Consider the following 115,343-nt stretch of genomic DNA (forward strand, 5'->3'; position numbering starts at 1 on the left):
GTGGGGTTTATGGGGCGCTTACCATAATGGTCGATTGCCGCGCCGTCTGACCTGCCCTTCGGACGCGGCTCCACATACACGTTAGCCATATTCATAATCCCTTATCTGCCGTCATTGGCATCAAACACGATGGCTCAATCTAAAGAAAATTCAAGCCGTCGAAAGAAAATAGGAAATGGGGACGGATTTATTTAACTCAGGCTGTATCAGCCCAACGCGCCCACACTTTCACGAACACCGGATGCGAGATCCTCCAGGCTTGCTCCAACATGAGATGTTCTGCGCATGACATAATTATCGCCGACTTTATCGAGATCAAAAGTCATCAATGTATCGGGAACAACAAGATCACTATCAGCGACATTTATTTTCACACAAAACATCCCCATCATATGCAACTGAACGAGAACATAAACATCGCTTGCAACGCACACTGTTGCAAGAAGATAGCTAAAATTCAATTCTACGGGGAAAGCGGTAGGCAACAATTTCAACTGCAATATCGGCCCATTCCACGCCATCGACGAATCGATTTTCCCGTTAAGAATATATTGCCTCATAGACTCGAACTCATCACCAAAGCGGCGGCTTTCATCAAGTACGCTGAGCAAGTAAGTGAACGCTATTTTCGATAATCCTCGATCACGATAGCCGACACTCCAGTCCAAAGAAAAACTCATAGAAGCATTTCCTGTAGCTAAGCAACTTGCCATTGCTAAGAGCTGACGCCGATTCGCCCAAGCTACGAACATTTCTAAAAGGTCACGCCAGCCGTTAGCCGTTATGAGGTCGCCGTCGGCCCAAAACGCGACGCCGACCGCCGTCTCTGGTACGTCATTCACGACCTTATCAAAGAAGTCTAGAGCGAGCGGGCGCGAGAGGGTATCAGGAAGAAAAAAATAGCTGATCGGCGCTTTATCGGCACTGGTCAAAATCACCTGTGGCGGCCGATAAAGTCCCGATGCCCCTAACCCCAATCGGATCGGTGGAAATCCAGGCTGAATCTCTAGACTCAGCGGATGCCCATGTTGGTCGAACCCAAAAATAGGAGCGTTACGTCGTCCTCGCAATCCTAGTTGAGCCCGTATCATCGAAATGAAATTCGATCCTTTCAAAAATTGCTGTTCGAAAGAGGAGTTACAACGCGTCTGACATCCATGGCATGATGCGCGCTTCAAGAGAAAATTACTGGCAAGAGCTTTAGGAATTATGTGCTCGTCGGTGAGCATGTCTTTTTCTTCACAACAAAAAATGCACTGCATATCTTCCTCCAACAAGTTGCATCATGCCGCCCCTATGTTACAGCTTGTCAACCCAAACAATTGCAGTATGACCAACGAACCAGCAAACTTAAAATAACGCATCCCCCTCCCCCCCCTTGCCAAACACTGCTTACTTAAGCAACCGAGTATCCAGCCCAAACTGCTCCTGCGACACAAGCCTGAACTGCTCAGCCGCCAAATCGCAGCTCACCAGCAAATTCCAGGAATGCCGAGTCACCGCCGAAGGGATCAGCACGAAGGGATGCTGCGCCAACAACTCATCAGCAAACTGTCGCTGATTGGGCGAGGGTAACGAAGGGACAAGCCAATTCGGGTTCGGCACATCTTCTGGCTGCACAACCTTGATAAGCGATGAATCCAGCACCTCAAAGCACGTCAGCACATGGGGCACCCTATCCAGTGCATCAAACCCCAAGTGGGCCGCAACTTCCAGAATAGCCGTGGACGGGTCGGACGACGCATAAATCACCCGGCGGCCGGGTGGGTTCCATCGGCCACCGGATCGTTGCGCACCAATGCCACTGTCCCAAGTGTCCTTGTAGATCTCACGGTCGAGACGCCAAGCGTGCCACCGCCCGTCCCAGGGCAATGGATTCATTGGTAGACCCCGTGTTCAATCCGGATCAGGTAATCCTCCACCACCTGGAAGCCAAGCGAGTTTTCGATCAGTTCCAGCGGGACGTTACCGTCCAGGTACTTGCAGGGTTTCTTCAGCCAATCCTCAGCCAACTGCTGGCTGCCAAACACGTTGGTGGCGTGCTCCAAGGTCTGGGCATACTGAAACGCAACCGTACTTTGCTGCTGGTTCAGGCGTACCGGCTTGGTCTCTTTCGCCAAACGCTGGACGGTCCTGACAGACTTCCCTGTAATGCGCTGAACCAGGTCGTGCTCCATGTACAAAGCGGATGTTGAAAGCATGTCCCTGACGTCACTCAGGTCAAAGCCTTCCTGCGTGTACCGGATGATCAGCATGCGCTCATCACCTTTGCGGCCATGTAATAGCACCTCAGTAGGTTTTCTGGTAACGCTCGCTGTCCCAGGCACCCTCTCTGTTTTTCCTGTGGGTTTAACGGTTGGCTTGTTAGCTGGCTTCGCTGCGGACATAGCGGTGACCTCCCTACGACATTTGGCACAATCATAGCGCCAAATGTCGCGATGCGAGCAGCTGAGTTTACCGGCCTAAGCGTCGCGCTCTTCATCTGCTTCCAGCGCGGCATCCAAGGAGAGTGCTTTCGCGCAATACAGCAGAAGGGAGAATGGGCAGCAGCAATAAGGGTAGTGGAGCACTCGAAGCGCTCAAGCCAGCATTTGAAGCGAAACATTTCAAACGCCTGCTGCCCTTGCCAGCCCCGGCGATCAAACCCATTTCCTGATAAACTGCGCCCCATTCAGCCTCACGCCACTCAAGCCCGCGCCCTGCCCCATCCGCGCCGGCTGCGCCTACAGCGACAGACCTTCCATGCCTTTGAACGACGCTACACCTTCCCGCTCCGAGCCATCTCGCCGCTTCAGCGTCGCCCCGATGATGGACTGGACTGACAGACATTGCAGGTACTTCCTACGCCTGCTCTCCAAACACACCCTGCTCTACACCGAAATGGTCACCACCGGTGCCATCCTTCATGGCGACCATGAGCGGTTCCTGCGTCATAACGAAGCCGAGCACCCACTGGCCCTGCAATTGGGTGGTAGCGTGCCGGCTGATCTCGCCGCCTGCGCCCGTATGGCCCAGGACGCCGGTTACGACGAAGTGAACCTCAACGTCGGCTGCCCCAGCGACCGGGTGCAGAACAATATGATTGGTGCCTGCCTGATGGGGCATCCGGAGCTGGTGGCCGATTGCGTGAAAGCCATGCGCGATGCCGTGTCGATTCCGGTCACGGTGAAACACCGTATTGGCATCAACGGTCGTGACAGCTACGCCGAACTCTGCGATTTCGTGGGTAAAGTGCAGGAAGCCGGTTGCCGCAGCTTCACCGTGCATGCGCGGATCGCGATTCTGGAAGGGCTGTCGCCGAAGGAGAACCGGGATATTCCGCCGCTGCGGTATGACGTGGCGGCTCAGTTGAAGCGGGACTTTCCGGGGCTGGAGATCATCCTTAACGGCGGGATCAAGACGCTGGAGCAGTGTCACGAGCATTTGCAGACGTTTGATGGGGTGATGCTGGGCCGCGAGGCGTATCACAACCCGTATCTGCTGGCTGAGGTGGATCAGCAGTTGTTTGGCAGTGAAGCACCGGTGATTTCACGGGCTGAAGCGTTGGCGCAGTTGCGGCCTTATGTGGCGGCGCATATTGCCGATGGCGGTGCGATGCACCATATCACCCGGCATGTGCTGGGGCTGGGTACCGGGTTTCCAGGGGCGCGGCGGTTTCGGCAGTTGCTGTCGGTGGATATTCACAAGGCCAAGGATCCGCTGGCTTTGCTGGATCAGGCTGGGGAGTTGTTGGAGGGGCGGTAACGCGATCGGCTAGGGACCGCGTTATCGTTCTTCGCGGGCAAGCTCCGCTCCCACAGGGGACCGCGTAGGACCGTATTGTCGTTTATCGCCGGTTCAAGCCGGCTCCAGGTTCGAGAGAAGCGCAAAAAGGGCGGCACCTGGGAAGGTGTCGCCCTTTTTTGTACGCGCTCGGCGTCAATCGGTCAGGAACGCTCCAGCGCATTCACCAGGTCGTGAAAGGCTTCGCGGTTCGAGTCGTTCAGGCCCATCAGGATCTTGTGCGCTTCCAGCACCTTGACCCGCACCACCTCTTCCGACTGGTCCTGCGACGGCAGGTCGGTCAGGCAATCCGTGCACGGGATCGGATGGTTGACGATGTTGAAGACCTGGTCAAAGCCCATGGACTGCAACAACCGGGTGATGTCTTCGTGGGTGGTGACCACGGTCGGCAACAAGCCCACCTTCTGCCGCGACAAGATCGACAGTTTGGCCAGCAAACCCAGCGTGGTGCTGTCGATGCTGCGGGTTTCCGTCAGGTCGATCACGATCGCCGAAAAGTTCAGCGCCGTGAAGATCCTTTCAATTGTTGCATCCAACGCTGAACAGAGGGTCAGGCGAACTTCACCGACAAACTTCAGAACGAAGGTGCCATCCTGCTCGGCGAACTGGATTCTACCGGTACTCATCAAATGTTCCTGCTCAACACTAACAGGGCGATATCATCCGGCATCTCCCCTAGCGTGGCCAATCCAAAGACCTGGCGCAAGCCATCCAGGCTGCCCCCGGCTGTTTTTACCAGTTCAGGTAAAGCAGCCTCTTTCTCTTTGAGTGTATCTTGCTTCAAAAGGTCCAGAATGCCATCAGACATTAGCGTCAAGCTGAACGCCGGCGGCAGTTCCAGGATGTGATCTTCATAGGTGGCCTCGTTGAACAAGCCCACCGGCAAACCACGCCCTTCCAGGTAACGCACGCTGTCCGGGGTGTAGAGCACCGGCAACGGCAAATGCCCACCAATGCTGTAGGTCAGCAATCCGGTTTCTTCGTCGATCACGCCGCCGACCATGGTCACGTGCTTGCCCAGCTTGCAGTTGATCAGGCCGCGGTTGATATGGCCCAGCACCTGCGACGGGGTGAACTCCGGCAAGGTGCCGTTGCGCTTGGATTCGAACAGCAGGCGCGTGGTCATGAATTTCAGCAGCACGGTGACGAACGCCGACGATGCACCATGGCCGGACACGTCCGCCAGGTAGAACGCCACGCGGCGCTCATCGACGCGGAAGTAGTCGACGAAATCGCCCGACAGGTACAACGACGGAATGATCTGGTGCGCGAACTGGAAGTCGTCGATGCTCCACGGGCTGGTCGGCAGCATGTTCATCTGCACCTGGCGACCGGCGTTCTGGTCTTCCTGGAGCAGGTGCAGGCTGGCTTCGAGCTCGCGGTTGGCGGTTTCCAGCTTCTCGCGGTAGCGCTGGTTCTCCAGCAGCAGCCGCGCACGATCCAGCGCCCGGCGCACGGAGTGCTCCAAGACGGCAAGGTCCTCAAGGGGCTTGATGAGGTAGTCCGCGGCACCCAGGCGCAACGCTTCGACAGCGTCGTTCATGACGCCCGCGCCGGACACCACGATAACCGGCGTCTGCGGCGACAGGTCGGTCACCTGACGAATCAGCTCGAGGCCGCCCATCTGGGGCATGCGCAGGTCGCAGATCACCAGATCAGGCTTGGACTGCTCGAATACCTCAAGACCCTGCAAGCCATTGCCGGCCTGCAGGACGCTGAATCCGCTGTCTTCCAAGTAGGCCGCAAGGCTTGCACGCACTACTTCGTCGTCATCAATTATCAGCAGCGTGGCACTGGTTTTTTGCATGTGGGCAAACGGCGCCAGAATTAGGTTGGCGTAGACAGCAAGGCAACGTGCCCGACTCGTACTACTGGATTCGCTTTCTAGCCTCTCTGTCCCGAATCGGGTCGGACGATCACGTCCGGTGCATCGGTATCAGAGGTGCCCTTCTAAGGCGCAGACGGTACTCCCATCCGCCGGGCGTTTCAAGCTCATGCCGATGGTCGCCTGACGTCTTTACACCTCAAATCACCGGGAGTTATAAGAACAGTGCAAACCACAACGGAATCGAAGGACAGAAGTGATGAGCCGAACCGATCAGGACTATAGTGAAAAGCGCGATTACATCCGTATGCGCGTCGACGCCGATGTGACGCTGATCCATGCCGGGCTGGAGATTTCCGCGACCTGCCTGGACCTGTCGAGCAGCGGCATGCAGATCGCCGCGCCACGGGCCTTCAAGGCCGGCGACACGTTGCTGGTGCGTATTGATTCCGACCATCCGGCGCTCAAGGGCCTGGAGGCCGAGACGGAGGTGGTCTGGGTCCAAGACGAAGGCGGCGGCCAGCGGCTGGGGTTGCATATCCTCAAGATGAACTGAGGCCCGCCAGGCACAAAAAAGGCGACCTCGTGAGGTCGCCTTTTTCATTTACCCGACAAGCCCTTAGAAATCGTCTACAACCTTGCCGTCCTTGACCTTGAACTCGCGGTTCTGCAGGTAGGCGTTGCGGATGAAGATGTACTTGTCGCCGGTGATCAGCTTCTCGCTGGACAACAGGCTGGTGCGGGTGTCGATCACTTCCGCGCCGAGCGCCATGTTGCGCGCCGGAATGTCGTTCATGTAGCGCCAGGGCTGGGTGTAGGTGTCGACGTACTTGGACGGCGCGTCACGCAGGGTGCTCGGGCCGAAGAACGGGATCACCACGTACGGACCGCTGCCCACGCCCCAGTGTCCCAGGGTCTGGCCGAAATCTTCGTCGTTACGCTGCAGCCCCATTTTGGTGCCGACATCGAAGAAACCCGCGACACCGAAGATGGTGTTGAAGAAGATCCGCGAAGTATCGACGCCCGCCGCGTGCGGCTTGAGCTGCAGCACGTCGTTGGCCAGGTTCTGCACATCGCCGATGTTGCGGTACATGTTGTGGATGCCGTCGACCACGAACTGCGGCGTCACCGCCTGGTAGCCCTGGGCCAAAGGTTTCAGTGCGTAGGTGTCGAGCACATCGTTGAACTTGAAGATGGGGCGGTTGACGCTCTCCCATGGATCTTCGTCTGCCGCCTGTGCGGCAAATGGCACCAGCGCAACGCCGGCACACAGGGACAGTTGAGCTAGACGATTGATCCAGCGCATAAAAAGAACTCCTTGGATAACACGGGGCTGGGCAACCGCACCCTCGAAAAGCGGCCAGTATAAAGCGGATAACTTCGATTAGGCAGTCTGCTCGAGACAAGTCCTGCAAAGATTTACAGATGAGACGGGGGCAGGCCGCCGTCATCCTACTGTCATGGCAGTGTCTTAACCTGCGAAGTCATTTCAGGGACGTTGCCATGCCATTACCCGCCGCCGTACCGCTGCCCGCGCCCACCGCCCTGCTCTTTGGCCTGAGCGGTTGCCTGGTGGATTTCGGCGCTCGCGCCCGACCTCACCTGGACCCGGGCGAGCACAACCACGCGACGCAGGGTGCCTTGGAGATCTTGCAAGGCCTACAACAACGCGGCGTACCCTGCGCCTGGCTGGATGAATTGCCCCACAGCCTCAGCCAGCCCCTCGCCGCGACCTTGCCGAGCTGGATCAAACCCGCCCTTACCCCCGCCAACTGCGCCCAATGGCCGGCGCCCAACGCTTGCTGGCATGCGCTGATGGCCCTCGGCGTGGCACAACTGGACGGCTGCGTGCTGGTCAGCGGCGAGCCGCGCTTGCTGCAATCGGGCCTGAATGCCGGGCTCTGGACTATCGGCCTGGCCTCCTGCGGGCCCTTGTGCGGCCTGTCGCCCGTGGAGTGGCAGGCACTGCCGCAGAAGGAGCGGGAGCGCAAACGCGGCAAGGCCACCGTCGAGCTGTTCGGCCTGGGCGTGCACTCGGTGATCGATCACCTGGGGGAACTGGCGACCTGCCTGGACGATATCGCCCTGCGCCGGCTCAAGGGCGAGAAACCCTGACGCGGCGATCTTGATCAAGGTCATGCAGGCCGCGCGCGAGTGGATTACTCTGACATCAGGTACAGACCTTTATCGCCACATGGCGGTCTATGTGCCAGAGATTATCCAAAGAGGAAGTACCACAATGCCTGCCCGCGAACTGCAAGACCAACTCAATACCCTGCGCGTGCAACTGGAGCAGAACCCACCGCTCTCACCGGAAGAGCGTGAACACCTGCACGTGCTGATGCAGCAGATCGAAGCACAAATCAAACTGGAAACCCTGAGCCAGGACGCCAGCCTGGCGGACGGCGTCAACCTCGCCGTGGAGCGCTTCGAGATCAAACACCCCGCCATCGCCGGCACCTTGCGCAACATCGTGCAAACCCTGGGCAATATCGGTATCTGAACAGGGCCATGCACCGGCCCGTCCCCCTCCGACGCAGCAGCGGCTGTGTTCAAGGGACGGGCTTCACAGGTCTGAACTCTCGGGCACCTGCTGCGCACGGTCCAGCGCGCTCTGGGTGATCCGCACCTCTCCGGCCTTTCGCTCACGATCGATCTTTTCGAGCGCCTGCTCATACACCGTATCGCTCATTTCCCGGCCCATGGGAATGTCCCCTTCGGCGATCCCCAAGGCACTCGCCCCCTGCCGCACCGTCTCGGTCCAACGGGTGATGTCTCGCGTCGAGGCTTGTGGCTGGCGTGCCAGCTCTTCCAGCGCCTCACGCAGGTCTTCCAGGGTTTGCAACTGCTCCTGTGCAACGACCCCATGGCGTTCCGTCTCGGGCAGGGTCTTCAGGTAATCTTTCCACACCGGCTGCTCAAGCAGCAGCTCGACCTGCTTGCCGGGTATGTTCTCGGCCGCCAGGATGCGATCACCCGCTTCCCGGGTCATATCCCGGGTGACATTGCTGGAACCCCGATACAGCATGGCCAAAGGTTGCCAAGGGAGCGCCAGGCGTACCGCGAGATCGACACGGTAGGCCAAGTAGATCTCGACCTCATCGACATGGGGCCAGCGTTCATCGGCAGCCTCGGCAGCCACACGCCCTGCCATCTCGATATCGGCCTCGCTCTGGTGCCGCTCGCGCGCCGCGGCCATGGCCTGGGCCCTGGCGTCGTCGATGCGGGCGGCCCTGGCAATCTCCTGGCTGGAGGTTTCGACTTTGGAGATATCGTTCAGTCGCGCCAACCGCGAGCGTCCCCGGGCCAACGCGAGGTACGCCGCTTCCCTGGCATCACCCACCAGTTGATTCGCCTCGTAGAGCAATACCTCGCCGCCCAACCGGCTGAACACCTCGGTAAAGCCATCGGCACAGGTGTCCAGGTCGGTCGTCCAGTCGAACAGGATCTGACGCAAGGTGGTGCTGGCAGTCGCCGCCTCGATCATTCGCCAGACACGTCGGCTCAACTGGCCCCGGTATTCGACGCGATAGTCCGCCGAGGCGCGCAGTGCGGCGATGGACTCCAGGAAGGTTTCGCTTCCAGGCTCCTGGGCGACCAGTTCCCACAACGCCCTTTTGCGCTCCTGCTCCTCAATCGAATAACTGCTGTCCAGCCAGCTTTCCACGAAAGGCGTCAGCTTCGGCACCCCCTGCTCCGGGATGTCGGTGTCCCCCGGCAAGGCGAAACGTATCGAGGGTCGATCCATGAAATGGGCAATCGTATAGAGCGTCGTGTTATCAAACGGATTGCCGTAGAGCAATACCGTTCGCATCCTGCGACTGCTCAGGCTGAAAAAGCTCCAGGGGATGGAGGTCAGTTGGTTGCCCTGCAAATCCAGCACCGCCAGATCGAGCAGCTCCAGTACCCCGGTCGGCCAGGCGGACAATTCGGTACGCTGCAACTGCAGCCCCTGCAGCTGGAGCATGCCCCTGGCATTGAACAGCCCCAGGGGGTTGCCATCCAGGTTCAGTCGCTTCAGGCGCGCCATACTGCGCAATTGCTGCCCCAGTAACGAGGTCCAGGCGATCCGGTTGTCGTTGAGCTGCAACCTGCGCAGCTCACCCATCGCGCCCATGCTCGAAGGCAACTGCGTCAACCTGCCCCCGGTGATCTGCAACTCACGCAACTTGGGAAAACGCTTGAGAAAGGCATCGAAGTCACGCCGATCCCGACGTCCGACCAGGGTCAGCTTCAATGAGACCACATGCTCGAAGCTGCCTTCTTCCAGTTCAGGCAACTTCAGCAGGCGCTCACTCGACAGGTCCAGCTCATACCCCAACGGTTGGCCACTGGCGTCGAGCAGCAACTGCGATTCCCGGCGCCAGCACTTTTTTATCCGGCTCGCGACCCGTGACTTGGAAGCCCGGCTGACCAGCCAACTGCCTGTGCCGCTACCGCCATGCTCATACTCACTGTCGATGCGCCAGTATTCGAGCGCCAGTTTCAGCTTGTGGTACTCGACCTGCTGCTTCTTGAGGACTTTCAGGAACGCCTTGTCATTCTGCCCTTCGAGCGACAGGAACTGTCGAACCGTGTCCAGATCCTTGCCGGGATAAAGCTTGTCCACCAGCAGCCACAAATGACTCGGCGACACCGCCTGCGCCCCCGGCTGCCCACCCAGCGTATAACCGAATCGCCCATCACTCAAACGCATCGGCGACCTGAACCCGGGCTTGATCGCCTGTATGTTCAGCAACGCGCGAATGCGCGGACGGGACAGCATCAGGTGGTTCACCACCGCCTGCTTGAACAGCTCCGGGCGGGTTGTACGCGAGAATCCAAGTGCCCGGAGCTGGTTATTCGGCAGAGCCTGCAATAGCGTCACCTGGAGGTTGCCAGGCAAGTCCTGCGCTTCGATCTCATAGCCCCCCGACTTGCGCAGCAACTCTAGCGGTGCTTCGGATGAGGTCGCCCCCAGGCTGTCGACCAGGCGGCGCCCGCCCGGTGCCAGTACGGAAGGCTCATACAGCTCGATGCGCAGTTTTTTCGACCAGCCCGGCAGGTTTTCCAGTGAGTGCAGGAACAACCGATCAGCATCCAGACTGACCGACGATTCGATGAAAAACCCTTCATAGGCCCGTGCGATACGGACCTGTTGCGCATACCAACGACTTTCCTCCGCCAACCGCAGCGGCACCCTCCCCGCCTCCAGCGACGCGACCTCATAGCTGTTGGCCGCACTGGCCAACTCATCGGCAATCACCGTCGGCAAGCTGGGGAAATCTTGCTTGAACACGGCGACAAAGGCATTTCGCGAACGGGTACGAAACTCGTAATAGGCCTCGAACAGCGCACTGCGCTGGTTCTGCGCCTCGACGGCCAGTCGCCGGTTCAGCGCCGACAGTTGTTCCGTGCTGGTCAACCGCGCCTCACCCGGCCGACGCCCGAGCAATAGATTGACGTCGTCATGATCAAGCCCCTGCAACACCACGTTCAGCAGTTCGGCGTCACGTATCTGGGCTTCGCTGACGATCACCACCGGCAACCCCGCGTTAGCCACCGGGCCGTATTCCTTCAACACCCGCCCTTCGCCATTGACGAAGCGCAAGACCTTGGTCGGCGGCCACAAGGCCTCCAGCAACTGTTCCTGGATACGCCAATCAACAACACCGCCGTTGGTGGTGCCGGTCTCGATAAACCGCTGGATATCGGCATCGACCCTGAAGCGCTCCACCGTATCGCTCAGCAGCGCTGGCCGGCTTATCTGGTCCAGGTAGACCGGACGCAACTGATCGGCCTCAACGCCGCTGATGGTCATGATTCGCGTTGCCTGCTCCGGGGAAAAGTCCGCCAGATCAGGCCCCAGGCGTTTGAACAGCTTGAATGCATCCCAGCGCAACGGCTCCTCCAACTCATGGGTCCAGGCACCTGAGCCGTTATGGCTGAACAGCGGCGAATAGGTCGCCCGGGTGGGATGCTCGGCGCGGAACTCATGGCTGACGCGGCTGGACTTGAGCTTGTAGTAGCTGCCATCCAGATCAAGGAAGGTATTGCCATTGCGCACGTGCAGCCCTGACTCGTCGGGCTTGAGCCCCTCGGGCAAGGCCGGTTGATGTCGATAGGGCGCCAGGTCGGCTTTCCATAACCGCTCTCCTCCATCCGGCAGCTTGACCCGCTTGAGGGAGTCAATAAAAGCCGCCGCCTCGTCGTCGCGCGCCAAGACCTGCATGAAGGCGCCGAGCTCCAGGTTCAGCACCACACCGAGAAACACCAGCACGGCCTGCTTCTTGTCGTCGTGTTCCCACTCCTCGACTCCCTCATAGAGCTGGACCAGCATCTGGGCACCGGCCAGCGCCAGCATCGCCTCGCCAAGGCCCGGCACGAAAAACAGCAGGTTGACGCCCCAATCCAGAAAGGCATGCCAGCGAGCGCTACGGCTCTTCTTGTCCTCCGCATCCGTCGACACCGCCAGCATCCGGGCATCATCGAGCATCTTGTCGGTGTGCTGTACATAGAACTCGAAGAAGGGATCTCCGGTTACCCGGGCGAGTTGCAGTTGCAGGCGCGCCTGTTCATCGGGCATACGCCGGCGCGTCTCGGTACTCAAGGGATTCAGGCGTTCATTCAGCTCGGTGAAAAACACCGGTTGCGTGCGCAAATGGAGATAGCGCCGAAATGCCTGCTGATAGCGCTGATCACGCAACCTGCGCCTGAGGTCATCCTCAAAGGCCGCCAGGCTTGAATACTGTTTGAGCGCCTGCTCGGCATCACCGGACAGGTACACCACACAAGGGCAAGACTCGCGGGATGCCGAGACGTCGAAACGGATCAGCAGTACACCCTTGAGCAAGGCGCCTCGATAGCCGCTTTCGGGAATACGCACATCGAGCATCTTGATCTCATGAAACTGCACGGCATGCAGGCTCCAGAGTGGGCTGGCGTTCCCACTCACCCACTGCTTGAGCATGCGGTAGGCCGAGTCGTCGATATGCCCTTTCATCACGGCAATATCGGCCTGGAGCGCCAATTCGGAGATCTCGTGGGCCACGAACAATCGACGAAACTCATCATCGCGCTGCCCGGAAGCACTCTTGCGCAACAGAAAAGACTCGATATGTTCCTTATATTTCCCGCCCAGATCCAGCTCACGGCATAAGCGCGCAAACTCCCGTGGCGTAAACGCCTTGAGCAAGACACCCTGCCCCTTGCGAAGTATCTGCGAACCTCGATCGAAGCCAAAGTAAGTCGTTTCGCTTTCTTCGAAGTTCTGCAAGGCCGCCTGTAACAACGTCTGTTGCGTCAGTCGTTGCTGATAAGATGTGGAGGGGGTTTGTGCCGACAGTATATGAACATGCCTGAGCTGGTCCTCGTACACATCCAGGCCGGTGCCGAACTCCTTGTCCAGGGCACCTTGCAAGAGCGGTGCGGCAAAGTCCTCCGGGCTCTGCAAGCCCTCCAGATAAGCGCTCAGGTCGGCCTTGCTCGCCTGATTGCGCTGCATGTTGCCCACGTAGGAACTGCGGGTTTCGAAGGGTGCGGCCTTCAGCCAATCCGGCAGTCGACTTTTCACCAGGGCATGATATTCCTCACCCTCAAGAGCCACTGCAACATCCGATGTTTCAAGCGTGGAAACAGCCATCTCCAAAAACCTTAAATAACTTCAATCTTTTTATACTAATCTTCATCCGCACGATAAAAAGTTCAAATAACCAATCACTTCCTCTACCGTCCCATCTACATTACCCACCCATGACATAGATATTAACGCCCTCCAACAGCTCAACCCGTGAACGGCTTTCGGTTGATCACAAAGCCCTTTATAAAACTGAGAACATTCTTATATCGTTCTAACAAAAAAAGCCCCGACTCTCACGAGCCGGGGCTTTTGGTTACCACTTGCTTCAGGCTATCAAAGCACCGGTTGACCGCTCAACGCCAGGTCCATCAGCTCACGGTTGGCCACCGCGTACATGGCGTAGTCCGTGCCGCTGGCGGCACGGATTTCCACCAGCATCGAACGCCAGCGCTCGGCCATGCTCGCGTTGCGCTCAAGCCACAGGGCCACGCGGGCTTCCATGTCTTGCGGCGCGTCGGCCAGTTTCAGCACCGAGATGGTAATCGCACGTTGCTGCCAGTCCACATCGTCGCGGAAGGTTTCACGGGCCTGGGCCTGCCAGTTGTTGCTCACGCGCAGGTCGCTGATCTGCTGGGAGTACCAGGTCAGGTCCAGCTCACTGCCCACCGCGAAGTAGGCCTTGGCCACTTCGGCGGCATCGTGGCCGGAAACGTCGGCGGCCTCGATGATCGGCAACAGGGTGTACAGGTGCGTGGTACCGGCCACCATGCGTGCCAGCAACTCCGGCACACCGGCCTGGACATAAGCCTGGTAACGGGCCTGCCAGACTTCCCGGGTCGGGCCTTCCAACAGTTCATCGAGCTTCAGGCCCAGGGCCGCCAGGTGCGGACCGAAGTGCGCGACATCACGGGCAGCATCCTGCTCGTTGCGACGGCTGCGCAGGAACCAGCGCGTGGCACGACGGCCCAGGCGCATCAGCTCATCCATCAGCTCCAGCTGGGTCTCGGCCGACACCTTGTAATCCAGGGCCTCGATCTGACGGAACCAGTGCGGGAGGTGGAAGATGTCACGCACGATCACATAAGCACCGGCCACGTTCGCCGGGCTCATGCCGGTGGACTCCTTCAGGCGCTGCACGAAGGTGATGCCCATGTGGTTGACCAGGTCGTTGGCGATCTGGGTGCTGACGATCTCGCGCTTGAGGCGGTGACGGCGCATGGCGTCGGCGAACTTGCTCACCAGCATCGGTGGGAACGCGGTTTCCATGTCGCGGGTCAGGTACTCGTCGTCCGGAACCTTGGACTCGAGCAACGCCGCCTTGAGGTCGATCTTGCTGTAGGAGATCAGCACCGACAGCTCGGCACGGGTCAGGCCCTGGCCTGCCGCGACGCGCTCGACCAGTTGCTCTTCCGACGGCAGGAACTCGATGGCACGGTCCAGCTTGCCACGGGCTTCCAGATCGCTCATCAGGCGCTTGTACTCGGCGATCCGCTCGACTGCGCGACGGGCCGCCAGGGACAGGGCCTGGGTCTGCTTGTAGTTATTGCCCAGGACCAGGCCGCCGACTTCGTCGGTCATGCTGCCCAGCAGCTGGTTACGCTGCTTCTCGGTCATATCGCCGGCCTGCACGACTTCGTTGAGCAGGATCTTGATATTCACTTCGTGGTCGGAGCAGTCCACGCCACCGGCGTTGTCGATGAAGTCGGTGTTGGAGCCGCCGCCATTGAGGCCGAACTCGACGCGACCGAGCTGGGTCATACCGAGGTTACCGCCCTCACCCACGACTTTGCAGCGCAGTTCGTTGCCGTTCACGCGCAGTGCATCGTTGGCCTTGTCACCGACATCGGCGTGGCTTTCGGTGCTGGCCTTGACGTAGGTGCCGATACCGCCGTTCCACAACAGGTCCACCGGCGCCTTGAGCAAGGCATTGAGCAGTTCGGTCGGGGTCAGCTTGTCGGCGTGGATGTCGAAGCGCTCTTTCATCTGCGGGGAAATCGCGATGCTCTTCGCGCTGCGCGAGAAGATCCCGCCGCCTTCGGACATCAGGCTGGCGTCGTAGTCCGACCAGGCCGAACGCGGCAGGTCGAACAGGCGCTGGCGCTCGGCGAAGCTGCTGGCCGGCTCCGGATTCGGGTCGATGAAGATATGCAGGTGGTTGAAGGCCGCGACCAACTTGAGCTTGTCGGACATCAACAGGCCGTTGCCGAACACGTCGCCGGCCATGTCGCCGACGCCCACCACGGTGATGCTGTCTTCCTGGACATTGATGCCGCGCTCACGGAAGTGGCGCTGTACGCCGACCCACGCGCCCTTGGCGGTGATGCCCATCTTCTTGTGGTCGTAACCGGCCGAGCCGCCGGAGGCGAAGGCGTCGCCGAGCCAGAAGCCGTAGTCGATGGCAATGCCGTTGGCGATGTCGGAGAAGGTCGCGGTGCCTTTGTCCGCCGCCACCACCAGGTAGGGGTCATCGTCGTCATGACGCACGACGTTGGCCGGTGGCACCAGGGCGCCGTCCTTCAGGTTGTCGGTGATGTCCAACAGGCCCGAGATGAAGATGCGGTAGCAGGCGATGCCCTCGGCCGCGATCTCGTCACGACCGCCGCCCAGTGGCAGGCGACGCGGCAGGAAGCCGCCCTTCGCACCCACCGGCACGATCACCGAGTTCTTCACTTGCTGGGCTTTTACCAGGCCCAGGACTTCGGTGCGGTAGTCTTCTTCGCGGTCCGACCAGCGCAGGCCGCCGCGGGCGACGTTGCCGAAACGCAGGTGCACACCCTCGACCCGTGGCGAGTAGACGAAGATTTCGAACTTCGGTACCGGCTTGGGCAACTCGGGAATCGCGTGCGGGTTGAACTTGAAGCTGAAGTACGACTTGTTCTGGCCGTTGGCGTCGGTCTGGTAGAAGTTGGTCCGCAGGGTCGCCTTGATCAGGTCAAGGTAGCGACGCAGGATGCGGTCTTCGTTCAGCACCTGGACGTCGTCCAGGGCGGTCAGGATCGCTTGTTCCAGGCGCAGTTGCTTGTCGTCGAGGTCTTCGACGCTGAGCTTGCGGGCCAGGTAGAAACGGGTCTTGAACAACCGGGTCAACTCGCGGGCGATGTCGGTGTGGTTGTTCAGGGTGCTGGCGATGTAACCCAGGTCGAAGCCCAGGCGGATCTGCTTCAGGTAACGGGCATAGGCCCGCAGCAGCGCCACGTCGCGCCATGGCAGGCCGGCGGTCAGCACCAGGCGGTTGAACGCGTCGTTCTCGGCATCGCCACGGACGATGTGGACGAAGGCGTCCTGCAGGGTGTCGTTGAGCTGCTGGATATCCAGGTCCAGGCCTTCGGCGGCGGTGAAGGCGAAGTCATGGATCCAGAACTCGCGACCGTTGTTGTGACGCAGGCGGTACGGGAACTCACCGAGCACGCGCAGGCCGAGGTTTTCCAGGATCGGCAGGACATCGGACAGGGCCAGCGGCGTATCGGCGTGATACAGCTTGCAGTGCAGCTCGCGCTGGCCGGACACCTGGCCCAGCGGCTGGTAGAAGCTCATCACCAGCGGATTGCTGTCGCTCAGGCTCAGCAGGTGCTGCATGTCGACCACGGCCGAGTGCGCGGCGAAGCGCTCGCGGTAGCCGGCCGGGAAGCCTTTCGGGAAGTCCGCCAGCACATTGGTGCCCTGGGCCTCGCCGAAACCTTCGACCACCAGGCTCTTGTAGTCGTCCTGCCAGCTGCGGCAGGCCTGGATCACTTCGTTTTCCAGTTGCAGCGGGTCGATATCGAGACGGTTCTTCGGATCGACCCGCAGGATCAGTTGTACACGGGCCAGCACGGACTCGGAGAAGAAGGTCCAGAACTCGCAGTCGGTGGCTTTCAGGCGATCCATCAGCACTTGCTGGATCTTCTGCCGCACTTCGGTGGAGTAGACGTCACGCGGCACGTAGGCCAGGCAGTAGCAGAAACGACCGTACGGGTCTTTGCGCAGGAACACGCGGATCTTGTTGCGTTCCTGGATCTGCACGATCGACATCACGGTGTTGAACAGCTCGTCCACCGGGGTCTGGAACAGATCGTCGCGGGGCAGCACTTCGAGGACCTGGGCCAGTTCCTTGCCCAGGTGGGCCTTGGCCTGGAAGCCCGAACGGCGCTCGACTTCGGCGACCTTGCGGCTGATGTAAGGAATCACCCGCACGCTTTCGCCGTACACCGAAGAGGTGTAGAGGCCCATGAAGCGGCATTCCTTGATGACCTTGCCGTCGGCGTCGATCTCACGGATCGAGACATAGTCCGGGTAGGCGTTGCGGTGCACACGGCTCGGGTGCGCGGCCTTGGCGAACGACAGCGGCGTCGGTTCGCGCAGGTAGTTGACGGCGTAGTCTTCGATGCGGGTGTCGTCGGGGGTCAGGCCGGCGCGGAGCAATTTGGTCAGACCGAGGAAGGACTGGGCGTCATATTCGATATGACCGCCGTCCTGCTCGTCACGGACCACGAACTCTTCGTAGCCGAGGAAGGTGAAGTGGTTGTCCACCAGCCACTGCAGGAAGGTCTTGATCTCGGTTTTTTCTTCCGGGTCGATGGCGAACTGGCTGGCGTCGATACCGGCCAGCAGCTCCTGGACCTTGGTCTTCATCGGCTCGAAGTCGGCGACGGCGATACGCACTTCCGTCAGGACCTGTTCCAGCTCCTTGGACAGCACGCTCAGCTCGGCGGCGTTGGCGCAGCGATCGATTTCCAGGTACATCAGGGATTCTTTGTCGATCCCCTCGCCCTGGGTGCCCTTGGGCAGGACTTCAAGCAACTCGCCCTTGCTGCCGCGACGCACGCTCAGCACGGTGGTTTGCAGGGTGTGGATGCTGTAACCGCGGCGGTTCAGTTCGGTGCGGACCGAGTCGACCAGGAACGGCAGGTCGGGGTGCAGGACCTCGACGGCGGTGTGGGTCGACTGCCAGCCATGGCGTTCGTAATCCGGGTTGTAGGCGCGAACCTGTGCCTGGGTGTGGTCGAAACGCTCCAGCAGACGCCAGGCCGAAAGGGTGCAGCCGGCGAGATCGGAGAGCCGGCGCTGGGTCAGCTCGTCCAGGGAAATGATGCCGAAGAACTGCTCAGCGAACAGCGCCACTTGTGGCAGTGCCTGTTCGTTGATGTGCTGCGCCAGTGCCGCCTGCAGTTGGTGCTGGAAGTCGGCTTTGCTGGCTGCGGTGAAGAACGCCATCTGTGGTACTCCGCTTGGGCTTGTTATATAGAGAGAAGCGTCGCGTTTTCTTCCCCGGAAAAGGGGACCTGCATCACTCTGCAGGGTAAAGCTGGGCAGTACAGAGTGACAGGTTGATGAAGCTGGCCGCGACCCAGGGGTCACATTCACGTTCAAGATAGTCGCACACGATGGCAACGGCCGGGTGCACAGGCTGTATTTTCGTGGACGACGCTCCGTTGCGCAGCTTAACGAGTGCGCGAACGCCGCTGCTTGCGACGCTGCGACATATTCGGACATTGGCAGGTAGTGCGGGGGTGATGCGGGGCGTTCTCAGCCGGGCCGCCGGGGTGGCAGACCTCATCGGCGGCCTCGGTTTTACGAGCTTCCAGGGCCCTTGATGCTGGCTATTTCATCCTCCAGCACCTGCTTGAGTTTATTCAGCAGCGCCAGATGGGTCATAGGATCGCGGGCGTGATCGACAAATTGAGCCTTGTATTTGCCGTACCTCAACTCATCCAGTTCAACCTGATTCTCCAAAAAGTCACCGCCGGGTATTTCGCTACGGATGGCCTGCATGCCCTTCCTCAAAAAAGCGACACCTGGGTACACATGCAGCTCTTCAATTCCCCAATCGGGAATCAAGGCTTTCACCTCTTCAGAAAGCAGATTGCTCCTATTGATAATATCAATGGACTGTTTCAACCAACGCACAGGGGTATCCAGGAAATCCTTGGCCAAGGTCGATCCGTCATAGACCGGCCAATACGATGTAAAATAGTCCTCAAGGACGTAATACCCACCCGGAACGACGCTTGAAACAAGGGTAAATAAACTGGTCAACTGATCAGAACGCTTGTGGCTTCCATCGTCAATGACAACGTCAAACGGGCCGTGTTTTTCCACAAAATCATTCAAGGCCGCCGCGTCCCCCTGATCGACGATAAACGTCTTGACCCTGTCACTGTCCAAAACACTTTTGTCGTAAATATCCAGACCATAGATTTCCGCCAATGGAAAAACCTCGGCCCAGAGCCGTAAGGAAGCACCGCCCAGCTCCCGCCCCTCGCCACCGACACCAATCTCCAGCAACTTGAATGGACGATCGACATAGTCTAGAAAGTGAGTGGCATAAAATGGATGATAGTGATGGGGGACGACCTTATCGCAGCCACACTCCGTACCGATCGCCTGGAGACGCGTCTCAAGATCTTTTCTATTGCGCATCACTGAAAACCTCCAGAATAAACTTCCGATGCTGATCCGTCCAAGTCTCCGCCCAAGATTTAGGCCAATTGACCATCGCATTTTCATACCGAGCCTGAGTATCCTGGGTTCGTCTGGCGCCCTCAATAATCGCCGAGGATAGTTGGTACAAATCGGGATGGGCCGGAATGATATTTTTTGAAATGCCCGTCAGGTAATCCGGCGTCTTGGTTTCAAAGGTATTGGTGACCACAATGGCGCCTGAGGCCGCAAGATCCATGGGAATCAAACTGGGATGCGGCGAGGACATCAACGTCAGGCACAGATCAAAGGTCTTGGTAATCGCCTCGTATTCGTCCAAAGGCAATCTAGGCAACTGGGTCACTTCTACACCTTCCGCCAACCGGACCGTTGTATTCCCTATGCCCATCCCATAAAACTCCCACTCGCCCTCATCGAACGCACCTTTCTTGAACGCATCAATCAAGGCCAGCGCCGCCATTTCAAACATATTCCGGTTCACCGCCGGGCGGCTATAAAACACAAAACGCTTGGTACTCTTCTGCTTTTCCAGATGAAATTCATTTTCCGGATAGATTGAAGATGAGTAAGCATTATCAAAACTCATTGACTTGACGAGCGGCCCCTGAGGAATGATGGCATTAACCTCAAGGTATTTCAATAATGCGCTCGACGACGACAAGGTATGATAATGAAAATCATAGGAGTTCCTGGAAATACAGTACTGACTATTAAACGGATAAAAAGCCGCTTCAAAATCCTGAATCAGATACAAGAAAGGACGCCCCCCAGTCAACTGTGCGATTTTGTTTGCAAAATAGGCACTGTACCAAACAGTAGCAACACAATTATCTCTGGGCGACACCCGCAGCGGTTCAATCCGCGACCCAATATATTCAATTTCAAGCAGTTCGAATAAACGTTCCATCGAAGGGAATTTATTTAGCGCACGACGAAATTCGTCTTCGACATAGTAAAAATTATCAAACAACACCAATCGTACACGATAGCCTTGCTGCGCAATAAAAAGCGCCACATTAAAAACACCAAAAAAACCCGCTGAAATGGTGCTGATGGTGAAGGCCGGCACCAACACATTGATACGTACCGGTTCCTGATCGCTGACCCGTACTTCAGGCAGATCATAAGCTCTGTTAACCATCAGATTAAGTAAATGCTCGTCGTACACCTGCGGACGCTCAATTTCCGACTTCTCCTGCTCGCGCATGAGCGACGCCAAGGGAAGAAAGACATTCGCGACCTTGAGCGAGTAGTAGGCGAGTTTCACTCTCGACGGTAAATTTCCCGGAGACTTACGCTCGCGCAATGTCGCCAAGGCGAGCCGGCAAGCATAGGGACTTAACAGCTCAAAAGCGGTAGCTTTGGCGATCCTGAAAAATGCGGCTTTACTCATAAACCCTCCTTAATCGAATCAATTTCAACAATGCTGCCGGATTCAAGCCTGATGGTTTTATTACAAAATTTATTAATCAGCTCCTTGGAATGGGAAGCCATCACCACAATTTTTGAGCTTTGCATAATACTTTCCATTCGCTGCTTGGCTTTTTCCTGGAACGCCTCATCACCCACACCAAACACTTCATCAATCAGGAGAATATCGCTGGGATAAAGTGTCGATATCGCAAATATCAACCGCAACTGCATACCCGAAGAATAAGACCGTATCGGAAGATCGAGATAACCGCCCAACCCGGAGAACTCTTCAATTTCAACAATATCCTCTTGTACTTTTTTTAACGGAAAACCGTACAAGCGGGCCAAACGATCAATATTCGCTCTCCCCGACAACTCATGATCAGTACCCACCCCAAGTTCAAACAGTGCCTGGACGCTACCCTGCAAATATCGAGTGCCACTGGAAGGCATATAGATCCCTGCCAGGGTTCTCAGCAGCGTGCTTTTACCGGAACCGTTATGACCAATCAGCCCCACTCGATCGCCATCGTTAAGGGTCAGGTTGATGTTTTTCAGCGCCTGAATATGTACGGTGTGCGAGTGATCACTGGAGATCACACCACCGGTACTCATTTTCACCAACTGTTTCCTCAGTGACGCGCCGGCTTCAGTGATCACCGGAAAGGTCAACGAAAGGTCTTTCAACTCTATCAATGCCATGTCAAATCCAGAAAACAATATGTTTTTTATGTCGACCAAAAACCGCGATCGCCAAGACCCAACCGACCAGGCTAAAAATAGCCATGCTCATGTAATCAAAGGGGACAACAGGCAATGAAAGTAATGGATTTTTTACCAAGGAGAACAGCGTAGCAATTGGGTTATAGGCAAACCAACTGATGGAGGCAGCAACATCGGATTTTTTATACAGAATCGGCGTCAGAAAAAATAAAACCGGCATCAATGCATCGATCGAAGGCCCCAAGTCTCTAAACCTGGCGCCCAACGTGGCAACCAACAGGGAGATCCACCACAAATTCAGTATCACCAGCAGGAAACCGAGTAACGCCCAGGCAAAATTGACCAGCGCTGGAAAGCCATATAGAAAAAAAACAACCAATACAATTGACACATTGTGAGCGAAATTAATCAAATGCTTAGACAGTAAACGCAACGTGTGCAATGACAACGGCAGTGAGTAATTCCTGATGATCGCTGACTGATTGATAAAACAATTCGATGACTCCGAAATCACACCCGAAATCATGAACCACAAAATCAAACCTACGGCAAGATTGGGCAGCATCGTATGAAGATCAACGCCCATGACCGCACTCCACACCAAGCCCAAACCAATGACCCCCAGCGCAGTGCCCAATGTGATCCACCAAGGCCCCAGAGTGCTGCGTGCATAACGTGCACGGGTGTCACTCAGGGCAAAACTCAACCAGATATCTCGTCTGGCAATAGATTCAAACAGATCTCTAATTCCCTCCCTCATTGGTCACACTCTTTCTTGGTCGAATGCATAAGATTCCTCATTGCCCCGTCACGTTGAGACTTATAGTGATAAACGGACTGCCGGTGATTCCAGTCGACACAGGATCACGATGCGACCTGATCAACAGGGCTTCGTGGCACCAGTGCAGTGGTTTATGGTCATGTTGCTCACCGTCGGCGATCACGACCTGAATCACATACTCGCCCTTGGCCAGACAAGGCATGAAGAACTCGAACCGCGCCGATAACAGCGAGCCCGCCGGGACACTACGATCCTTGCCGATCTGACTGATATAGGTGTTGTCACCGAACAGCGTCTGCCCCAAGCGATCCTTGAGAAGAAACTCGATAATGGGACTTTCCAGCGGAACAAAGGTCTGCGCCTCGATGTTGAGCGTGACACACTCGCCACTCAGCACCCATGCCAATCCGGCACCCGACGCGTCGTTGAGCCTGACGTCGACAATGCGCGCGTCTCCCCCACCAAATGCGTCTACACCAGGTGCCTGCGGGTCGAACCGAAAAACTTCCAGCTCATTGGAATGAATCGTGTCGACGCGCTGATCACGCCACTCCGAACCACCATGGCCACCGCGCCCGATCATGCTTTTATGCCCGTTATGCCCGTTGACATGAACAGCCACCGGGACCGTGAGTTTGTCATTCATCGAACGAAACAAATCGTCCAGATATGCCTCACAGACCCACTGGGCTGGACCCGTCAGCTTTTCTTCCCCATGGGCCAGCCAGAGCACCCGATCACACAGATGAACAATGGCGGCCGTGTCATGACTGACAACAATGAGCGAGTGCTCTTCCTTGAACGTTCGGAGAAACCGCACGCACTTCTGGAAAAAACACGCATCGTCCATGGAAAGGGCTTCGTCGATCACCAGGATATCGGCGTCTACGTGGACAATTACCGCAAAAGCCAAGCGCAAGCACATCCCGTTCGAGTAGGTCATGAGCGGTTGCTCCATGAACCCGCCGATATCCGCAAAGGCCGCAATCGCGGAAAAACGCAGATTGATGTCCTCGAGGCTCAATCCATACAGCGAAGCCGCCATATAGACATTTTCACGCCCGGTAAGCTCGAAATTGAAACCCGCCCCCAACTCCAGCAACGCCGCAACACGTCCTTGAACTTGGAGAGTTCCGGAGGTGGGCCTCAAGGTTCCATAAATCAGCTGCAACAGGGTCGATTTGCCAGAACCCTTTTGGCCGACGATCCCAATAGCTTCGCCCCTTCTCACCTCGAACGAGACATCCTTCAACGCCCAAAGCTCCCGATAACGACACTTTCGCCCCGGCGACAGCACTTGAAAGAGCCGATCACTGGCTTTGTAGTAGATCGGATAGCACTTGCTGAGCCCCTCGGCGTAGATGGCAATATCAGAGGACATCGGCAAATCCTCCACGGGCTTTCTGGAAAAAAGCCAGCCCGAGCCAGGCAACCACGCCACTGACCAGCAGCGACAAGCACCAGGATCCAAGATCAGGCAGCCGCCCCCAAATCAATACCCACCGGGCATTTTCAATCACCTGAGCCAATGGATTCAGATGCATGAGCCGCTGAAATTGCTCGGGCAATGCCGTGAGGGGATAAAAGATCGGTGACAGAAACAACAGCGCAGTGATTAATACCCCCACCCGACGACCGGTATCGCGCAGGTAAGTCCCCAGTGACGCCAGGACCCAGGACACCCCCAGGGTGAACAACAGCAAAGGCAGTATCACCAGGGGGAGCAACAGTGCCGTCAGAGGCGGGCGTTGGAAAAACAGTGCATAGAACAGCAGCCAGACACATAAATTGACCAGAAACTGAAACAGAGCAACCACCAGCAACACAACCGGCAGTACCTCAAGGGGAAATACGATTTTCTTGACGTAGCTTCCATGGGCCAGCACCACGCCCGGCGACCGCCGGATAGACTCGGAGAACAGATTGAAAACCATCATGCCGATAAAAAGAATCAGGGAAAATTCCAACAATGAACTATTGCCCGCTTCCCAACGGAACTTGAATATTCCGCCAAAGACAAAAGAGTAGATAGCCAGCATGAACAAGGGATAAACCAGCGACCTGAGTACACCCAGCAACGAACCTCGATAGCGTCCGATAATGTCACGTCGCGCCAACATCAACACGAGGCCTCGGTGACGCCACACGCCCCTCGACATCTCCTTCGACCTGCTGGTGAATTCATCCATGCGGTCAATGCCTCTGAAAATCAAAAAACGACGACCTCTCGGCCAAGCGAAATAAACAGCCCATCACAAAAGATGTTCAGATTTTTCTGATCAAGGCAGCAAACAGCAGTCCCAGATTGCCGCCGAGTGTCTGTCGATAGACACCGGAACGACGAATACCGGCGAGCCGAGGGAACAGTGGCTGATCGCGAGCCGCTTTGAAGTTTGAAAGGATTTCAACACTCTGCTTATCCAGGCGATGGCTCATCACTTCCAGCGCTCGGATATTTTTCCTGCTCCATTCATGAAAGCGCCCATGGAACACCATCCACAGTCGATAAAGACGCGCGTACCAACCCGCATTACTGCCCACCAGATTGCTCTTGTGCTGACGATAGAGGGTCTTGGCATGGGGATCGTAAAAGACCACGCCGCCCTTGGCACCGGACACCAGTTGATAAGCCCACCAGTCATGGGAAACAATGGCGATATACGGGCCCGCTTCGCGTAGAAGCTCCCGGGCGGCATGATTGAATACCATGGTATTACCACCGCCGATGCACTGTACCAGGGCATTGGCAAACTTCGGCGGCTGGGAAAACTTCGGCGACTGGCCGGCGGCGATGCCCAACTCACTGATCAATTGGGTGCGACCACAATAAAGTGCCGGGACCTGCTCAGGCACACTTTGCAGCCACATCAGCGCCGTTTCGAGTTTGTCCTCGTTCCAGATATCGTCCTGATCGGACCAGGCGTAAAAATCCGCCTGAACTTCAGCACGACAGGTCAATGAGAGAAAGTTGGCCGCAAAGCCCTTCTTCGGCCCGGAAAATATTTTCAGGCGATCTCGCGGCCAATCACTGGCACAACGGCGGACGACTTCCAGAGTGTTATCCGTGGAGCCGTCGTCGGATATTGCCAGGCTCCAGTTGAAATGGCTTTGACGCTCAAAGGAGTTGATCTGTTCGGCCAGAAACCGCTGGCCATTATAGGTACACATCAAGATTGAGACTTTCAAGGCCCAGCCCTCCGTCAAAAGATTCTTACGAAAAATCTTCAACCGGACGACAAATGCTGGAACTCGGCTTGACGGTGATTATCAAGACTTCCGGCGGCAACGTCTACTGTCAGAAATGACAGGTCTGTACGAGTGCCCCTTGATGATAGAAATAATCAAACCATATCCGGATGCGTCTTATAACCATTAAGCTTTCCAGTCACTCAGCCCTGAAAAATATCCCGAATACAGGCAAAATAGCGCTCCCCCCGCCCAGACAGGACATTCCCCCATGCAGCTCAGCACCGCCCACCTTATCGCCAACCCCTGCGACGATGAAGAAGACAACATGGCCATGCTCTGCTGCCATAGCGACAAGGGCGAAATGTTCCTGATGACCCGCTATCCCGACGAGGATGAGCTGGAGATCACCCTCGATGGCGAACCCTCCACCCTGGACGGCATCAAGGTGACCCTCAGCGCCACGCGCCTGCTGATCGAAATCGCCGCCGCCGATGCCGATGCGCTCAACGGCGACGATCACCTCGAGATCCAGCACCAGACCGCCGCGGCCGACCTGGCCGAAGTCGAGCAGACCCTGAAAAATATTCTCGCCGGTACCGGCACCTATATCAGCGAACTGGGCTGACAGCCGATTGGCTTGAAACATCCGTGATCAGAATCGACACAAAAAAGCACGAAGAGCTGGTTTAGAGTGTCCCGGTTTTTACTTCTGATCAGGAAAGTGGCATGAGCAAGTGGCTGAAGATTTTGGGGCTGGCCGTGGTGGTCGTGGTACTGGCGGCGGGGTCCTGGCTATTCTGGGGACTCGGCAAGGGCAACGCGCTTTGGCAGATCGTCAGCCAGCAATGCGTGCCCCATCAGCAGGACGCCCAGAACCCCGCGCCGTGCCTGAGGGTGGATCTGCAGCAACACGTTGCCTTGCTCAAGGATCGCCAGGGCCCGCTGCATGACCTGACCATTCCCACGGAGCGGGTCACCGGCATCGAGAGTCCGCTGCTGCTCGAGGACAATGCCTACGCCTTTTTCGCCAGTGCCTGGCAGCAACGTGGGCGCCTGTCCGCCGAAGCCGGCAAACCGATCAAGGACGAGTTTCTCTCGCTGGCCATCAACTCGCCGTATGGCCGCTCCCAGGGCCAACTGCATATCCATCTGGCCTGCCTGCGCCCCGGGATCTACCAGCAACTGGTCGAACAGGCCCCGCGGGTGACCCAGGCGTGGCAGCCCCTGGCGGTCAGGCTGAACGGCCATGAGTACCTGGCGAAACGCCTGAACGGCCAGGACCTGAAACAGGAAAACCCGTTCAAGGTGCTGGGTGAATATGCCCGACAACAGGGTGACAGCCTGTCCCACTATGGCCTGGCCCTGGTGGTAGCGCCCGGCGGTGACCTGTTGCTGCTGGCGAACCGTTTGAGTCTGGTCGGTTTCAGCCGCGGCTCCGCCGGCGAGATCCAGGACTATGGCTGCGCACTGGCCCAATAACCCGTTACGCAAGCGCCCCCACCCCCGCCCACTGAGAAATCGCCCGGGCGGGGCTGCCTATAGGAGATGACTCCCAACCAGGTAAGACTTTTCCTCAAAATCCATAAAAATCCCCATAGCCGTTAGTCGCCACCACCCCCGATGCATTAAAGTAACGCCCCCAGCCGTGACATTCATTCGAATGCCGTCGGCCACCCTCTCCAGGAACACTCATCGATGGAACATCGTGAAGCGCTGCTTGCGCTGCGAACCTTTCTCTCAGCCCAGATCCTCGGCCAGGAAAAACTCGTCGAGCGCCTGTTGATCGCCCTGCTGGCCGACGGTCACATACTGGTCGAAGGCGCCCCGGGCCTGGCCAAGACCAAGGCCATCAAGGAGTTGGCCGAAGGCATCGAAGCGCAGTTCCATCGCATCCAGTTCACCCCCGACCTGCTCCCGGCCGACATCACCGGCACCGAGATCTATCGCCCGGAAACCGGCAGTTTCGTGTTCCAGCAAGGCCCGATCTTCCACAACCTGGTGCTGGCGGATGAAATCAACCGCGCGCCGGCCAAGGTCCAGTCGGCCCTGCTGGAAGCCATGGCCGAACGCCAGGTCAGCGTCGGGCGCAGCACCTACGACCTGTCGCCATTGTTCCTGGTGATGGCGACCCAGAACCCCATCGAGCAGGAAGGCACCTACCCGCTGCCCGAAGCCCAGCTCGACCGTTTCCTGATGCACGTCAAGATCGGTTTCCCCGACGCCTCGGTCGAACGGCGCATCCTGCAACAAGCCCGGGGCGAAGCCCTGAACGGCGAAACCAAGCCCGAGCGCCGGGTCAGCCAGCAGGCGATCTTCGCCGCGCGCAAGGAAATCCTCGGCTTGTACATGGCCGATGCAGTGGAGGAGTATCTGGTGCAACTGGTGATGGCGACCCGTACACCGGCCAAGTTCGACCCGGAGATGGCCGAATGGATCGCCTACGGCGCCAGCCCTCGCGGCTCGATTGCCCTGGACCGTTGCGCGCGGGCCCATGCCTGGCTGGCCGGTCGCGATTTCGTCAGCCCCGAGGATATCCAGGCGGTGCTGTTCGACGTACTGCGCCACCGTATCATCCTGTCGTTCGAGGCCGAAGCCGCCGGGATCGACCAGGATCGGGTGGTGCAGCGCATCCTCGATGTCGTCGCCGTCGCCTGACCCGGACCATGATCGCGCCCCTGCCCGCCGAACCCGGTATCCGCACCACCCTCGCCGAACTGATCGAGATGCGCCATCGCGTGCGCGAAGTGCAGCTGTTCTCGACGCCGAGCCAGCGCAGCCCGCTGATCGGCCTGCACCACTCGAAACTGCGCGGGCGTGGGGTCGATTTCGACCAGGTGCGGGTCTACCAGGCCGGCGACGATGTGCGCACCATCGACTGGCGCGTCACCGCCCGCACCCAGGAACCCCATACCAAGCTGTTTCACGAAGAACGCGAACGGCCGATCTTCATTCTGGTGGAACAGAGCCGCCAGCTGTTCTTCGGCTCGGGGCTGACCTTCAAGTCGGTGCTCGCCGCCCAGGCCGCGAGCCTGATCGGCTGGGCCGCCCTGGGCCACAACGACCGGGTCGGCGGCCTGGTCTACGGCGACAACGAGCACTACGAGATCAAGCCGCGGCGCAGCAAGCAAAGCCTGTTGCAACTGCTCAACCGCCTGGTGCGGGTCAACCACTCGCTGCACACCGAAACCGCCGCCGATCCCAATGCCCTGGGCCTGGCGCTGATCCGCGCGCGCAAGGTGCTGCGCCCCGGCAGCCTGGTGATCGTGATCTGTGACGAGCGAGCCCTGAGCGATGCCGCCGAACAACAACTCAGCCTGCTCTCGCGTCATTGCGACCTGCTGATGCTGCCGGTCTCCGATCCCCTCGACCATGCCCTCCCCGCCGCCGGCCTGTTGCGTTTTGCCGAGCGCGGCGCGCAGTTGGAACTCGACACCCTCAACCTGGAGCTGCGCCAGACCTACCGCGCCCAGGGTGAAGCACGGATTGCCCGCTGGGAACTGCTGGCGCAGAAACTGCGGGTGCTGTTGATGCCCTTGAGCACCCAGAGCGAAATGGTCGAGCAGTTACGCGAGTACCTGAACCCCCAGCGACCGGGGAAACAACCATGAGCAGCCTGGAGCAACTGCAACCGCTGATCACCCCGCCGATCCAGGGTTTCTGGCCACCGGCACCGGGCTGGTGGCTGCTGCTGGCACTGATTCCGCTGCTGGGCGTCGGGCTCTGGTACCTGCGTCGCTTCCTGCCGGCCAAGCGCCCCGTCGCCCGCGCCGAACAGCCCCTGGACCCGGTGCGCCTGGCCGCCCTGGCGGAACTCGCGCAGTTGCCCAAGCCCTATGACGGCGCACCGGCCGGGGCCTGGCTGCAACAACTCAACGGCCTGCTCAAGCGCCTGTGCCGCAACCATTACCCCTACAGCCAGAGCCACACCCTCAATGGCCGTAAATGGCTGGCGTTCCTCGACAACCGCTGTCCAGCCGCCGGCCTGACCCGCTGGATGGTGCTGGTGGAAGGCGCCTACAAACCCGAATGCAAGCTCGACGACAAGGCCATCGCCGGGTTGAGCCAGGCGATCGACACCTGGATCCGCAAACATGTTTGAGTTCGCCTGGCCCTGGCTCTTTGCCTTGCTGCCGCTGCCCTGGCTGATGCGCATCCTGCTGCCGGTGGCCGACAGCGGCGAAGCATCGCTGAAGATCAGCTTTCTCGCCGATCTGGAAAGCCTGGCCCGCCGCCGCGCCCGGGTCAGCCTGCCGAGCTGGCGCCAGCAACTGCCGTTCATCCTGCTCTGGCTGCTGCTGTTATGCGCCGCCGCGCGGCCACAATGGCTGGGCGACCCCTTGCCGCTGGCCGCCAGCGGTCGTGACCTGCTGGTGGCGGTGGACCTGTCCGGCTCCATGGAATACCCCGACATGCGTTGGCAGGACGAGGACATCAGCCGCCTGGGCCTGGTCCAGCACCTGCTCGGCGATTTTCTCGAGCACCGCGAAGGCGATCGCGTGGGCCTGATCCTGTTCGGCAGCAAGGCCTATGTGCAGGCCCCCCTGACCTTCGACCGACGCACCGTGCGCATCTGGCTGGATGAAGCGAAGATCGGCATCGCCGGCAAGAACACCGCCATCGGCGACGCCATTGGCCTGGCCATCAAGCGCCTGCGCCAGCGGCCTACGCAAAGCCGGGTGCTGATCCTGGTCACCGACGGCGCCAACAACGCCGGCGAAATCGATCCGATCACCGCCGCGCACCTGGCCGCCGAAGAAAGCGTGAAGATCTACACCATCGGCATGGGTGCCGATCCGCAACAAACCGGGACCCTGAGCATGCTCGGCCTGAACCCGAGCATGGACCTCGACGAGCCGGCGCTGAAGGAGATCGCCAGCATCACCGGCGGTCGCTATTTCCGTGCCCGCGATGGCCAGGAGCTGCAAGCCATCAAGGAAACCCTCGACCAGCTTGAACCCGTCGCCCAACAACCCACCCAGGCCCGCCCCGCCCGAGCGCTGTATCACTGGCCACTGGGCTTGGCCCTGCTGATCAGCGTGTTGCTGGTGATCCGCGAACGCTGGCCGGACAACCTGCTGCAACGCTGGCTGGCACGCCGGCAGTTCCTGCCGCAGCGCCCGGAATGGCGCCAGCGCCTGGAACGCCTGCGTCTGCGGAGGCGTCGATGATCGAAGCCCTCTGGCCACACTGGTTCCGCCCTATCTCGCTGTTGGTCCTGCCGCTGCTGGGTTGGTTGCTGTGGCAACTCTGGCACCGGCAGAAGCGCGCCGGCCGCTGGCAGATGATCCTGCCGACGGCGTTCCATCGGATCCTGCTCAATGGTGGCAGCCGCAACAGCAGCAAACTGCACCTGATCGCCCTCGGCCTGGGCTGGACTCTCGCCGCCCTGGCCCTGCTCGGGCCGAGCTGGCAGCGGGTCGAAGAGTCCACCCAGAAACCCTTGGACCCGCTGGTGGTGCTACTCGAGCTGACGCCGGACATGCTCGCCACCGACACCCCGCCAAATCGACTGGAACAGGCCCGGCGCAAACTGTTCGACCTGTTGCGCGCTCGCAGCGACTCGCAGACGGCGATCATCGTCTACGCCGGCAGCGCCCATACGCTGGTGCCGCTGTCCGATGACCTGGGCACCAGCCGCAATCTGCTGGACGCGATCAAACCCTCGATCATGCCCGAGGAAGGCCATCGCGCCGACCTTGCAGTGAAAAAGGCCCTGACCCTGCTCGAACGTGGCGCCCTGGGCGAAGGCCGGCTGCTGCTGATCGGCTCGTCCCTCAGCGAGCAGGAACGCCAAGGCATCCGCCAGGCCCTGGACGGCAAGCCCCACAGCCTGCTGATCCTCGGGATCGGCACCCGCGATGGTGCGCCGGTGGCCCAGGAGAACGGCGCTTTCCTCAAGGACGACCAGGGCACGATCCTGGTGCCGCATCTCGACAGCCAGAGCCTGAAGGACTTCGCCGGCGAAATCGGCGGCCGCTACCGCCAGGCCCGCCTGGACGACAGCGACCTGCGCGGCCTTGGCCTGCTGGACGGCCCGCGCCACCTGCGCAAGGACGGCCAGACCGTACAGCTCGACAGCTGGGCCGACCAGGGCTACTGGTTGCTGTTGCCGCTCCTGCTGCTGGCCGCCTGTGCCGGACGGCGTGGCTGGTTGTTCTGCCTGCCACTGTTCTTCCTGTTCCCACAGCCGAGCCAGGCCTTTGAGCTGAGGGATCTATGGTTGCGGCCAGACCAACAAGGCCAGCAGTTGCTTGAGCAAAAACGCCCGCTCGAAGCGGCACAACATTTCGAGGACCCGCAATGGCAAGGCCTGGCCCTCTATGAAGCCGGCGACTACGCCGCCGCCGCGAAGAAGTTTGCCGAAGGCGACGATGCCAACGCCCACTACAATCGGGGCAACGCCCTGGCCCGCAGCGGCGAGCTGGAAGCAGCGCTGGACGCCTACGAACAGGCCCTGGAACGTCAGCCGGACTTGCGACCTGCCTTGCAGAACCGGACACTGGTGGAAGAGTTGCTCAGGGAAAAACAGGTCAAGCCACCGGCTGAGCCAAGCAAGCCCGCCGACGCCGCCACAACCGGCAACGAACAAAACGCCGCGCAATCGGCCCCGGCCGGGACGAATTCGTCCAGTACTGCCACGGCGCAGTCCGCGCCCCAGGAACAGAACCCGGCGACCGGCAACCAGCCGCCGGACGCCCAGGCCGGCCAGGCCGGCCAAGCGGGCAATCAGCCCGGCGGCAACGAGGTACCCGGCAGCGAGCTGGGCGACGAACAGACCACCCATCCGCCCTTGCGGGCCGCCGCCGATATCATCGACGGTGAACGCCACCAGGCGTTGGAACAATGGCTGCGACAGATCCCCGATGACCCGGGAGAACTGCTGCGGCGCAAATTCTGGTACGAACAACAGCTCCATCAGGACAAGACCCGATGACCCTGCGCTTCTCCCTGTTCCTTACGCTGCTGCTCTGCGCCAACCTGTCGGCCCATGCCGAGGGCTTGCTGGCCAGCGTCGACCGCACGCGCCTGAACTCCGGCGAGTCGGTGGAACTGACCCTCGAATCCAAGGATGTCACCCAGTTCGGCAAACCCGACCTGGCCCCGCTGGACCCGCAGTTCGAAGTGCGCGGCACCCGCCAGGTCAACCAGTTGACCACCCTGGGCGGCGAAAGCCAGGCCACCACGCGCTGGATCGTCACCCTGACGCCAAAGGCAAACGGCAACGTGACGATCCCGGAATTGCACCTGGGCGAACTCAGCAGCGAGCCGATCACCCTGCAGGTGCTGCAAGGCGAGGACCAGGCCGCGGCCAGCAACCTGGCGCCGGTGTTCATCGACGCCAGCCTCGACCAGGACAGCGTCTACGTCCAGGCCCAGGCCGTGCTGACCCTGCGCATCTATCACTCGGTGTCGCTGTATGACGACAGCAGCCTCACCCCCTTGCAGATCCCCGATGCCCGTATCGAGCAGTTGGGCGAGTCGCGCACTTACGAAAAGCTGATCAATGGCGTGCGCCATGGCGTGATCGAGTGGCGTTATGCGATCTACCCGCAGCACAGCGGTGAACTGACGATCCCCGCGCAGGTGTTTACCGCCACCCTGGTGGACGCCCAGCCGAATCAAAACCAGGGCCAGGTGCCCCAGGGCGCCAAACCCGGCAAATTGATGCGCGTCAGCTCCGAGCAGATGCGCTTGCAGGTCAAACCCCAGCCCGATACCTGGCCCGCCGACGTACCGTGGCTGCCGGCCCGCAGCCTGAGCCTCAGTGAAAGCTGGAGCCCGGAACCGGATCACAGCCAGGTCGGCGACTCCCTGACCCGCAGCCTGACCCTCAAGGCCGAAGGGCTCTCCAGCGGGCAACTGCCGCCGCTGCCGGCGACCACTCTCAATGGCTTGCGACGCTACCCGGACCAGGCGCAACTGAGCAACCAGAACACCGAACGCGGCCTGATCGGCACCCGCGAGGAACGTGAGGCGCTGGTGCCGACCCACAGCGGCAGCTTCGACCTGCCGGCGGTGGAAGTGACCTGGTGGAATACCCATGAAGAGCATATGGAGCGCAGCACACTGCCGGCGCGGACCCTGCAAGTGGCGAACAACCCGAGCCTGGCGGTGGACACGCCGGTGAGCAGTGCCGCCAACAACACGCCGCCGCAACCGCCGCTGCTGTGGGCCTGGAAGCTCAGCACGCTGATCCTCGCCTGCACCACCCTGCTGGGTTTCGGCCTGTGGTGGCGGGCCCGCTCGCAGCCGGCGGTGCACCGCGCCGCCCAGACCGGCCCGAGCCCACGGACGCTGCTCGACGACCTCAAACGGACCTGCCTGGCCAACGATCCCCAGGCCACCCGCCAGGCCCTGGATGCCTGGGCCCGGCAGCAACCGGAAACCCTGGCCGACATGGCCGCGCGTTTTGTCACCCTGTCTGATGCCCTGGACGGCCTCAATGGCGCGCTCTACAGCGAAAGCGGCCAGTACTGGCAAGGTGAGGAACTGTGGCGGGCGATCCGCGCGATCCCGGTCGCCGAGCGCGTCCAGGACCCGGCCAGCGACAGCAGCCTGCCGCCGCTCTACCCCAAATAATCGATAAGTTGGAGTTTGCCTTGCGCCTGTTTCACACCTCCGACTGGCACCTCGGCCAGAACCTTCATGGCCAGGAGCGGGATTTCGAACACGCCTGTTTTCTCACCTGGCTTCTGGCCCAACTCAAGCAACAGCAGCCCGATGTCCTGCTGATCGCCGGCGATATCTTCGACACCGTCAACCCGCCGGTCAAAGCCCAGGAACGTCTCTACGACTTTATCGTCAGCGCCCACGAACAACAGCCGCTGCTGACCATCGTGATGATCGCCGGCAACCACGACTCCGGTTCCCGTATCGAACTGCCCGCGCCGCTGATGCGCCGACTGCGCACCCACGCCGTGGGCCGGGTGCTGTGGCTCGACGATGGCGAGCTGGACAGTGAACGCCTGCTGCTGCCATTGCCCGCCGCGAACGGTGAAATCGCCGCCTGGTGCCTGGCCCTGCCCTTTCTGCGGCCCGCCGAAGTCACCGGCACGCAGTTGGGTGACCACTACCTGAAGGGTATCGGCGAGGTGCATCGCCGACTGATCGCCGCGGCCAACGCCAAGCGCCAGCCGGGCCAGGCCCTGGTCGCCATCAGCCACGCACATATGGCCGGCGGCTCGGTCTCCGAGGATTCGGAGCGCAGCCTGATCATCGGCAGCGCTGAGGCTCTGCCGGCAAGCCTGTTCGACGCCAGTATCAGCTATGTCGCCCTTGGCCATCTGCACAAGCCGCAGAAGGTCAACGGCGAGGAACGTATTCGCTACTGCGGCTCACCAATTCCTCTGTCGTTCTCGGAAATCGCCTACCAACACCAGATCCTCGACATCGTCCTCGACGGCGAAACCCTGGTCAGCGTCGACAGCCGCCTGATCCCCCGTGCCGTGAACCTGCAACGCCTGGGCCCGGCGCCATTTGCCGAGATCCTCGAACAGCTGGCGCAACTGCCGGATGTCGACCTGCTGGCCGACCTGCAACGCCAACCCTGGCTGGAAGTGCGAGTACGCCTGGATGAGCCGCAGCCGGACCTGCGCCAGCAAGTGGAAACCGCCCTGCAAGGCAAGGCCGTGCGCCTGGTGCGGATCGCCGCCGAGTACGCCGGCTCAAACGGGGGTGAAAGCGAAACGGACAACGAGCGACTGATCGATCTCGATCAGCTCAGCCCGCAGGAACTGTTCAGCCGTGCCTGGCAGGACAGCTACGGCAACCCGGTGGACGAAGCGACCCTCAATGACTTTGCCCTGCTGTTGCAGGAAGTCCAGTTGGAGGGCGAACAGCCATGAAGATCCTCGCCATCCGCCTGAAAAACCTGGCCTCCCTTGCCGGCCCCTTCGAGCTGGACTTCACCGCCGAGCCCCTGGCCAGCGCCGGCCTGTTCGCCATTACCGGCCCCACCGGCGCCGGTAAAAGCACCCTGCTCGATGCCCTGTGCCTGGCGCTGTTCGGCGCCGTGCCACGGCTGAACAACGCCTCGCGCGATGCCAAGGTGCCGGACGCCGATGGCGAGATCGGCACCGGCGACCCACGCACCCTGCTGCGCCGCGGCACCGGTGCCGGTTATGCCGAAGTGGATTTTGTCGGTATCGACGGCCGCCGCTACCGCGCACGCTGGGAAGCCAACCGCGCCCGGGACAAAGCCGGCGGCAAGTTGCAGGCCAGCCGCCAGAGCCTGCGCGATCTGGACAGCGACCAACTGCTGGCCAGCCAGAAAGGCGAATACAAGGCCCTGCTGGAAAGCCGCCTGGGCCTGAACTTCGAACAGTTCACCCGTGCCGTGTTGCTGGCCCAGAGCGAGTTCAGCGCCTTTCTCAAGGCTGACGACAACGAGCGTAGCGAACTGCTGGAAAAGCTTACCGATACCGCGCTCTATACCCGCCTCGGCCGGCGTGCCTTCGACAAGACCAAGCAGGCCCGCGAGGCCCACAAGCTGTTGCTGGACCAGGCCGGTGGCATCGCACCCATGGACGCTGAAGCACGGGTCGAGCTGGATCGACAATTCGGTGAAGCCCAACAGCAACTCAAGACCGGGCAAGCCCAGCTCAAGCAGCTTGAGCTACAGCGCACCTGGCTCAAGGAACTGCTGCAACGGCAGGAACAACACCAGGCCGCCGCCGAGCAACTGCAAGGCGCTGAACAGGACTGGCAGACCCATGGCGCCGAGCGCCAGCAACTCGCCCGCCTGGAACAACTGGCGCCACAACGGCATCAGTTCGCCCGTCAGCGCCAACTGAACGAACAGCTGGCGCCACTGGCCGCGCAGATCCAGCAGCATCTGGACCAGCAGGCCGACTTGCAGGCCCGTCAGCAGCAGCTTGAACAGAGCCGGTCGAATGCCCATACCCAGTTGAGCGAAGCCCTGGCCCGGCAAAGCGATAGAGCGCCACTGCTACGCCAGGCCTTCGATGAACAGGCCACGCTGACCCACCTGGGCAAGGACCTGGACGATGCCGAGCGGCAGAAGCAGGCCGCCGAACAGGCCGGCAGCGAAGGCCGCGCGCAACTCACTTCACTGCTGGAGCAACAGCAGCAGGTCGCCACGCGCCTGGAGCAAATCGCCGAACAGTTGCGGCACAGCGCCGCCCTCGCCCCGTTGAGCGAGGCCTGGAACGCCTATCGCGATCGCTTGCAACAGTTGATGCTGATCGGCAATCGACTGAACCAGGGCCAACGCGAGTTGGCGCAGCTGCAGGCACGGGTTGTCCACACCGACCAACAGCTTGCTGAGCAACGTGGCGCCCTCGAAGTGCTGTACAGCGAAGCAGGAGCGGAACCGGCTGCGGTTGGCGAACAGATCCAGATTCTCGGCAGCCTGCTGCAGGACAATCGCAAACAACTGCGTGCCTTCGAAGAACTGCAACGGTTATGGAGTCGCCAGCGCGAGCTGGACCAGCGCACGCAGCAGTTACAGGAACGGCAGCAGAACGCCCAGCAGCAACGCGATGAACTCAACCGCGAAGGCCTGCAGACACGGGATGAACTCAAGGTCGCCGAACAGGCCCTGACGATTACCCGGCAGTTGCTTGAGCGTCAGCGCCTGGCCCGCAGCGCCAGTGTCGAAGAACTGCGCGGACAGTTGCAGGACAACCAGCCCTGCCCGGTGTGCGGCAGCCATGAACATCCCTACCATCAACCCGAGGCGCTGTTGCAGAGCCTGGGTCGTCACGACGAGAGCGAAGAGGCCGCCGCACGGCAGGCCGTCGACACGCTGACGGAAAAGCTCAACCAACTGCGGGAAAAGGTCGGCGGGCTGATTGCCCAGCAGAAAGAACTGCTCACCCAGCAGGAACAACTGGCCCAGCAGCATCAGGAACTGGCGCCGAGCCTGCAAGACCATCCGCTGCACAGCGCGCTACTGGAACAGGATGACGCTCGCCGCGAGGCCTGGCTCAACCAGCAGTTGCACCAGTTGCAGCAGAACATCGGCCAGGACGAGCAACGGCAAACCGCCCTGCTCACCCTGCAACAGGATGCGGCGCGGCTCCAGCAACAATTGCAGGCCGCCACCGAAGCCAGCCAGGCCGCGCGCCAGCACTTGCTCGATCAGCAACGCCAGATGGGTGCCGATCAGGAACGACTGGAACAGGAACTGGGCACCTTCGCCAGCCTGCTGCCGGACGAGACCCTGCAAGGCCTGCGCAAGGATCCGGCGGCGACCTTCATGCAGCTCGATCAACAGGTCGCGCAACGTCTCGGTCAGTTGGAACAGCAGCGCGAGGAGCAGCAGGAACAGCGCGAGCGCCAGGAAAAGATCGAACTGGAGCAAGTCCGTCAGCAAACCCGAGAACAGCAATACGAAGAGCTGAAACAACGTTGCGCCGCGCTCCTTGAGCAGCAGCAGGCCAGCCAGCTCAAGCTGGTCGGCCTGATCGGCGAACACGCCAGCGTCGAAGCCTGGCAGCAGCAGATGGACCAGGCGGTGGAGCATGCGCGGCAGGCCGATGCTTCGGCCAACCAGCAGTTACAGGAACTCGGTAGTCAACTGATCCAGCTCGGCGCCGACCTCAAGGCCCGCCAGGAACGCCGGCAGGCCCTGGAACAGGAACGCCTGGAACTGGCGCAACAAGTTGCGGACTGGCGTGCCCGCCACCCGGAACTGGACGACGCCGGACTTGAGCAACTGCTGGCCTGCGACGATGAACATGTCAGCCAACTGCGCCAGCAATTACAAGTCAGCGAAAAAGCCGTCGAGCAAGCCCGGGTGTTGCTGCAGGAGCGGGAGAAACACCTTCAGCAGCATCAAGCCCAGCACAATGGCAACCTCGACGCGCCAGCACTGGACGCCGCCTTGAGCGATCTGCAAACCCAGCTGATTGCCAGTGAACACCACTGTGCAGAACTGCGCGCGCAACAAACCGAAGACCAGCGCCGCCAGGACGCCAACCAGGAGCTGCAACAGCGGATCACCGAGGCCAACAACGAGTATCAGCGCTGGGCACGCCTGGACGCGCTGATCGGCTCGGCCACCGGCGATCGCTTCCGCAAACTGGCCCAGGCCTACAACCTCGACCTGCTGGTGCACCATGCCAACGCGCAATTGCGCCAACTGGTGCGGCGTTATCGCCTCAAGCGTGGCGGCAGCATGCTCGGGTTGTTGGTGATGGACACGGAAATGGGCGACGAACTGCGTTCGGTGCATTCGTTGTCCGGCGGCGAAACCTTCCTGGTCTCGCTGGCCCTGGCCCTGGGCCTGGCGTCGATGGCTTCGAGCACGCTGAAGATCGAATCGCTGTTTATCGACGAAGGCTTCGGCAGTCTCGACCCGGAATCCCTGCAACTGGCGATGGATGCGCTGGACGGCCTGCAAGCCCAGGGCCGCAAGGTCGCGGTGATTTCCCATGTGCAGGAAATGCACGAGCGGATACCGGTGCAGATTCAGGTACGCCGCCAAGGCAACGGGCTGAGCACCCTGGAGGTGAAATGACGCCGGCCACGCTGTATTCGTTCCGCCGCTGCCCTTACGCCATGCGCGCACGCATGGCGCTACGGTATTCGGGGGTGGCGGTAGACATCGAGGAAGTCAGCCTCAAGAACAAGCCGGCGCGGATGCTGGAATTGTCGAGCAAGGGCACGGTGCCGGTGCTGGCGTGTGCTGATGGGCGGGTGATCGAACAGAGCCTGGAGATCATGCACTGGGCGCTGGCCCAGCATGATCCGCAGGATTGGTTGCTCGGCAGCGATCCCGTGACGGCACAGGCCACGGGGCTGCTGATCGAAGAGAATGACACGGTTTTCAAACGGTGGCTGGACCGCTACAAGTACGCGGTGCGCTACCCGGAGTTCCCCATGGAGCACTATCGGGAACAGGGCGGGCAATTTCTCTTGAAACTGGACGGTCTGCTTGCGCGTAACGGCCATCTGCTGGCCGAACACCTGAGCCTGGCGGACATTGCAGTCGCACCGTTCGTGCGTCAATTTGCCCATGTGGATCAGGTGTGGTTTGCGCAAGCGCCGTACAAACATCTACAGAGCTGGCTGGAACAGTTCCTGGCATCGGAACTGTTCAACTCCGTCATGGCCAAGCCCTGACAGGGGCTTGTTCACTTGAAAGCGCTCAATCTGAAACCTGCTACATAACCCGAACCTGGACACATACCTTGTGGGAGTGGTGTGGGAGCGGTGCTTGCCAGCGAAGCTTTTGGTGGCCCCAAGGGCCTCTTCGCGACGGTCCAAACTCCCACAAGGTATGTGTCCAGGCGTCGGTGCTCAGTGCTGGGCTTTGTGATCCAGGGCGGCGTAGAAGTTGGCGCTCTGTTGCAGGTATTTCTGGGTGTAGCTCTGGGTGTGGCTTTTAGGGCTGTTGATTTCCACGTTGGCGCTGGCAGGCAGGGCTACGGTGGCGGAAACAGCGGAAGCGGCGATGATGGAGAAAAGATTGAAGTTCATGATGGTAACCCTCGATGTCAGTTGGCTTGCTTGCCCTTTCAGGCCGTGAGTCAAAAGTACATCCGAGGGTGGACATCGTTGAAATTCATTGCAGCAGTAGCGGATATCAGCGTCATTAATAGAAGCGCAAGTGCCTGATTCATCAGGGTCTGCGGTCTATTGTCGCAGCGCGCGCACCTCGGAGGACGAGGTGAAACGATGCAGCTGACGCCTTACTCTTCTTCGTCGCGACCGGTGAAGGCGCTCATGCAGACCAGCCGATGCTCGCTGTAGTCGTCGCTCAGGGTCCAGCTTTGCAGGGCCTCGTCGAAAGTCGCCGCTTCAAGCTGGGCACGGGTGAAACTCCAGCGTTTTTCGGCCCGGCCATCCATGCATTCGATCAACAGGCGGCTGTCGTCGAGGGTGAAATCGAAGGCGTGCAGGCCGTCGACTTCGAGCATGTTGCTGGTTTCGAGGGCATTGAGCAGGGTGTCGGTTGCAGCGGTCATGGTGTTCTATCGTGTTTGGGGAAGTGCTCATGATAGGCGATATTGCCCTGGGGCCGGGTGATCGTTTATCACGATCACCCGGCCATCCGCCTCCTCAATGGGAAAACAACGACCCGCCCACCTTCCCTGCCAGCTTCTCCGGCTTGATCAGGAACCGCGCCAGCGCCGGCAGCAGCCACAACGCGCCGAACATGTTCCAGAGCAGCATGAAGGTCAGCATCAGCCCCATATCGGCCTGGAACTTGATCGCCGAGAAGATCCAGGTGCAAACCCCAATCGCCAGGCACAGGCCGGTGAACAACACCGCCTTGCCGGTGGATTTCAGCGTCTGGTAATAGGCTTCCTGCAATGGCAGCCCGGCACGCAGGAAGCTTTCCAGGCGACTGTAGATGTAGATGCCGTAGTCCACGCCAATCCCCACACCCAGCGCCACCACCGGCAAGGTCGCGACCTTCACGCCAATGCCCATGAACGCCATCAGCGCATTGCCCAGCACCGAGGTCAGCACCAGCGGCAGAACGATGCACAGGGTCGCCGCCCAGGAACGGAAGGTGATCATGCACATGGTCGCCACGCAGACGTACACCAGGATCAGGATGGTCAGTTCCGACTCCTTGATCACTTCGTTGGTGGCCGCCTCGATCCCGGCGTTACCCGCGGCAAGAAGGAATTCCAGGCCGTCCTTGTTGTTCTCCTTGGCGAAGTCCTGTACCGCATGCACCGCACGGTCGAGGGTCGCGGCCTTGTGGTCGTTGAGGAACACCAGCACCGGCGCCAGCGAGCAATTGTTGTTGTACAGGCCATCGGCCCGGGAGATGGAGTTGTTCAGCACATCCGGGTTGCGCGACAGGGTTTCCCATTTCAGGTTGCCTTCGTTCATGCCCTTGATCATCTGCTTGGACACGGTCACCAGGGAAATCGCCGACTGCACGCCCTCGGTGTTCTGCATCTTCCACATCAGTTCATCGATGGGCGCCATCGCCTCATAGTGCGAACAGCCCTCGGGCGGGGTCTTGACCATCACCACCAGCACATCGGAACTGGTGGAGTAGTTGTTGATGATAAAACTGTTGTCCTTGTTGTAGCGCGAGTCGGGACGCAGCTCCGGCGCGCCCTGGTCGAGGTCGCCGATCTTCAGGTTCTGCCCGTACCAGAGGCCGCCGCCCAGGGCCAGCAGGGCCAGGACGATGGACACCGGGGCGACCCTGGGGCTGGCGAAGTTCGCCAGCAGGCGCCAGAACGGATGCTCGCGGGTCGCATCCTTCTTGCTGCGCTCGACCGCCCGCTTGCTGATGCCGACATAGGAGATGGCCACCGGCAGCAGGATCAGGTTGGTGAACACGATCACCGCCACGCCGATGGAAGCGCCGATGGCCAGTTCGCGGATCACGCCGATATCGATGATCAACAGGGTGATAAAACCCACGGCGTCGGCGAGGATCGCGATCATGCCCGGCAGGAACAGTTGCCGGAACGTGCGCCGCGCCGCCGTCAGGGCGTTGTCGGCGTCGCTGGACTGCAAGGCGATGCCGTTGATCTTCTGTACGCCATGGGAGATCCCGATGGCGAAGATCAGGAACGGCACCAGCATCGAGTACGGGTCCAGGCCGAAGCCGAACGCGTGCATCAGCCCCAGTTGCCAGACCACCGCCACCAGGGTGGTGCTCAACACGGCGACGGTGCTGCGGATGCACCGGGTGAACCAGTACAGCAGCACCAGGGTGATAACGAAGGCGACGCCGAAGAACAGCACCACCATGACCAGGCCATCGATCAGGTCACCGACCTTCTTGGCGAAGCCGACGATATGCACCTTCACATTGGGGTTCTGTGCTTCGAACTTGTCGCGGATCTTTTCTTCGAGCTGGTGGGAGAACTTCTGGTAGTCCAGTGCCAGCAACTTGCCCTGGTCCTTAGGGTCGGGATAGGACTCCAGCAGCGGGATATCGACGATGCTCGACTTGAAGTCGTTGGCCACCAGGCGCCCGACCTGGCCGGACTTGAGCACGTTGTTGCGCAGTTTTTCGAGACTGTCGGCCGAGCCGTTGTAGCTCTGCGGGATCACTTCGCCGCCGGCAAAGCCCTCCTCCGTCACCTCGGTCCAGCGCACGCTGGGGCTCCACAGGGACTTGAGGCCGGAGCGGTCGACACCCGGAATGTAGAACACCTCGTCGTTGACCTGACGCAGGGTCTCCATGTAGTCCTTGGTGAAGATATCGCCGTCCTTGGCCTCTACCGAAATCCGCACGGTGTTGCCCAGGTTGGCGAGGTCGTTGCGGTGCTCCATCATCTTTTCAATGAACGGATGCTTGAGCGGAATCATTTTTTCGAAGCTGGTGGACGGCCGGATCAGCGTGGCCTGCCAGAACAGGAAGACACTGACCAGCAGGCAGATAACAATCACTGCCGGGCGGTTGTTGAAAATCAGGCGCTCGAGAAACGTCGCCTTGTCTTGATGATGACTTTGCTGACTGCTCATACATTCCCGCCTTTCTTGTTATTGGCCCAGCTCAGCGCCCGTGGGCGTGGTGGTGTGGGCGCCGCCCTGGCCGACGAGGATCAGGTTGCCGTTGCCGGCCGCCGTCACCGCCGACAGGGAAATCCGGTCGGGACGGTTGAACACGCTGAAGGTCACGCCGTCATCGGTACTGCGGATCACGCTGCCGCCGTTGCCGACGATCACCAGCGAACCGTCATCCAGCAAGGTCGCGCCGGACAGGCCGAACTCCAGGGCACCACGGGCGGCCTTGAGTTCCACCGGTTCCCAACTGCTGCCGAAGTCAGTGGAGCGGTAGAGGTTGCCGCGCAAGCCGTAGGCCAGCAACGTGGAGGGCTGAGCGGTGCCGATCACGCCGAACAACGACCCCTGGTAAGGGCCGTCGACGTGTTCCCAGGTCTGGCCCCAGTCGGCGGAGCGGAACATGCTGCCCTGTTCGCCAACCACGAACAGCCCGGCATCCTTGACCGCGGCGATGGCGTTGAGGTGGAACTGATCGGGGTTGTCGATGCGGTCGCTGACGTTTTCCCAGTGCTGGCCGCCGTCGGTGGTTTCCAGCAGGGCCCCGTAGGCGCCCACGGCAAAGCCGGTGCGGGCGTCCTTGAACCAGAGGTCGAGCAACGGCGCTTCGCGCTTGAGGTCCTGGAACTGGCGGGTCCAGGTGGCGCCGCCGTCGCTGCTGGCGAGAATCTGCGCGTCGTGGCCGACGGCCCAGCCGTGCTGGTCGTCGACGAAATAGACCGCGGTGAGCATCTGCCGGGTCGGGACCTTGGCCTGGGTCCAGTGGCCGCCCTGGTCGTCGGAGAAGAGAATGTGCCCGCGATCGCCGACGGCCACCAGCCGCTTGCCGGCATGCACCACGTCGAGCAGCAGGCTCTTGATGGCCTTGGAGGATTCGATGGAGTAGACGGTGTCGGCAGTGGTGGACGCTGCCGCGTATACGCTGGCCGGCAGTGCCGCCAGTCCCGACAGCGAAAGCGCCGCCACCAGCAATGCCGTACCGCGCCATGTCGGCGGACAGCCAGAACCCGTAGGCCTCACAGGCTCATTCATAGACCTTTCTCCCCATTATTATTGTCAGGTCATCCAACCTATCAGGGCGCCTTCGAGGGCATTTTCATGACGGCCGGTTCGTCTGAAACCGGCAATCTAGAGCCCCTTCTAAAGCTGGAGCTATCCTATCGGGCTTTGGAATCGTCTGACAATCGACGCCACGTTATCTTTTGTTAACCCGGGGCGTTGAGGGGGAGCCTGAATGATGGGGCATCAGGTGAGGTGATGAACAAAGGCCACGAGCGTGGCCTTTGCGGGTGTGAATCAACTATCAGGCCAGGCTTTTGCTGACAACCTCGTACACATCGGCCGACAACTCGCCCGAACCGCGAATCCGCTCCAGCTCGGCCTTCATCAGCGCCTGGCGGGCGTCGTCATACTTGCGCCAGCGGGTCAGCGGCGCCAACTGCCGGGAAGCGATCTGCGGGTTCAGCGCATTGAGCTGGATCACCAGGTCCGCCAGGAAGCGGTAGCCGGAACCGTCCGCCGCGTGGAAGTTGATCAGGTTCTGCCCGGCAAAGGCACCGATCAACGCCCGCACCTTGTTCGGGTTCTTGATGGTGAACGCCGGGTGTTCCATCAACGCCTTGACCCGCTGCAAGCCACCCGGCAACGGGCTACCGGCCTGGACGCTGAACCACTGGTCCATGACCAGCGGATTGTCCTTGAAGTGCTCGGCGAAACTGGCCAGCGCCAACGCCTTCTCGGCCTCGAACGGCGAGTTCACCAGCACCGCCAGGGAGGTCAGGCGTTCGGTCATGTTGTCGGCGCTTTCGAACTGCTCCAGGGTCGCCGCCAGCACTTCAGGCTTGCCGCTGAGCATCAGGTACGACAGCGCGATATTCTGCAGGGCACGCCGGGCGAAATGTTCGTTCTCGGCCACGTAAACCGTGGTTTTCGACAGCGCGCGATTGGCCTGGTAACGCTGCCACAAACCGTCGAACAACTGCTCGGCCAGCTGCCGGCGAACGAATTCGCGAGCGGTGTGGATCGCCTCGACATCCGCCACTTCGCTGATCTCGGTGAGGTAGGCCTCGCCCGGCAACGAGAGCATTTCAGCAACCATCGCCTGATCAAGCTGCTCGTTGCCCAGCACGCTGCGCAAGGCCGTGACCAGACGCGGATCAAGCACCAGCGTTTCACCCTTCTGATGCTGGGCGATCAGTTCCTGCAGCACCTGCACCGACAATTGCTGGCCGGCGTCCCAACGGTTGAAACCGTCGCTGTCGTGCTGCATCAGGAACATCAACTGGTCGCGGTCGTAGGGGAAGCTCAGCTTCACCGGCGCCGAGAAACCCCGCAGCAGCGATGGCAGCGGCTTGGCGGCGATGCCGACAAAGGTAAAGGTCTGTTCGGCTTCGGTCACCGAGAGCACACGGCTGGTGGCGCCGGCGGCCACTTCACCCGTCAGTTGCAGGGCGATTTCAGCACCCTGGGCATCCAGCAGGCCGATCTCCACCGGAATCACGAACGGCAGTTTTTCCTGTTTATCCGGAGTCTGCGGGCAGCTCTGGCGGAAGGTCAGGCTGTAGGTCCTGGCGCTCGCATCGTAGCTTTCGCTGACAGCAAGACGCGGTGTACCGGCCTGGCTGTACCAGCGCTTGAACTGGCTGAAGTCGACGCCATTGGCATCCTCCATGGCCTTGACGAAATCGTCGCAGGTCACGGCCTGGCCGTCATGGCGTTGGAAATACAGGTCGCTGCCTTTGCGGAAACCTTCGGCACCGAGCAAGGTGTGGATCATGCCGACCACTTCCGAACCCTTCTCGTATACGGTCAGGGTGTAGAAGTTGGAGATCTCGATAAAGCTGTCCGGGCGCACGGCGTGGGCCATGGGGCCGGCGTCTTCGGCGAACTGGTGGGTGCGCAGGTAGGCGACATCCTGGATACGCTTGACCGTGGCCGAGTTCATGTCGGCGGAGAAGCCGGCATCGCGGAACACCGTGAAGCCTTCCTTGAGCGACAGCTGGAACCAGTCGCGGCAGGTCACGCGGTTGCCCGACCAGTTGTGGAAGTATTCATGGGCGACGATAGCCTCGACCCGCTGGTGCGCGGCGTCGGTGGCGGTTTCAGCCCGGGCCAGCACGGCGCTGGAGTTGAAGATATTGAGGCCCTTGTTCTCCATGGCGCCCATGTTGAAGTCGTTGACCGCGACGATCATGAAGATATCCAGGTCGTACTCGCGACCATAGACTTCCTCGTCCCAGCGCATGGACTTCTTCAGGCTGTTCATGGCGTGCTGGCACTTGTCGATATTTTCCGGCTCGACATAGATGCGCAGCGCGACGTTACGGCCGCTCATGGTCGCGAAGCTGTCTTCGACACACCACAGGTCACCCGCCACCAGAGCGAACAGGTAGGCCGGTTTCATGAACGGGTCTTCCCAGGTCGCCCAGTGCCGACCGTCGTCCTGGGGACCATTGCCCACCGGGTTGCCGTTGGACAACAGCACCGGGTAGCGATGCTGCTCGGCGATCACCGTGGTGGTGAACTTGCTCATCACATCCGGGCGGTCGAGGTAGTAGGTGATCTTGCGGAAGCCTTCGGCCTCGCACTGGGTGCAGAACATCGAGCCGGACTTGTACAGGCCTTCCAGGGCGGTATTGGTTTCCGGGTGGATCTTCACGCTGGTATCGACGCTGAAGTGCTCGCTGCCCGGGTGCAGGGTCAGGTGGCTATCGTCGATCTGGTAGTCGTTGCTCGACAACACGCGGTCGTCGAGTTGCACCGACAGCAGTTCCAGCAGTTGGCCATCCAGCACCAGCGGCGGCAGACCGGCACCGGCAGCCGGGTTGCGGCGCATCACCAGCTGCGCATGGACCAGGGTATGGTCCTCGAACAACTCGAAGGTCAGGTGCGTCTCGTCGATCAGGTAGTCCGGTGCCTGATAGTCCTTCAGATAAATCATCTTCGGTTGTTCGGTGCGCATGAGGGTGTCCTTTTACTGATGCACGGCGAGCTGGTAAGCCGTGTATTTACGGATATTGATCACGCCGGTGTCAAAGATCAGGTACTGGCCCTTGATCCCCATCAACGTGCCTTCGGCAATCGGGTCTTTGTCCAGGTTGAAGCTGACCACCTTGGTCGGGTAGTGCTCGATCGGATAGCGGATTTCCAGCGGCTCGACATCATGCACCGGCTGGATCGCCTGCAGACCGAAACGCGCCTGCAAGGCCGTGAAGCCCTCGGCACAGGATTCGAACAGTTGATCACGCACCGCCTTGAGGTCCACCGCCGGCGCATCGCCCTTGAGCAAGGCGCGCCAGTTGGTCTTGTCGGCCACCTGGCTGCGAAACAGGTCCTCGACGAAACCGGACTGCTGGCGGGTCGCCACACGGACAATCGGCAGCGCCTGACTGGCGCCCTGGTCGAGCCAGCGGGTCGGCAACTGGGTGGCGCGGGTGATGCCGACCTTGATCCCCGACGAATTGGCCAGGTAGACCACGTGGTCGGTCATGCAGAATTTTTCGCCCCAGGACGGTTCGCGGCAGGTGCCGGCGTCGTAATGGCAGCGCTCGGGACTCATGATGCAGGTGTCGCACTGGGCCAGCTTGGTCATGCACGGGTAGCAATAACCCTGGCTGAAGCTGGTCTTGGTCTTGCGTCCACAATGGGTGCAATGAATCGCCCCGAGGAATTCCAGGCGCAGCTTCTGGCCGATCAACGGATTGACCGGCACCTCGCTGTCACCCAGGCGAAAGGCGTACTGCACATCCGCGCCTTCAAGGCGCGTCGACATCTTGCTGATTGCACCGCGGCCAAGCTCGATCAATGGATGGCATCCGACTTGAACAGGATGTTCGGCACCGGCGCCGACTTCGAGGCGCATTCCTGCGCGCCCATGTAGCCGGTGCGCTGGTCTTCCGGCAGGTTCTGGGTTTCCCAGGCGATCATTGCCTGCAACGACAGCTCGCGCTGTTCGGCGCTGAGCTTGCGCCCGTCCGACCATTTGCCGATTTCCACCGCCAGTTTCAGGCTCTCGTAGATGTCGGGGGTGATGTTTTCAATCATTTCGATAAAAGAGGACATGCGCTCTCCACGCTTGAAAAAAGTCGACTAGATGGCCAGTTTACGACGAGACCAGAGGCCGCCCAACAAACCGCTGAAACATCCGATGAGCAGTCCACCGACATGGGCGCCGTTGGCGATTTCGCCGAAGCCGATCATCGAGACCAGGCCCGACAGGCACAACAACAGCCAGACCAGCATCATCACCAGCACACCGCGCGGCAGACGATAGACCGGGTTCGGCGACACCCATTGGTAGATCCAGCAATACCCGAGCAAACCGTAGAGCACCCCGGACAGGCCGCCGAACAGGGTCGGGCCGCTGACGTAGTACTGCGTATAGTTGGAAACCAGGCTGAACAGCAGCGTCAGCCCGATCAGGTTGATGCTGCCCTGGCGCAGCTCGATGCGCCGGCCCAGCTCCCAGTACCACATGCCGTTCATGGCGATATGCAGGATGCCGAAGTGGATCAGCATCGGCGTCACCAACCGCCACCACTGCCCCGCCGCCAGGCCATCGGCCAGGGGCGTGAACTGGACGTAGTTGCCGTTCACCCGGAAGTCGAGGAAGGTCAACCAGTGCAGGGTCTGGAGGTTGTCACCGAGCAGGGTCACGCCGGCGACGATCAGGCACAGCAAGAGGATGGTGGCGGTGGCCGGGCTCTGACGCACCTGGGTGAGAAAGTTCGGCCGGGTCATGGCCACGGGCTTGTCCGGGACTTCCAGGTGGTTATCCGGGTCGCCCGCGGGGAAACGCTGGTACAGCGACAGCACGTCGGCACTGATCGACTCGGGCACCCACAGCACCTGCTCGCCGGATTCCTCGTTGACCCGGTGCGGCACCTGCATGCGCTCCAGCAGTTTGACGAAGCCACTCAAATCAGTGGTCAACGGCAGGCGTAAGACAGCAGTGGCACTCATCGCAAAGCCTCGGGACGTTCGACGTCGACCCAGACGAATTTCTGCGGGTCGAGGGTGGTTTCCTGGTCCAGCCGGTAAGCCGCCAGCTTGCCGTAGAGCACGGCGCTGTAATCCAGGCAGGCCAGGTTGGGACGGATCGGCGCGGGCTTGCCGCTGCGCCAGTAGTGACCGACGAACAGCATCGGTTCTTCGAGACCGTAGCGCAGCAGGGCATTCTTTTCGGTCGAGGACAGTGCTTTGCTCGCCACCAATTCAGGCAAGGCATCCGGCTGGAAGACGATATCGCCGTAGGTCTGCGGATCGTCTTCCCAGAACTTGGTGCGGAAGAACGCCCGGGTCAGGCCGTCGCCGCCGGTCAACGTCAGGCCGTCCGGCAGGCGCATATCGGTGCCGCGCAGCAGGCGGTCGAACACCGTCGCGGCAAAACTGCCGGGCAGCGCCGAATCCTTGAGGAAGGCTTCGTCGATCCGGCCGTCGGGGTGCTGCGCCCGCAAAGGCGCGATCAAGCCGCCATCCCAGCAGGCATGCACCACGCGGAAACGTCCGGCATCGATGAACAGCGGCAGCTCGTAGAACCAGGCGAGAAAGTCATGCCAGTCCGCCGGGTGCTGTTCGAACTGGGTCAGGGTTTCATTAAGCAGCCGGGCATGCCGTGGCGTGTGCTCGCGGACGAACTGCTTGCCGCTGCCCGCGGCGGCCGGGGTGCTCCAGCCCAGGGCGTTGAACTCGTGGTTGCCCATGATGCACAGCGCCTGCCCGGCCTCGACCATGTCATGGACGATATGCAGGGCTTCGCGGATACGTGGGCCACGGTCGATGATATCGCCGAGGAACACCGCCATGCGCGACGGATGACGCCAGACGCCCCCCAGCTTCTGGTAGCCGAGCATGTCCAGCAGATGTTCGAGGGTATGGGCGCAACCGTGCACATCACCGATCAGATCGTAGCCACGCGCGGGATCGAGCATCAGTCGCCTCCACCACCCAGCCGACTGCCCCAGCCGAGCTTGGTGCGGCAGACTTCGTAATAGTTGTGATCCAGCGGGTGGATCAGCCGCAGCTTCTGCGGTTTCTTGCTGATGGTCACCGTATCGCCGGGGGCACAGGTGAAATGGTTCTGCCCGTCACAGGAAACCTGCGGGTAGATCTGCATGTCCTTGGACACCACGATTTTCAACTCGCTGTTGCCGTCGACCACAATGGGGCGGCTGGACAAGGTATGGGGGTACATGGGCACGATCACAATGGCATCGAGCTTGGGATGCATGATCGGACCGCCGGCGGACAGCGCATAGGCGGTGGAACCGGTGGGTGTGGCGACGATCAGGCCGTCGGCTTTCTGGCTGCAGACGAACTGGCCGTCGATATACAGCTCGAACTCGATCATCCGCGTCGACTTGCCGGGGTGCAGGACCACGTCGTTGAGCGCATCGCCCTGGCCGATGGCTTCGGCATGGCGGCGTACTTCGGCCTGCAGCAGGAAGCGATTTTCCACCAGGTAATGGCCGTCGAGGACCTTGGCCACTTCGACCTCGAGGTCGTCCGGGCGGATATCGGTGAGAAAGCCCAGGTTGCCACGGTTGATCCCCAGCACCGGGATATTGTGCCGGGCCAGCGCGCGGGCGGCGCCGAGCAGGCTACCGTCGCCGCCGACGACGATGACCATGTCGCAGACTTCGCCGAGCATCTTGCGCGACGAGGTTTGCAGGCCGTGGCCCGGCAGGACCTCGGCGATGGTGTCCTCGAGGATGACGTGCAGGTGCCGCGCCAGGAGGAATCTCTTCAACCGGCGAACGGTTTCCAGCACCTGCGAACTGCCCAGGCGGCCAATGATGCCGATATTGCGAAATTGCTCCATGGGGCTCCTGCGGGGTCTGGGACGGGCAAAGGGGAGATTATGGGCGAAAGCCGGCCCGAGACAAAACCCTTTCAGCTATGCTCGCAGGATGATCCTCTTCCCCGACTTGCTCAACCTGCCCCGACAGTTGCGCCATCCCGAAGTGCGCGACCTGGCCTGGGTCATCCTGGCGCCGCCGATGCTGGAAGACACGCCATGGCCGCAACGCCACCCGTTGGCCGGCAGTGACTGGGTCCAGGCACCGGACCTGTTGGAGCGGTGGTTGCATGGGCTGGACCGCAATCCCATCGAGTTGCAGGGGTGGTTGGTACGCGGGGCGACCCGGCGCCTGGGGTTGTATTACGAGCGACTGTGGCAGTTCGCGGTGCAGCAGGCACCGGGGATCGAGCTGATCGGCGCCAACCTGCCGATCCGCCGCGAGGGCCACACCCTGGGTGAGTTGGACCTGCTGTTGCGCGATCGCGATGGTGTGCATCACCTGGAATTGGCGATCAAGCTGTACCTTGGCCCGCAACACGGCGGCGGCGAAGACCCGGCACGCTGGCTCGGCCCGGGCTGCCATGATCGGCTGGACCGCAAGCTGGCGCACCTGAGCGAGCACCAGTTGCCGATTTCCGCCCGGCCGGAAAGCCGCCAGGCCTTGGCGGCGCTGGATATCCATCAGTTCAGCGCACAGCTGTGGCTGGGCGGTTACCTGCTGTATCCGTGGCCGGGGACGGCGCGTCCGCCCCGGGGGGCTCATCCGCAGCATCTGCACGGGCGCTGGCTGCATCAGCGCGACTGGGCGGACTTTATCAAGCGCAGCCCGGTGGGCCGCTGGCAACCCCTGCCCCGCCATGCCTGGCTGGCGCCGGCGCACTATGCCGAGGCAGACGCCTGGTCGCGGGAGCACCTGGCCCAGTGGCTGGAGGAGCTCGACCCGCACGCGCCAGCGCAGTTGCTGGTGCGCCTGACCCAGAATGCGCAAGCCGACTGGGAAGAGGCCGAGCGCTTGTTTCTGGTGGCTGATCTCTGGCCGAATGTGCCGGGTACCGGCTGAGTCCTGCGGTGAGCTTTCTGGCCTCTTCGCGGGCAAGCTCCGCTCCCACATTGATTTTGCGTCGTACGCAAATGGTGTGATCGACACAAAACCCTGTGGGAGCGGAGCTTGCCCGCGAAAGCGTCGGCACAGACCTACAACTGACCGATCTGCTGCACATGTTCTCTGTCGATGTCCGCAGACGCCAATGCCAGCAACGCCCGACACCGCCGCTCGATCTGCACCACCGTAGCCCTGAACGCCATCATCACCGCCGCTTCATCGCCCTCCTCGTCAAACCAGCGACAAACGCAAGGCCAGGGCCGCCAGGGTCACCAGCAGCACCGGCAGGGTCAGGACAATCCCGACCTTGAAGTAGTACCCCCAGCCGATACGGATATCCTTGCGCTCCAGCACATGCAGCCAGAGCAAGGTGGCCAGGCTGCCGATGGGGGTGATTTTCGGGCCCAGGTCGCTGCCGATGACGTTGGCGTAGATCATCGCCTCCTTCACCACGCCGCTGGCCTGGCTGGCGTCGATGGACAAGGCACCGATCAGCACCGTCGGCAGGTTGTTCATGACCGAGGACAGGAACGCGCTCAACAGCCCGGTGCCCATGGCCGCGCCCCAGATCCCGTAGTTCGCGAAGTGATCCAGCCAACCGGCCAGGTAAGTGGTCAACCCGGCATTGCGCAGGCCATAGACCACCAGGTACATGCCCAGGGAGAAAATCACGATCTGCCACGGCGCCTCTTTCAGCACCTTGCGGGTCGAGATCTTGTGACCCCGTGCAGCGATCCCCAGCAGCAAGGCCGCGCACACCGCCGAAATCGCGCTGATGGGAATCCCCAGGGGCTCCAGGGCAAAACACCCCACCAGCAGGATGATCAACACCCACCAGCCGGCAATGAAAGTCGCCTTGTCGTGAATTGCGCTGGCGGGCAGCTCCAACTGCCGCGGATCGTAGTCACGGGGAATGTCGCGTCGGAAGAACCACAGCAACACCAGCAGGGTCGCCGCCACGCTGACCAGGTTCACCGGCAGCATCACCGAGGCATAGGCATTGAAGCCGATCTTGAAATAGTCCGCCGAGACGATGTTCACCAGGTTCGACACCACCAGCGGCAGGCTCGCGGTGTCGGCGATAAAGCCGGCGGCCATGACAAATGCCAGAGTCGCCACCTTGGAAAAACGCAGGGCCAGGAGCATGGCGATCACAATCGGCGTGAGGATCAACGCCGCGCCATCGTTGGCGAACAACGCCGACACCAACGCCCCCAGCAGCACGAAGGCGGCGAACAGCTTGCGTCCGCTGCCCCGCCCCCAGCGCGCCACATGCAGTGCCGCCCAGGCAAAGAAGCCGGCTTCGTCAAGCAACAGGCTGATGATGATCAGGGCGATAAAGGTGCCGGTGGCATTCCAGATGATCTCCCACACCAGCGGAATATCAGTGAGATGGACCACACCGCAGAGCAAGGCCAGCAGCGCGCCCAGACAGGCGCTCCAGCCAACGCCCAGGCCCTTGGGCTGCCAGATCACCAGGGTAATGGTCAGCAGGAAAATCAACGCGGCAATCAACATGCACAACAACCTTCAAGGTTAGCAAGAGGGGGAGTAAAAGCTCAGCAACAGCGCAGTGGTCGGTCACTCATGGCCTGCAGGCGCCGGATATCCGCCGCCAGCCAGTTCTCGCTGGCCTGCAGGGTGCCTTGCAGCAAGGTCGAAACCCATTGCGGCAGCTCCGGGTGCAGACGATAAAACACCCATTGTCCCTGACGTCGGTCAGCCAGCAGCCCGCCCTGGCGCAGTTGCGCCAGGTGCCGGGAGATTTTCGGCTGGCTCAATTCCAGGGCGGCGGTCAATTCGCACACGCAGAGCTCACCCTCACGAGCCACCAGCAGCACAACGCGGCTACGGGTTTCGTCAGCCAGGCATTTGAAGAGTTCCACAGGGGAGGCAAAACAGGGCATCGCGAGCAGCTCTATACATATGGATTTTCGAATATATGAGTAAGCATATATAAAAGCAAATCCCAGTCACAGAGAATGCAGGCCCTCCCCTGAGTTGCCTTGGGCAAAATGCTGCTAAACCTATTAAGGTGTAGGGACTCCGTCGCTCAAGAATGGAGGTTCCAGCCCTGATGATTCGAGGAACACCGTATGCCGTGGAAAAATACCGACAGTCGCTACAGCAGCCTGTCGATTGCACTGCACTGGTTGATGCTGGTGCTGTTGGCGGTGGTTTACGCCTGTATCGAGTTTCGCGGGATATTCCCCAAGGGCAGCGGCGGCCGGGCGCTGATCGTCGAGGCGCACTACATGTTCGGCCTGACCGTGTTCCTGCTGGTGTGGCTGCGTTTGCTGGCCCGTGCCCTCGGCGTGGCACCGAAGATCGTCCCCGCGCCGCCGGTCTGGCAGATGCTGATTTCCAAGCTGATGCACTGGGCTTTGTACCTGTTTATGATCGCTACGCCGGTCCTGGGCTGGTTGGTCGTCAGTGCGCAAGGACATTCGGTGCTGTTCTACGGCGTCGAGCTGCCGGCGCTGACGGGGGAAAACCTGGATTTTGCCAAAGAGATCAAGGGCTGGCATGAACTGCTGGCGACGATCGGCTACTGGCTGATCGGCCTGCATGCCCTGGCCGGTCTGTATCACCACTACTTCGTGCGGGATAACACCCTGCTACGCATACTGCCCAAGCGTCGTGCTTGAGCCCCGATGCCTTCTTGCTCGCAACGATAACGCGAGGTCTCGGAGCCCTGCGCAACCTGTAGGAGCATGGCTTGCCAGCGAAGCCTTTGGCGATCTTGAGGGCCCCTTCGCGAGCAAGCTCTGCTCCTACAAGGACCGGGTTTACAAAGTAAAACCTCGGCGACCCTGTAAACCACCGGTGTGCACGAAGACCAGGCGCGTGCCAGGGGCAAAACGTCCGGCGTTCACCTCTTCCTGAAGCGCCAGTAAAGCCTTGCCGGTATACAGCGGCTCCAGCGGTACTGCGCTCTGTTGCTCGCTTTGCACGATAAAATCCAGCAGCGTCGGATCGACCTTGGCAAAACCGCCACGGCAGGCGTCGATCAGTTCAAACGCCGGGCTCATTACCCCGCCCTCCTCCAGGATCGCCGCGACCAAAGGTGCCACGCCATGGTCAGCCGGCACCGCCAGGGCACCATATACCGGTCGACGCCCGGCTTCGGCCAGCACCAGCCCGGCCAGGGTGGTGCCGGTTCCGGCAGCCAGCCACCAGCCGTGATAGTCATCCCAGCCGAGTGCCGGTAGTTGCTCATGGACCTTTTCCAGCAAGACCCCACAACCACGCGCGCCCATCAAACCGCCACCGCCCTCCGGAACGCCGTGCAGGTGTGGATAGCGTTGCTGCCACGACTCCCAGAAGCCTGGCGCATGCCGCGCCCGATAACCGCCATAGCCGAGCCAGTGCAGCTCCATGCCGAAGGCCTGGAGATCGACGACGGTGGGAGTTTGTACCGGATTGCCACGCAGCAGGCCGACGGTGGGGAAACCGAAACGCTTGCCCACCGCCGCCAGGGCGTGCAGGTGATTGGAGTGCGCGCCACCCAGGCTGATCAGGCCTTCGGCACGGGCCTGCCGGGCCGCCGCCAGATGTTCGGTGAGCTTGAACCACTTGTTGCCGCTGATCAGCGGATCGATCAGGTCGAGGCGCAGTATGGCCACCTCGACCTCAGCCTGGGTCAGCCAGTCCAGGTGCAGGGGTTCGAGGGGGGCGTGGGGGTGCCAGTCAGCAGGGGGTAGCATTGCGGGGTGGTCCGATGGGAGGAGACCCACCAGTTTAACAGTTCAGGTCTTGTGGCGTTCTCGAGGGCCTCTTCGCGGGCAAGCCCTGCTCCTACAGATTCGAGCCGATCACAAAATTTGCGCACGACACAAGGTTGTAGGAGCAGGGCTTGCCCGCGAAGAGGCCCTTAAGCCTTGCAGCGCTCATCGAGGCGCCATCGCCAGCAAGCCGGCGCCTACAGGAGAAAGGCCGCGTTCAGTCTGCTCAGACCTACAGCCCAGCCGCCAACCGCGAACCCTGGTCGATCGCCCGCTTGGCATCCAGCTCCGCCGCCACGTCCGCGCCGCCGATCAGGTGCACATTCTGCCCCGCCGCCACCAGCCCGTCCTGCAACTCGCGCAACGGGTCCTGCCCGGCGCAGATCACCACGTTGTCTACCGCCAGCAACTGCGGCTCGCCACCGCCGATGCTGATATGCAGGCCCGCCTCGTCGATCTTCAGGTACTCGACGCTGTTGAGCATCTGCACCCGCTTGTTCTTCAACCCGGTGCGGTGAATCCAGCCGGTGGTCTTGCCCAGGCCATCGCCGACCTTGGAGGCCTTGCGCTGCAACAGAAACACCTCACGGGCCGGTGCATGGGGTTCGGCCTTGATTCCGGCCACCCCGCCACGCGCCTCAAGGTGGGTGTCGATACCCCACTCCTTCCAGAACGCCTCGCGATCCAGGCTGGTGGCCACACCTTCATGCACCAGGAACTCCGAGACATCGAAGCCGATACCACCAGCGCCGATCACCGCCACCTTGTGGCCCACCGGCTTGCGCTCCAGCAGCACATCCAGGTAGCTCAACACCTTGGGATTATCGATGCCGGGAATCGCCGGCAACCGTGGCGCGATGCCCGTGGCGAGAATGATCTCGTCGTACCCGCCAGCCACCAGTTGCGCCACATCCACCCGTGTATCCAGGCAAACCTCGACATGGGTGGCCTGCAGCTTGCGCTTGAAGTAACGCAGGGTTTCGAAGAACTCTTCCTTGCCCGGTACACGCTTGGCGACATTGAACTGGCCACCGATCTCACTGGCCGAATCGAACAGCGTCACCTGGTGCCCGCGCTCGGCCGCCACGGTGGCCGCCGACAGACCCGCCGGCCCGGCGCCAACCACGGCAATTTTCTTCACCTGGGTGACCGGCAGGTAATTCAGCTCGGTCTCGTGGCAGGCCCGCGGGTTGACCAGGCAGGAGGTCAACTTGCCGCCGAAGGTATGGTCCAGGCAGGCCTGGTTGCAGCCGATGCAGGTATTGATTTCGTCGGCACGCCCTTGGGCCGCCTTGTTGACGAACTCCGGGTCGGCCAGGAACGGCCGGGCCATGGAAACCATGTCGGCGTCGCCCTCGGCGAGGATCTGTTCGGCCACTTCCGGGGTGTTGATCCGATTGGTAGTGATCAGCGGAATGCCCACCGAGCCACGCAACTTGGCGGTGACCTTGCTGAACGCTGCGCGCGGTACCTTGGTGGCAATGGTCGGAATCCGCGCCTCGTGCCAGCCGATACCGGTGTTGATGATGGTCGCGCCGGCCTGCTCGATGGCCTTGGCCAACTGGACGATTTCGTCCCAGGTGCTGCCGCCTTCCACCAGGTCGAGCATCGACAGGCGGAAGATGATGATGAAGTCCGAACCCACCGCCTCACGCACCCGGCGCACGATCTCCACGGGCAGGCGCATGCGGTTCTCGTAGCTGCCGCCCCAGCGGTCGGTGCGGTGGTTGGTGTGGGCCGCGAGGAACTGGTTGATGAAGTAACCTTCCGAACCCATGATTTCGACGCCGTCGTACTCGGCATTCTGGGCCAGGGCTGAACAGGTCACGAAATCGGCGATCTGTTTCTCGATACCTTCCTCATCCAGCTCTTTGGGCTTGAACGGGTTGATCGGGGCCTGGATCGCACTCGGCGCCACCTGTTTCGGGCTGTAGGCATAACGCCCGGCATGGAGGATCTGCAGGCAGATCTTGCCGCCGGCCTGATGCACCGCGTGGGTGACGATGCGATGCTGGTCGGCTTCGGCCTGGGTGGTCAGCTTGGCCGCGCCGGAATACACCCCGCCCTCGTCGTTTGGCGCGATACCGCCGGTCACCATCAGGCCGACGCCGCCACGAGCACGTTCAGCGAAATAAGCCGCCATGCGCTCGAAACCGCCGGGCTTTTCCTCAAGGCCGGTGTGCATCGAGCCCATCAGGGTGCGGTTGCGCAACGTGGTGAAACCCAGGTCGAGCGGGGCCAGCAGGTGCGGGTATTGGGCGGCGGTCATAGAAACTCCACAACGGGCAAGATCACGGGATGCGGGAAGCTCTTCGGCCCCCGTCAGTTGTATGACTGGCACATTAAAGACGCCCAGGCCCTGGCTCAATGACCGAAACTGACAACTTATTGATCGAAACGTACAGCACCACCCTCGGCAAAAACGCCGACGTCGCCTCCCCGAGTCAAAGACTCCCGTAGCGCTCATCCGTGCTTTTGATTCTTTTATCGGCTGGTCACGACAGGCTACATCCAACGTCATCCAATCCGGCTCTTCCGGAGGGCGATGAGCAATCACTGCATGTCAACCAGCCCGTGCAACTCCAGCAAATTTTCTGCGTGTAGGATATTTTTCATGTGATATTTTTTTTGCAGGGCCTCCAGCCCAAGCGTCACATCCACCACTCCAAGTTCTTTTTTTATTGAAAAGTATTCGCCGCCCCAACAAACAAAATTCCAGATCGCATTCTCCCCCACCAACATGGGTGGAAGCAGCTTGAGTGGGACTGCGCCAGATTCACCGGGCGTGACGGGGTAGCACATGGTGCTATCCAACACCTTCTCCATAATCAACTTCATTGGCAAGGTCGCCTTATAACGTTCGAAAACGGCGTCTGCTCTTTGACGCCAAGCGAAGTTGAGAAGACTCAAGGCATACTCATGAAATGGAATAGTCTCCGGGCAAATACCTGCAATCTCTCCCTGTCGAGTGAAGACAGGCACGTACTCGGCGGCAACGACACGCTTTGCCATCATTAACCGTCCCAGCCGTGTCGGCGAGGGTATTGGCCATTGAGCAGACTGCTTGAAGTTTAGACCTATCCGGCTATTTCCAATCAGTTCTATGACGCCCGCAGGAGAAAGAAAGTTTTGAGGCCACTCAACGCTCGCATGTTTTCCAAGCTGCTCGACAACTTTCTCCCGATAAGGTGTCCTTAGCCCAAAGAAGCAAAAATCAACAGTGGGGTTTTTATTCAAAGATGCTGGAATCAGATGCTCTGAAAAGCCCAATTCGATATAGGCAGCCGGACAAAATCTTGAATAGAATGGAACCGAGCTTTCCACCATAGTCCATATGAACTTGGCATTTCTGGCGACTTCGGCGAAGGTTTGAAACCGGGTAACCCACTCGGGTTCATCCCGCCAATTGAAACCCTTGCCATCAGGTATTTCCGTGGCAATGATTCCGTAGTCGATTTTTGACCTGACTATTTCTGCGAGCATGCCAGGCTCGAAGTATTCCCAAAATATATTGATGGCGGATTTTTCTACGTGCGTTCTGGAAAAAGTGACCTTATGTCCCAGTTCAAGAAGCCCCGCTTGGAACCAATCGGCCATGTCAACCAAGGTCGACTTGCCAACTTCATGGTGATTGGCCGTACAAAAATGAAACCAGGCCATAACTCAAGCGTCTCCTGAAAAATAGTTCTGATATCGCCAGTACCACTCGATATCGGCAGTCCTCCTGATAGGTATAGCTCCGCCAGCCATTCGCCACCCGCGTTCTACGATTTTGACACACTCTCCCGCTCAATCTCCCGCTCAATCGGACTGTATGACCTCACCTCAGCCTTTGACAAAAGGCTTCAATAGACCATGGGCCGCAGAGTGACGAAGCGTGAACCAGATCCAAAGATAGGTACGCCAGCGAAGTGGAAGTTGCGAGTCGAGAAAAATCTTTTTGAAGTAAAAAAACAAAGCTCCCCGCTCCGCCAACGGAGCCTCGCCCATCGCTTCCGGCAGCGACTCTGTCGCCACTGGTTCCCCCCGAAGCGCCAGAGTCAAACGACCGGCCGCATGGCGCCGATTATCGCTCAATCTGATGAATATCGAATCATCCTGGAAACGCCCACGTTTGCTGTACGTTGCGTCGTAGGCAGCCTTGCCAGTACGATAGTGCAAGTGTTCGAAAACCACATCGTGCAGATAGATAATCCGCTCAAAACCCTGATGTTGGATACGTTTGAAAATATCGAAAAGATGAAAATCTATAAACGCCCCCGTATAGGCCGTCGGATAAGGATCGATCAGCAACTCGCAGGTGCTACGTGACAGGATAGGAAAGGTTGCCAAGCCACCTTTTTTTAGCAAATCATTGCAATAGCCCAAGTAAATCCGATCAGAAAAACGACTGTCCATAGCCCGTAATTCCCGATCCCAGCCCGAGGTCCGCATGACCATGTCATCATTGACCAACACGATGATCTGCCCACGCGATGCCTTATAGCATTCGGTATTATAAGCCCCCATGGATCGGTTAGGACCGATAATCCGCACCGTCTGCAAGGGGCCCCCATCCAGATGGTGACTTCCCGGATCATCCTCGTCGACGTAGAGGATCACCTCGATGGCGTGGAGGTGATCTGCCGTATTCACTACGCTGTCGAAAAAACGTGCGACCAACTCAGGTCGCCCCCGGGTTGGTAGCAACAGAGATATCAACGCCTGGCCTTGCAACGGATCACTGGATCCAGAAGCGCTCTGCATGATGGCTCCTGCACTGCTCTTGACTGCGGACAGTTCAGTTTCCATTTATTACCCCTTATTCAAAGCTAGCGGCGAACAACTCACGCGATCAGTCATTTGCCAATAGGCGAATAGATCGTGCGGAAACGGCCGCTCCAGCGCGAACTGTTCGGCCATTGCCTGATATCCCGCATGCATTCGCTCATACAATACTCCAGCGCCTTTGACGTAATCCCGCAGTGCTTCAAGCCAATCGGGCCGTTCCAGGTCAATCTGGGGGCAGCACGCCGCAATCTGCGATGTGTCTGCCGTGCCCAGGGAAACGGTTACCCTGCCGACCCGCAGGGCGGCGATGATGCGCATCAGCGAAAGCCAGCGCCACTCCAGGCGCTGGGGAAGATTGAGCACCAGCCGGGTCGAACGGTTCAATGCATCGCGCTGCTCATGGGAGACAAAACGTCGAGGGCTGGCGACAGAAAAACCTTGTTCCTGCAGCCGATCCAACAGCTTGGCGCGATAGTCCGTGATAACGCCGGTAAAAAGTAGATCGCTTTCGAACACCTCCGTCTCCGAGAGTGGCTCGACTAACGCAAGCCTTGGAAAGCTGATCGTTCGTACGGGAACACCTGGCAGCATCTTATCCATATTAACCAGTGCGGGAAGATCACCCAGTATCAGAAAACTGCAGATATAGGGTAAACACTCGAACAAATGCTGGATACGTGCCACCTGCACGCTGGGGTGCATATAATCGTTGTTATTCCAGAGCGGGTCGCCATGGATAAAAATCTTGTCATTCACAAAGTCCAGATGTTCGGTCATGATCACAGCGACGCGCTTGTTGTGGCGCGTGCAAAAATCCACGAGGGTGTCACGTGACGGCTCGGAAAAGTTCTCAATCACTATATTCAAGCACTCTTCACTGGGGCGCTTGCCGATGCTAACCGGATACCCCTGCTGCTGAAGTGCAAGGACGAGGAAATCGATCTGATCGCTGATACCGAAGTACGAATGGTTATAGACCCACAGGTGAACGGGCGGCCGGTTATGGAGTTGCATCATGCTTTTCCCTTTCTTATTGTCGTCTCCGGTTGCGGAGCCGAGTCCGTTCCAGCCAAACCGGCAATAACCGACTGTTTGACGACCTGCAGGTTCCCGCCCGAGTAAGACCTTTTATAACGGCCCTTGTCCAATTTCTCAGCCGTCAACGCTCCATCACTCTGTAAAACGGCATGAAAGCATCCTTTGTAAAGAATGATGTTGAAACCATGAAACCCTTCGACCACCAGTTGCAGCTCAGCCCCATGCCCTCCGGCCGCAGCAGGCGCAGCCTGCGCCGGGTTCTCGGCCGAAGCCGACAGCGCCTTTCGCCAGCCCCGGTATTGACGCAACCATTGTGAACAACGACTGTGCAGACGCGGGAACGGCAGCAGCAAACTTGAGATTATCCTCAGCGTCTGCGAGGGCTCAGGTTGCCGGGCCTTTCCTGGTTGCGGCAGGTACCGTCCCATCAGTCCGGGCAAACTGTGTGCAAATACAATCGGCCGGCCCTGTGGCTGACGATATTGAGTCAGCACCGACCAATCCTGGGCGACCATGACCGGGCAACCTTCCAGGAGTACGAAATACGCTCCCTGGGACCAAACACTGTACAACCCGGTATTGATCCATAGTTCCGGGCGGGCGCTGCAGCCAAAAGCCCGGCGTAATCCGACCGCATCAAGCAAACATGACTTCAAGGCTATCGGAGGAGCCAAGGCGGGCTGGGCCGGTGTCCTATGCTCGGCGTAAAGCTGGAGCACGCGGGTCCAGAAGGTATCTGCAAACGCCTCCACGGTGAAATCCGTCATGGCTCGCTGGTGAGCGGCCTGCTGCAATGCGAAATACCGCTGCGACACGAGCAGTTCGGGGACACGCAGCAGCAGCTCCTCGACAATCAACTCGTCCTCACGACTCGTCCGCGCAGGTATCTTCCAGGGCTGCACAGCAACGGACTCGGCACCCACCGTAACCCCGTGTACATTGTCCTGAAGTAATCCGTTGCTTCCCTGGACCGCGGCAATGACAGGAACGCAGCCCAGGCTCATCGCCCTTAGAATATCGAACGTACATAACACGTCCGCAGGCTGCAGGAAGATATGCGAGCCGGCCATCAAGGTCTCGACTTGGGCACTGGAAGAGGCCGCCCACAGAATGCTACGCCCCGTCTCACGCTCGATGAATACGTGATCGACACCCGCCGCATCGAGTGCCTCCGGTGTCGGACGCTCACAGACCATACTGAGCGTGGCGCGATGGCCTGCGGCACAGAAGTCTTTCCAGAAGCGCAGAACTCGATGCCCACCACAGCTGAAAAAATCGCTCTCGTGATCCGGTGTGACCACAAAGAGAAACCTGGGTTGGCTGAGTGGTGGTTTCTCGGGAAGCGTCTTCCAATCCTGCCTCATCGGCGCGGGCAGTCCGATGGGCGTAGTGAAGAGCCGTGGCTCAATCTCCGGAGTCTCGAGAAAGTCACTCAACGCGCCAAGGGCATCGGGTTGGTGGGAGAAGACCCCCAGGCACAAAGGCCCTCCCAACAAACGTCGATAATGCTCACGAATGAGGGGCAACTTCTCCTCGACAGTGTCTTGCGCCACAACCCAAGGCGAGAACAAAGAGCGCAAAGACTCGAAATGCAACAAAAAGGGTCGAGCCAGGCTAGGGAACGGCACCGAGTGAAAAATCTCTATATCGCCAGGCAACTTCCGCATCAGTTGACGGCTTTCAGCCTCAAAACCGCTGATGTCAGGCATGACCTGATGATCGGCTTGCTTTGCCAGCCCCGACAGCATCCACCGACGAACATCGGCAGAGCTGGCAAGCTGATTTTGCAAGGCTACGTTGTCCCAGGCATTGATAGCGACCCCGACCGGTGCTCGGTCGAATAGCCCGCTATACAACGGATGAAATCCACGCCATGGAATGTAATGGCCCTGATTCCAGGCAACGGCCACTGCCAGCTCGTTCATGGTGTGTTCCCTCCATTGCGCCTGCACCTCATGAGCGGATCTCCTGGAGGCCAGGCACCGACAAGACGTCATATTTGACCTGTAGATCGGCAAACCCCGTGATGCCCGGGGTATCGGCGAATTTCAGCCAGATCAATGAGCGTCGTACATCCAGAAAGCGATCTTCCTCTGGCGTTACTTGAGTGCAGCCAACATCCAGGAAGTATTCAGCGCCCACCAGCCCGGCATACAGGGAAAACCTGACAACCAGGCACTCTCCAGCGTCCGCCGATAACAGGGGGTCTTTACGCATCAGCAGGTTGGTCCCGAAGACATAGGTCCCATCGAGCGACACGATGGCAAACCCCGCGGACACGCCATCAAGTTTCTTATGGAAAAGCAACTTGACCAATAGTTCCACCGTCTGGCCCGAGGCGATCGTCGGTGGATCCCTACGCCCATCAACCAGCACCTCAACATCGATTATCTGAGCCTCACCACTGCCCAGCCGCGTTTCATGAGCGTTGTAGAAAGGCCTTTCGCAGACCACATCGGCTCGCCCATTGGCCAGCAACCGCGATTGCTCCACTTCACCTGACCCAGCCTGGCCTGGTTTGTCCGACATGTCCTTTGGCTGATCCGGGCCAGATAGAAGATTCTGATAATGGTTGACCGCGGCGACAATCAGACCGTCATAGCACACGCGACCATTCTCGATCACCAGTCCACGCTGGCAAAGACGCAGCAGAGTATCGGCGCTGTGAGAGACAAACAGGATGGTTTTGCCTTGCTCGACAAACTCACGGATACGTTGGAAGCAGCGGTGCTGAAACCGCGCATCGCCAACACTCAGCGCCTCATCAATGATCAGGATTTCCGGTTCTACGTGAATGGCCGCCGCAAAAGCGACGCGTACGAACATGCCCGACGAGTAGGTCTTCACCGGCTGATCGAAGTGTTCGCCTATCTCGGCAAATGCTTCGATTTCGGGCATCTTCGCCTCCATCTTGGCTCGACTGAAGCCCATGATCGAGCCATTCAGAATCACGTTCTCCCGTCCGGTAAATTCCGGATTGAAGCCCGCTCCCAACTCGAGTAGTGCCGAAATCTTACCGCTCACACAGACGCTGCCGGTAGTCGCCTGCATCACCTCACAGATAATCTGCAGCAACGTCGACTTGCCAGAACCATTACGACCCAATACGCCGATGAACTCGCCCTTGCTCACCTCGAAAGAAACGTCATGCAATGCCCAGAACTCTTTGTGGTATTGCTTGCGCAAAGGGTGAAGCCCTTCGATCAAACGCTCACGAGGCGACGAGAACAGCCTGAACTTCTTGGAGACATTCTTCACGGAGATTACGATATCGTTTGGCATGGCGATTAAAGGACATCCGCGAATTCCGGCTTCAGCCGACGAAAGATAAAAGACCCCAGAAACAACAGAAAGAGGCTCCCCCCCCAGAAAACCAGCGTCTGATCCAATGCAGGTAAGGAAACCCTTTGGAAAATCAATGCCTCGCGATACCCCTGGACGATGTAGTACATGGGGTTATAGACCATCCATTTAGCGATGACTGGTGGCATGATGTCCGAGGACCAGACAATCGGTGTGCTCCAGAACCACAAGTTGAGCAAAATCGTCAGGGCCTGGCCAATGTCCCGATAGAACACCTGCAGCGCCGCAAGCAACCATCCCAGTCCCAACAACAGAACACCTGTGCAGAATAGAAAATAGACAAATAGCAGGCGCTCCGGGAGCAGCGGTACGTTGTAGAACAGCATTAATCCCGCTAGTACCAGTAGGAACACGCCATGAGGAATCAGGCCCGCCAGCAGATGAACCAACGGAAGGACCTCCGTGGGGAAAACCGTTTTCTTGACCAGATGGCTATTGCGGGTGACCGAATGGGTTATAGCTTGCAAGGCATCACTGAAAAAGAACCAAGGCACCAGGCCGCAGACAAACCACAGGATAAAGGAGGTGTTCACCGGTCCCTGGGAACGGAAACCGACGGCGAAGACGAAATAGAACACCGCCACCACCGCGAGGGGGTGGGCAAACGCCCACAACATCCCCCCGAGTGTTCCGACATAGCGACTCTGCAAATCACGCATAGCCAGCGCTAGAATCAAGGCGCGATGCCGAAAGACATTGCGCAACAGCTGTCTCGCAGAAAGTTGACTAGTCAAACGACGATCCTTTTATGGTCTTGTGCATCAGCACTGTCAGACGTTGCCGTAGACCATGTTCTTGATCATGGTGAAGCCCTTGATCAAGTCTTTGATGCCATCATCCAGCGACATGGAAGGCCGGTAGCCCGTCGCTTCCAGCTTGGCATTGGACACCACATAATTACGTTGGTCCTGATCCTTGCCCACCGCTGCCTCGAGGAATACGAAGTCCAGAATATGCGCTTGAATCCGCTCACACAACTCACGCTTGGAAATGTTCGCGTCCGATAGACCAACGTTGTAAATTTCACCTTTCATGGAAGAGAAATTTTCCAAACCATGCAGAAATACCCGAGCCACATCGCGCACATGAATATAGTTGCGTTTGAATGAGCTCTCGAACAATACGACAAAGCGATCATGGACAGCACGATAAGTAAAATCGTTGACCAGAAGATCCGTGCGCATCCTTGGCGACATGCCGAAAACTGTCGCCAGGCGAAAGCTGATCACATTTTCCCGTTGCATCAGCAACTTTTCGACTTCAACTTTCTCCTTGGCATACTGCGAAATCGGCCTCAGGGGTGACTCTTCAGTGCAGAAGTTGTTGGCATCCCCCGTTCCATAAGCGCTGTTCGTTGTCGGCATGAGCACAATCTGCTCAGGCGACATCAGGCGTAGCATCATCTCGATCGCATTATGGTTGATGCTCGAGGCCCCCACCGGATCGGCAATACACATGGGGGCCCCCACCAACGCCGCAAGAGGGATGACTACATCAGCCTTGCTCAACAACGGTTTCATTACACTTTCAAGGCGAATATCACCTTTCACCACACTGAAATTGGGCGCATGGCACACATGATTCAAGCTTGCCTGCTTGAACAGGAAATTATCCAGCACGGTTACTTTATGTCCGGCCTGCAGCAACGCGGGCACGAGGGTAGAACCCAAATAGCCAGCACCGCCGGTCACGAGAATGTTGTGGCTCATCGTCTGCTACCTTTTTAAATGTATAAATAATGTCAATACGGGAATGCCACAGCCCAAGTCATTCATGCTCACGATTCAATACCCGCCAGTACAAGTGCGGCGCGGTGGTAATCGTCGGGAATACCAATGTCGATAAATGTCCCGTCAGTAGCGAAGCCCGACAACGGCGCCCCACAGCCAAGCAAGCTTGGTAGAAGCTCATCCTCCAGCGATAGCGCCTCGCCCGCGACAAACGGCATGTTTGTCAAACTGCTTCGGCGCACCCAATAGACGCCACCATTGGCAAGGCAACCCGCTAGCCCGCGCTGCGATGCCAGCGAAATAATCTGTCGCTTCTGGTCCAGCTCAAGGCCCATGTAACGGTTTGCCTCACCCGCGCGGAAAAGGGACAACGTCCAGTCCGCGACTGTTTGCCGGGCGAACCGGTCCAGCGCCGCGAGCTCAACGGCAAAGAAGGTATCGCCGTTAAGGACCAGGCAAGCATCCTCATCCCTCAACTGGGACGCAGCCAGCAGTAATCCGCCCCCGGTACCCAGGCGCTCATGCTCAACCGCATAGGCCACCTCGGCGCCGCGATAAGAGCTGCCGAAGTGCTCGGTAACGACATGACATTGATAACCCACCGACAGGATGAAACGACGGATACCCTGACCGATCCAATAGTCCATCAAAGACTCGAGAAAGGGTCGACCGTTGACGGGGGCCATCGGCTTGGGCACGTCAGACACAACACTGCGCAAACGAGTCCCCAAGCCGCCGGCCAGGATGATAGCCGTAGTCACGGTCATGGCTTACACACCATTCAGGAAGCGGCAAAGTTCGTCAATTTCCTCATCTCGCAGGTCCGGAAAGTTGCCGATGTAAAACCCGTAGAAATGGATGTGCTCCGTTTCGGGAAACTCACGGTGGTAATCCACTGGCACAATCCCCTTGAGATAAGGCTGGCGCAGTTGATTGCCGCCGCCGGCACTGCCCCGGCGGAACTCGATCCCGCCTTCCTTCATATGCGCCATGAGCCGCTGCGCCAGTGCCTGATCCGGCTCGCGCAAGACCAAATTGAACGCGTAGTTACTTGAGCCTTCCAGCTTGAAGTCGGTGCGGTACTTCTGCGGATCAATCCCCTTGAGGAAACGATGCAGGTTCTCTGTACGACGTGCGACATTGGCCGACAAGCGTTTTAGTTGCCTGCGCCCCAGAATCCCGCCAATTTCCGTATTGCGCGTGTTGAATGCAGGGAAAGCGAAAATGAAATCCGGATTGAGCCCAGGGTTGTCCTCCTGGTACCGGGCCCGAAACGCGGGATCGTCAGACTCCCGCACCATACCGTGGGAACGCAACATCCGGGCTTGTTGATAAACCAGCGGATCATTGGTGCAGATCATCCCCCCTTCGATGGTGCTCATATGGTGGGCATAGTAGAACGAGAAATTGGAAACCCATCCCAGGCTCCCCAGGCGACGCCCGTTATGTTCGGCACCATGGGACTCGCACACATCCTCGATCAACGGAATGCCTCGCCGCTCCAACACCTGCATGACCTCGTCGTCGATACCGTCAAAACCTTGCACATGAGTCAGAAATACTGCCCTAGTCCGCTCGTTCAGCTTGCTCAGGATCTCTTCCGGTGCCATCGAAAGGGTGCGCGGATCGATATCGGTGAATACTGGCGTGAAACCGTTTTGCAGAACGCTGGCGATATCGGATACCCAGGTCAGGGAGGGTACGATAACTTCCCCCCCTTCGGGGTAGCGGAGCTTGAGCAGGGCCATGGTCAGCAGGTTTGCCGAGGCTCCGGAGTTTACGAAAACGCTGTACTTGACCCCCAGCCATTGCGACCACTCCACCTCAAAGGCTCTCACGTGCTCACCATGAGTCAGCTTGGGATCGTCCTGACGCAGATGTTCAATCACCGCATCCAAATCTTCCCGCAAGATGTTGTTACGCATTAGGGGGTATTTCATAGTCGACGATTGCTCCATTGCACATGTAGTCATGAAATAGGGATCAGAATGAACTGTGAAAATCTAGGGCCTTCTGGATAACGGCATGGCTGCCGATGCCCACCTGCTCATGCAGGGTTTCGCGGTTGCCCAGCTCGAATCGATACTGCGGCGCCACACCAATATTCAAGAATGGTTTTCCTGGAACACGCCGGGACAGCAGGTTGAACAGTAAAGCGTCCAGCCCACCAATCCCCTGGAAACCCTCTTCCAGCGAGACGATCCCGCGAGCATCCCGAAGCAGGGAGAGCAGTGCCTCTTCATCGAATCCGCTTAGATCGAACAGATCCACGACGGTCACCATCAGCCCCTGACCGGCAAGGCTATCGGCTACTTTAAGCGCGGTTTGTGTCATGTAGCCCGTTGAAACCAGGCAAAGCTCCCGCCCCTCACCATGCTCATGAAAGCCACGCTTAAAGTCAGGCGGGTTGAGACTGTAAATCGGCGGAAGGACCTGGGCGTCCAGACGCAGGTATTTGATACCTGGTCGTGTCAGACATTCGGCAGCCAACAGACCGGAAGTCACTTGATCGGCGGGAGAGAACACCTGCATGTTCGGCAAGCTGCGCATCAGTGTAATGTCTTCGTAACACTGGTGGGTTGGGCCTGAAACCACATAGCTGTAACCGGCTCCCACCCCGATCAGACTGACGTTGAGCGGGCGAACCATGGACAGCAAGGCCAAGTTGACCCGGATCTGTTCAAAACAACGCATCGTGATAAACGGCGCGATTGCATAAGCGAAGACCTTGAACCCCTCAAGGGCCAAACCGGCCGATACGTTGATCAGGTTCTGCTCGGCGATGCCGACATTGACGAACCTGTGCGGGTAACGCTCGCGAATGAGATCAAGCACCGGCGAACCAAAATCGGCGGTGACGAAAAACACATCGTCGCTCTCCATGGCCTCGAGGATTGACGAGAGCAACGTGTCACGCATAGCGCGTGGTTTTATCGATGGCTGCATGACACTCATTGTCCGGCTCCCAGCAATTGATCCATCAGCTGCGGCGCGATCGGGGTAATGTGTGACAACGGCGCATTTTCCAGGCCCGGCACCCTATGGCCCTTGCGGGTATTGACGATAATGACCTGCGGTTTGCCCGCGTCACTGGCGCGGCTGACATTCAACGCATGGGCTATAGCTTGCGGAGAATGACCGTCGGCCACCACCTGAGTCGACCATCCGAATGCGCTGAACTTGGCGCTCAAATCACGGTGGGAGACAATATCGTCAGTGGGGCCAAGCATGCTGATCTGGTTGTTGTCGACGAGCACCGTGAGGTTATCCAAACGGTGCTGTGCGCAAAACATGAAGGCCTCCCAATTAGAACCCTCGTGCAACTCGCCATCCCCGGTGACAACATAGACTCGCTGATCCAGCCCGCGTCTTTTTAACGCCAACGCCATGCCCGCTCCCACGCCAACGCCATGCCCCAGCGAGCCGTTGATCGTTTCATAACCCGGGATCACCGGATCCGGAATGCCTCCCAGAAAGCTTCCCGCCAGACACACGCGTTCCAGTTCAGCCGCCGGGAAATAGCCGAGATCGGCCAGGATGGGGTACATACAGAGCGAGCCGTGGCCTTTGCTGATGATGCATCGGTCTCGTCCCGGCCAGCGTGGATCAGCCGGTTTTTGCCGCAAAAAACCACCATAGTAGAGCGTCACGAAAATCTCGATAGGCGACAAGGACGACGCCACTCGAGTCTCCGGTGCTCGCTGGTGGATCTTCAAGGTTTCTCGCCAAACCCAGCGGGCTTTTTCCAGTAACTGCCCGGTGAGAGCAGATTCGATATCATGCATGGCAACTTTCACTCTCCAGAAAAGACGCATACGTTTGGCGGATCCCCATTTCAAGGGATATACCCGGCTGCCAGCCAAGTGCCTGCATCCGTGAGCTATCGAGTAACTTTCGCAACGTGCCGTCAGGCCGTTGGGTATCCCAGCGAATGTCACCACGGTAGCCGACGATATTGGCGATCAGTCGAGCTAATTCGCTGATCGGCAGGTCATACCCTGTACCGATGTTAATGGGCAATTCGATGGACGAAAGATCCGCATTCAATAGTAAATGGCAGGCTGCGGCTAAATCGTCCGCATGAATGAATTCGCGCCGTGGTGCACCACTTCCCCAGAGAGTGGTAACCGCATCATCGGTTCGAAGCGCACGATCGAAACGACTAATCAATGCCGAAAGAACGTGCCCGGACTGAGGATCAAAGTTATCGTTAGGCCCATAGACACTATTGGGAATCACCGGAATAAAGCGTTGTTCGCCGTACTGCCGGTTGTATGCCAGGCACATGTGCACCCCCGCCAGTTTCGCCATGGCATAGGCCATGCTGGTCGCTTCCGGCTTTCCACTGAGCAGCGCCGCCTCGGTCATGGGCTGAGTAGCCTCGCGTGGATACATGCAGGACGAGCCGAAAAACAACAGACGCTGCACACCGCAACGATGAGCGCTCTGTATCACATTGGTCTGAATTTCCAGATTATGCGTAATAAAATCAGCGGGATAGGTGAGATTATCGACGATCCCCCCGACCTTGCCCGCCGCGAGAATCACCACCTCCGGCCGCTGATCGGCGAAGAATGCTTCAACCACTCGCTTGTCGCCCAGCTCCAGCTCATCGTGCTCACGCAGAATCAGGTTGGTAAAGCCCGCGGCAGTAAAGTGCCTGACAAATGCCGAACCGACCAGTCCGCGGTGCCCGGCGATGAATATCCCTGATCCTTCGAAAAAAAACGGCGGCATATTTAAAATCCATTGGGCTGATAAAGAACCACGCGACTACCAGAACTCTCAAACTGGAACGGCACATGAATCAGGTCTTTCAAAGACTCAATGACCTGCCGCTGCAATTCGGGCTTGACGAAAAACAACATAAAACCTCCGCCCCCCGCGCCCAGCAACTTGCCACCTGTGGCTCCCGCCGATCTGGCAATACTGTAGATATGGTCGAGATCAGGATTACTGATCCGGTTCGACAAGCTTTTTTTCAGGCACCATCCTTCATGAAGCAGAGTACCGAAGTCATCCAGCGTCCCAGGGGCCTGAAGAACCGATAATGATTCATCCGCCATCTGCATGATCTGTGTCAGTTCGCGGTGCCGCGAAGATATATTCTTGATTTGACTCTGTGCAATTTCTGATGCGACTCGGGAAAATCCGGTAAAAAACAGCATCAAATGCTCTTGCAAGGACTGTAGCCGATCCTCGGGCAAGATAATCGGCGCAACATTGAAGCCGCCATCGCGATGAAAATCAATACGATTGAAGCCACCATAAGCCGCCGCGATCTGGTCCTGTGAACCGACGCTTTCCTTAATCAGGTCCTGCTCGATATGTATTGCCAACTTCGCCAGGGAGTTCTGGGAGATCTGTTCACCACTCAGTGCTTTCAACGCATGTAAAAGCCCTACGGTAAACGACGAGCTGGACCCCAACCCCGAGCGCGCCGGCAAATCACCATCATGGTGTATCTCCAGCCCTCGATCACAGGCCATGTAACGGAGTACCTCACGCACCGAGGGGTGTTGAATCTCGTTCGGGTTCATTACGTTTTCGATCGCAGAATAAACGATCCGATACTTATGATCGAAAAACGGAGGCAAATGACGACAATTTATATAGCAATACTTGTCAATCGAGGTGGAAACAACCACTCCACCCTCCTCACGAAACCAGCCCGGATAATCGGTACCCCCGCCAAAAAAAGAAATACGATAAGGTGTGCGCGTTACAATCATAGGTTAATCCCCCAGTAGTTTGCGCTTCAACTTTATACGCGTCATATCCTCAACATTCTGGCGCTGTGCAAGTCCAAATTTCTCCTGAACAAGCTCTAGATACAGCGGATTAGTAAAATAACGTTGCCAAGCCTCATCTCGAAACCGCAGTACCTGCGCGGCCGTCAGATATTTCGTGGGCAAGGGTTCGCATTCATAAGACAAAAACGCATAACCTTCATAGCTGGAGGGCAACGACCAACCTTTTTCACGCGCCATTCGATTCATCGGACTTCCTGGCAATGCCTGACAAGGGTACATATTGGTCATTTCGCAATTCAGTTCAATGGCCAGATCCAGCGTTTCCTGCATAGTTTCCAAGGTATCTTCGGGAAATCCAAAAATAAAGTTACTGATGACGTTGATTCCACAACTTCGAATCCTGTCACAGACTTCACGTATATTAACCTCCTTGAATGACCCCTTTGAAACCTCTTGGCGAACCATCTGATTGCCTGCTTCTACGCCCAGTGCCAGCCAATTGACTCCAGCCTTCTTGAAACATTCCAACGCGTCACGACGAACGGTATCGACGCGAGAATAGGTCCACATATTGAAATTGAAATCGCGCTCGATAACCTGGTCCAGAATCGGCTGATAGAATTTGCGATTGAGGAAGAACATTTCATCACTGATACGGAGCGTGTGCACACCCAGCCGGGCCAGCTTCTCCATCTCCCGCATCACCCAGGCAGGACTCCAGAATCTCATGCCACGAAAGCTCGCAGCGTCAACATCATCGGAGTTGTCAGTCCGATTAAGGATATTGATCATGCAGAAGTTGCAACCAAAATTGCAGCCCAGGGAGGTATAGATAGCTGCAAATGGTGTGCGATTGCCATGATCAAATCCAGCGTGCCAAAAGTGCGCCCGATACAGATCCAGTGGGCGTTGCTTGTAGGGCAGGAGATCCCAGGCATAACCAGGCAGATCGATGTCCATGCGCTCCTGCGGCACCAGTCGCTCGGGCGCATTGAGCACCGGCATGGGAAAGTTTGCCGGACCCGATTGTTTGTAACCTATACCCTTGATCGAAGGAAGATCATCGCCCAAGTTGCTTCTGAGCAAGGCGTGTAATGCATAAACCCCTTCGTTGAGCAGAACAATATCAATACAGGCGTGAGCCAGGACCTCTCGAGGTAACGCGCTGACGTGGGAGCCGACAAAGCAGATCTTGAATAACGAAGACTGCTCTTTAAGTACTTTTGCAAGCTCGAGAGCCCCAATCATGCTGGTGGTGCCGGAATTGGGATTTTGTCCATAAACGACGAATACAACCAAGCGCGCCCGACAATCCTCTATCCGTAGAACCGACTGTTCCAAGGTCAACCGTTCTGCGTCACAATCAAGAATCGCCGCCTCAAACCCCAGGCTGCGACACGATTGCGCCAGAAGCAGAGACCATGTCGGCGGTTCTATTGCAGAGTAGATATCAGCCAGGCCCTGATAGGCCTTGGCAGAAGAGTCAGGCGTTACAAATAACACATCCATAATGCTATTCCCCCTTCTACATTCGATCCAATAGCACTCGTCATCACACAGGATAACGGTGCCGACCATGTAGCACGATCAAGGAGCAACCTGCTGCCCCTACATCCCCGCGGCAAAACTACCCCCCCTTCCTTGCGGCCCACTTACCAACCGCTAGTAACGCCAAGGGTTACGCCGTAAACATTACCTCCGACCCAACTGCTCTCTCTAAACGCCAGACATCTCGACTTCCTTGATTCGAACCATTCGCAATTTATACAATCCAAGAGAACTTATGGCTTGTTGCCATCATTTAACAACAGCAATCATTGACAAGAAGAACACAAAGTGATATTAAAAATCAACAGATTAGTACCACGTAAAAACAACTCTAAATAATCAGCAAAATATGTACCAGGCCACTGTTTTGCCATAATATTGATTAAAATCCGAAAAAAGCATCACACTCCCGGTCGTTCGTTATCCGCCCCCATGCACAAATTCCTGCTCTTCTCCTTATCGGTCCTGCTGCTCGCCAGCGTCGTCGGTTATGGCGTGTGGACCCAGCAACGCGGCAGCGGCCACTACCTCTCGGACCTGCGTATCCGCCTGGCCGTGAACCAGGGCGTGGCGGGCGAGCACGGCAACCTGCTGGGCCTGCAACCGGAGCTGTTTCCCAACGACTACCAGAGCCCGGCGCGCCTGCACCGCAAGTTGGCGGCCTATCTGCAACAGGCCCGTGGCCTGGGACTACTGAACGCCAAGACCATTGTGGTACTGCCCGAACATATCGGCACCTGGCTGCTGCTGCGCGGGGAAAAGGATGACCTCTACCAGGCCCTCGACCAGCAGGAGGCGATGAACTGGCTGATGCTCGGCAACCCGCTGAAGCTGCTCGGTGCCCTGTTCAATGCCAAGGGCCGCAGCTTCCTCGAAGACGCCCGCCTGCGCATGAAGGCCAAAGGCATGGCCCAGGATTACCAGGCGGTGTTCGGCGGCCTGGCGAAAGAATTCGGCGTCACACTGGTGGCCGGCTCCATCGTCCTGCCGGATCCCAGCGTCGAGCAAGGCAGCCTGAAAATCGGCAAGGGCGCGCTGTACAACGTCAGCCTGGTCTTCGCCGCCGACGGCCGCCCCCTCGGCCTGCCCCAGCGCAAGCTCTACCCGACCTTCGACGAACGCGGTTATATCAAGGGTGGCGAACGCCAGGAGCTGAATGCCGTGGAGACCCCGGCCGGGCGCCTCGGCGTACTGATCGGCAGTGACAGTTGGTACCCGGACAACTACCGCCGGTTTGACGAACTCGGCGTGTCACTGATTGCGGTGAGCGCCTCGCTACCCGGCAAGAACAGCTGGGAACAGCCCTGGCGCGGCTTCAAGAACGCGGCCACGCCGGCGGAGATCAGCCTCAGGCCCGGCGAACTCGGCGAAGGTGAAGCCTGGCATCGCCTGACCCTGATCAGCCGCGCCCCCGCCAGCCAGTCCACGGCCGGCATGACCGTGTTTCTCCGTGGCCAGTTCTGGAACCAGCGTTATTCGGGACAGAGCTTTATCAGCCGGGACGGGCGCTCCATCGACGGGCAGGACGGCAGTGATCGCGGTGCCCGCCTGCTGAACCTGTGGCTGCCATGAAGCCGGTATCAATGCGCCTGGGCGACCTGTCCGTGAGCTTCGTCCACAGCCTCGCGGAGGCGGTGAGCAGCCATGGCCAGGACGCTGGGGCGCTGCTGGAGCAATATGGGCTGGACCCGGCGCGCCTGGCCGAGCCCGGCGCCCGGCTGTCGATTCCGCGCTATATGCGCCTCGGGCACGCGGCGATCCAACTGACCGGCGACCCGGCCCTGGGCTTGCGCATGGGTCGTTTCAGCCGACTCCCCCAGGCGGGCCTTGCCGGTATCACCGCCGCCCAGGCACCGACGGTACGTGAAGCGGCGCGAACCCTGACCCGCTTCGAAGCGCTCTACGGCTCCAACTATCGCGGGCAGTCGAGTTTCCACGAAGACACCGACGGCGCCTGGCTGCGCTTCTACTCCATCAGCCCGTACAACGCCTATAACCGCTTCGTGGTGGACTCGATCATCGCCGGCTGGCTGCAACAGCTGGCCAGCGTCGGCGGCGAAACGCTGCACGCCGAACGCATCGACATCGAATTCGCCGAACCGGACTATGCGGCGGCCTACAAGGGGCTGGGTGACTGCCAGGTGCACTTCGCCGCCGAGCATAATCAATTGCGCCTGAGCCAGGCCAGCCTGGGCCTACGCAACCCGAACCATTGCCCCGGGACCTGGCGGCACCTGCTGCAACTGTGCGAACGGGAACTGGAACAACTGACGCGCACCCGCAGTCTGCGTGAACGTATCACTCAGTTGCTGGGTCCTTTGCTCAATGGCGGTCGGGAACCCGACCTGGAAGAAGTGGCGGCACGCCTGAAGCTGCCGACCTGGACACTGCGTCGCAAACTGGCCGAGGAAGGCACGCAATTTCGCGCCATTCTCAACGACACTCGCCGTGACCTGGCGATGACCTATATTCGCGACACCGAACTGGCTTTTGGCGAAATCGCCTACCTGCTCGGGTTTGCCTCAGCCGAGGCCTTTCAACGGGCTTTCAAACGCTGGAACGGCCAGACACCCGGCGAGTTCCGCCGCAGCCAGCGGCATTCGGCCTGAGCCGAAAAACGACCGCTTACAGCTCGGTCGCGTCTTCAGCCGGCTCAACGGGGTCCAATTCGAAAGCACTGAACTCCAACAGCTCTTCTTGATAGTCATCCATCGTCAAACTCCTTTTTCGCTCGTGGGTAAACCGCTGTCTTGCTGACCGCGCCTTTGGGAACGGGCTGGATCCAGCATAGGGGTCCCATGTGAAGGAAAAATGAAGCACCCCGTCTGCCCAGGCACTTGAATAAGGGCCTGAAATAAAAAACTAGCAGAACGGTCAGAATTTACCCACTTTTATTTTGCGGGCAGCGTCCCCTGTCACAAGGTCACGGGATCGAGGTCGACAAACCCGACCCCGCCACCTTGTGCTCGGCTTACTGAGCCGCAGGCGCCGGAGCCGCCGGTTCGCTGGCCGCTGGCGTCGGGGCAGGCGTCGGCTCGGCGGGGGTTGCCGGGGCGGCTGGAGTGGCGGGAGCCTTCTCGAGCGGCGTTACCGGAGCGGCTTCGGCTGGCGCGGCGACCGGTTCGGACGCGGCAGGAGCCGCCGGAGTGGCAGGAGCTACAGGAGCTACAGGAGCACTATGCACAGGGTCCGCGGCCTTCGCTGCCGGCGCAGGCGTCGGGTCCGCCGGCTTGGCCTCGACGGCCTTGTGCTCTGACGCCTTGGGATCCGCCGCCTTGGCCGGCACCGCTTCGGGCATCCCCAGTTCGGCCTTGGGTTTCTCGTCGGTATGTTTTTCTTTTTTCACTTCAGGTGGCAGGAACAGCTCCACCAGGGTGAAGAAACGGTCATAGAAGGTCGCCGAGGACACGGTCTCGCTGGCCACCTTGACCATCGAGTCATCCGTCGAGCCGATCGGCATCGACACCGAGCCCAGCACGCCCACGCCGAGGCTCGCGGAGTTGTTGACCTTCTTCAGTGCATAACGGTCCTGCAGGGCGTTGGCGAACATGGTCGAGCGATGATTGGCCGCGCCATCCGCGGCACAGACCACGCTGAAGCTGATCTGCATGTGGGTATCGCCGGTCTGCTGGAAGCTCTTGTTGCCGCTGATCAGCTTCGGGTCGCTGCTGGTGATGATATAGCCCTGGCTGAGCAAGGCACGCCGGGCCGCTTCACAGGAGGCCGCGTCGCTCACACCGTAATTGCGTGAGAACGTGCCGGCGTCGTCGAAATTTTCCCGTTCGTAAACGGCGGTCTTGGTGGTCGACGAGCAGCCCGCGGCGCCCGCCAGCATCAGTGCCAATGCAACGGCACGCAAGTGGAATGATGTCGACATTGAAAATCCTGAGGAAAAACGGTCCGGGGCGTATTGTGCATCAGTTCGACATCGCTGAGCGCACACTGAACAGGTGTGACAGCGAATTTTCAGGAAAATGCAGATCAGCGCCCCTCCATCTGATAACGCACCTTGTACAACTCGTTGTCGCCACGCAGTCCCAGCTTGCGAAAGGCCGCCTGCTTCTGGGTACTGATGGTCTTGATACTGCGTGAGAACTTGCGCGCAATATGGCTTACCGACAAGCCGTCCAGGCAGCAGCGCAGCACCTCGTGCTCGCGCACCGTCAGTTCGGAGGTCCTGGCCAGCACGTCGAGGCTGGCGACCTCGGATTCCGAGGCCGGCGTGGCGATGTCGAGCCGCGACACCTCATGCACCTGCAATGCCTCTGCCATGTCCGGGTGCAGGTAGACCTTGCCGGCCGCCACCTGACGAATGGCCAGGACGAACTCGTCGGAATTCAGCTCCTTGCCGATAAAGCCGCTGGCCCCGCAGCGCAGCGCCAGGGCCACCGTCGCCGGTACATACAGGGACGAAATGATCAGCAGCCGCAGCTTGGGAAAGCGGATCTTCAAGGTACGAATCAGGTTCAGGCCGTCGACCTCGCCCGAGCGCAACGAGTAGTCCATCACCACCAGGTCGACTTCCTCCTCGCGCAAGGCGGCCATCAGCGTCGAACCACGGCTGAAACTGCCCAGCAAGAGGAGATCGGCCTCGGCCTGGATCTTGATCTCCATGCCGCACAGGACCAGGCTGTGGTCGTCCAGAATCATGAGGCGGGTAGGCTTTTTCTCGAGCATGGACTCTCCTGCACTGCTGCCAATGAAAAACTGACTCGGCAGTGGTCAGGTCCGACCGACGCAAAATCGTTGTGCGGACCGCCACCCCTTCACCATGGCATCCTGCCCAACCGATACATCCCCTGATCCGCAGGGCCCCTCACCCTGCGCCAGACTCCCACCCGGCCAGCCGCGCCACGATGACGATCGGCGCCTCTGGCGTGGGCTATGGGAGGTCATGCTAAACAGTCGTCGGTGCATCCGACATAGGATATTTCCACGGGCCCATTACGAAACCGACCTTCATGGTGCAGGACAGGCCAAATACCGACAGTCGCTACGTCGATGGGCATCGGAAATCGCTGAGGATCTTGCGGCCGAAGGGATGGTCAAGGCTGGCGCTGCGCAATTGCAGCACCACCTCGACGTCCTCGAAGCCCAGGGTCAACCAGTAACCTTCTCCGCTCGGCGCCGGCACCAGGCGCCCCTGTTCCATAAAGCGGAACCAGGCCCAGGGCCCTTCGGCCGAGCGCACCAGGGTCCGACCGTCGATCAGCGTGACCACCATCCTCAACTGGCTGCCCAGGGCCCGGGTCGGCCAGGTGAACAGGCTGGGACGGATCGGACCGTGGGCATAGCTGAGCTGCAACTCGTCCAGGGTCAGGCGCACCTGGGCGATGCTTTCATCCATGGACACGGGACTGAGCTCAAAATCGACCCGTGCGACGTCGGACGCAGCAGGGAAGAACGCCCGGCGAATCTGCTCCGCACGTCGGAACTGCGCCGCCACTTTGCCCTCCAGCAACGTGACGTCCGGATGGCTGCGCTGGAAATCCTGCAGCAACCCGGCAGGTGCGAACAAGCGGTTGAAGTCCGCCAGCGATAGCTGCTCCCGGGCCTGCCGGTCAAAGGGATAGCGCTGGGCGAGCAGCCGCGAGCATTCGGGGCCCAGTTGCAGGTTCAGGTTGGCACCGACCGTCGCCACCGTCTTCTGATGCAGATGTTGCCGGCCGACACTGACGATATCGGCGAACAGCGGATGCAGCAGCGGCGGCAGGCTGTCGATCTGCCGTCTCAGCTGCTCCAGGGCATCCACCGGCGGGCTCGGCAAGCCCATCGCCAAGGCTTGCTCGCGGGCCTGGAGGTAAACCGCCGCCTGGGCCAGGGCTTCGCGCAATGCCTCAAGCCCGGCGGCGCTGCCTTCGGTCAGCTGTTGCAGCAGCGCAAAGTGCCGGTTGACCGGGTGCTCCTCGGCGGCAATCGTGGCAGGCAGCGCCTTGGCCACCTCCGAGGAGAAACCGGAGGCCAGTGACGACACTTGCTGACGCGCCCTGTCGACCAGACGCTGGGGAACCTCGGGGATCTCCAGACGGGTTTCACGCCCTGCCGCGCGCAGCAGACTGAACAGCGCCGAGTCGGCCCGCGACAACCGCTCGAGCCTGAGGGCCAGGGATTCGGGCTGGTCGAGGCCAACCAGTTGCAAGTCGGCAAAGAAGTTTTCCCAGTGACGGATATAGTCCTGTGCATAAAGCGCCGACACTTCGTTGTGCAAGGTCAGCGCGTCCAGCCGCAGCCCCTCGCCCATGACCCAGTCTTCATCCTTGAGCACCTCGGCCACCAGTAGCGGCAGGCGGATCCGCAGTTGTTCATAGCCCTTGGGGCTGAAGCGTGCGGGAACACCTCGGTTCAAGGGCTCGCCGCTACGCCGGGCAAGACTCAGCAGCCCCTCGCTGCCGCTGACCGCGACGACACTGAAATCCTCCGCGTCGGCACTGGCCAGCATTGTGCTCAACAGGGCGTACAGGCGCTGCTGTTGCGGCTCGCTACGCAGTTGTCGACGCTCCCGCTCGACCCACTGCGGATCGACGCTCAGCACCGGCCCCGTCGCCAGCAGCGGTATCAGTGCCCGGGCATGAACCTGCAATTGCTCGCGTTGCTCCGGGGCCAGCGACTGACCGAGATCGCCCCGCACCCGGGCCAACAGCCAGTCTTCGAAGGCCACCGATTCGAAGCGGCCCTGGCCGCCCAGCATCAGGTAAAAGCGCAGACGCTCCTGGCGCTCGCTATACGGCTCGTTCAACGGGGAATGCTGCAAGCTTTGCACAACGCCAGGCAGCAATTCTTCGAGTAACGCCCGCTGGTAAAGGCTACGGGTCTGGCCCAGCAAGCGGCGATACTCGCTCAACCAGAAGCCGGGCCACAACCCGGCGCCCGAGGGTGGATAGGCCAGGTTCCTGAAGTGCGCCAGGCGTTCGAGCAGCGTCGGCGTCACACTCGCTCCGGTAGCGCTGGCCGGTAACTGCTCAAGCAAAACTTGTTGCTCGGTCAGCCACTGCAACTGCCGGGTCTGCTGCCAGTACCCGTTGCCGAGCAGCGTTGCCAACAGAATGACCAGGGCCGCCGCGCCGAAGACCAGCAACCAGCGCCCCCCGCCCGCACCCCGCGACAAGAATCCCCACCAGCGCCCGTGACGTCGACTCTGTTGCAGACAACGGACCAAGCGTTGGCTGGCAGCCCGGGTGCCCGGTTCGAACCGCAAGTGGCCGCTGCAATGCAGCGATTGCAGATGGACCTGCGCAACCCGCGGCTGCTCGAAAAACACCGTTTGCAGATAAGGCTGCAAGACCTCGCCGAACTGTCGCCACAAGCGCGGGAAACCGTAGAGTTGAACCCGCGTAGCGGTCTGTGTCTCTCTCTGCAAACGCTCAGGTATTGTGTCTTGCACCGCCGCGAAGGTGCGGACAAGGCGCTCTGCCAGCCCCGACAGGTTCTGCCGATTGCGCCCATGGGCAAAGGCCAGCGCCAGGTCTCGTTCCTCGGCCGGCAAGGCCAGCAAGGACGGCTCGAATCCCGGCAAGCGATCACAGTGGGTGACGATCACCTGCACCGGCAAGCCCTGACCGAACCGGGCGCCCAGCTCTTCCAGGCGCGCCCGCAGGATCAACGCCTGGGCATCGCGGGCGGCGGGCGCCAGGCGCAACAGATGCACCGCATTGAGCACCAGCACCGCTCCCGCAACCCCCAAGCCGTGACGACGCGAGCGGCTCAGTTCATCGAGCAGGCAACGCCATAACCCTTTGCCGTCAGGATCGGCCTGGGTCAGCAACGCGGCGCTCACGGCCATGACGGAAAAAGCGCCGATACGCCCTGGGTGCAAATCATCATGCGGCAACTCGTCGCCCGTGGGTGCGCGACGGCCCTTTTCTCCCATCAGACTGCGCTTGCCGGCACCGGTCGCCCCCAACAGCAGGAACACCGGGCCGCTGGCGTTGGCCTGGCTTTCCAGGCGCCAGTGCTCCAGCCGCTCGCGCAAGCGCCGTTCCCGGGTACCAGGAGGATTGAGTTGCTGCAACGCCGACTGCGCCGCCTCGGCGCGGAGCAACTCCCGACGCTTGCGCCGTCGCCGGGCCCACCCGAAAAAAATCAGCCCCACCAGGTACATAGGGCCCAGCAACAGCCACTGCTGCCAGTCCTGGGCCAGCGGCGCAACACCATCGATAGACAAGCGCGGCCCCTGATGGCGGACCAGCAGGGTCAGCAGATAAAGCCCCACCACCAGCGGCAGCGCCCGCAACAGGTTTTTCAGCAATCTCAAGAGCATGGTGGCAGTCATCCGGCGAGGGCAAATGGGGTGACGCGCCCCCTGGCGGGGCGCTGGCGGTCAGAGCGGTTCGAGCACAATCTCCACCCGACGATTGCGCGCCCGGTTGTCCGCGCTGTCATTCGGCACCCGTGGCTCACTGGCACCACGCCCCAGGGCCTGGACCCGCCCGGGGTCGGCCGCCGCGCCGAACATCTCGACCAACACCGCGTGGGCGCGCCGCAGCGAGAGCTGCTGGTTGGAGACCCGGCCCTTGCCCACCGGCGTGTCGTCACTGTGGCCGATGATCCGGATACGCCCCGGCCAATCCGCCAGCACCGAGGCAGTACGCTGCAAGGTGGCTCGACTTTCTGGCGCGATCACGCTGCCGCCTGGGGCAAATAATTGCCTGGTACCGAGCAACAGCCGCACGGCGCCGGCCTCCTCCTGCAACGTCAGGCGTCCGGCGCGGATATCCTCGGCCAGGCGCTCAGCCAGCGTGGGCAGGGCTGCCGGCGCAGGAGGGAATGTCGCCACGGTGGACGACAGCCGCGACAATCCAAGCCGCTGCTGGGCGGAACGCACCTGCAAGTCATAGGCACCCGCGACGGCGAGGCCCATCAGCAACACCAGCAGGCCGCCCAAGGTCCAGCACAACGCACGCCGTGGCCAGCGGCCCGGCGGAGCGGTTTTCGGCGACGGACGCGGATAACGCTCGCGGTACAGGCGCAGGGTTTCGTAGAGTCGGGCACGTTTGAGGATCAGGATCGAACGGCCTTCGCGTTCGATTCGATAACGGCCCTCCAGGCCCAGGGCCAGACACAGGTACATCAGTTCGAGCAGCGCCAGGTGCTCCACCGGCTTGAGCTGCGCCTCGTCCAGATAGGCGAAGAAGCCTTCGCCGCCTTCGGCTTCCTGATGAAAAGTCATCAGCAGGCTATGCCGTGACCAGGCGCCCCGGGCCCATTCGCTGCTGGCGATGATTTCATCAAGCAAGGTGCACAGGGCATAACGGGCACGCAACACGATGCGTGATTCGATACCGCAAGCCAGGGCCTGCCGCTGGAAGGTCCGCAACCGGGCGATCAGGCGCAAACGCAGCGCCGGCAGGTCGGGTTGGCGCTTCAGGCGCTGGAACACCACCACCTCATGCAGCAGGTCGTCAGCCAGCACGCAGAGGTTTTCATCGGCAACCGCCGGTCCGGCCTGGACACGCTCGCGGGCGTTTTTGCGCGATCCGCGAGCCGTTCTGGCAAACGCCATCACGCCTCCCTGATGGCCCAGAACGCCAATTGCAGTCCCGGAAACGAACCGGCCACATGCAGGCCGAAGCCGCTGGTGTCCACCAGATCAGCCCACAAGGGATGGTCGTTCGACAGCTGGAAATAGCTGAAGCCGGGGTAGTAAGGCAGCTCCCTGGGCGCCGTCGGCAACACCTGGATCGCCAACCCCGGCAATTGCAGGTTCACCAGGTCGTGCAGGCGCTCGGCCGGACCGATCTTCAAGCGGCTGGGGAAACTTTTGCGCAGTTCCTCGTCGGGCACCTGCGCACGCACCGCGAGAATAAAACGCGCCGATTGATACAGGTTGATATCCGGCACCTGGGCAAAACGAAAACCAAAGGCACCGCTCTTGAGCGCCAGGGCGACCACGTCGGCACCGGCCACCGCACTCAGCGCCTGCAACAGGTCCTGGATCAACGGCACAAAGCTCTCGCCCAGGCGGTCATGGCGGTACGGCGGATACGCCCTGGGGCGCTTGCGCTCCTGGCCGAAAATCGCCAGTTCGCCGGCCAGTCTCACCAACTCGCGGTACAGCAACTCGGGGTGCAACGCCGGCTGGCTGGCCAGGTGCATCAGCAGGCTTTCGGCGCGATTGACGCTCTGCAGCATCACGTACTGCTGGATCTCGGTCATCCCGCCGAGCCCGCCCTGGCCAAGCCCGCCGGCCAGGGCCACACCGCGTTGGCGGGCGCGGGCGATCAGTTCGTCGACGGAGCGCGCCAACACCGGCGAACTACGCCAGGCCAGCAACGGTGCCACCTGTTGCCGGTCGAGCACCACCAGGCCGGCAGCCGTGCGCTCCACCACCCGGGCCACCCGCAAAAAGACATGGGAGGCGGCGACATCCGCCTCCCGCGCCAGCTTCAGGTTCAGACGACAGACCTGCAAACAGGCCGGCTCGCCGCCCTCGGTATTGGCGTCGGCCACCAGGACTTCGCTGATCCGGTAACGGGCCAGGCTGTCGTCCCCGGGGGCGGTTTCGGTGTCCGCCGCCCCTGGGCGATTGAGGGCCAGGGCCAGCACCAACTGCACGTCACGCTCGCCGTCGGCCACCGGATAGCGCAGCCGGACCAGTTCCTCGTCCGTCAGGGCAAAGGGACTGCCATCGGGCATGATCCCTTCGCAGGCGCTCAGGGCCAGGTTGCCCAGCGCCAACTGCGCGGCATCGATTTTCAGTGTGGCAAAGCCCCAGCCATGGGGTTGCACGGCACGCAGGACCTGCGCCAGCCGGGCCCGATGATGGCGCTCTTGCTGCTGGAAGTGCTGCGGCAGCAGAAACATGCCTTCGGACCAGACGACGCCGTCGTGACTACTCATCGGCGTTCTCCTCTGCCGGCGCCGACGTCAACGCCACGCGCTGGCGAGCGATCTGGGCCTTCAGCCGCGAGGGGCGCGTCGGGTCGATTTCGGCCCAGGCCCACCACTGGGCATGGTCGATATTGCGGTACTCGGCCACCAGCGCGATAAAGCGGGTGCCGGGCACGGGAAGAAAGTTCTGCTCCTGCTGCTGGCCCGGGCGCAGCAGCAACGATTCCTGGCGCAGCAGATCACGGCCCAGCGCCTGCTCGGCCGCGGCTTCGGACTGGAACAGCTCGACCTGTTCCAGGCGCTTGCTGTCCGCCAGTTGCAGAAGCCTGACGATCACCGGCGACGGCCGCCCATGCAGGTCGGGATTGCTGTCCAGTGCCGCTTCCAGGGACAACGCGATACGCGGTTCAGGCGGCGGTTCGTCCGACCAAAACCAGGCACAGCCCGGGAGCGTCGACACCAGCAGCAGGCACAGGGCGCGTCGAAACACCGGCTTAATCACGACCATCGTCGGCCTCCTTGGGCTGTTTGGCCTTCGCAGGTGCCGCCGCCTTGGCCGAGGTGGTGGCCGCGGTGGCGCCGCCATTGATGTCAACCGAGGCGGTGCCGTCGAGGGTCACGGTCTTGCCGTTGATCGCCACACCCGTGGCGCTGAGTACCAGGGTACTGGCACCGACCTTGAGGGTCAGGCTCTTGCCGGCTTCCAGCACCAGCTTGCCGTTGGCCTTGAAATCCATATCGGTGGCGCTCGACTGCCATTGGCCGGCAATCCGGCAATGGCTGTCGCCGCCGATATCCAGCGATTGATCGGCATCGACCCGAGTGTTGCGCCGGCCGCCCACGGACTCATGAAGGTCATCCTCGACCTTGAGAAACTGATTGGCGCCCACCGTCAGGTGCCAGTCGTTGCCAATGCTGGCGAACGCATCGTTGCGCACCGTCAGGTCCTGGTTGCGTCCGGCATGGATCAGCAGTTGCTCGTGGCCCTTCTTGTCGTCGAAGCGCAACTCGTTGTAGACATCCTGCTCGCCCAGGGACTGCGATTTGAGACCACTGCGGGCCGCCTGGGCCGGCAGCTCCCAGGGTGGCCGGTGACCGGAGTTATAGAGCCCGGCGGTGACCAGGGGCCGGTCGGGGTCGCCGCCGAGGAACTCCACCACCACCTCCTGCCCTACCCGCGGCACGAACAGCGCCCCCCAACGCTTGCCGGCTATCGGCTGGGCGACCCGGACCCAGCAGGAACACGCCTCGTTGCGTCGCCCGCTGCTGTCCCAGTGAAACTGCACCTTGATCCGGCCGAACTCGTCGACCCAGATCGGATCGCCTTCCTTGCCAACCACAAAGGCCGTCTGTGGTCCGGCGATCAGCGGACGCGGTGTCTGGATCGGCGCGCGAAACACCTGGGTGGTCGGGATCGCCTCGACTTCGCAGCGTAACCCAGCCCCTTCATCGAACTGCAAGGTCGCGGCAACAATCAGGTAATCGCCGTTCTGCTCGGTTCGAGGATGATCGACCAGGCTGAAACACTGACCGGGCACCAGGTAAGGCGACTGGCTGACACCCCATCGCGACTGCTGGCAGACCTGCGCGGCTTCGAGCTGAATCCGTGCCAGGGCTTCGCCGGACCGGCGTCCCTTGAAGCGCCCCGGAAAACCTTCCTGGCGATAATCACCATGGCGCGACGTCGCCGCGCTCGCGTGGCTGACCGAGAGAACGCTGGCTTCACGGTTACTGGCCTTGGAGAAATCGAAGTCCACCAGGCTGAACAACCCAGGACGCAGCTCGGCGCGGGACTCCCAGCGCTGCATGATGCCCGGGTTGTTGTCCAGGTTGGGCCGATAACTCATTTCACGCAGGTGTTGCACCGGCTTGTGCATCCCCATGGAGTCGACGATGACCAACAGGTGAACCTCATCCTGGTCTTCGAAGAAGTAGTACAGTCCCGCGTCCTCCAGCAAACGACTGAAAAAAGCAAAGTCGCTTTCAGCGAACTGCACGCAGTACTCCATCGGCTCCGTAGATTCTTCGGCCCGCCAATCGAAACAGTCGGAATAGTCCTTGAATACGTCCTCCAGCACCTCCTTCAAGGTCATGTTCTGGAAAATCCGGTGGCGCCGCGACTGCGCCAGGAACCATAACCAAGGCCTGAGCGAAACCCGGTAGCGCGCATCGCGACCGACTCGCCCCATGGCGCTGAAGGCACTGATATAACCCTGGATGAAACGTCCCCGCCCTTCCTCGACACCCAGGCCCAGTGCCAGGGGTCGCCCGAGCAAGTCATCGGCCTGTAAGCCATCGTCTGCACAGGAGAGCGTCAGCTCATACTCGCCGAGCCGGCTCAACCCCTCCTGGGCGGTGAGCGCCAGCAGCAATAGCGTGGCATCGACGCCAGGCACCTGGACACGGTAGTAGGTGTTTTCGGACATGGTGACAAGGGCTCGCTCAGGCAATCGTGGTCTTGAGGGTGGCGCTGGCATTGACGCTGATCTGACCACCCCAGTTGCACTGGCAGGTGCAGCAGTGGTCCAGCGCCGGCAGCTTGGCAATCCGTGTTCGCATCGCACCGGGTTGCCAGGGCGTGAGCGTGGCGGGCACGCAGGGCATCGGCGTCAACACGCCCATGGCGGCGGCCGTCGCCGCCGCGACCTGGGGGTTGGCCGGGCTGCGGCAGAGGCCGAAGGCAGGAATATTGACCATGGGTTGATGATCGAGAATGTTCGCCGCCAGCCGACCTTCGACCTTGACCCGCCCCAGCGGCAGGACACCCAGGGGAGCCGGCGCGGCGCCAAACGAACAGGAAAGCAAGGCGCCCATTACAACTTGCTGATTCATGCGTGCTCCAGACAGACATCCGTGGAAAGCCCGCGCAGTGTCAGTGAAGGGTGCCCCGCGGGGTATCGGATAACTCCTAAATCAGCCGACGTCGCCCGGTGCGGGTCGCTGAAAGCGCGCGGGCTCGAAACGCCACCCCGCTGCCGTCGCGCCCTTGTGCCCCAACCAGCAGGCCCGTCCCAGGCCCTGCCGCGCGCCCAGTTGCAGGCCTGGTCGCTGCCCTGCCTCCAGACACACATCGAGATCCCATTGAAAGGTCGGGCCGACATAACACTCGACCAGTTGGCACAAGGGTTCGAAGTAACGTCCGCCGGGCAGCAGGTGCTGGTAGTCCGCCCAGGACAAGGGCCCCAGGTGCAGGCAGAAACTGTGCTGGATATTCCACAGCCGGCGCCCCAGCAACGCGGCCCCGCCCAGCCGCGCCGACTCGCGCCGCCGACCCAACTGCAAGCGTTCATCGGATGCCAGGACAGTCCGATGCCGGCCCAGGCTGCTGAGCGCCACCGGCAGGCGCAGCAGATCCCGGACCAGGGCCAGCAAACCGGCGGCACTGCGGCGCTGATCGATAAACTGCGGCGCGTAGTAGCGCGTGGCGTTGGGCAAGGCGCGGGGCTGGCCCGGAGAGAACGCCGACACATAGTCGGCGAAACGGTCGTCGGCCGGACGATCGGCCCAGACCACCGGCCGCACCCGCGCCCAGCTTCGATAAAGCAGGCTCAGCAGACGGTGGTGAAACACATCGAGAAAGTGCGCCAGGGTACTGTCGCCATGGTTGATCTGGCGCGACAGCACATCCTCGCTGAAATGCAGGGGCATCGGCCCGTTCGCCCCCGTCAGGCCGAAGAAGTTCACCGCCAGCTGCGCGGCACGGCCCTCACGCAGGCGCAGTTGGGCGATCATCGCCGGCTCGAACGCCAGCGAGACGTGCTGCGCCAGACGCAACGGATCGTCCCCCAGGCGCTGCGCCGTCCCCCAGCGCGGCGCATCAGGGTAAGTGCGCTCGAGCAAACGCATCGCGGCAAAAAAATCGTAGCGCCAGGGCTGTTCGACCAACTCGGGCGGTGGCGCTACCAGATCATGCATTGACCCGCCCTCGCCTGCCAGGTCTTGATATGGCCTCGGCTCACACTGTGCAACTCGGTCTGCATAAAGGCATTGAGCGCGGCATAACGCACAAAAAAACGCTCCAGCGCGGCGCCGAACAGATAGGTCCCGGTGCCTTCGCAGGCGGCGTCATCAAGGACCAGGGTCAGGTTCAGCCCGCGACCGAACGCCACCGGCCCGGCCCCGGGCAAACGCCGGGTGACGACCTGCGCGCGCAACGAGACGATGCCTTGCAGCAACTTGTGCCCGCTGCTGTCGCCCTCGGGCAGGTAATGCGCCAGCAACTCGCGCAAGGCCCGGGCCCCGGCCGCCCCGTCGTGGTGAGCCAGGGGCAGGTAGTTGCGCGACAACTGCCGCACCACCTGCCATTGCCGGTCGCCCTGGGACGGCGCGGGGAGCGGTCGCGAAGGCCCGGCCACACAACGGATCGCCAATACCGGGGCGCCCACGTCGAGGACGAAGTCGGTGTTGCCGGCCCCCAGGGGCAGGCGCAACGGCAGGTCGCGGTTGGAACACAGCACGTCCACCGCCAGGCGCTGCAACTCGGCGTCCGCCTCCAGCGCCACGACCAGACTGGCGTCACAGCCGCGATAACGCCGCTGCCCGTCGACAAAGCGCTGTGGAACGCGGCTGGGGGTGCGCTGCATCTGGTAGAAACCCGCCAGGCGACGCTCGTCTCCATCCAGCCGTTGCGGGGCATACAACGGCAGGATGACCTGACGCTCCTTGGAACCGGCGGCATAGCCATGGACCGCCAGGACCTCCTGGATCTCGTAGGCGAGTGGCCGGGCCTTGTCGACCACCAAGGGCAAGTCATGCCGATAAGGATCGACGACGATTCGCTCGACCCGCTTGTTGAACAGATTGATCACCGGTACGCAGAACAACCCGAAGTGGCTGGCATTGAGCAGCGCCGACAAGGGTTGTGACAGGGGCGCGAACACCACCACCAGCTCCACGCTGCGCGCCGGACAATCGCACAACGCCGGCCCCAGGCCACCCAGGCTGACAAAGCGCTCCCCCTCGGCGAAGGCGAGAAAGGTCTTGAGTTGCGCGCACACCGCGTCACTGTTCAACGACCGTGCATACTGACTGGAGACCGGGTGCGCAGGCGGTTGCCGGATATGCTCGGGGTCGATTCGTGGGCTCCATCCGCCCTCGCCTTCGCCGCAACGTACGAACAGACCTTCGGCACGTGTCAACAGGGCTTCCTGGACCGCCAGCGGCAGCGACCCATCGCCGCGCAGAAACAGCGTCAGCTCCTGCAGTGCCAATTGATCGAAGGACACCCCGGCGGTGGTTCGCAGACGCAGGCGCAAGGCACCGCCTTCCTGCTTGACGACGCTGGCGGGCAAGCCCTTGAGCAGTCCCGCGCTGGGCAGGTACTCGGCCGAGTCCAGGACCAGGGGCCAGAGCGTCACCGGGCGCAGGCTGCGAAACTCGCAGCGCGGGTCTTGCCCGCCCGCCTCACCCACGGAGCGCACCACGCTATCGGCCGGCAAGGTGAACCCCGAGGCCAGCGAGCCCTCCTGCAAGTCCGGGGAAAGCTGCAGTACCGCCATGGACGGCACCGGCAGCAACTGCTGCGGCTGCACCAGTTCCAGCAGGCTCTCGGTGAAACGCGGAAACTCGGCTTCCATTTGCAGTTGCACCCGGGCAGTGAGAAAACTCAGCCCCTCCAGCAAACGCTCCACCGACGGATCGGTCACCTCATCGGGGCGCAGCCCCAGGGTGGCGGCGATCTTCGGGTAGTCCTCGGCGAACTCGGCACCGGCTTCACGCAGGAAACTCAATTCACGCTCGTAGTGCCGCAGCAGCCGCTCATCCATGGGTGGACGGTCGACCATAGGGCCGGACCCGCACCTCACCACTTTCGGTGTTCCAGGCCGACTCCAGGCGAAAGGCGTGCAACGCATCGAGGCCGCGGATCTCGCCCTCGATCAGAAAATTCAGGCTGGCACTGCAGGACGTCACCGGCAGCAGTTGCACCGCGACGCTGTAACGCAGGATACGCGGTTCGAAATCCAGGACGATTTCACGGATGCGGCTCTCGAGCTTCTGCGTATCGATGCTCGACAGCACCACGCCCGCCAGGTTGCCCAGGCCATAGTTGAGCACTGAACGGGTGACATGGGGCTGGCTGCCCAACGGGCAGATCGCCCCGAGTCCGGTGGCATTGAACAGCAGCGTCAGATCTCGGCACAGGTGTTCCAGCTCTTGCTGCGCACCGCCCCCCGCCCGGCGCCGGGTCATCTCATCGCCAGGATTGGCGGGACGCAGCAGACGTTCGAGCAGCGGTGTCATGGAAGTGCTCATGAAAATCCTCCCGAAAAAAACCCGGCGCCGACGGCCCCCGCAGCATGCTGCGGGGGCCGTCGGCGTTCGATCACACGGTCGTGTTGCTGAGCAGGTCGTAGCTCTTTGCAAGGGTCGCGACAGCCTTGCCATCAACGAAGTGCTTGTACTGGTACTTGATGGCGGTGAAGCTAATCTGGATGGTTTCGCTCGGGCGATCACCGCTACCGCTGATGGAGTAGCTGCTGATGATCGGCGCCGTCAGCGTGAACTCGACGTAGGGTTCGTTCTTGCCCGTCGAACTGCCGCTGGTCTGGATGATGCGCAAGGTCGCCTCGTCCAGGGACTTGCCGCTGACCGACTCGATAAACAGATTAGGCGAAGCGACGTCAGTGGTTTTGTTCAAGGTGATCTCGGTGACATGCCCGACACTCGGCTCACGGTCATTGCCGATGGAGATGGAACGACCACTGCTGAACCCCCAGGAGTCGATGACGATCCAGTCCTTGTGATCCTTCTCCTGGCAGTTCCCCTTAATCTCGGTTTTGAATTTCAATACAATCATGCGGACTCCAACATCTGTTTATTTGAATGGTTAAGTACCTTTCCCGGGACCAGGCCCCGGTCGGGCATGAACCCCTCAGCCTTTGACCGAGGGCAGTCGGGAGACCAGTCGCAGGGATACGCTCAGGCCTTCCAATTGATAGTGGGGACGCAGGAAGAACTTGGCCTGGTAAAAGCCCGGGCTGCCCTCCACTTCCTGCACCACCACTTCGGCACCCGCCAGCGGCTTGCGCGCCTTGTCGGCGTCACTGGCGGTCGCCGGGTTATGCTCGACGTACTTGACAATCCAATTGTTGAGCCAGATCTCCATGTCTTCGCGCTCACTGAAGGAGCCGATCTTGTCGCGCACGATGCACTTGAGGTAATGGGCAAAACGGCAGGTGGCGAACAGATACGGCAACCGCGCCGCCAACTGTGCATTGGCGGTGGCGTCGGGGTCGTCGTATTCCTGGGGAGCGTGCAAGGACTGCGCGCCGATAAACGCCGCCAGCGAGCTGTTCTTGCAATGCACCAGGGGCATGAAGCCGTTCTTGGCCAACTCCACTTCGCGCCGATCACTGATGGCGACCTCGGTCGGACAGGTCATGTCGACCCCACCCTCCTCGGTCGGATAGGTATGCACTGGCAGCCCGCTGATGGCGCCGCCGGACTCGATGCCGCGAATCCTCGAGCACCAGCCGTACTCCTTGAAGGAGCGGTTGATATTGATGCCCATGGCATAGGCTGCATTGGCCCACAGGTAGTTCTGCGCCTGGCCTTCGGTGACCTCCTCGAAGGCGAACTCCTCCACTGGCGCGGTACGTGCGCCGTAGGGAATACGCCCGAGAAAACGCGGCATGGTCAGGCCGATATAGCGCGAATCCTCCGAGCGCCGCAGATTGCGCCAGGCGGCATGCTCGGGAGTGAGGAACAGCTTGCTCAGGTCGCGGGGGTTGGCGACCTCGCGCCAGGAGTCCATCAACATCACCGCCGGCGACGCCGCGCTGATCAGGGGCGCATGGGCCGCGGCGGCAATCTTGGCCAGTGACGCCAACAGCTCCACATCCGGTGGGCTGTTATCGAAATAGAAATCGGCGATCAGCACACCGAAGGGCTCACCGCCCAGTTGGCCGTACTCATGCTCGTAGATTTTCTTGAACAGCGGGCTCTGGTCCCAGGCCGCGCCCTTGAACTTTTTCAGCTCGCGGGCGACTTCGTCCTTGGCGACGTTGAGGAAACGGATCTTGAGTTTCTCGTCGGTCTCGGTATTGCTCACCAGGTAGTCAAGGCCGCGCCAGGCAGATTCGACGGCCTGGAAATCCGGGTGATGGAGGATGTCATTGACCTGCGCGGACAACTTGGCGTCGATTTCACCGATCAGGGCCTGGATAGTGCCGAGGGTGTCGTGGGCAATCAGGTGGGTCGTGCGCAGCGCCTGTTGGGCCAGGGTCTGCACCGCATTTTCAATGGCTTCGCGCACCGGCTCGCCGCGGGGCTTGAACTCGCGTTGCAGCAGGTCGTTGAATTCACTGGGCGAGAGCTCGGCCGTCGGGTCGATGCCGGACTGATTCTGAGATGTGGCGGACACGGATATTTACCTGTTTCAGGGAGCGATCATCGAAGGCATCAGTCTTCGGACTCGGTGGCCGCCGGCTTGGCGTGGGCCAGCAGCGACTGCATCAGGGCCGGGTTTTCCAGCAACTTGGCCATCAGTTGCTCGGCGCCACTCTTGCCGTCCATATAGGTCAGCAGATTGGCCAGTTGATTGCGCGCCTCCAGCAGTTCACGCAGCGGCTCGACATTGCGGGCCACGGCGCCGGGCGAGAAGTCGTCCATGCTCTTGAAGGCCAGCGACACCGCCATCTGCCCTTCCCCCGTCAGTTGGTTGGGCACACTGATGCGCACCTGGGGTTCGATGGCGGCCATGCGCTCATCAAAATTGTCGATATCGATTTCCAGGAACTTGCGCTCGGCCACCGGCGGCAGGTCGTCCCGGTTGGCCCCCGAGAGATCGGCGAACACGCCGTTGACAAAGGGGATCTCGATGGTCTTTTCGGCGCCGTACAACTCGACGTCATATTCGATCTGGACCCGTGGCGCACGGTTGCGCCCAATGAATTTCTGGCTGTTGTTACTGGACATACAGATAAACCTGAGCAGGGAGGGAAAGGTTAGTCATCGGTGATACCGCCCAGCGCATGCAGGTCGGCAAGGCTGCCCGGCACCAGTTCGGCGATCGCTTCGAGAAAACTCATGCTGGCGAGCCGACGCGTCCTGGCCGCCAGCAAGGGCACCGGGCTCGAAGGTTCGTGGTGGGCGTAGTAAGCGCAAATGGCATCCAGGGCGCGGACTACGTCCTCACGGGACTGGCAGACACCGCTCCAGGTGGCTGGAGCGCGACTTGTCGCATCGGTGGCCAGGGCCTGGGGCAAGTCATCGCCTGGCGGCGGCAAGACGACATCGCAACGCTCTTCGGCGATGCGGCACCACTTGTCCAGGGCCCGCCCAAGGCCGTCCAGCGGCGAAATACCGGGGGCCACGATTTTTTCCTCCAGACAAGCGCCGATCCGCGCGATCAGTTCGACCAGAGCCCTCAACAAGCTCAGGTTCTCGATCAGCTCAGCACGGGCCTTGGACTCGATCAGCGCGCCCAGACGCGCCAGTCCTTGTGTCCGAACCTCCTCCTCGGCGGACTCGGCGATGCAGGCCAGATCGGTCACACGCAGCGGTTCAAGGCCCATGGCATTGCCCAGTTGCTGACGTTTGAGCACCTGGACCACACTGGCGGGCACCGCCAGCTCGGCAAGGGTATTGAGGCGCATCAGCGGATCGTGATCGTCTTCGGCCAGGAGCTGCGGGTGAACATCCTCCCAGCGCTCACGCAGCAGACTGTCGATCAGCCGCAAGCCATCGACAAAGCCGGACAGCCCGTGCAGTTCCAGCAAGGCCCGCGCCAGGCAAACCGCCACCCGCAGGTCGAGAGCATCCTCCAGCAGCGTCAGGCACAGCGAGCGTACCCGTTGCCAGTCCACCGGCGTTGCGGGGTACACATGATCGCCGTATTGAACTTCGTTGCCGCCGTCTATTTCTTCTAACAGTTGAATAAAGTCCGCGCGGTATTCCAAGTTCGGACCGCAGGGCCTGTCAGGCAGGGTATTAATATAAGGAATCAGTTCTTTTATCGACATATTCCAGCCCCATGAAAATGCCCTTCAGGCACGCCAAACCAAAGTGAAAGCCGTTAAACCTCAGCGCCCTGCGCACACGGCAAGCCAGGCGCTGCGTGGATTCACTCTAGTCAAAGGGGGGGGCCGAAAACATAGGAATCGTCCTAGATCGGATAACCACGAAGTGCCGTTGCAAAGGAAATAAATAACGAAAGTTTGCAACTTTCAAAGGAAGAGCAAAGAAGGAACTTTCATGACATTTTTTTAAACATTCGCAGCGTATTTAAAACGTGTCACAAGAGAATCGAAGGGGACGACTTCAAGTCAGCGCAAGAAGCCCAGGCAGTGGCGGGCAAAAAACAGGCAAAAAAAAGCCCCGGCAAGCCGGGGCATTTTCTTTGCTTCAAGGAGTTCAAGGGCCTTGAAGCGGTGTATGGCGCAGCGGACGGGACTCGAACCCGCGACCCCCGGCGTGACAGGCCGGTATTCTAACCGACTGAACTACCGCTGCGTATCGCTCGGACTTGCGTCCGTTTGAAATCTTGAAACCCGTGATCGAAAAGCTTCGGTGCCTTTCAATCGCAGACCGCACAAGGCGACCTGTACAAATATGGCGCAGCGGACGGGACTCGAACCCGCGACCCCCGGCGTGACAGGCCGGTATTCTAACCGACTGAACTACCGCTGCGCGTCGGTTGGAAGCTCCTTGCGGAACATCCGATTCTCTTGCGAGAAGCTCAACGAGTGGTGGGTGATGACGGGATCGAACCGCCGACCCTCTGCTTGTAAGGCAGATGCTCTCCCAGCTGAGCTAATCACCCTTTGCTTCGTTGAGGCCGCGAAATTTACGCAGGTAGCGGACCTAAGTCAATAGCCTGCTTGAAGTTTTTCAGAAAAAGACAGATTCGTGTCACAGGCAAGACCATCAAGCCCTGTTCTCTGTAGGAGCGAGCTTGCTCGCGATGGTAGCCAGAACACTACGGGCTAGCAGACTTCCCGCGTTATCGTTGACGTCCATCGCGAGCAAGCTCGCTCCTACCGGTAGATCATCTTGCGGCTCATGCCACCGTCAACCACGAATTCCTGGCCGGTGACAAACCCCGCATTCCTCGACAGCAACCAGGCCACCAACGCCGCCACATCCTCGACCGTCCCTACCCTTCCCGCCGGATGTTGGGCATGGTCAGCGTCGCTCAACGGCTCGGCCCGACGTACCGAGGGATCGCGGGCATCGATCCAGCCCGGACTGACCGCATTGACCCGGATCTCCGGCCCGAGGCTGATCGCCAGGGCGTGGGTCAGGGCCAATAGACCGCCCTTGCTCGCCGCATAGGCCTCGCTGTCGGGTTCCGACTGCGCCGCACGGGTAGAGGCCAGGTTGACGATCGCGCCGCAGTGGGCACGCAGATAAGGCGCGCAGTGCTTGGCCAGCAGCATCGGCCCGCCGAGATTGACCGCCAGCACGCGATTCCAGTGCGCCAGGTCGAGGCTTTCGAGGGTGATGTTGTGGGGATCGGCAATCGCCGCGTTGCACACCAGGGCATCGATCCGGCCGAAACGGCCCAATACCTCGGCAACGCCCTGGGCCACCTGGGCTTCATCGGCCACATCCATGCCGATGAAACAGGCATTCTCGCCCAGGATCCGGGCCACCTTGGCGCCACGGCGACGATCGAGGTCGGTAAGCACCACCTGCCAGCCTTCGCTGATCAACCACGCCGCGATCCCCAGGCCGATACCACGGGCCGCGCCCGTCACCAGGGCGACACGGCCGTTATTGGCAACGGCCGTGTCCAGGGACAACTCGATCACAAGGCCGCCAACCCGCGAGCCAGGTCGGCTTGCAGGTCGGCCACGTCTTCGAGGCCGACGGCGACACGGATCAGGCTGTCGCGAATCCCCGCGGCCTCACGCTCCTGCGGCGCCAGACGGCCGTGGGAAGTGGTGCTCGGGTGGGTGATGGTGGTCTTGCTGTCACCCAGGTTGGCGGTGATCGAGATCAGTCGGGTGGCGTCGATAAAGCGCCAGGCGCCCTCTTTGCCACCCTTGACCTCGAAGCTCACCACCGCACCGAAACCGCGCTGCTGACGCTGGGCCAGTTCGTGCTGCGGGTGGCTCTTGAGACCGGCGTAATGGACCTTCTCGATTCCGTCCTGCTGCTCCAGCCATTCGGCCAGGGCCTGGGCATTGGCACAGTGGGCGCGCATGCGCAGGTTCAGGGTTTCCAGGCCCTTGAGGAAGATCCAGGCGTTGAACGGGCTGAGGGTCGGCCCGGCGGTACGCAGGAAACCGACGACTTCCTTCATCTGCTCGCCACGCCCGGCAACCACGCCGCCCATGCAGCGGCCCTGGCCGTCGATGAACTTGGTCGCCGAATGCACGACGATATCCGCGCCCAGCTTCAAAGGCTGTTGCAGGGCCGGCGTGCAGAAACAGTTGTCCACTACCAGCATCGCCCCCTTGGCATGGGCGATTTCAGCCAACGCGGCGATATCCACCAGTTCGGCCAGCGGATTGGACGGCGATTCGACGAACAGCAGCTTGGTATTCGGCCGGATCGCCGCGTCCCAGCCCGACAGGTCGGCCAACGGTACGTAGTCGACTTCAACGCCGAAGCGCTTGAAGTACTTCTCGAACAGACTGATGGTGGAGCCGAACACACTGCGCGAGACCAGCACATGGTCGCCGGCACTGCACAGGCTCATGACCACGGCCATGATCGCGGCCATGCCGGTGGCGGTGGCAACCGCCTGCTCGGCCCCTTCCAGGGCGGCGATGCGCTCTTCGAAGGAACGCACGGTGGGGTTGGTGTAGCGCGAGTAGACGTTACCCGGCACTTCCCCGGCGAAACGCGCCGCCGCATCGGCGGCGGTGCGGAACACGTAGCTGGAGGTGAAGAACATCGGGTCGCCGTGCTCGCCTTCCGGCGTGCGGTGCTGACCGGCACGGACGGCCAGGGTGTCGAAGGCTACGCCCTCGAGATCGCTGTCCAACCGACCGGCATCCCATTCCTGACTCATGCTGCCACTCCTTGTTCGATTCTCTTGAAGATTAAAACCGGTTTTAAGGGTGGACACGACCCCTGTAGGAGCAGGGCTTGCCCGCGAAGGGGCCCTTGAGACCGCCAGAAGCTTCGCGGGCAAGCCCGGCTCCTACAGGGCGGCGGTGTTTTCAGGACCGCGGCCACACCCCAGAGCCGGTTTTTACTCAGTTGTTGTAAAGGTCGATGATCGCGCTGACCGCCTGGGTCTTGACCTTGGACGCATCGTTACGCGCCTGCTCGATCTTGGCCAGGTAGTGCTCGTCGATGTCGCCGGTGACGTACTTGCCGTCAAACACCGCGCAATCGAAGTTCTCGATCTTGATCTTGCCACCACCGACGGCCTCGATCAGGTCCGGCAGGTCCTGGTAGATCAGCCAGTCGGCGCCGATCAGGTCGGCCACGTCCTGGGTCGTGCGGTTGTGGGCGATCAGCTCATGGGCACTCGGCATGTCGATACCGTAGACGTTCGGGTAACGCACCGCCGGGGCCGCCGAGCAGAAGTAGACGTTTTTCGCGCCGGCTTCGCGGGCCATCTGGATGATCTGCTTGCACGTGGTGCCGCGCACGATGGAGTCGTCCACCAGCATGACGTTCTTGCCGCGGAATTCCAGCTCGATGGCGTTGAGCTTCTGCCGCACGGACTTCTTGCGGGCCGCCTGGCCCGGCATGATGAAGGTCCGGCCGATATAGCGGTTCTTCACAAAGCCTTCGCGGAACTTCACGCCCAGGTGGTTCGCCAGCTCCAGGGCCGAGGTACGGCTGGTGTCCGGGATCGGGATGACCACGTCGATGTCATGCTGCGGACGCTCGCGCAGGATCTTCTCCGCCAGCTTCTCGCCCATGCGCAGACGCGCCTTGTATACCGACACGCCGTCGATGATCGAATCAGGACGCGCCAGGTAGACGTGTTCGAAGATGCACGGGGTCAACGACGGGTTGGTCGCGCATTGACGGGTGTGCAGCTTGCCGTCTTCGGTGATGTACACCGCTTCGCCCGGTGCCAGGTCGCGGATCAGGGTGAAACCGAGCACGTCCAGGGACACGCTCTCCGAGGCGATCATGTACTCGACGCCTTCGTCGGTGTGACGCTGGCCGAACACGATCGGACGGATGCCATGGGGGTCGCGGAAACCGACGATACCGTAGCCGGTCACCATCGCCACCACCGCGTAACCACCGACGCAGCGGTTGTGCACGTCGGTCACCGCGGCGAACACGTCTTCTTCGGTCGGTTGCAGCTTGCCGCGCTGGGCCAGCTCGTGGGCGAACACGTTGAGCAACACTTCCGAGTCGGAGTTGGTGTTGACGTGGCGCAGATCCGACTCGTAGATTTCCTTGGCCAACTGTTCGACGTTGGTCAGGTTACCGTTGTGGGCCAGGGTGATGCCGTACGGCGAGTTGACATAAAACGGCTGGGCTTCAGCCGAAGTCGAACTGCCGGCGGTCGGGTAACGCACATGGCCGATGCCCATATGTCCGACCAGGCGCTGCATGTGCCGCTGATGGAATACATCACGGACCAGGCCGTTGTCCTTGCGCAGGAATAACCGGCCGTCATGGCTGGTCACGATACCGGCAGCGTCCTGGCCGCGGTGCTGGAGCACGGTTAGCGCGTCATACAGCGCCTGATTGACGTTCGACTTACCGACGATACCGACGATGCCACACATGCGACGCAACCCCTACTTAATGAATCTGAACTGAACAGCTCTTACTGAGGCGTTTTGGCCGGCAAGAGATGCTCCTTGAACGGAAGATCAGCGGGTACGCTGATTCCGCTGGCTAGCCACCGACTGCTCCACCCCAGGATGAGGTTCTTGGACCAGTCGGCGACCAATAGAAATTTTGGCACGAGCTGGGAGCCCTGCCACCACGAATCCTGTTGGACCGGCCCCAGGCTCAGCAGCCCGACGGCCACCACCACCAGCAGCCCGCCACGCGCGGCACCGAAGGCCATGCCGAGGAAGCGATCGGTCCCGGACAGGCCGGTGACGCGAACCAGTTCGCCGATAAGATAGTTGACCATGGCGCCCACCATCAGGGTGGCGACGAACATGATTGCACAGCCCGCGATCACGCGTGCCGAAGGTGTCTGGATATAGTCGGTCAGGTACACGGACAACGAGCCACCGAACATCCAGGCGACCGCGCCGGCAATGATCCAGGTGAGCAGGGACAGGGCTTCCTTGACGAAACCACGGCTCAAGCTGATCAACGCAGAAACGACGATTACCGCAATAATCGCCCAGTCAACCCAGGTAAATGGCACAGTGCAGCCTACAGACGGATAAGGCGGCGCATTTTAGCAGAGCGCCGCCCCACTGGTAAGGCGATTGTCAGAGCATTTCGATACAAAGCCGCGGGCTTACCCGCGTTCCGGTTGGAAACGCACGACAAAGCCCTTCAGATTCTGCTGACGACCCAGCAGGTCACGCAGGCGATCGGCCTCGGCACGCTCGATCAGCGGACCGACAAAGACCCGGTTCTTGCCATCGGAAGAACGGATATAGGCGTTGTAACCCTGGCTGCGCAGGGTCTTCTGCAGGCTTTCGGCACTGTCACGGCTGGACAGGCTGGCCAACTGCACCGACCAGCTGATCGGCAGGCCGTTGGGGTCTACGCGATTTTGCGTGGTATCGAGCTTGGCCGGCGCCACTGCAACCACCTGGGCCGGTGTTTGCGCCGGGGCCGGAGCCGGTTTGGTGGCGGGCGCAGGGGCTACGGGCTTGGCCGCCGCGACCGGAGCCACTGGCTTGGGTGCCGGCGCTGGTGCGAGAGGCACCGGCGTTTCCTCGACTTCCTCATCAGCCGGGACCGAATCCGGGGGCAATGCCTGGGGTTCGGGAACCGGCACCGGCTCGACCTTGACCTGGGGCAGCGCCGAGGCCTGGGGCGCGGTCGGCGCCTCGACCCGAACCTGACGCTGCTCGTCCTGGCGGGAAAACAGCATCGGCAGGAAGATCACCGCCAAGGCCACCAGCACCAGGGCACCGACCATCCGTTGCTTGTACGCTTTATCCAGCATTGCCATTGGCAGCCTCCTCCGTGGCGCGCCGGGCCAGCCACTCCAGCGCCTCGGCAACACAAAAAAACGATCCGAACAACAGAATTTCGTCATCGGCCGTGGCCTGGGCGCATTGCCCTTCCAGCGCAGCGGCGACACTTTCGTAGACGCTCACCGACGCACCACGGGCCGCCAAGGCGGTTTGCAGGTCAGCCGCCGGGCGACTGCGCGGCGTCTGCAAGGGCGTCACCGCCCAGTGCTGGATATGACGCTCAAGCGGGGCAACCACCCCATCGAGGTCCTTGTCCGACAAGAGCCCGAATACCGCCAAACGCCGCCCCTTCAAGGGACTGTGCGCCAGGCGCTCGGCCAGGTATTCGGCGGCATGGGGATTGTGCCCGACATCCAGCATCAGGCTGAGGGACTTGCCCTGCCAGGTCAGCTTACGCCGATCCAGCCGGCCGACAATACGGGTATCCAGCAGCGCCTGGGCAATCCGCTCGGGCTGCCATGGCAGATCCATCAACAGGTAAGCCTGCAGGGCCAGGGCGGCGTTCTCCATCGGCAGGCCAAGCAGCGGCAGATCGCGCAACTCGACCGCCCGGCCCTGGCGGTCGACGCCACGCCACTGCCAGTTTGCATCGGTGAGGCCAAGATCGAAGTCCCGGCCACGCAGGAAGAACGGGCTACCCAACTCACGAGCCTTGTCCAGCAGCGGCTGCGGCGGATTCAGGTCGCCACACAGCGCCGGTGCGCCCGGGCGGAAGATCCCGGCCTTTTCGAACGCCACCGATTCACGGGTGTTGCCCAGGTATTCGGCATGATCGACACCAATGCTGGTCACCAACGCCAGGTCGGCATCCACCACATTGACCGTATCCAGGCGTCCACCAAGACCGACTTCCAGGACCACTACATCCAGGGCCGCACGCTCGAACAGCCAGAGCGCGGCCAGGGTGCCCATCTCGAAATAGGTCAGGGAGGTCTCGCCCCGCCCGGCATCGAGGGCGGCGAAGGCTTCGCACAACTGCGCGTCCGTCGCCTCGAGCCCGTTGATCTGCACGCGCTCGTTGTAGCGCAGCAGATGTGGCGAGCTATAGACGCCGACCTTGAGCCCCTGCGCTTGCAGCAACGAGGCAACAAAGGCGCAGGTCGACCCCTTGCCATTGGTGCCGGTCACGGTCACTACCCGAGGCGCCGGCCTGCCCAGCCCCATGCGGTTCGCTACCTCTTGCGAGCGCTCCAGCCCCATGTCGATGGCCGATGGGTGCAATTGCTCCAGGTAGGCGAGCCACTCGCCCAGGGTACGTTCGGTCATAGGCTTGCAGGCACCGGTGGGACAATGACAGGCTCAACAGGCAAGGCGATGTATTCGGGTGTCGGCAGGCCCATCATCTGCGCCAGCAAGTTACCCAGGCGCGGACGCAGTTCCTGGCGGGCGATGATCATGTCGATCGCACCGTGCTCCAGCAGGAATTCGCTACGCTGGAAACCTTCCGGCAGCTTCTCGCGAACGGTCTGCTCGATCACCCGTGGGCCGGCGAAGCCGATCAGCGCCTTGGGTTCGCCGACGATCACGTCGCCGAGCATGGCCAGGCTGGCGGAAACACCGCCGTAGACCGGGTCGGTCAGCACCGAGATAAACGGCAGGCCTTCTTCACGCAAGCGCGCCAGCACGGCCGAAGTCTTGGCCATCTGCATCAGGGAAATCAGTGCTTCCTGCATGCGCGCACCGCCGGAAGCGGCGAAGCAGATCATCGGGCAACGGTTTTCCAGGGCGTAGTTGGCGGCACGTACGAAACGCTCGCCGACGATGGCGCCCATGGAGCCACCCATGAACGAGAACTCGAAGGCGGAAACCACCACCGGCATGCCCAGCAGGGTGCCGCTCATGGACACCAGGGCATCTTTTTCGCCGGTCTGCTTCTGGGCCGCGGTCAAGCGGTCCTTGTACTTCTTGCCGTCACGGAATTTCAGACGGTCCACCGGCTCCAGGTCGGCACCCAACTCAACGCGACCTTCGGCGTCGAGGAAGATATCGATGCGCGCGCGGGCGCCAATGCGCATGTGGTGGTTGCACTTGGGGCAGACGTCCAGGGTCTTTTCCAGTTCCGGACGGTAGAGCACCGCATCGCACGATGGGCACTTGTGCCACAGACCTTCAGGCACCGAGCTTTTCTTCACCTCGGAACGCATGATCGAAGGGATCAGTTTGTCTACTAACCAGTTGCTCATGCTGTCTTTCTCCAATTCGTTTTCGGCCCGTCGAACAACCGGGCCCGCCTGTTTTCTGCGGCGGTATGCATGGACGGCGGCAGGCTGCCAGCCGTCACATTGGCGCTCGGCAACCGCGTACGGCGCGTATGAACGCTTCGATCTTTGTACGATCCTTGATGCCCTTGCCCTGCTCCACCCCGCCGCTGACATCCACGGCATAGGGTTTGACCCGGGCGATGGCCTCGGCCACGTTGTCGACGGTCAGGCCGCCGGCGAGGATAATCGGCTTGCTCAGGCCCGTTGGTATCAGGGACCAGTCGAACGCCGCGCCGGTTCCCCCGGGAACACCTTCGACATAGGTATCGAGGAGAATCCCGCTGGCACTCGGGTAAGCGTCACAGGCCGCGGCGATGTCGTCACCGGCCTTGACCCGCAAGGCCTTGATATAGGGACGGTGATAACCTTCGCACTGCTCGCGGGTTTCATCGCCATGGAACTGCAACAGGTCCAGCGGCACCGCGTCGAGGATTTCCCCCAGCTCGCAACGGCTGGCATTGACGAACAGGCCGACGGTGGTCACGAACGGCGGCAAGGCGGCGATAATCGCCCGTGCCTGCTGGAACGTCACCGCCCGCGGGCTTTTGGCGTAGAACACAAAACCAATGGCATCGGCCCCGGCATCGACGGCGGCCAACGCATCTTCAATGCGGGTAATTCCGCAAATTTTGCTGCGAACGGCGGACATGTCGTAAAACCCCGAGTGTTTTTCCGAGAAAGTCCCGGATGGTAACAAATGCTTTTCCGGGCGTCAGCCGTCAAGTTCCGAGAAGCCGGTGAGAAAGTGCGGCCCGATGTAACGCTGCGGCAGGGCAAACTCGTCGCGATACTCTACCTGCACCAGGTAAAGGCCGAACGGATGGGCGGTAACGCCGCCGGTACGCCTGACCCGGCTCTCCAGGACTTCCCGGGCCCACTCCACCGGCCGCTCACCGGCACCGATGGTCATCAGCACCCCGGCGATATTGCGCACCATATGATGCAGGAAGGCCCCGGCACGGATATCGATGACGATCATCTTGCCGTGGCGGGTGACCCGCAGGTGATGCACTTCCTTGATCGGCGACTTGGCCTGGCACTGGCCGGCCCGGAACGCGCTGAAATCATGGGTGCCGATCAGGTGACGGGCGGCCTCGGCCATGCGCTCGACATCCAGCGGGCGATGATTCCAGGTGATCTCTTCGTTCAGGTGGGCCGGACGGATCTGATCGTTGTAGATCACGTAGCGATAACGCCGGGCGATGGCCTTGAAACGCGCATGGAAGTGCGCCGGCATCACCTGCGCCCAACTGACGCTGACGTCATGGGGCAGATTGATATTGGCACCCATGACCCAGGCCTTCAGCGAACGCTCGGCCTGGGTATCGAAGTGCACCACCTGGCCACAGGCATGCACGCCGGCATCGGTGCGCCCGGCGCACATCAGCGAAACCGGCGAATCCGCCACTTTCGACAGCGCTTCTTCCAGGGTCTGCTGCACCGTCGGCACACCGGACGCCTGACGTTGCCAGCCGCGATAGCGCGAGCCCTTGTACTCGACGCCCAGGGCGATCCTGAAAACGCCGTCGGCCGCCACTTCGGCGGCCGGATTATCTATATTTGCCAAGAACTCACAGCCTGCTGGTTGACGCAAAGGCGGGCATTATAAGGCCAGCCGGCCGAGACGCCATGCACCAGGGACTTTTAGTTGGCCCTACAAATAAAAACGACAGCCCGAAGGCTGCCGTTTTTTGTTGAAGCACCGATCAAGCCAGACGCTTGAGCATCTCCCGGGCTTCGGCTTTCTGCGCCTCGCTGCCTTCGTTCAGCACCTCGGCGAGGATATCCCGTGCCCCATCGCTGTCGTCCATGTCCATATAGGCCTGGGCCAGGTCGAGCTTGGTGGCCGCCTCGTCGGTGCCGGAGAGGAAGTCGAACGACTCGTCCTCGGGCAATTCGTCGGCCGCCAGGCTCGGTGTAGCCAGCGGCGGCTGCTCCAGGCTCTGGGACAGACGATCCAGCTCGGCGTTGACGTCATCCAGCTCGTCGGTGAACGCATTCGGGCCGGCGTGCGCCTCCAGTTCGTCCGCCAGCGACAGATCGAAATCCGCCGGCAGATCCAGATCATCCAGACCGCCGGCGCCCAGGGTCGGGACCTCGGCGTCGGAATCCTTCAGGTCTTCGGTCAGGCTCAGCAGGAAGTCCTCGTCCGCCGAAGTCGACAGCGGCGCTTCCCCACCCAGGTCCAGATCGAAATCCGCCAGGTCGTCGAGGGCCGGCTTGGCCGGGGCATGCTGCTCCATGAGCGACTCGAAACTCAAATCGTCGTCCAGCGCCGACGTGGCGCCTGCCTGCTGCCCCAGAATCGACTCGAAACTCAGGTCGTCATCCAGTTGCAGGTCATCCAGATCCGCCTTGGCCGGTGCAACCACCGTTGGCGAGGCGGCTTCGAGATCATCCAGGCTCAGGTCAAAATCGCTGTCGAAGAGATCGTCCGCCGCCGCCACCGGTGCCGGCGCCGCAACAGGAGCTGGAGCTGGAGCTGGAGCGGGTACTGGCGCCGGCGGCTCATCGGCCAGCAATTCCTTGACGTAATCCTCGCTCAGCTCAGCCGCCACCGCGGCCGCTCCGAGCCCGGCCACCGCGGCAACCGCGATCATCGACGGAAAACGGCTCTTGAGCTGCTCGACTTCGGCCTGGTGCTGACCGGCAGGCAACTGCCGTTCCTGGGCGATAAACGCATCACGATCGCCCTGCTGGCCGTAGACCTCCATCAGTTTCAGGCGCACATCGGTACGCTGTGGTTCGTATTTCACCGCTTCTTCGAGCAAGCCGGCCGCCTGGTTCAGGTGACCGCGCTGGATATGCAGATTAGCCTGGTCCAGTACATCGGTAGGACGCTCAGCGGCCGGGACCGGGGCCGGAGCGGGTGCCAGCTTTACGCTGGGCGGAGGGACCTCCAGACCCTCGAAACTGCTTTCAGGCATATCCAGCTCTTCGGAAAAACCACCTTCCTCGTTCAGCGCCCGGGCCATGCGCAGGTGTTTTTCCGCTTCCTGCTTGGCCTTGCGACGACGCGCCAGGAACAGCAGGAGCAAGAGGAACACCAGCACCACGGAACCGGCCAGCAGTCCCATCAGGATCGGACTGGCCAGCAGGTCATCGAGCTTGCGCTCCTGGGGCACGGCGGCGTCAGGCTGGATCGGCGGTACAACCGCTGCAGGCTTGGCCACTTCCGCCGCCGGAGCGATCGGTGCGGGGGCCACTTCCGGCTTGGCCGCCAACTGGGCGGACATGGCGCTGGCCGGTTGCCCGGCAGTGGGTGCCGCCGGCGTGGTTGTCGCACCGTCGGCCTGCAACTTGGCCAACTGATCGTTCTTCAACTGAATCAGACGCTGCAACTTGTCCAGCTGGCTTTGCAGGTCTTCCATCCGGCTCTTCAGCTCGGCATTGTCGCGACGGGTGGTGTCCAGGCTTTCCTGGGTCACCGCCAGTTTGTTGTTCAGGGCCTTGCTATCGCCGGCGGCACCTTTGCCGTGCTTCTTGCCGGACTCGGCGGAGATCAGGCTCAGGTTGTCCTTGGCAGCAGCCTTGGTCGGCGCGCCCTCGGTCCCTTTGTGCCGGGTGGCATCGATCTGTTGCTTGCCGGCATGGGGCGAGCGCCGTCCCGCACGCCAGGCGGCATTCTGTGCCGCCACTTCAGCGATAGCCTTGGGTTGTGCCAAGGCGCGGCTTTCCACGCGATCAGGCAGACGCAGCACCTGGCCGGTCTTCAGGCGGTTGATATTGCCGTCGAGGAAGGCCCCCGGATTCAACGCCTGGATCGCCAGCATGGTCTGCTGCACGGAAGCGCCATTGCTCTCCTTCAGGGCGATATCCCACAAGGTGTCCTTGGGGCCGGTGGTGTATTGCTTGGCCTTGGTCGGCGCGGTAACCGGCGCCACAGGCGCGGCGGCTGCCGTCGGAGCAGCAGCTGGTTTGGCGGCGTCAGCGGGCGGGGTGTATTTCGACGGATCGAGCAACACGCTGTAGTCGCGCATCAAGCGGCCATTGGGCCACTGCACCTGCACCAGGAAGCGCACATAGGCTTCGGACAACGGTTTGTTCGAGGTGACCCGAACCACGCTGCGGCCGTTGGGGTTGATCACCGGCGTGAACGTCAGGTCGTTGAGGAAATCCTGGCGACTGACCCCGGCATCGGCGAAGGCCTGGGGCGAGGCCAGACTCGGCACGATATCCGAGGCGCTGAGACCACTGACATCCTGCAATTCGATTTCTGCCAGCAATGGCTGGTTCAGAGTTGACTTGAGGGTCACTTCCCCCAGCCCAAGCGCGTGTGCCATACCGGAAGACAGCGCCGAAGCGGCCGCTATTGCTAACACCAGTTTGCGAACTTGAACCATAGCCTCTTCCTTTGTTTGTGCATTCCTCGGCTAGCGAGAAGGTGGTGTCGCCCGCCTTGCGGCAGCGTGCGCGCCCTTGAAAACATCGCCGCAGCGCGCGGTTTCAGCCGACGCCCTTGCAAATGCCCGAGGACAGGTTCACCTCCAGCAACCAGCCTGAGCATAGCGTCAGGCTAGAGTCATTCTGCAAATTGCCGCCAAGTATCTTTTACAGCAGGTCTTTTATCAACAGCTCTGCCAGTTGCACAGCGTTCAATGCCGCGCCTTTGCGTACATTATCGGCTGTCAGCCACAGGTTCAGCTCACACGGGTCGTCCACACCGCGACGTACCCGCCCGACATAAACCACATCCTGACCCACCGCGTCACCCACCGCCGTCGGGTAGTCGCCGGCTTCCACCAGCTCGATTCCCGCCGCTGCTTCCAGCGTAGCGTTCACCGCGGCCAGATCAACCTCGCCGGCGGTTTGCAGAGAGACACTATAGCTATCGCCGAAAAACACCGGGGCTTGAATGCAAGTCACTGAAATTTTTAACAAAGGTGCCGCGAGCAGTTCGCGAAGTTCGCTGACCAGGCGTTTTTCCAGGGAGACATGCCCCTGGGCATCCGGCTTGCCGACCTGGGCCAGCAGGTTGAACGCCATCTGCCGATCGAAAAAGCGCGGTTCCAGCGGACGGACATTCAACAACTCCGCCGTTTGTCGGGCCAGTTCGGTCACCGCCTCGCGGCCCTGGCTCGATACCGCCAGGCAGGCGGTCAGCGTGACCCGCTGGATATCCAGGCCCTTGAGCGGCGCCAGCACCACCGCCAACGCCGTGGCGGCCGCGCTCGGGCTGCCGACCTGTACCGGCTTGCCCAGGGTCGCCAGCACCTCGGGATTGGCCTCCGGCACGACCTGGGGCGCGGGCAAGGCGCCGGACAGGTCGATCACCGTACAACCCGCTGCCGTCGCACGCGGGGCAAAGCTGGCGGTCACCGCGGGGCCGGCGGCGAAAAACACCAGCTGGACTTTACCGAAGTCGAATTCGTCGACTTCGCGCACCCGCACGTTCTTGCCGCGGAAAGGCACCGAATGCCCCGCCGACTCGCTGCTGGCCAGCAGGTGCAGGTTGGCCACCGGGAAATCGCGCTCTTCGAGGATCTGCACCAGGGTCTCGCCGACGGTGCCGGTGGCGCCGATCACGGCAATATCAAAGGACTGGCTCATGGGATGACCTCAGGTGAAACGGGGGGAGCGGCACTTTACCCGTGACCAGGCGGTCAGGCAATTGCATGCAGGCCTTGCAGAGATGCAGGGTATAAAAAAACCCGCGAATCTGACGAGACGCGGGTTTTTCAACGTTTCAGCGGATCAACGTTCCAGCAGGATACGCAGCATGCGCCGCAGCGGTTCGGCCGCGCCCCAGAGCAACTGGTCGCCCACGGTGAAGGCACCGAGGAACTGCGAACCCATGTTCAGCTTGCGCAGACGGCCCACCGGGATATTCAGCGTGCCGGTGACCTTGGTCGGACTCAGTTCCTGCATGCTGATTTCACGCTGGTTCGGCACCAGCTTGACCCAGGGGTTGTGCTGGCTGATCAGCCCTTCGATGTCGGCGATCGGCACGTCCTTGTTCAGCTTGATGGTCAGCGCCTGGCTGTGGCAACGCATGGCGCCGATGCGCACGCAGATACCGTCCACCGGGATCGGGCTCTTGAAGCGACCGAGGATCTTGTTGGTCTCGGCCTGGGCCTTCCATTCTTCACGGCTCTGGCCGTTCGGCAGTTCCTTGTCGATCCACGGGATCAGGCTGCCGGCCAGGGGCACACCGAAGTTTTCGGTCGGGTAGGCATCGCTGCGCATGGCTTCGGCGACACGACGGTCGATGTCGAGGATGGCGCTGGCCGGGTCGGCCAGTTGATCGGCGACAGCGGCGTGGGTCGCGCCCATCTGCTTGATCAGCTCACGCATGTTCTGCGCGCCGGCACCCGAGGCCGCCTGGTAGGTCATGGCGCTCATCCATTCCACCAGGCCGGCCTCGAACAGGCCACCCAGGCCCATCAGCATCAGGCTGACGGTGCAGTTGCCGCCGATGTAGTTCTTGGTACCGGCGTCCAACTGCTGGTCGATGACCTTGCGGTTGACCGGGTCGAGGATGATCACTGCGTCATCCTGCATGCGCAGGCTGGAAGCCGCATCGATCCAGTAACCCTGCCAGCCGGCTTCGCGCAGCTTGGGGAAAACCTCGCTGGTGTAGTCGCCGCCCTGGCAGGTCAGGATCACGTCGAGGGTCTTGAGCTCTTCAATGCTGTAGGCATCCTTCAGCGGAGCAATGTCCTTGCCCACGGACGGGCCTTGGCCACCGACATTGGAAGTGGTGAAAAACACCGGCTCAATCAGGTCGAAATCCTGCTCTTCCAGCATCCGCTGCATGAGCACGGAACCGACCATACCGCGCCAACCGATCAGACCTACACGTTTCATCGCAACTACACCTTTTACAAAAGTGGGTCACCGCCTCCAGGGATGGAAGAGGCGGTGGGCCCGAGAGATTACAGATTCCGCAGCGCGGCGACTACTGCGTCGCCCATTTCCTGCGTACCGACTTTAGTGCAACCGGCCGACCAGATGTCACCGGTGCGCAAGCCTTGGTCCAGCACACGGCTGACCGCGGTCTCGATTGCCTGCGCCGCTTCGTGCAGGTTGAAGCTGTAACGCAGCATCATCGACACCGACAGGATGGTCGCCAGCGGGTTGGCGATGCCCTGCCCGGCAATGTCCGGCGCAGAGCCGTGGCACGGCTCGTACATGCCTTTGTTATGGGCATCCAGGGACGCCGACGGCAGCATGCCGATGGAGCCGGTGAGCATCGAAGCCTGGTCGGACAGGATATCGCCGAACATATTGTCAGTGACGATCACGTCGAACTGTTTCGGCGCCCGCACCAATTGCATGGCGGCGTTATCGACGTACATGTGGCTCAGCTCGATGTCCGGGTAATCCTGGGCAACCTGCTCGACCACTTCACGCCACAGCTGGCTGGACGCCAGGACGTTGGCCTTGTCCACCGAGCAGAGCTTCTTGCCGCGCACCCGCGCCATGTCGAAGCCGACCCGGGCAATGCGGCGGATCTCGCTTTCGCTGTACGGCAGGGTATCGTAGGACTGGCGCTCGCCGTTTTCCAGGGTGCGGGTACCCCGTGGCGCGCCGAAGTAGATGCCGCCGGTCAGTTCACGGACGATGAGGATATCCAGGCCGGCGACGATTTCCGGCTTCAGGCTGGAAGCGTCGGCCAGTTGCGGGTAGAGGATCGCCGGACGCAGGTTGCCGAACAGGCCCAGTTGCGCGCGGATCTTCAGCAGGCCGCGTTCAGGGCGGATATCCCGTTCGATCTTGTCCCACTTCGGCCCACCAACGGCGCCCAGCAGCACGGCATCGGCGGCGCGGGCACGTTCCAGGGTCTCGTCGGCCAGGGGCACGCCGTGCTTGTCGATGGCCGCACCGCCGATCACGTCGTGGCTCAGCTCGAAACCGAGGCTGTACTTCTCGCTGGCCAATTCCAGCACCTTGACCGCTTCGGCCATGATTTCCGGACCGATACCGTCGCCTGGGAGAATCAGAATCTGCTTGCTCATGCTTTCCTCATGTCATCTGTCGCCGCGCCCATGGTCACGGGCGCGGCTGGAAAAAGTCTATCGCTCGGCCCACAGCACCAGCACATCGGTACTGAATGAACCATCGGCCTCAATCTCGAAATATTCTCGCACTTCCGCGCCCATTGCCTGCTGCAAATCGCGAATGGCGGTCCGCAACGGTTGCGGGGTGCGCATGCGTTCGACCCAGGAGCTGAACTCCAGGCGCAGGCGCTGACGCTGGGTACTGCGTACCTGTAGGCCGGCCTCGTTGACCTGGCGCAACCACTCGCCCGCCGAATAATCGCGGACATGGCTGGTGTCGCGCAAAACCTCGACACTTTGCAGGTAGGTGTCGAACAATGGGCTGCCGGGGGACATGACGTCGATAAAGGCTGCCACGCCGCCGGGCTTGAGCACCCGCCGCACTTCCCGCAAGGCCTGCCCCAGATCGCTCCAGTGGTGTGCCGAGTAGCGGCTGAAGACAAAGTCGAACTCGCCATCGGCGAATGGCAGGCTTTCGGCCGCGCCGCATACCGTGGCGATATTGTTCAGGCCGCGCTCGGTGGCGGCAGCGACGACCACGTCGAGCATCTGCTGCGAGAGGTCATAGGCGGCCACTTTCTTGACCAGCGGGGCGACATGGAAGCTCACGTGACCGGCACCGCAGCCCAGGTCCAGGACCCGGGCGTCGGAGCGTCCGGCCAGCTCGGCCTGGAGCAGGGCGAATTCGGCGCCCTGGGCGTGCACGGCGCTGCTCAGGTAGGCGCTGGCCTGTTCGCCGAATTGCTTTTGAACGACTGCGGTGTGGGCGTTGCCGGTCATGGGATTTTCCTTTTGCCGAGAGTTCCGTGTTGCCGATCCGGCCTTTTCGCGGGCAAGCCCTGCTCCTACAGTTTTGCGTCGTACACAAAAGCCGCGTACGACATAACTTTGTAGGAGCAGGGCTTGCCCGCGAAGAGGCCGGCCCTGCCTACCTCAAATCAAGCGTCGCGAAACAACCACGGCTGACTGGCCCGATGCTTGGCTTCAAACGCGGCAATCGCCTCGCCGTCCTGCAAGGTCAGGCCGATATCGTCCAGGCCGTTGAGCAGGCAATGCTTGCGGAACGCATCGACTTCGAAGTGATAGACCTTGCCGTCCGGACGGGTCACGGTCTGCGCCTGCAGATCGACCGTCAACTGATAACCCGGCGTCGCCTCGACCTGCTGGAACAGCTCGTCGACTTCGCTGTCGTCGAGGATGATCGGCAACAGGCCGTTCTTGAAGCTGTTATTAAAGAAGATATCGGCATAGCTCGGCGCAATGATGCTGCGGAAGCCGTACTCCTCCAGAGCCCACGGCGCATGCTCACGGCTGGAACCGCAACCGAAGTTCTCCCGGGCCAGCAACACACTGGCGCCCTGGTAACGCTCGGCGTTCAACACGAATTCCTTGTTCAACGGCCGCTTGGAATTGTCCTGGTAGGCATAACCCACGTCCAGGTAACGCCATTCGTCGAACAGGTTGGGACCGAAACCGGTGCGCTTGATCGACTTCAGGAACTGCTTGGGAATGATCTGGTCAGTGTCGACGTTGGCACGATCCAGAGGCGCGACAAGACCGGTGTGCTGGGTAAAAGCTTTCATGCTGCGCTCCTCAGATCAATTCACGAACGTCGACAAAACGACCGCTCACGGCGGCGGCGGCGGCCATGGCCGGGCTCACCAGGTGGGTACGACCACCGGCGCCCTGGCGCCCTTCGAAGTTACGGTTGGACGTCGAGGCGCAGTGCTCGCCGCTTTCCAGGCGGTCCGGGTTCATCGCCAGGCACATCGAGCAACCCGGCTCGCGCCATTCGAAACCGGCTTCGAGAAAGATCTTGTCCAGGCCTTCGGCTTCCGCCTGGGCTTTCACCAGACCCGAACCCGGTACGACAATCGCCTGCTTGATGGTCGAGGCGACCTTGCGGCCCTTGGCGATCACGGCAGCGGCACGCAGGTCTTCGATCCGCGAGTTGGTGCAGGAACCGATGAAGACGCGGTCCAGCTGGATATCGGTAATCGCCTGGTTGGCGGTCAACCCCATGTACTTCAAGGCGCGCTCAATGGAACCACGCTTGACCAGATCGGGCTCGCGAGCCGGGTCCGGCACGTTCTGGTCAACCGCCAGGACCATTTCCGGCGAAGTGCCCCAGCTGACCTGCGGCTTGATCTGCGCGGCATCCAGTTCGACCACGGTGTCGAACACCGCATCGGCATCGGAGACCAGCTCTTTCCAGGCTTCGACGGCCAAATCCCACTCCGCGCCTTTCGGGGCGAAAGGACGGCCCTTGACGTAGGCCACGGTCTTTTCATCGGCGGCCACCAGGCCCACGCGGGCACCGGCTTCGATGGACATGTTGCAGATGGTCATGCGGCCTTCGACGGACAGGTCGCGAATCGCACTGCCGGCGAACTCGATGGCATGGCCGTTACCGCCGGCGGTGCCGATCTTGCCGATCACGGCAAGGACGATGTCCTTGGCGGTCACGCCAAACGGCAAGGTGCCTTCGACCCGCACCAGCATATTTTTCATCTTCTTGGCCACCAGGCACTGGGTGGCGAACACATGCTCGACCTCGGAAGTGCCGATACCGTGGGCCAAGGCCCCAAAAGCGCCGTGGGTCGACGTATGGGAGTCGCCGCAGACCACGGTCATGCCCGGCAAGGTTGCACCCTGCTCCGGGCCGATCACGTGGACGATGCCTTGACGCACGTCATTCATCTTGAATTCGGTGATGCCATATTCATCGCAGTAATCGTCGAGGGTCTGCACCTGCAAACGCGATACCTGGTCGACAATCGCCTCGATCCCGCCCTTGCGTTCCGGAGTGGTCGGCACGTTGTGGTCCGGGGTGGCGATGATCGAGTCGACACGCCAGGGCTTGCGCCCGGCCAGGCGCAGGCCTTCGAAAGCCTGGGGCGAAGTCACTTCATGAATGATGTGACGGTCGATATAGATCAGCGACGACCCATCGTCGCGCCGTTTCACTTCGTGAGAATCCCAGAGCTTGTCGTAAAGCGTTTTGCCGGCCATCAGACGTTTCCTCATCAGCTTGTTTCTATGCCCCGGTTTATTGATGGCTGTTCTCAATAACCCCTTGGCTTGTGAGGTCGATGCTATGGGGTTAGAGTGAATAACTCAAATTCATATTTTTTATGCTTTGGATAACCAAGTGGAATACTAGAATGGACCTGGCCAACCTCAACGCCTTTATCGCCATCGCCGAGACCGGCAGCTTTTCCGGCGCGGGCGAGCGCCTGCACCTGACACAGCCGGCCATCAGCAAGCGCATCGCCGGCCTCGAACAGCAACTCAATGTCCGCCTGTTCGACCGCCTGGGCCGCGAAATCGGCCTGACCGAGGCCGGCCGGGCCCTGCTGCCGCGCGCCTACCAGATTCTCAATGTACTGGACGATACCCGCCGGGCACTGACCAACCTGACCGGCGAAGTCAGCGGCCGGCTGACTCTGGCCACCAGCCATCATATCGGCCTGCACCGTCTGCCACCCCTGCTGCGGGCCTTTACCCGACTCTACCCACAGGTAGCACTGGATATTCAGTTCCTAGATTCGGAAATTGCCTACGAGGAAATTCTTCACGGCCGCGCCGAACTGGCAGTCATCACCCTGGCCCCGGAACCCCACAGCCTGGTACGCGCCGTGCCGGTGTGGGACGACCCGCTGGATTTCGTCGTCGCCCTCGAGCATCCGCTGGTCAGCCACGGTCCGGTCAGTCTCAAGGACATCGCCCATCACCCGGCGGTCTTCCCGGGGGGCAATACCTTTACCCACCATATCGTCCAGCGCCTGTTCGAAGCCCAGGGCCTGACGCCGAACATCGCCATGAGTACCAATTATCTGGAAACCATCAAGATGATGGTCTCCATCGGCCTGGCCTGGAGCGTCCTGCCGCGAACCATGCTCGATGACCAGGTGGCACGCATTCCTTTACCGGGCATACAACTGACTCGCCAGCTAGGCTATATCCTGCACACGGAACGGACTCTGTCGAATGCCGCCCGGGCGTTCATGGCTTTATTGGATGCGCAGGGTGACAAGCCAGGATTGACCGCATAAGGCAAGCCTGCTTTATTCCAAACAGCTTTTTGCGGCACAACGTTCCTTTCATACCAAGGACAGCTGTAAATGCCCAAGTACGCCAGCCGTATTCCACCCCTGCCACGCATTCATGCACTCGACCCCCAGGTGTCGGAACAGAGCTGGGAAAGCGCCACGCAACTGCTGGCGGCCCTCAATGGCGCGCGCC

At 60.7% G+C, this 115,343-nt stretch carries 95 protein-coding genes and 3 tRNA genes (1 of these 98 running past the window's edge); 21 read left to right on the top strand and 77 right to left on the bottom strand.

What is annotated here, in order from left to right; translation table 11 throughout:
• Positions 1–206: 206 nt before the first annotated feature.
• The 3 genes from HX830_RS20290 to HX830_RS20300 all read right to left on the bottom strand — a co-directional run bounded on the left by HX830_RS20290 (position 207) and on the right by HX830_RS20300 (position 2,387).
• Positions 207–1,277 (bottom strand): hypothetical protein, encoded by a 1,071-nt coding sequence (locus HX830_RS20290; protein WP_177102192.1) that lies wholly within the window; start codon positions 1,275–1,277, stop codon positions 207–209.
• Between the two features lie 115 nt (positions 1,278–1,392).
• On the bottom strand, positions 1,393–1,881 hold the full coding sequence (locus HX830_RS20295) for an RES family NAD+ phosphorylase (RefSeq protein WP_177102194.1): 489 nt from the start codon (positions 1,879–1,881) through the stop codon (positions 1,393–1,395).
• Entirely contained in the window at positions 1,878–2,387 is a 510-nt protein-coding gene (locus tag HX830_RS20300; protein WP_177102196.1) for an antitoxin Xre/MbcA/ParS toxin-binding domain-containing protein, read from the bottom strand. The genes HX830_RS20295 and HX830_RS20300 overlap by 4 nt, the downstream gene beginning before the upstream one ends.
• A gap of 355 nt (positions 2,388–2,742) precedes the next feature.
• Between HX830_RS20300 and dusA the strand changes: the two genes are divergently transcribed.
• Positions 2,743–3,744 (top strand): tRNA dihydrouridine(20/20a) synthase DusA, encoded by a 1,002-nt coding sequence (dusA, locus tag HX830_RS20305; RefSeq protein ID WP_177102198.1) that lies wholly within the window; start codon positions 2,743–2,745, stop codon positions 3,742–3,744.
• 182 nt (positions 3,745–3,926) lie between these two features.
• Here dusA and rssC read toward each other — a convergent pair whose 3' ends face one another.
• Complete coding sequence (rssC, locus tag HX830_RS20310; RefSeq protein WP_103495766.1) at positions 3,927–4,409, bottom strand: anti-sigma factor antagonist RssC; 483 nt, start codon at positions 4,407–4,409, stop codon at positions 3,927–3,929.
• Positions 4,409–5,590, bottom strand: coding sequence for a two-component system response regulator RssB (gene rssB / locus HX830_RS20315; RefSeq protein ID WP_100942916.1), 1,182 nt, complete (start codon positions 5,588–5,590; stop codon positions 4,409–4,411). Before rssB ends, rssC begins: the two co-directional genes overlap by 1 nt.
• Positions 5,591–5,867: 277 nt before the next feature.
• Here rssB and HX830_RS20320 point away from each other — a divergent pair, with 277 nt between their 5' ends.
• Entirely contained in the window at positions 5,868–6,164 is a 297-nt protein-coding gene (locus HX830_RS20320) for a PilZ domain-containing protein (protein WP_103495768.1), read from the top strand.
• A 63-nt stretch (positions 6,165–6,227) separates the two neighbouring features.
• Here the strand turns inward: HX830_RS20320 and HX830_RS20325 are convergent, their stop codons facing one another.
• Positions 6,228–6,914 carry an MlaA family lipoprotein gene (locus HX830_RS20325; protein ID WP_152737433.1) on the bottom strand — a complete coding sequence of 229 codons (687 nt, stop codon included), beginning with the start codon at positions 6,912–6,914 and terminating at the stop codon, positions 6,228–6,230.
• 197 nt (positions 6,915–7,111) lie between these two features.
• Here HX830_RS20325 and HX830_RS20330 point away from each other — a divergent pair, with 197 nt between their 5' ends.
• The gene (locus HX830_RS20330) at positions 7,112–7,723 is read left to right on the top strand and encodes an HAD family phosphatase (RefSeq protein ID WP_177102200.1); all 612 of its coding nucleotides are present in this window, start codon (positions 7,112–7,114) and stop codon (positions 7,721–7,723) included.
• A gap of 124 nt (positions 7,724–7,847) precedes the next feature.
• A complete protein-coding gene (locus HX830_RS20335) occupies positions 7,848–8,111 on the top strand; it encodes a DUF4404 family protein (protein WP_152737431.1) in 264 nt (87 codons plus the stop codon).
• A gap of 63 nt (positions 8,112–8,174) precedes the next feature.
• Here the strand turns inward: HX830_RS20335 and HX830_RS32570 are convergent, their stop codons facing one another.
• From HX830_RS32570 to HX830_RS20380, 9 genes are all read right to left on the bottom strand, one after another.
• Positions 8,175–13,160, bottom strand: a complete 4,986-nt coding sequence (locus HX830_RS32570) for a dermonecrotic toxin domain-containing protein (RefSeq protein ID WP_218171347.1) — start codon at positions 13,158–13,160, stop codon at positions 8,175–8,177.
• A gap of 339 nt (positions 13,161–13,499) precedes the next feature.
• Entirely contained in the window at positions 13,500–18,359 is a 4,860-nt protein-coding gene (locus HX830_RS20345; RefSeq protein WP_103495773.1) for an NAD-glutamate dehydrogenase, read from the bottom strand.
• A gap of 357 nt (positions 18,360–18,716) precedes the next feature.
• Positions 18,717–19,565, bottom strand: coding sequence for a hypothetical protein (locus HX830_RS20350; protein ID WP_177102578.1), 849 nt, complete (start codon positions 19,563–19,565; stop codon positions 18,717–18,719).
• Positions 19,555–20,979, bottom strand: coding sequence for a rhamnosyltransferase WsaF family glycosyltransferase (locus tag HX830_RS20355; protein ID WP_177102202.1), 1,425 nt, complete (start codon positions 20,977–20,979; stop codon positions 19,555–19,557). The genes HX830_RS20350 and HX830_RS20355 overlap by 11 nt, the downstream gene beginning before the upstream one ends.
• Entirely contained in the window at positions 20,976–21,701 is a 726-nt protein-coding gene (locus tag HX830_RS20360; RefSeq protein ID WP_177102204.1) for an ABC transporter ATP-binding protein, read from the bottom strand. The genes HX830_RS20355 and HX830_RS20360 overlap by 4 nt, the downstream gene beginning before the upstream one ends.
• Before the next feature lies 1 nt (position 21,702).
• Positions 21,703–22,482, bottom strand: coding sequence for an ABC transporter permease (locus tag HX830_RS20365; RefSeq protein WP_177102206.1), 780 nt, complete (start codon positions 22,480–22,482; stop codon positions 21,703–21,705).
• Positions 22,483–22,519: 37 nt separating this feature from the next.
• Positions 22,520–23,884, bottom strand: coding sequence for an ABC transporter ATP-binding protein (locus tag HX830_RS20370; protein WP_177102208.1), 1,365 nt, complete (start codon positions 23,882–23,884; stop codon positions 22,520–22,522).
• Positions 23,874–24,692 carry an ABC transporter permease gene (locus HX830_RS20375; RefSeq protein WP_256350577.1) on the bottom strand — a complete coding sequence of 273 codons (819 nt, stop codon included), beginning with the start codon at positions 24,690–24,692 and terminating at the stop codon, positions 23,874–23,876. The genes HX830_RS20370 and HX830_RS20375 overlap by 11 nt, the downstream gene beginning before the upstream one ends.
• Positions 24,693–24,768: 76 nt before the next feature.
• Positions 24,769–25,731 carry a glycosyltransferase family 2 protein gene (locus HX830_RS20380; RefSeq protein WP_305729211.1) on the bottom strand — a complete coding sequence of 321 codons (963 nt, stop codon included), beginning with the start codon at positions 25,729–25,731 and terminating at the stop codon, positions 24,769–24,771.
• A gap of 229 nt (positions 25,732–25,960) precedes the next feature.
• Between HX830_RS20380 and HX830_RS20385 the strand changes: the two genes are divergently transcribed.
• From HX830_RS20385 to HX830_RS20435, 11 genes are all read left to right on the top strand, one after another.
• Entirely contained in the window at positions 25,961–26,317 is a 357-nt protein-coding gene (locus tag HX830_RS20385) for a hypothetical protein (protein ID WP_177102210.1), read from the top strand.
• A 101-nt stretch (positions 26,318–26,418) separates the two neighbouring features.
• Positions 26,419–27,171, top strand: coding sequence for a CDP-diacylglycerol diphosphatase (locus tag HX830_RS20390; protein WP_177102212.1), 753 nt, complete (start codon positions 26,419–26,421; stop codon positions 27,169–27,171).
• Between the two features lie 216 nt (positions 27,172–27,387).
• Positions 27,388–28,347 (top strand): AAA family ATPase, encoded by a 960-nt coding sequence (locus HX830_RS20395; protein ID WP_103495776.1) that lies wholly within the window; start codon positions 27,388–27,390, stop codon positions 28,345–28,347.
• 8 nt (positions 28,348–28,355) lie between these two features.
• Positions 28,356–29,300 (top strand): DUF58 domain-containing protein, encoded by a 945-nt coding sequence (locus HX830_RS20400; protein WP_103495777.1) that lies wholly within the window; start codon positions 28,356–28,358, stop codon positions 29,298–29,300.
• Positions 29,297–29,791 carry a DUF4381 domain-containing protein gene (locus tag HX830_RS20405; RefSeq protein WP_100942933.1) on the top strand — a complete coding sequence of 165 codons (495 nt, stop codon included), beginning with the start codon at positions 29,297–29,299 and terminating at the stop codon, positions 29,789–29,791. Before HX830_RS20400 ends, HX830_RS20405 begins: the two co-directional genes overlap by 4 nt.
• Positions 29,784–30,860 carry a vWA domain-containing protein gene (locus HX830_RS20410; protein WP_177102214.1) on the top strand — a complete coding sequence of 359 codons (1,077 nt, stop codon included), beginning with the start codon at positions 29,784–29,786 and terminating at the stop codon, positions 30,858–30,860. The genes HX830_RS20405 and HX830_RS20410 overlap by 8 nt, the downstream gene beginning before the upstream one ends.
• On the top strand, positions 30,857–32,626 hold the full coding sequence (locus HX830_RS20415; RefSeq protein ID WP_218171348.1) for a tetratricopeptide repeat protein: 1,770 nt from the start codon (positions 30,857–30,859) through the stop codon (positions 32,624–32,626). The genes HX830_RS20410 and HX830_RS20415 overlap by 4 nt, the downstream gene beginning before the upstream one ends.
• Complete coding sequence (locus HX830_RS20420) at positions 32,623–34,272, top strand: BatD family protein (protein ID WP_177102216.1); 1,650 nt, start codon at positions 32,623–32,625, stop codon at positions 34,270–34,272. Before HX830_RS20415 ends, HX830_RS20420 begins: the two co-directional genes overlap by 4 nt.
• A gap of 20 nt (positions 34,273–34,292) precedes the next feature.
• Positions 34,293–35,537, top strand: a complete 1,245-nt coding sequence (locus HX830_RS20425) for an exonuclease SbcCD subunit D C-terminal domain-containing protein (protein ID WP_177102218.1) — start codon at positions 34,293–34,295, stop codon at positions 35,535–35,537.
• Positions 35,534–39,175 (top strand): AAA family ATPase, encoded by a 3,642-nt coding sequence (locus HX830_RS20430; protein ID WP_177102220.1) that lies wholly within the window; start codon positions 35,534–35,536, stop codon positions 39,173–39,175. Before HX830_RS20425 ends, HX830_RS20430 begins: the two co-directional genes overlap by 4 nt.
• Positions 39,172–39,780: a glutathione S-transferase gene (locus HX830_RS20435; protein ID WP_177102222.1), complete on the top strand. Its 609-nt coding sequence runs from the start codon at positions 39,172–39,174 to the stop codon at positions 39,778–39,780. Before HX830_RS20430 ends, HX830_RS20435 begins: the two co-directional genes overlap by 4 nt.
• A gap of 177 nt (positions 39,781–39,957) precedes the next feature.
• Here HX830_RS20435 and HX830_RS20440 read toward each other — a convergent pair whose 3' ends face one another.
• From HX830_RS20440 to HX830_RS20485, 10 genes are all read right to left on the bottom strand, one after another.
• Positions 39,958–40,137 (bottom strand): hypothetical protein, encoded by a 180-nt coding sequence (locus HX830_RS20440; RefSeq protein WP_103495784.1) that lies wholly within the window; start codon positions 40,135–40,137, stop codon positions 39,958–39,960.
• 212 nt (positions 40,138–40,349) lie between these two features.
• Positions 40,350–40,625 (bottom strand): DUF5629 family protein, encoded by a 276-nt coding sequence (locus tag HX830_RS20445; protein WP_103495785.1) that lies wholly within the window; start codon positions 40,623–40,625, stop codon positions 40,350–40,352.
• A gap of 94 nt (positions 40,626–40,719) precedes the next feature.
• Entirely contained in the window at positions 40,720–43,104 is a 2,385-nt protein-coding gene (locus HX830_RS20450) for an efflux RND transporter permease subunit (RefSeq protein ID WP_103495786.1), read from the bottom strand.
• Between the two features lie 18 nt (positions 43,105–43,122).
• Positions 43,123–44,175 (bottom strand): WD40/YVTN/BNR-like repeat-containing protein, encoded by a 1,053-nt coding sequence (locus tag HX830_RS20455; protein WP_177102224.1) that lies wholly within the window; start codon positions 44,173–44,175, stop codon positions 43,123–43,125.
• Between the two features lie 271 nt (positions 44,176–44,446).
• Positions 44,447–47,104: an aminopeptidase N gene (gene pepN / locus HX830_RS20460; protein WP_177102226.1), complete on the bottom strand. Its 2,658-nt coding sequence runs from the start codon at positions 47,102–47,104 to the stop codon at positions 44,447–44,449.
• 12 nt (positions 47,105–47,116) lie between these two features.
• Positions 47,117–47,947, bottom strand: a complete 831-nt coding sequence (locus tag HX830_RS20465) for a DUF2797 domain-containing protein (RefSeq protein ID WP_103495789.1) — start codon at positions 47,945–47,947, stop codon at positions 47,117–47,119.
• Positions 47,944–48,204 carry a YeaC family protein gene (locus tag HX830_RS20470; RefSeq protein WP_100942947.1) on the bottom strand — a complete coding sequence of 87 codons (261 nt, stop codon included), beginning with the start codon at positions 48,202–48,204 and terminating at the stop codon, positions 47,944–47,946. Before HX830_RS20470 ends, HX830_RS20465 begins: the two co-directional genes overlap by 4 nt.
• A gap of 27 nt (positions 48,205–48,231) precedes the next feature.
• Positions 48,232–49,104: a rhomboid family intramembrane serine protease gene (locus HX830_RS20475; RefSeq protein WP_177102234.1), complete on the bottom strand. Its 873-nt coding sequence runs from the start codon at positions 49,102–49,104 to the stop codon at positions 48,232–48,234.
• Positions 49,101–50,075 (bottom strand): metallophosphoesterase, encoded by a 975-nt coding sequence (locus HX830_RS20480; protein WP_177102586.1) that lies wholly within the window; start codon positions 50,073–50,075, stop codon positions 49,101–49,103. The genes HX830_RS20475 and HX830_RS20480 overlap by 4 nt, the downstream gene beginning before the upstream one ends.
• The gene (locus HX830_RS20485) at positions 50,072–50,962 is read right to left on the bottom strand and encodes an NAD(+) kinase (protein WP_103495792.1); all 891 of its coding nucleotides are present in this window, start codon (positions 50,960–50,962) and stop codon (positions 50,072–50,074) included. Before HX830_RS20485 ends, HX830_RS20480 begins: the two co-directional genes overlap by 4 nt.
• An 88-nt stretch (positions 50,963–51,050) precedes the next feature.
• Between HX830_RS20485 and HX830_RS20490 the strand changes: the two genes are divergently transcribed.
• Positions 51,051–52,001 carry a DUF1853 family protein gene (locus HX830_RS20490; protein WP_177102236.1) on the top strand — a complete coding sequence of 317 codons (951 nt, stop codon included), beginning with the start codon at positions 51,051–51,053 and terminating at the stop codon, positions 51,999–52,001.
• Positions 52,002–52,274: 273 nt separating this feature from the next.
• Here HX830_RS20490 and HX830_RS20495 read toward each other — a convergent pair whose 3' ends face one another.
• Positions 52,275–53,561, bottom strand: coding sequence for an arsenic transporter (locus HX830_RS20495; protein ID WP_177102238.1), 1,287 nt, complete (start codon positions 53,559–53,561; stop codon positions 52,275–52,277).
• A 41-nt stretch (positions 53,562–53,602) separates the two neighbouring features.
• Complete coding sequence (locus HX830_RS20500) at positions 53,603–53,950, bottom strand: metalloregulator ArsR/SmtB family transcription factor (RefSeq protein WP_177102240.1); 348 nt, start codon at positions 53,948–53,950, stop codon at positions 53,603–53,605.
• Between the two features lie 189 nt (positions 53,951–54,139).
• On the opposite strand from HX830_RS20500, the gene HX830_RS20505 reads away from it, so the two are divergent.
• Entirely contained in the window at positions 54,140–54,691 is a 552-nt protein-coding gene (locus HX830_RS20505; RefSeq protein WP_152737413.1) for a cytochrome b, read from the top strand.
• 141 nt (positions 54,692–54,832) lie between these two features.
• Here HX830_RS20505 and HX830_RS20510 read toward each other — a convergent pair whose 3' ends face one another.
• From HX830_RS20510 to HX830_RS20585, 16 genes are all read right to left on the bottom strand, one after another.
• Positions 54,833–55,750, bottom strand: coding sequence for a 1-aminocyclopropane-1-carboxylate deaminase/D-cysteine desulfhydrase (locus HX830_RS20510; protein ID WP_177102242.1), 918 nt, complete (start codon positions 55,748–55,750; stop codon positions 54,833–54,835).
• Between the two features lie 250 nt (positions 55,751–56,000).
• Positions 56,001–58,037, bottom strand: a complete 2,037-nt coding sequence (locus tag HX830_RS20515; RefSeq protein WP_177102244.1) for an NADPH-dependent 2,4-dienoyl-CoA reductase — start codon at positions 58,035–58,037, stop codon at positions 56,001–56,003.
• 284 nt (positions 58,038–58,321) lie between these two features.
• Positions 58,322–59,428, bottom strand: coding sequence for a hypothetical protein (locus HX830_RS20520; protein ID WP_177102246.1), 1,107 nt, complete (start codon positions 59,426–59,428; stop codon positions 58,322–58,324).
• 165 nt (positions 59,429–59,593) lie between these two features.
• A complete protein-coding gene (locus tag HX830_RS20525) occupies positions 59,594–60,559 on the bottom strand; it encodes a glycosyltransferase family 2 protein (RefSeq protein ID WP_177102248.1) in 966 nt (321 codons plus the stop codon).
• Between the two features lie 3 nt (positions 60,560–60,562).
• A complete protein-coding gene (locus tag HX830_RS20530) occupies positions 60,563–61,555 on the bottom strand; it encodes a hypothetical protein (RefSeq protein WP_177102250.1) in 993 nt (330 codons plus the stop codon).
• Positions 61,552–63,501, bottom strand: a complete 1,950-nt coding sequence (locus HX830_RS20535; protein WP_177102252.1) for a glycosyltransferase — start codon at positions 63,499–63,501, stop codon at positions 61,552–61,554. The genes HX830_RS20530 and HX830_RS20535 overlap by 4 nt, the downstream gene beginning before the upstream one ends.
• A gap of 28 nt (positions 63,502–63,529) precedes the next feature.
• Positions 63,530–64,858: an ABC transporter ATP-binding protein gene (locus tag HX830_RS20540; protein WP_177102254.1), complete on the bottom strand. Its 1,329-nt coding sequence runs from the start codon at positions 64,856–64,858 to the stop codon at positions 63,530–63,532.
• A 5-nt stretch (positions 64,859–64,863) separates the two neighbouring features.
• Positions 64,864–65,673, bottom strand: a complete 810-nt coding sequence (locus tag HX830_RS20545; protein ID WP_177102256.1) for an ABC transporter permease — start codon at positions 65,671–65,673, stop codon at positions 64,864–64,866.
• A gap of 36 nt (positions 65,674–65,709) precedes the next feature.
• Complete coding sequence (locus HX830_RS20550) at positions 65,710–66,648, bottom strand: NAD-dependent epimerase/dehydratase family protein (protein WP_177102258.1); 939 nt, start codon at positions 66,646–66,648, stop codon at positions 65,710–65,712.
• A gap of 68 nt (positions 66,649–66,716) precedes the next feature.
• A complete protein-coding gene (locus HX830_RS20555; RefSeq protein ID WP_177102260.1) occupies positions 66,717–67,436 on the bottom strand; it encodes a sugar phosphate nucleotidyltransferase in 720 nt (239 codons plus the stop codon).
• Positions 67,437–67,439: 3 nt separating this feature from the next.
• Entirely contained in the window at positions 67,440–68,609 is a 1,170-nt protein-coding gene (locus HX830_RS20560) for a DegT/DnrJ/EryC1/StrS family aminotransferase (RefSeq protein WP_218171349.1), read from the bottom strand.
• Positions 68,610–68,652: 43 nt separating this feature from the next.
• The gene (locus HX830_RS20565) at positions 68,653–69,624 is read right to left on the bottom strand and encodes a transketolase family protein (protein WP_218171350.1); all 972 of its coding nucleotides are present in this window, start codon (positions 69,622–69,624) and stop codon (positions 68,653–68,655) included.
• Positions 69,621–70,454 carry a transketolase gene (locus HX830_RS20570; protein ID WP_177102264.1) on the bottom strand — a complete coding sequence of 278 codons (834 nt, stop codon included), beginning with the start codon at positions 70,452–70,454 and terminating at the stop codon, positions 69,621–69,623. The genes HX830_RS20565 and HX830_RS20570 overlap by 4 nt, the downstream gene beginning before the upstream one ends.
• A complete protein-coding gene (locus tag HX830_RS20575) occupies positions 70,447–71,406 on the bottom strand; it encodes a GDP-L-fucose synthase family protein (protein ID WP_177102266.1) in 960 nt (319 codons plus the stop codon). Before HX830_RS20575 ends, HX830_RS20570 begins: the two co-directional genes overlap by 8 nt.
• 2 nt (positions 71,407–71,408) lie before the next feature.
• Positions 71,409–72,401, bottom strand: a complete 993-nt coding sequence (locus HX830_RS20580) for a GHMP family kinase ATP-binding protein (RefSeq protein ID WP_177102268.1) — start codon at positions 72,399–72,401, stop codon at positions 71,409–71,411.
• Between the two features lie 3 nt (positions 72,402–72,404).
• Positions 72,405–73,931 carry a B12-binding domain-containing radical SAM protein gene (locus HX830_RS20585; protein ID WP_177102270.1) on the bottom strand — a complete coding sequence of 509 codons (1,527 nt, stop codon included), beginning with the start codon at positions 73,929–73,931 and terminating at the stop codon, positions 72,405–72,407.
• Between the two features lie 471 nt (positions 73,932–74,402).
• Between HX830_RS20585 and HX830_RS20590 the strand changes: the two genes are divergently transcribed.
• Positions 74,403–75,542 (top strand): carbon-nitrogen hydrolase family protein, encoded by a 1,140-nt coding sequence (locus HX830_RS20590; RefSeq protein ID WP_177102272.1) that lies wholly within the window; start codon positions 74,403–74,405, stop codon positions 75,540–75,542.
• Positions 75,539–76,579 (top strand): AraC family transcriptional regulator, encoded by a 1,041-nt coding sequence (locus HX830_RS20595; RefSeq protein WP_177102274.1) that lies wholly within the window; start codon positions 75,539–75,541, stop codon positions 76,577–76,579. Before HX830_RS20590 ends, HX830_RS20595 begins: the two co-directional genes overlap by 4 nt.
• A gap of 362 nt (positions 76,580–76,941) precedes the next feature.
• On the opposite strand, the gene HX830_RS20600 is transcribed toward HX830_RS20595, so the two are convergent.
• The 34 genes from HX830_RS20600 to leuC form a co-directional block, all read right to left on the bottom strand.
• The gene (locus HX830_RS20600; RefSeq protein ID WP_177102276.1) at positions 76,942–77,847 is read right to left on the bottom strand and encodes a DUF2242 domain-containing protein; all 906 of its coding nucleotides are present in this window, start codon (positions 77,845–77,847) and stop codon (positions 76,942–76,944) included.
• A 104-nt stretch (positions 77,848–77,951) separates the two neighbouring features.
• Entirely contained in the window at positions 77,952–78,647 is a 696-nt protein-coding gene (locus tag HX830_RS20605) for a response regulator transcription factor (protein WP_103495061.1), read from the bottom strand.
• Between the two features lie 316 nt (positions 78,648–78,963).
• Positions 78,964–82,227, bottom strand: coding sequence for an ImcF-related family protein (locus HX830_RS20610; protein ID WP_177102278.1), 3,264 nt, complete (start codon positions 82,225–82,227; stop codon positions 78,964–78,966).
• A 60-nt stretch (positions 82,228–82,287) separates the two neighbouring features.
• Complete coding sequence (gene icmH / locus HX830_RS20615; protein WP_177102280.1) at positions 82,288–83,469, bottom strand: type IVB secretion system protein IcmH/DotU; 1,182 nt, start codon at positions 83,467–83,469, stop codon at positions 82,288–82,290.
• Positions 83,469–84,806 carry a type VI secretion system baseplate subunit TssK gene (gene tssK, locus HX830_RS20620; protein ID WP_177102290.1) on the bottom strand — a complete coding sequence of 446 codons (1,338 nt, stop codon included), beginning with the start codon at positions 84,804–84,806 and terminating at the stop codon, positions 83,469–83,471. The genes icmH and tssK overlap by 1 nt, the downstream gene beginning before the upstream one ends.
• On the bottom strand, positions 84,799–85,305 hold the full coding sequence (gene tssJ, locus HX830_RS20625) for a type VI secretion system lipoprotein TssJ (protein WP_177102292.1): 507 nt from the start codon (positions 85,303–85,305) through the stop codon (positions 84,799–84,801). Before tssJ ends, tssK begins: the two co-directional genes overlap by 8 nt.
• Entirely contained in the window at positions 85,292–87,223 is a 1,932-nt protein-coding gene (locus HX830_RS20630) for a type VI secretion system Vgr family protein (protein ID WP_177102294.1), read from the bottom strand. Before HX830_RS20630 ends, tssJ begins: the two co-directional genes overlap by 14 nt.
• A 16-nt stretch (positions 87,224–87,239) precedes the next feature.
• Complete coding sequence (locus HX830_RS20635) at positions 87,240–87,629, bottom strand: DUF4280 domain-containing protein (protein WP_103495067.1); 390 nt, start codon at positions 87,627–87,629, stop codon at positions 87,240–87,242.
• An 81-nt stretch (positions 87,630–87,710) separates the two neighbouring features.
• The gene (gene tssG, locus HX830_RS20640; protein WP_177102296.1) at positions 87,711–88,712 is read right to left on the bottom strand and encodes a type VI secretion system baseplate subunit TssG; all 1,002 of its coding nucleotides are present in this window, start codon (positions 88,710–88,712) and stop codon (positions 87,711–87,713) included.
• Complete coding sequence (tssF, locus tag HX830_RS20645) at positions 88,697–90,580, bottom strand: type VI secretion system baseplate subunit TssF (protein ID WP_256350579.1); 1,884 nt, start codon at positions 90,578–90,580, stop codon at positions 88,697–88,699. Before tssF ends, tssG begins: the two co-directional genes overlap by 16 nt.
• Positions 90,555–91,049 carry a type VI secretion system baseplate subunit TssE gene (locus tag HX830_RS20650; RefSeq protein ID WP_177102298.1) on the bottom strand — a complete coding sequence of 165 codons (495 nt, stop codon included), beginning with the start codon at positions 91,047–91,049 and terminating at the stop codon, positions 90,555–90,557. The genes tssF and HX830_RS20650 overlap by 26 nt, the downstream gene beginning before the upstream one ends.
• Before the next feature lie 70 nt (positions 91,050–91,119).
• Positions 91,120–91,593, bottom strand: coding sequence for a type VI secretion system tube protein Hcp (locus HX830_RS20655; protein WP_103495069.1), 474 nt, complete (start codon positions 91,591–91,593; stop codon positions 91,120–91,122).
• A 75-nt stretch (positions 91,594–91,668) separates the two neighbouring features.
• On the bottom strand, positions 91,669–93,159 hold the full coding sequence (gene tssC, locus HX830_RS20660) for a type VI secretion system contractile sheath large subunit (protein WP_177102307.1): 1,491 nt from the start codon (positions 93,157–93,159) through the stop codon (positions 91,669–91,671).
• A 38-nt stretch (positions 93,160–93,197) separates the two neighbouring features.
• A complete protein-coding gene (gene tssB, locus HX830_RS20665; protein WP_103495071.1) occupies positions 93,198–93,713 on the bottom strand; it encodes a type VI secretion system contractile sheath small subunit in 516 nt (171 codons plus the stop codon).
• Between the two features lie 29 nt (positions 93,714–93,742).
• Positions 93,743–94,759: a type VI secretion system protein TssA gene (gene tssA, locus HX830_RS20670; RefSeq protein WP_177102309.1), complete on the bottom strand. Its 1,017-nt coding sequence runs from the start codon at positions 94,757–94,759 to the stop codon at positions 93,743–93,745.
• 413 nt (positions 94,760–95,172) lie between these two features.
• A tRNA-Asp gene (locus tag HX830_RS20675) sits at positions 95,173–95,249 on the bottom strand.
• A gap of 100 nt (positions 95,250–95,349) precedes the next feature.
• A tRNA-Asp gene (locus HX830_RS20680) sits at positions 95,350–95,426 on the bottom strand.
• 57 nt (positions 95,427–95,483) lie between these two features.
• Positions 95,484–95,559 (bottom strand) — tRNA-Val (locus HX830_RS20685).
• Between the two features lie 214 nt (positions 95,560–95,773).
• Entirely contained in the window at positions 95,774–96,535 is a 762-nt protein-coding gene (locus HX830_RS20690; protein ID WP_152737578.1) for an SDR family oxidoreductase, read from the bottom strand.
• 11 nt (positions 96,536–96,546) lie between these two features.
• Complete coding sequence (locus HX830_RS20695) at positions 96,547–97,758, bottom strand: O-succinylhomoserine sulfhydrylase (protein WP_103497608.1); 1,212 nt, start codon at positions 97,756–97,758, stop codon at positions 96,547–96,549.
• A 187-nt stretch (positions 97,759–97,945) separates the two neighbouring features.
• On the bottom strand, positions 97,946–99,451 hold the full coding sequence (gene purF, locus HX830_RS20700; RefSeq protein ID WP_100942976.1) for an amidophosphoribosyltransferase: 1,506 nt from the start codon (positions 99,449–99,451) through the stop codon (positions 97,946–97,948).
• 41 nt (positions 99,452–99,492) lie between these two features.
• Positions 99,493–100,050, bottom strand: coding sequence for a CvpA family protein (locus HX830_RS20705; RefSeq protein ID WP_177102313.1), 558 nt, complete (start codon positions 100,048–100,050; stop codon positions 99,493–99,495).
• 96 nt (positions 100,051–100,146) lie between these two features.
• Positions 100,147–100,812 carry an SPOR domain-containing protein gene (locus HX830_RS20710; RefSeq protein ID WP_177102315.1) on the bottom strand — a complete coding sequence of 222 codons (666 nt, stop codon included), beginning with the start codon at positions 100,810–100,812 and terminating at the stop codon, positions 100,147–100,149.
• Positions 100,796–102,103, bottom strand: a complete 1,308-nt coding sequence (gene folC / locus HX830_RS20715) for a bifunctional tetrahydrofolate synthase/dihydrofolate synthase (RefSeq protein ID WP_177102317.1) — start codon at positions 102,101–102,103, stop codon at positions 100,796–100,798. The genes HX830_RS20710 and folC overlap by 17 nt, the downstream gene beginning before the upstream one ends.
• Complete coding sequence (gene accD, locus HX830_RS20720) at positions 102,100–103,020, bottom strand: acetyl-CoA carboxylase, carboxyltransferase subunit beta (RefSeq protein WP_100942980.1); 921 nt, start codon at positions 103,018–103,020, stop codon at positions 102,100–102,102. Before accD ends, folC begins: the two co-directional genes overlap by 4 nt.
• Positions 103,021–103,114: 94 nt before the next feature.
• On the bottom strand, positions 103,115–103,747 hold the full coding sequence (locus HX830_RS20725) for a phosphoribosylanthranilate isomerase (protein WP_103497612.1): 633 nt from the start codon (positions 103,745–103,747) through the stop codon (positions 103,115–103,117).
• 63 nt (positions 103,748–103,810) lie between these two features.
• Positions 103,811–104,635 carry a tRNA pseudouridine(38-40) synthase TruA gene (gene truA, locus HX830_RS20730; protein ID WP_177102600.1) on the bottom strand — a complete coding sequence of 275 codons (825 nt, stop codon included), beginning with the start codon at positions 104,633–104,635 and terminating at the stop codon, positions 103,811–103,813.
• A gap of 169 nt (positions 104,636–104,804) precedes the next feature.
• On the bottom strand, positions 104,805–107,441 hold the full coding sequence (locus tag HX830_RS20735; protein ID WP_177102319.1) for a FimV family protein: 2,637 nt from the start codon (positions 107,439–107,441) through the stop codon (positions 104,805–104,807).
• A 208-nt stretch (positions 107,442–107,649) separates the two neighbouring features.
• Positions 107,650–108,648, bottom strand: coding sequence for an aspartate-semialdehyde dehydrogenase (locus tag HX830_RS20740; protein ID WP_177102321.1), 999 nt, complete (start codon positions 108,646–108,648; stop codon positions 107,650–107,652).
• A 144-nt stretch (positions 108,649–108,792) separates the two neighbouring features.
• Entirely contained in the window at positions 108,793–109,905 is a 1,113-nt protein-coding gene (gene asd / locus HX830_RS20745; RefSeq protein WP_017129390.1) for an aspartate-semialdehyde dehydrogenase, read from the bottom strand.
• Positions 109,906–109,973: 68 nt separating this feature from the next.
• The gene (leuB, locus tag HX830_RS20750) at positions 109,974–111,056 is read right to left on the bottom strand and encodes a 3-isopropylmalate dehydrogenase (RefSeq protein ID WP_103497616.1); all 1,083 of its coding nucleotides are present in this window, start codon (positions 111,054–111,056) and stop codon (positions 109,974–109,976) included.
• Between the two features lie 57 nt (positions 111,057–111,113).
• Complete coding sequence (locus HX830_RS20755) at positions 111,114–111,878, bottom strand: class I SAM-dependent methyltransferase (protein WP_177102323.1); 765 nt, start codon at positions 111,876–111,878, stop codon at positions 111,114–111,116.
• Positions 111,879–112,036: 158 nt separating this feature from the next.
• Complete coding sequence (gene leuD / locus HX830_RS20760; protein WP_103497618.1) at positions 112,037–112,681, bottom strand: 3-isopropylmalate dehydratase small subunit; 645 nt, start codon at positions 112,679–112,681, stop codon at positions 112,037–112,039.
• A gap of 10 nt (positions 112,682–112,691) precedes the next feature.
• Positions 112,692–114,110, bottom strand: a complete 1,419-nt coding sequence (gene leuC / locus HX830_RS20765) for a 3-isopropylmalate dehydratase large subunit (protein WP_103497619.1) — start codon at positions 114,108–114,110, stop codon at positions 112,692–112,694.
• Between the two features lie 152 nt (positions 114,111–114,262).
• Here leuC and HX830_RS20770 point away from each other — a divergent pair, with 152 nt between their 5' ends.
• Both HX830_RS20770 and HX830_RS20775 read left to right on the top strand, forming a co-directional pair.
• Complete coding sequence (locus tag HX830_RS20770; protein WP_152737394.1) at positions 114,263–115,153, top strand: LysR family transcriptional regulator; 891 nt, start codon at positions 114,263–114,265, stop codon at positions 115,151–115,153.
• Positions 115,154–115,222: 69 nt separating this feature from the next.
• Positions 115,223–115,343 carry the 5' portion of a sensor domain-containing protein gene (locus tag HX830_RS20775; RefSeq protein ID WP_177102325.1) on the top strand. The gene runs 3,155 nt beyond the window's last position, so the window shows 121 of its 3,276 coding nt (coding positions 1–121); its start codon is at positions 115,223–115,225; the stop codon falls past the right edge of the window.

Origin of the sequence: Pseudomonas gingeri (assembly GCF_013385425.1) — a bacterium.
Taxonomy (GTDB): Bacteria; Pseudomonadota; Gammaproteobacteria; order Pseudomonadales; family Pseudomonadaceae; genus Aquipseudomonas; species Aquipseudomonas gingeri_D.

Excerpts from the sequence above, each read along its gene's own strand:
- tssK (WP_177102290.1), bottom strand. The coding sequence starts at position 84,806 with ATGAGTAGTCACGACGGCGTCGTCTGGTCCGAAGGCATGTTTCTGCTG.
- HX830_RS20470 (WP_100942947.1), bottom strand. The coding sequence starts at position 48,204 with ATGTCCTCTTTTATCGAAATGATTGAAAACATCACCCCCGACATCTAC.
- HX830_RS20455 (WP_177102224.1), bottom strand. The coding sequence starts at position 44,175 with ATGAATGAGCCTGTGAGGCCTACGGGTTCTGGCTGTCCGCCGACATGG.
- HX830_RS20505 (WP_152737413.1), top strand. The coding sequence starts at position 54,140 with ATGCCGTGGAAAAATACCGACAGTCGCTACAGCAGCCTGTCGATTGCA.
- HX830_RS20735 (WP_177102319.1), bottom strand. The coding sequence starts at position 107,441 with ATGGTTCAAGTTCGCAAACTGGTGTTAGCAATAGCGGCCGCTTCGGCG.
- HX830_RS20590 (WP_177102272.1), top strand. The coding sequence starts at position 74,403 with ATGCACAAATTCCTGCTCTTCTCCTTATCGGTCCTGCTGCTCGCCAGC.
- HX830_RS20550 (WP_177102258.1), bottom strand. The coding sequence starts at position 66,648 with ATGAGCCACAACATTCTCGTGACCGGCGGTGCTGGCTATTTGGGTTCT.
- HX830_RS20440 (WP_103495784.1), bottom strand. The coding sequence starts at position 40,137 with ATGAACTTCAATCTTTTCTCCATCATCGCCGCTTCCGCTGTTTCCGCC.
- HX830_RS20580 (WP_177102268.1), bottom strand. The coding sequence starts at position 72,401 with ATGATTGTAACGCGCACACCTTATCGTATTTCTTTTTTTGGCGGGGGT.
- leuD (WP_103497618.1), bottom strand. The coding sequence starts at position 112,681 with ATGAAAGCTTTTACCCAGCACACCGGTCTTGTCGCGCCTCTGGATCGT.
- HX830_RS20560 (WP_218171349.1), bottom strand. The coding sequence starts at position 68,609 with ATGAAATACCCCCTAATGCGTAACAACATCTTGCGGGAAGATTTGGAT.
- HX830_RS20405 (WP_100942933.1), top strand. The coding sequence starts at position 29,297 with ATGAGCAGCCTGGAGCAACTGCAACCGCTGATCACCCCGCCGATCCAG.
- asd (WP_017129390.1), bottom strand. The coding sequence starts at position 109,905 with ATGAAACGTGTAGGTCTGATCGGTTGGCGCGGTATGGTCGGTTCCGTG.
- HX830_RS20725 (WP_103497612.1), bottom strand. The coding sequence starts at position 103,747 with ATGTCCGCCGTTCGCAGCAAAATTTGCGGAATTACCCGCATTGAAGAT.
- HX830_RS20345 (WP_103495773.1), bottom strand. The coding sequence starts at position 18,359 with ATGGCGTTCTTCACCGCAGCCAGCAAAGCCGACTTCCAGCACCAACTG.
- rssB (WP_100942916.1), bottom strand. The coding sequence starts at position 5,590 with ATGCAAAAAACCAGTGCCACGCTGCTGATAATTGATGACGACGAAGTA.
- rssC (WP_103495766.1), bottom strand. The coding sequence starts at position 4,409 with ATGAGTACCGGTAGAATCCAGTTCGCCGAGCAGGATGGCACCTTCGTT.
- HX830_RS20485 (WP_103495792.1), bottom strand. The coding sequence starts at position 50,962 with ATGGAGCAATTTCGCAATATCGGCATCATTGGCCGCCTGGGCAGTTCG.
- HX830_RS20400 (WP_103495777.1), top strand. The coding sequence starts at position 28,356 with ATGATCGCGCCCCTGCCCGCCGAACCCGGTATCCGCACCACCCTCGCC.
- leuC (WP_103497619.1), bottom strand. The coding sequence starts at position 114,110 with ATGGCCGGCAAAACGCTTTACGACAAGCTCTGGGATTCTCACGAAGTG.
- leuB (WP_103497616.1), bottom strand. The coding sequence starts at position 111,056 with ATGAGCAAGCAGATTCTGATTCTCCCAGGCGACGGTATCGGTCCGGAA.
- HX830_RS20370 (WP_177102208.1), bottom strand. The coding sequence starts at position 23,884 with ATGTCCTCTGATATTGCCATCTACGCCGAGGGGCTCAGCAAGTGCTAT.
- HX830_RS20360 (WP_177102204.1), bottom strand. The coding sequence starts at position 21,701 with ATGGCATTGATAGAGTTGAAAGACCTTTCGTTGACCTTTCCGGTGATC.
- HX830_RS20415 (WP_218171348.1), top strand. The coding sequence starts at position 30,857 with ATGATCGAAGCCCTCTGGCCACACTGGTTCCGCCCTATCTCGCTGTTG.
- HX830_RS20740 (WP_177102321.1), bottom strand. The coding sequence starts at position 108,648 with ATGAGCCAGTCCTTTGATATTGCCGTGATCGGCGCCACCGGCACCGTC.
- HX830_RS20595 (WP_177102274.1), top strand. The coding sequence starts at position 75,539 with ATGAAGCCGGTATCAATGCGCCTGGGCGACCTGTCCGTGAGCTTCGTC.
- HX830_RS20605 (WP_103495061.1), bottom strand. The coding sequence starts at position 78,647 with ATGCTCGAGAAAAAGCCTACCCGCCTCATGATTCTGGACGACCACAGC.
- HX830_RS20395 (WP_103495776.1), top strand. The coding sequence starts at position 27,388 with ATGGAACATCGTGAAGCGCTGCTTGCGCTGCGAACCTTTCTCTCAGCC.
- HX830_RS20630 (WP_177102294.1), bottom strand. The coding sequence starts at position 87,223 with ATGTCCGAAAACACCTACTACCGTGTCCAGGTGCCTGGCGTCGATGCC.
- HX830_RS20520 (WP_177102246.1), bottom strand. The coding sequence starts at position 59,428 with ATGGCCTGGTTTCATTTTTGTACGGCCAATCACCATGAAGTTGGCAAG.
- HX830_RS20655 (WP_103495069.1), bottom strand. The coding sequence starts at position 91,593 with ATGATTGTATTGAAATTCAAAACCGAGATTAAGGGGAACTGCCAGGAG.
- HX830_RS20420 (WP_177102216.1), top strand. The coding sequence starts at position 32,623 with ATGACCCTGCGCTTCTCCCTGTTCCTTACGCTGCTGCTCTGCGCCAAC.
- HX830_RS20300 (WP_177102196.1), bottom strand. The coding sequence starts at position 2,387 with ATGTCCGCAGCGAAGCCAGCTAACAAGCCAACCGTTAAACCCACAGGA.
- HX830_RS20295 (WP_177102194.1), bottom strand. The coding sequence starts at position 1,881 with ATGAATCCATTGCCCTGGGACGGGCGGTGGCACGCTTGGCGTCTCGAC.
- HX830_RS20515 (WP_177102244.1), bottom strand. The coding sequence starts at position 58,037 with ATGACCGCCGCCCAATACCCGCACCTGCTGGCCCCGCTCGACCTGGGT.
- HX830_RS20320 (WP_103495768.1), top strand. The coding sequence starts at position 5,868 with ATGAGCCGAACCGATCAGGACTATAGTGAAAAGCGCGATTACATCCGT.
- HX830_RS20365 (WP_177102206.1), bottom strand. The coding sequence starts at position 22,482 with ATGAGGGAGGGAATTAGAGATCTGTTTGAATCTATTGCCAGACGAGAT.
- HX830_RS20350 (WP_177102578.1), bottom strand. The coding sequence starts at position 19,565 with ATGCGCAATAGAAAAGATCTTGAGACGCGTCTCCAGGCGATCGGTACG.
- HX830_RS20585 (WP_177102270.1), bottom strand. The coding sequence starts at position 73,931 with ATGGATGTGTTATTTGTAACGCCTGACTCTTCTGCCAAGGCCTATCAG.
- HX830_RS20525 (WP_177102248.1), bottom strand. The coding sequence starts at position 60,559 with ATGGAAACTGAACTGTCCGCAGTCAAGAGCAGTGCAGGAGCCATCATG.
- accD (WP_100942980.1), bottom strand. The coding sequence starts at position 103,020 with ATGAGCAACTGGTTAGTAGACAAACTGATCCCTTCGATCATGCGTTCC.
- HX830_RS20570 (WP_177102264.1), bottom strand. The coding sequence starts at position 70,454 with ATGCATGATATCGAATCTGCTCTCACCGGGCAGTTACTGGAAAAAGCC.
- HX830_RS20330 (WP_177102200.1), top strand. The coding sequence starts at position 7,112 with ATGCCATTACCCGCCGCCGTACCGCTGCCCGCGCCCACCGCCCTGCTC.
- HX830_RS20445 (WP_103495785.1), bottom strand. The coding sequence starts at position 40,625 with ATGACCGCTGCAACCGACACCCTGCTCAATGCCCTCGAAACCAGCAAC.
- HX830_RS20650 (WP_177102298.1), bottom strand. The coding sequence starts at position 91,049 with ATGAGCACTTCCATGACACCGCTGCTCGAACGTCTGCTGCGTCCCGCC.
- HX830_RS20610 (WP_177102278.1), bottom strand. The coding sequence starts at position 82,227 with ATGCTCTTGAGATTGCTGAAAAACCTGTTGCGGGCGCTGCCGCTGGTG.
- HX830_RS20450 (WP_103495786.1), bottom strand. The coding sequence starts at position 43,104 with ATGAGCAGTCAGCAAAGTCATCATCAAGACAAGGCGACGTTTCTCGAG.
- HX830_RS20375 (WP_256350577.1), bottom strand. The coding sequence starts at position 24,692 with ATGGATGAATTCACCAGCAGGTCGAAGGAGATGTCGAGGGGCGTGTGG.
- HX830_RS20355 (WP_177102202.1), bottom strand. The coding sequence starts at position 20,979 with ATGAGTAAAGCCGCATTTTTCAGGATCGCCAAAGCTACCGCTTTTGAG.
- HX830_RS20495 (WP_177102238.1), bottom strand. The coding sequence starts at position 53,561 with ATGTTGATTGCCGCGTTGATTTTCCTGCTGACCATTACCCTGGTGATC.
- HX830_RS20390 (WP_177102212.1), top strand. The coding sequence starts at position 26,419 with ATGAGCAAGTGGCTGAAGATTTTGGGGCTGGCCGTGGTGGTCGTGGTA.
- HX830_RS20635 (WP_103495067.1), bottom strand. The coding sequence starts at position 87,629 with ATGAATCAGCAAGTTGTAATGGGCGCCTTGCTTTCCTGTTCGTTTGGC.
- HX830_RS20770 (WP_152737394.1), top strand. The coding sequence starts at position 114,263 with ATGGACCTGGCCAACCTCAACGCCTTTATCGCCATCGCCGAGACCGGC.
- HX830_RS20530 (WP_177102250.1), bottom strand. The coding sequence starts at position 61,555 with ATGATGCAACTCCATAACCGGCCGCCCGTTCACCTGTGGGTCTATAAC.
- HX830_RS20555 (WP_177102260.1), bottom strand. The coding sequence starts at position 67,436 with ATGACCGTGACTACGGCTATCATCCTGGCCGGCGGCTTGGGGACTCGT.
- HX830_RS20385 (WP_177102210.1), top strand. The coding sequence starts at position 25,961 with ATGCAGCTCAGCACCGCCCACCTTATCGCCAACCCCTGCGACGATGAA.
- tssG (WP_177102296.1), bottom strand. The coding sequence starts at position 88,712 with ATGCATGATCTGGTAGCGCCACCGCCCGAGTTGGTCGAACAGCCCTGG.
- purF (WP_100942976.1), bottom strand. The coding sequence starts at position 99,451 with ATGTGTGGCATCGTCGGTATCGTCGGTAAGTCGAACGTCAATCAGGCG.
- tssF (WP_256350579.1), bottom strand. The coding sequence starts at position 90,580 with ATGGTCGACCGTCCACCCATGGATGAGCGGCTGCTGCGGCACTACGAG.
- HX830_RS20490 (WP_177102236.1), top strand. The coding sequence starts at position 51,051 with ATGATCCTCTTCCCCGACTTGCTCAACCTGCCCCGACAGTTGCGCCAT.
- HX830_RS20435 (WP_177102222.1), top strand. The coding sequence starts at position 39,172 with ATGACGCCGGCCACGCTGTATTCGTTCCGCCGCTGCCCTTACGCCATG.
- tssB (WP_103495071.1), bottom strand. The coding sequence starts at position 93,713 with ATGTCCAGTAACAACAGCCAGAAATTCATTGGGCGCAACCGTGCGCCA.
- HX830_RS20755 (WP_177102323.1), bottom strand. The coding sequence starts at position 111,878 with ATGACCGGCAACGCCCACACCGCAGTCGTTCAAAAGCAATTCGGCGAA.
- HX830_RS20510 (WP_177102242.1), bottom strand. The coding sequence starts at position 55,750 with ATGCTACCCCCTGCTGACTGGCACCCCCACGCCCCCCTCGAACCCCTG.
- HX830_RS20540 (WP_177102254.1), bottom strand. The coding sequence starts at position 64,858 with ATGCCAAACGATATCGTAATCTCCGTGAAGAATGTCTCCAAGAAGTTC.
- HX830_RS20535 (WP_177102252.1), bottom strand. The coding sequence starts at position 63,501 with ATGAACGAGCTGGCAGTGGCCGTTGCCTGGAATCAGGGCCATTACATT.
- tssJ (WP_177102292.1), bottom strand. The coding sequence starts at position 85,305 with ATGGTCGTGATTAAGCCGGTGTTTCGACGCGCCCTGTGCCTGCTGCTG.
- dusA (WP_177102198.1), top strand. The coding sequence starts at position 2,743 with ATGCCTTTGAACGACGCTACACCTTCCCGCTCCGAGCCATCTCGCCGC.
- HX830_RS20575 (WP_177102266.1), bottom strand. The coding sequence starts at position 71,406 with ATGCCGCCGTTTTTTTTCGAAGGATCAGGGATATTCATCGCCGGGCAC.
- HX830_RS20475 (WP_177102234.1), bottom strand. The coding sequence starts at position 49,104 with ATGAGTGCCACTGCTGTCTTACGCCTGCCGTTGACCACTGATTTGAGT.
- HX830_RS20695 (WP_103497608.1), bottom strand. The coding sequence starts at position 97,758 with ATGAGTCAGGAATGGGATGCCGGTCGGTTGGACAGCGATCTCGAGGGC.
- HX830_RS20410 (WP_177102214.1), top strand. The coding sequence starts at position 29,784 with ATGTTTGAGTTCGCCTGGCCCTGGCTCTTTGCCTTGCTGCCGCTGCCC.
- tssA (WP_177102309.1), bottom strand. The coding sequence starts at position 94,759 with ATGTCGATAAAAGAACTGATTCCTTATATTAATACCCTGCCTGACAGG.
- HX830_RS20565 (WP_218171350.1), bottom strand. The coding sequence starts at position 69,624 with ATGAGTGTCATGCAGCCATCGATAAAACCACGCGCTATGCGTGACACG.
- HX830_RS20325 (WP_152737433.1), bottom strand. The coding sequence starts at position 6,914 with ATGCGCTGGATCAATCGTCTAGCTCAACTGTCCCTGTGTGCCGGCGTT.
- HX830_RS20335 (WP_152737431.1), top strand. The coding sequence starts at position 7,848 with ATGCCTGCCCGCGAACTGCAAGACCAACTCAATACCCTGCGCGTGCAA.
- HX830_RS20710 (WP_177102315.1), bottom strand. The coding sequence starts at position 100,812 with ATGGCAATGCTGGATAAAGCGTACAAGCAACGGATGGTCGGTGCCCTG.
- folC (WP_177102317.1), bottom strand. The coding sequence starts at position 102,103 with ATGACCGAACGTACCCTGGGCGAGTGGCTCGCCTACCTGGAGCAATTG.
- HX830_RS20600 (WP_177102276.1), bottom strand. The coding sequence starts at position 77,847 with ATGTCGACATCATTCCACTTGCGTGCCGTTGCATTGGCACTGATGCTG.
- pepN (WP_177102226.1), bottom strand. The coding sequence starts at position 47,104 with ATGCGCACCGAACAACCGAAGATGATTTATCTGAAGGACTATCAGGCA.
- HX830_RS20500 (WP_177102240.1), bottom strand. The coding sequence starts at position 53,950 with ATGCCCTGTTTTGCCTCCCCTGTGGAACTCTTCAAATGCCTGGCTGAC.
- HX830_RS20430 (WP_177102220.1), top strand. The coding sequence starts at position 35,534 with ATGAAGATCCTCGCCATCCGCCTGAAAAACCTGGCCTCCCTTGCCGGC.
- icmH (WP_177102280.1), bottom strand. The coding sequence starts at position 83,469 with ATGGCGTTTGCCAGAACGGCTCGCGGATCGCGCAAAAACGCCCGCGAG.